Genomic DNA, 114,384 nt, shown 5'->3' with positions numbered 1-114,384 from the left:
ACCACTGGATTCACATCCCGGTCGGCTATTTGTATTGCATCGGCAACCCGCGCACCGACTGGCTCTTCAACACCGAGCCGGAGGCTGGCCTCAACGGCCGGGCGCTGCGCTATCCGCGCGGCAAGACCCTGGGCGGCTGCAGCAGCATCAACGGCATGATTTACATGCGCGGCCAGTCGCGTGACTACGACCAGTGGGCCCAGCTTACCGAAGATGCGGCCTGGACCTGGGCCAATGCCCTGCCGTATTTCAAGCTGCATGAAGACCATCACAAAGGCGCCAGCGCCGCGCACGGTGCGCGCGGCGTGGCCCCCGAACTGATGCGCGACGATGCCGACCCCTACCGCAAAGTGCTGCGCCACCGCAATGCCGGCGGCGAATGGCGGGTCGAGAAACAGCGCCTGCGCTGGGATGTGCTGGACGCGTTTTCCCAGGCCGCGCAGCAGGCCGGCATCCCCGCCACCGATGACTTCAACCAGGGCAATAACGAGGGCGTGGCCTACTTCGAAGTCAATCAAAAAGAAGGCTGGCGCTGGAATACAGCCAAGGCCTTTTTGCGGCCCACCTGTTACGGGCGGCCGAATTTCGAGATGTGGACCTCGGCCCAGGTGGCCAAGTTGCTGCTGGAAACCCAGCCGGATGGCAGTCAGCGCTGCACCGGCGTGCAGGTCTGGGCCAATGCCGAGATGATCACCGCCACGGCCAAGGAGGAGGTGATCCTGAGTGCCGGCAGCATTGGTTCGCCCCAGCTTCTGCAGCTCTCCGGTATCGGTCCGGCCCAGCTGCTGCAACAGCAGGGCATCGCGGTGGTGCATGACGCGCCGGGCGTGGGCGCCAATCTACAGGACCATCTGCAGATTCGGGCCGTGTTCAAGGTCCAGGGCGTCAAGACGCTGAACACGCAGGTGAGTTCACTCTGGGGCAAGGCCATGATTGGCCTGGAGTACGCCCTGAAGCGCACCGGCCCCCTGAGCATGGCGCCCTCGCAGCTGGGGGCCTTCACCCGCAGCGACCCGGCCCAGCCTTACCCGAACATCGAGTACCACGTGCAACCGCTCAGCCTGGAGGCCTTTGGCGAGCCGCTGCACAGCTTCAATGCCTTCACGGCCAGCGTGTGCAACCTCAACCCCACCAGTCGCGGCACGGTGGCCATCAAAAGCAATCGCTTTGAGGATGCGCCCGCCATTGCGCCCAATTACCTGAGCACCGAGGCGGACCGCAAGGTGGCCGCCGATTCGCTGCGCATCACGCGCAACATCGTGGCGCAACCGGCGCTGGCCAAATACCAGCCGCAGGAATGGAAACCCGGCACCCAGTACCAGACCGACGAGGACTTGGCGAAACTGGCAGGCGACATCGCCACCACCATCTTCCATCCCGTGGGCACCACCAAAATGGGCGCGGCGGATGACCCGATGGCGGTAGTGGACTCGCGCCTGCGGGTGCGCGGCCAAGGCGGCCTGATTGCCGGCCTGCGCGTGGTGGATGCCGGCGTCATGCCGCTGATCACCAGCGGCAACACCAACTCGCCCACCCTGATGATTGCCGAGAAAGCGGCGCAGTGGATTGTCGAGGACACCGCCCGGCGGGTGAAAGGGTAAATCCTTAAAGGGTAAATACCGATTCGAAAAGTGGTTTGGGCCATTTACATTAACGCCAATCGTCAACAGGCCACAGGCCTGCTGAAGGAGAGCGGCCCAGGAGACAAACGCCTACGGGCACATAAAAAAGTAACGCATGCATCAGCACAGCGCTTGAAAAAGGCACCGGCAATCCCGGTGCCTTTTTTGATTAAATAGGCCGCTAGCCCCGTAACCATTGCGTAAGACGCTATTATTTTAATAGCTATGAGTGACAAAAACCGGGTGCGACAATCACCCGATGGAATTGTTGATTGTCGCGGTGGCCTCGCTCCTGGCCGGTTTTGTGGATGCCATTGTGGGCGGCGGCGGCCTGATTCTGATACCCGCTCTGTTCGCCACTTTCCCCACCACCCATCCCGCCACCCTGTTTGGCACCAACAAGGGCGCGTCCGTCTGGGGCACGGCCTTTGCCACCTGGCAATTCAGCCGCCGGGTCGAGATGCGCTGGGCCGCCCTGGTGCCGGCCGCCGGCGCCGGATTCCTCGCGGCATTCGCCGGCGCCTGGCTGGTCACCGTGGTGTCGCCCGACTTTCTGCGCAAGGTCTTGCCGCTGGTGCTGCTGGTGGTGCTGGTCTATACCGTGCTCAGAAAAGACCTGGGCCGCCACCACACGCCGCACTTTGAGGGCGCCAAAGAGGCGTATGCGGCGGCGGCCGTCGGGGCGGTGATCGGTTTCTACGACGGCTTCTTCGGTCCCGGCACGGGCAGCTTTCTGGTCTTTTTGTTTGTGCGGGTGCTGGGCTACGATTTCCTGAGCGCCTCCGCCGCCGCCAAGCTGATCAACACCGCGACCAACGTGGCGGCGCTGATTCTGTTTGCCGCCAAAGGCCATGTCTGGTGGCACTTTGTGCTTGCCATGGCGCTGGCCAACGTGCTGGGCAGTCTGCTGGGCTCGCGTCTGGCGCTCAAGCACGGAACGGGCTTTGTGCGTGTCGTCTTTATTCTGGTGGTGAGTGCGCTGATCCTGAAAACCGGCTACGACGCTTTTCTGCGCTGAAGGCTCTCAGCGGCGGCGGGGCGTGGCACTGGCGGCTTTTTCCGGTGCGCTGGCCGCGGCGGCTGCGCCTGGCGGCCAGGGCATCTCAGTCAGGGTGCGGGGCTTGCCAATCGGGGCTGTGGCCTGGGACTTTTGCACGGCCTTGATGTCATCGCTGCTCGGGTATTGGTTTTGCAGCCAATAGTCAATCACCCGGCGGGCAATGGGTGCCGCACTCTGGCCACCGAAGCCGGCGTTTTCCACGATGATGGCCATGGCGATTTTGGGGTCTTCCGCCGGCGCAAACGCGGTGAACAGCGCATGGTCGCGAAAGCGCTCCTCCATCTTGGAGGCCACGTATTTTTCGTTTTGCTTGATCTGCACCACCTGGGCCGTACCGGTCTTGCCGGCACTGGTGTAGGTGGAGCCCTTGAAGCTGGCGGCGGAGGTGCCCTCGATATTGACGCCCACCATGGCCTTCTTGATGATGGCAATGTTGGCCGGTTTGGCGATCACCTCGCCGACCGATTCATGGGTTGTGGTGGTGGGCGCATGCGTCAGGACGTCCACCACTTGCCGGACCAGATGGGGTTTCATCTTCACGCCGTTGTTGGCGAGGGTGGCGGTGGCCGAGGCCAGTTGCAGCATGGTGAAGTTGTTGTAGCCCTGCCCGATGCCCAGCGAGATGGTTTCGCCGGCATACCATTTTTGTTGGTCGGCGCGCCGGTAGGCCCGGCGTTTCCAGTCGGTCGAGGGCAGCAGGCCGCGCACTTCGCCGTGAATGTCGATGCCGGTCAGCTCGCCGAAGCCGAAGCGCTGCAGCTGGTCATGGATGGTGTCGACCCCCATGTCATTGGCCAGCATGTAGTAGTAGGTGTCGCAGGACTGCACGATGGACGTGTACATATTGACCATGCCGTGTCCGCCTTCCTTGTCATCGCGAAAACGGTGGCCGCCGAGCATGAAAAAACCGGGGTCGAGAATGGACTGTTCGGGCGTGCGTGCGCCGGTTTCCAGGGCTGCCAGTGCCATGAAGGGCTTGTAGGTGGAGCCGGGCGGGTAGGTGCCGCGCAGCGCCCGGTTCAGCAGCGGCTTGTCGGGTGATTCGTTCAGCGCTTGCCAGCTCTCGCTGTCAATGCCTTCCACAAACAGGTTGGGGTCGAAGGTGGGCTTGCTCACAAACGCCAGTATTTCGCCGGTCTTGGGGTCGAGCGCCACCAGCGCCCCACGGCGCTCGCCAAACAACTCCTCCACCAGATGTTGCAGCTTGATGTCGATGGACAGCTGGACGGTGTTGCCCGGCACGGCGGGACTGCTGGCCAGCCGGCGCATGGCGCGTCCGCCGGCCGAGGTTTCCATCGAGTCCACCCCGGTGCCGCCGTGCAGCTGGGCCTCAAAACTCTGCTCGATGCCCAGTTTTCCGATGTAGTCGGTGCCGCGGTAGTTGGCCTGGTCCTCGGAGTCGTCAATCTTCTCTTTTTCCGCCTGATTGATGCGCCCGATGTAGCCGATCACGTGGCTGGCCAGTTCCCCATACGGATAGTTGCGAAACAGCCGGGCCTTGATGTCGACGCCGGGGAAGCGGTAGCGTTGCGCCGCAAATTTGGCCACCTCTTCGTCACTCAGGCGGGTGCGCAGCGGCAGCGATTCGAAGCTCTTGGATTCGTCCTGTAGCTTCTTGAAACGGCGCCGGTCCCGCGCTGTGATGTCCAACACCTGGGACAGCGCATCAATCGTCTGCTCCAGATTGGCGACCTTGGCCGGCGTGACCTCCAGGGTGTAGGCCGAATAGTTGGACGCCAGTTCAATGCCGTTGCGGTCCAGGATGAGCCCGCGATTCGGTACCACCGGCACAATCGCCGTGCGGTTGTTTTCTGCCTGCTCCAGCAAGTCGTCGTGGCGCACGATTTGCAGGTACGCCAACCGGGAGGCCAACAGCACAAAAGCCAACACAATCACGATGCTGGCCACCAGCACCCGTGTCCGAAAGCGCGACAGGTCGGCTTCGACGTCGCGAAGTTCCGTCATGGCCGCCGCCGCGCCGGGCCGCCCCGGGGAAATGAAGCCCCCGAGGGGCTGGAGCCTGCGGCTCCAAACCTGCTTGAGCAGGTTTGGACAGGCGACAGAGGCGAAGCGTCTCCCGAGCCGCGGCCTGCAAGGCCTCGCGCAGTACACGAAGTGACAAGCGTGGGGGCCATGTGACTACAGCGGCCGATGCGCATCGGGGTTGGGCGTCCTTCGTTGCGGCAGCAGCAAAATGACGCTGACGACAGGCCACAGCAGCGATTCAAGGAGCGGTGCCAGCAGCATCCACAGACCGGGAAAAGCACCGCCCGCCAGCATGCGAACGGTCAACTCGATCGCGTGGGAGGCGACAAACAGGGGCAGCACCTGAAAGGCCTGTGAGGGCACCGGGAACCAGAGCAGGCGGCGGTGAATGGCAATGGCCAGAAAACTCAGCACGGTGTAGGCCATGGCATGTTGTCCCAGCATCGCGCCCTGATGCACATCCACGAATATGCCAAAAACAAAGGCGACACCAATCCCCACCCGCTGAGGTTGATGAATGCTCCAGAACACCAGGAGCAGGGCCAAAATATCGGGGGTCCAGGCGGCACGACCCCAGAGGCCCATGTTCTGCACCATGTTCAGGGTCAGCGCTGCCAGCAGGCTGCCCCAAATGAAGAACGGATTGGCGGGCAGCAGCAGCTGATGCCCCGGTCGCATGATCATTTTCGGGCTCCCTTCTTGGCCGGCCCGGGAACGGGTTCCGCTGCGGGACGCGGTGTGACCTGGGTGGTGAGCGGCTGCAGCACCATCACGTGCATCACCCCGGAAACCAGGGCCAGCGGGGCGCAAGTGATCCGGGCAAAGGCTGAATCCACCCGGCGTTCGACCTTCTCCACCCGGGCCACCGGCAGGCCTGGCGGGTAGACGCCGTCCACGCCACTGGTGGTCAGCAGGTCACCGGCTTGCACATCCGCGTTGGCGGCCATGAAACGCAGCTCCAGCGTACTGGAGCGCAAGGACGGGTCGCCAAAGGCCACGCCGCGCGCGCCGGTGCGTGTATTGAGCACGGGAATTGCCTGGTCCCGGTCGGTCACCAGCGTCACTTCGCTGACCAGGGGGTAGACCCGTGTGACCTGGCCCAACACGCCGGCTTCGTCCAGCACGGGCGAGCCGGCCGTCACGCCCGCGACCAAGCCACGGTCGATGATGACTTTGCGGGTGTAGGGGTCGGCGGCGTCATACAGCACCTGCGCCGCCTGTGACGGGGTGGTCACGCGCTCGCGCAGGCCCAGTAGCTGGCGCAGCCGTGCATTTTCCAGTGCCAGCTGGTCGACCTGGTTGGCGCGCTGGGATTGCCGGTTCATCTTGTCCAGCGCGGCTGCTTCGTTGGCCTGGGAGGTCTTGAGCGATTCAAAATATTTTTGACCGCCCTGGGCCCACGCCACAGGTTGCAGGGCCACCCACTGCACCGGGTACAGCACGGTGGCCACCGCGACACGCAAGGGCTTCGCGATCTCGAAGCGCGCGTCGGCCACCATCAGGAACAGCGCCAGCACGCTGAAGAAGATCAGTTTTGACCGGGCCGAAGGGCCCTGTCTGAAGAAGGGGGGTGGAGTACCGTCCAGCGTACCAAGTGGCATCGCTGCACCTAAAAATTATTCGCTGGTGAAAATGGAACCCAGACGGTCCATCCGCTCCAGCGCCATGCCGCAACCCCGTACCACACAAGTCAGGGGATCTTCCGCCACCAGCACCGGCAGGCCGGTTTCTTCCGCCAGCAGGCGGTCCAGGTCACGCAAAAGCGCGCCACCGCCGGTGAGCATCATGCCGCGGTCGGCAATGTCGGCGCCCAACTCGGGCGGGGTTTGCTCCAGCGCATTTTTCACCGCCGACACGATGTTGTTGATCGGGTCGGTCAGAGCCTCCAGAATTTCGTTGCTGGAGATGGTGAAGCTGCGCGGCACACCTTCCGACAGGTTGCGGCCACGGACTTCCATCTCGCGCACTTCACTGCCGGGAAAGGCCGAGCCAATTTTTTTCTTGATCGCTTCCGCCGTGGGCTCGCCAATCAGCATGCCGTAGTTGCGGCGGATGTAGTTGATGATGGCGTCGTCGAAGCGGTCGCCACCGACGCGCACACTGCCCTTGTAGACCATGCCGCCCAGCGAGATCACGCCGACCTCGGTGGTGCCGCCGCCAATGTCCACCACCATGGAGCCACTGGCTTCGCTGACGGGCAGGCCGGCGCCGATGGCGGCCGCCATCGGCTCTTCAATCAGGTAAACATCGCTGGCGCCGGCACCCAGCGCCGATTCGCGAATGGCGCGGCGTTCGACCTGGGTGGAACCGCAAGGCACGCAGATGATGATGCGCGGGCTCGGGCGAAAGATGGAGCGCGGGTGCACCATCTTGATGAATTGCTTGAGCATCTGCTCAGTGACGGTGAAATCGGCGATCACGCCGTCTTTCATGGGGCGAATGGCTTCGATATTGCCGGGAACCTTGCCCAGCATGGCCTTGGCTTCCTTGCCGACAGCCTGGATGGTCTTTTTGCCTTGCGGGCCGCCTTCGTGGCGAATGGCAACAACGGAAGGTTCGTCCAGCACGATACCTTTGTCGCGTACGTAAATCAGGGTGTTGGCAGTGCCAAGATCAATCGCCAAGTCAGTGGAGAAGTACTGACGGAAAGCTCCAAACATTTAAAATCCTCTCGGGCATGGCGTGCACTTCGGCGCGCCACCACCATGGTTTGACTGGTTCAATTTCGTATTTGTCTGGCAAAAACCTGCGGTGGCGCGGGCCCGATGCCAAAGGCAGGATAATACCTTATCCCCTGTGTATAACTTGGCTGGAAATGCCTCTGCGGAGGTGTTTTACAAGCAGTTTCTAATGAAAATACGTTATGTCCCTGACTTCTGCTGACATCGCCCGCATTGCCAATCTTGCCCGTCTGGAGCTCCAACCGGACGAGAGCGAGCGCATGCTGGCGCAAATCAATGGTTTTTTTGAAATCGTTGAAAAAATTCGCGCGGTGGACACCATCGGTATCGAACCCCTGGCACACCCCATGGCCACAATCCAGGACATCACCTTGCGCCTGCGCGAGGATCGGGCACTGGAGCCCAATAACCGAGAAGCCAACCAGCGCAACGCCCCGGCGCTTGAGCACGGCCTGTTTCTGGTCCCCAAGGTGATTGAATAAACAATGAAAAACGACACCACTGTTCTGCATGACCTCACCGTGGCCCAGCTGGCCACCCAGTTGCGCGAGCGCAAAGTCTCCGCCGTCGAGGCCGCCCAGCACTTTCTGGCGCGCGCCAAGGCGCATACGTCCCTGGGCGCTTTTCTCGATATGAACGAAGAAGTGACGCTGGCGCAGGCACGCGCAGCGGATGTGGCTTTGGCTGCCGGCCCGACCACGGCTGTGCCCAGCCTGTTGGGCGTGCCCCTGGCGCACAAGGATATTTTTGTCACCCGCGATTTCGTGACCACGGCGGGTTCCAAAATGCTGGCCGGTTATCGCTCCCCTTTTGATGCCACGGTGGTGGCCAAGCTGGCCGAGCAGGGTGTGGTGACCTTGGGCAAGCTCAATTGCGATGAGTTTGCCATGGGCTCTGCCAACGAGAATTCCGCTTTTGGCCCGGTCAAAAATCCGTGGGACGTTACACGCACACCGGGCGGATCCTCGGGCGGCAGCGCGGCGGCGGTCGCGGCCCGTCTGGTGCCTGCGGCCACCGGCACCGATACCGGCGGCTCGATTCGCCAGCCGGCCTCGTTTTGCGGCATCACCGGCATCAAGCCCACGTATGGGCGCGCCTCGCGCTACGGCATGGTGGCGTTTGCGTCCAGCCTCGACCAGGCTGGGCCGTTGGCGCGCACGGCCGAAGACTGCGCGCTGCTGCTGTCCGCCATGTGCGGACCCGACCCGGACCGGGATTCCACCTCGCTGGACGTGCCGGCGGAAGACTTCAGTCTGTCACTCAACGCGTCCCTTGACGGTTTGCGCATCGGCGTGCCGGCTGAGTTTTTCGGCGAAGGCCTGTCCGCCGACGTGCACAGCGCCGTGGACGCGGCGCTGAAGCAATATGAAAAATTGGGCGCAAAGCTGGTGCCGATTTCACTGCCGCGCACCGAGCTGTCCATTCCGGTGTATTACCTCATCGCCCCGGCCGAAGCCTCCAGCAACTTGAGCCGCTTTGATGGCGTCAAGTTCGGTCACCGCGCGGAGAAATACGTTGACCTGATCGACATGTACAAAAAGACCCGCGCCGAAGGTTTTGGCGACGAGGTCAAGCGCCGCATCATGATTGGCGCCTACGTGCTGTCGCACGGTTATTACGACGCCTATTACCTGCAGGCGCAAAAAATCCGTCGCATGATTGCCGATGACTTCCAGCAGGCCTTCAAGGTGTGCGACGTGATCGCCGGGCCGGTGGCGCCCACCGTGGCCTGGAAGCTGGGCGGGCACGGCAATGATCCGCTGGCCGACTACCTGGCCGACATCTTTACCTTGCCGGGTTCGCTGGCCGGTTTGCCCGGCATGAGTATTCCGGTGGGTTTTGGCGCGGGCCATATGCCGGTGGGCATGCAGCTGATCGGCAACTACTTGCAGGAGGCCAGGCTGCTGAACGTCGCGCATCGCTTCCAGCAAGCCACTGACTGGCACGCCGCCAAGCCCGAAGGATTCTGAACATGAACGCATTTGTTGAAACAGCGCCGTCGCCCTCGCGTGCGGTCATCCCGTCGCCGCTGGTGATGGGTTACGAAGTCGTGATCGGCTTCGAGACCCATGCCCAGCTCTCCACCCAATCCAAAATCTTCAGCCGGGCGCCCATCGCGTTTGGCGCCGAGCCCAACACGCAAGCCTGCGCGGTCGATTTGGCCCTGCCCGGCACTTTGCCGGTGATGAACAAGGGCGCCGTGGAGCGGGCCATCGAGTTCGGTCTGGCCGTCGGCTCCCACATCGCCCCGCGCAGCGTTTTTGCCCGCAAGAATTACTTCTACCCCGATTTGCCCAAGGGCTACCAGATCAGCCAGTTTGAGATTCCGGTGGTGCAGGGCGGCGAGATCGTCTTCTTTCTGGGTGAAAACAAGATGGCGGTGCGCCTGGTGCGAGCGCACCTGGAAGAAGACGCCGGCAAGTCGCTGCACGAAGACTTTGTCGGCCAGACCGGCATCGACCTGAACCGCGCCGGCACGCCTTTGCTGGAGATCGTGACCGAGCCCGATATGCGCTCCAGCGCCGAGGCCGTGGCCTACGCCAAGGAGCTGCACAAGATCGTGACCTGGATCGGCATTTGCGACGGCAACATGCAGGAAGGCAGCTTCCGCTGTGACGCCAACGTGTCGGTGCGCAAGCCCGGCCAGCCCTTTGGCACGCGCCGCGAGATCAAGAACCTGAACAGCTTCAAGTTCATGCAGCAAGCCATCGACTATGAAGTGCGCTGGCAGATCGAGCAGCTTGAGGACGGTCACGCCATCCAGCAAGCCACCGTGCTGTTCAACCCCGATACCGGCGAAACCCGGGCCATGCGGACCAAGGAAGACGCGGCCGATTACCGCTATTTCCCGGACCCGGATTTGCCGCCGCTGGTGATTGGTGAGGACTGGATTGCGAAAGTTCGACTAGGCATGGATGACTTGCCTCGCAAGGTTGCGGAGCGCTATGTGCGCGAGTTCGGATTGACAGAGTACGACGCATCGGCATTGACGCAAAGTAAAGCCGTCATGATTTACTTTCAATCCGTCATTTACGCTAGGGCCGTGCCTGTATCACCCAAGCTGGCTGCGAACTGGATTATGGGTGAACTGTCACGGCGACTGAATGCTCAGGACATCACGATCGAGCAAAGCCCGGTGAAGCCTGTGCAACTGGCCGATCTCATCCTAAGCATCAATGCGGGCACGATTTCCAACAACGCCGCCAAGCAAGTGTTTGATGCGATCTGGAACGGCGAGGGCGAGGATGTTGATGCCCTGATTGACGCCAAAGGCCTCAAGCAAATGAATGACACCGGCGAACTGGAAAAAATCGTCGATGATGTTCTTGCCGCCAATCCAAAAAACGTCGAGGAATACAAGGCGGGCAATGGCAAGGCGCTCAACGCCTTGGTTGGCCAGATCATGAAGGGCAGCAAGGGCAAGGCCAATCCGCAGCAAGTCAACGACCTGCTGCGCAAGAAGCTGGACTAAACCAGCAGGTACTTGCTTGCGCCCGCTTCGCGGGGTCAACGGGTTCTGCCCGCCTCCGTGGCGGGCACGCCGGACTGCATCGCCCAGAGCGCCTTCAGGCGCACCTGTTCTTCGTCAAAGCGGGCGTTGACGCGTTTGAGTTCGCCGTCCTGATCGGCAATAAAGCGGCCCTGCACGGCCAGGCTTTGGGTCACCTCATCGACCTGGCGGCGCACCGAGGGCGGGGCTTTGCCCGGGTCTTTCCGGTAAAACTCCATCTCCTGGTTGATGACGGTGCGCTGAGCGTGCAACTCATCAACCCGCTTGGCCGCCGCCTGTCGTACGACCTCGATCTGGGCCAGTGCCTGGACGCGTTCCTTGTCATGCACGGCCTGGTTGGGGTAGCGGATCAGCAGCGCCCGGTCGCGCCGTTTTTCTTCAATCAGGCGAGCCCGTTCTTCCTGTTCCGCTTTGACCTTGGCCTCAAGCTCAATGCGTTCCGCAGCGGTCGGCGTGGGCGCCACCCTGGCTTTCACCGTGCCGCTGGCGTTGAGCATCCTTTGTTCGCGGTCGCTGCACTCGGGAATGGGCCGGTCCGAGGTCAGTTTGCGGCCGCGGGCGTCCACGCAGGTGTAGATGTCCTGCGTCGCTTTCGGTTGCGCCTGCGTCGAGGTCACACCTGACAGGCTCACCAGCAACAAGGCTGTGGCCGCGCCCGTGATGAGCTGCTTCCCCGCGGACCCCGCAAACCTCGTCCAGCTCAACATGTTTAACTTTCTTCGACGCCATAACGCTGGCGGTAAGCCAGCACGCGTTGATGGTCGGCGGCCAATCCGCCGGCGCTGTGCGCTGCCAGATACTGCATCAAATCAGCCAGCTTCGCAATCGCGCAAACCTGCAGACCCAGCTGCTTTTGTACGAACTGCACCGCGCTGTGCGGCACATCGGCGCCGTTTTCAACCGCTTTTTCCTGCCGGTCCAAGGCGATGACCACCGCGTGGGGCGTCGCCCCGGCGGCGCGGATGATGGCAATCGATTCACGGGCTGCCGTACCCGCCGACATCACGTCGTCCACGATCAGCACCCGCCCTTTCAAGGGCGCGCCCACCAGGGTGCCGCCCTCGCCGTGGTCCTTGGCTTCCTTGCGGTTGTAGGCAAAAGGCACGTTGCGTCCCAGGCGTGCCAGCTCCACCGCCAGCGCCGCGCCCAGTGGAATGCCCTTGTAGGCGGGGCCGAAGATCATGTCGAATTCAATGCCGCTGGCCAGCAGGCGCTGCGCATAAAATTGCGCCAGCCGCCCCAGCTTGGCGCCATCGTCAAACAGGCCGGCGTTGAAGAAGTAGGGGCTGATGCGGCCCGCCTTGGTTTTGAATTCACCGAAACGCAGCACGCCACAATCCACCGCAAACTGCACAAAATCCTGCGCCAGGGTATCCTGCGGCGGGTTTTGTCCAGTTCTTGTTCCAACACTCTCTGACATGGGAAATTCCTTGTTTAAATTGACCAGCCTCAACCTCAACGGCATCCGCTCCGCCACCACCAAAGGCCTGGAGGCCTGGCTGGCTAAGACCAAGCCTGATTGTATTTGTGTGCAGGAAGTCAAAGCGCAGGCCGCCGATGTGCAGGGCCGCTTTGAGGAACTGGCCGGACTCAAGGGCCATTTTCACTTCGCCCAGAAAAAAGGCTATTCCGGCGTGGGCATCTACACCCGCCATGAACCCAGCGATGTGCTGGTCGGCCACGGCTCAGGCGAGTTTGACGCCGAGGGCCGTTGTGTGGAGCTGCGCTTCGACACGCCCAGCGCCAAACACTCCATCATCAGCTGTTATTTTCCCAGCGGCTCGTCGGGCGAGGAGCGGCAGTTGGCCAAATACCGCTTTCTGGAGGAGTTTTATCCGCATCTGCACCGGATCAAGTCCGAGCGAGAATTTATTTTGTGTGGTGACGTGAACATCGCGCATCAAGAAATTGACCTGAAAAACTGGAAGGGCAACCGCAAGAACTCCGGCTTTTTGCCCGACGAGCGCGCCTGGATGACCAAGCTGCTGAGCGAAGCGGGGCTGGTGGACGTGTACCGGCGGCTGCAGCCGACCGCCACCGATGAAGCCTACACCTGGTGGAGCAACCGCGGCCAGGCCTACGCCAAGAACGTGGGCTGGCGGCTGGACTACCACCTGGCGACGCCGGCCCTGGCGGCTCTGGCGCAGGCGCACACCATCTACAAAGACGAAAAGTTTTCGGACCACGCCCCGATCACGATTGACTACGATTGGACGCTTTGATTGCGCGCTGATCAGCGCTCGTCGTAACTCACCACCAGTCGTTCGCTGGTCGGGCGGGCTTGGCAGGACAGCACAAAGCCTTTTTCTGTTTCCCAGGTTTCCAGCCCGAAATTTTTGTCCATGTGCACACTGCCTTCCAATACCTTGGCGCGACAGGTGCAGCAGACGCCGCCCTTGCATGAAAAAGGCAGGTCCAGACCGGCGGCGAGCGCCACGTCCAGCACCTTTTGCTCAGAACCCATCTGCAGTTCGTGTGGTTTGCCGTCCAGTACCACCGTCAAGGCGACCTTGCCAATGATCGGCAGCTTGTGGCTGGCCAGGGCGGCCTGGCGGTCGGCCGGTGTGAGTTCTTCCAGCGTCGGCGAGGTGAACCGTTCCGTGTGCACGCGGTTGGCGGGCACACCGGCGGCCAGCAGCGCCGTCTCGGTGGCTTCGATCATGACTTCGGGGCCGCAGATGAACACTTCGTCCATGCTGCCCACCGGCAGCAAAGCGTCGATGAGGGCGCGAATCTTGTCGCCGTCGATGCGGCCTTGCAGCAAATCCGACTCCTGCGCCTGGCGCGAGAGGATGTGGATCAGCGTGAGGCGATCGGGGTAGCGGTCTTTCAGGTCCTGCAGCGACTCATTGAACATCACGCGGGCCATGCTGCGGTTGCCGTAAATGAGGGTGAACTTGGAATCGGGCTGCTCTTCTAGCGTGCTCGCCATGAGAGACAGAATCGGCGTGATGCCGGAGCCGGCGGCAAAACCGACGCGGTGCAAGGCGCGCGGGCGCTTTGACACAAAACGTCCGTCCGGCGGCATCACGGCGAGCGTGTCCCCCACCTTGAGTTCATTCGCCGCCCAGTTGGAAAACACACCACCCTCCATTGGCCGGATGCCCACCACCAGTTCATGCTGGTTCGCAAGGTGGCTGCGGGTGCAGCAGATGGAATAACTGCGCCGCACATCGGCGCCCTTGATGCTGGCGCGCAGCGTCAAGTACTGGCCGGGCTGGAAGGCAAAGGTCTCGCGCAGATTTTCCGGAATGGCGAGTGTGAGGGCGACCGACCCTGCGGCTTCGGGGCTGATGCGCGCAAGCTTGAGATCGTGAAAACGGGGCGGTGTAGACATGGAGGGGACGCAGAAGCGCTCAATAAGGTTTGAAGTAATCAAACGGTTCCATGCATTGCAGGCAGCGGTACAGCGCCTTGCAAGCCGTGGAACCAAAATGCGAGGTTTCGGTCGTGTTTTCTGAGCCACATTGAGGGCAGATGACCGCTGGCTGTGCGTAGTCAGCTACCTTTTTGGCAGCAAACTGGACCACGTTGCCGCCCTGGTTGGCACACGCGCTGGCCTGCGGCGGCGCAATGCCGTAGGCCCGCAGCTTGGTCCGCCCCTCGGGCGTCATCCAGTCGGTGGACCAGGCCGGTGCCAGCTGGGTGAGCACGCGGGCGCTCACGCCGGCTTGCGCCAGCGCTGCGACCACGTCGTCTTCCATCTGGCTCATCGCCGGGCAGCCGCTGTAGGTCGGGGTGATGACCACCTCCAGCCCGTCGGCGCCTTCGCGCACGGCCCGCAGAATGCCCATTTCGCGCAGCGACACCACCGGAATTTCCGGATCCGTCACGGACTCCAGCAGGGTCCACACCGCGTGATGGGGGTCAGAGGGCTGCTTTGCCGCAATAGGCCCGTCCGGTAAGAGTGCTGCGTTCATGGTATTTACCAGACCGCTTCGGGATGGACGCGGGCCAGGCTCTGCATCTCGGCCAGCACAAATCCCAGGTGCTCGGAATGCAGGCACTGTTTGCCGGTGGAGACGTGGCCGTCGGTGCTGGGTCGCTTGAGTGTGGCCTGGGCCAGCGTGTCGTTGACGACGTCGTTCCAGGCGACTTGCAGGCTCGTTGTCGTCACGCCGACGCCGGCCGCAATGGCTGCCGTTTCCATCGCGCTGGGCGTCCAGAATTCCTGTGTGTAAGGCATTAAATGGTCCAGGGCCGCCTGGACCCGGGCGTGTGATTCCTCGGTGCCGTCCCCCAAACGCAGCAGCCAATCGCGCGCGTGGCGCAGGTGGTATTGCGTTTCCTTGAGTGACTTGGCGGCAATCGCCGCCAGTTGCGCATCCTTGGAGACCTTGAGCGCATCCCACACCAGCACCATCAGGGCGCTGTAGAGAAAGTTGCGTGCAATCGTCACCGCATAGTCGCGGTCACCCGCCGCGGTGGGTGCCAGTGCCGTGCTGTGCGGCAATTCCAGCAAGGTGTAGTTGCGGAATTCCGGCACATCACGAAAGTACGCCAGCATGTCTTCGGTGGTGCGGCCATCGTTGCGCAAGGTCGCGACATGTTGGTATAACAAGCGCGCCTGACCGATCAGGTCCAGGCTGTTATTGGCCAGGGCCAGATCTTCTTCCAGGATCGGGCCATGGCCACACCATTCGGCGTTGCGCTGCCCGAGGATCAGGGCGTTGTCGGCCAGATGCAGCAGGTAGTCGGTGTGCGCCGCCATTACATGTGCCCCACTTCGTCAGGGATTTCATAAAAGGTCGGGTGACGGTAAATCTTGTCGGCCGCGGGCTCGAACATGGACTCTTTGTCCTCCGGCGCGCTGGCCGTGATGCTGGCCGAGGGCAGCACCCAGATGCTCACGCCTTCCTGGCGACGGGTGTAGACATCACGCGCCATCTGCAGTGCCTGCTGTGCATCGGCGGCGTGCAAACTGCCGCAATGCTTGTGCTCCAGGCCTTGCTTGCTGCGGACAAAAACTTCCCAGAGGGGCCATTCTTTCAATGCGGGTGTGCTCATGCTGCTTCCTTCGTTGTTTTGGTTTGCTGTTTGCGGGAATAAGCCAGCGCGGCTTCGCGCACCCACTGGCCATCTTTGTGGGCCTTGACGCGTGTCGCCAAGCGCTCTTTATTACAGGGGCCGTTGCCGTTCACGGTGGACCAAAATTCGTCCCAGTCAATTTGCCCATAGTCGTAGTGCTGACGTTCTTCGTTCCACTTCAGATCCGGGTCGGGCAGGGTCACGCCCAGCACCTTCGCTTGTGGCACGGTGGCATCAATAAACTTCTGGCGCAGGTCATCGTTGGAGATGCGTTTGATGCCCCAGCGCATGGCTTGGGCGCTGTGCGGACTGTCGGCGTCGGGCGGACCAAACATGGCCAGGCACTTCCACCAGAAGCGGTTGACCGCGTCCTGCACCATGGCTTTTTGCTCGGCCGTGCCCTTCATCATCACCAGCAGGGCTTCGTAGCCTTGGCGTTGGTGAAAAGACTCTTCCTTGCAGACGCGGATCATGGCGCGGGCATAAGGGCCATAACTGCAGCGGCACAGCGGAATCTGGTTCATGATGGCGGCGCCGTCCACCAGCCAGCCGACCACACCGACATCGGCCCAGTTGAGCGTGGGGTAGTTGAAGATGGAGCTGTATTTGGCGCGGCCGCTGTGCAGCCCTTCCAGCATCTCATCGCGGCTGGTGCCCAGCGTCTCGGCGGCGCTGTACAAGTAGAGGCCGTGCCCGCCCTCGTCTTGCACCTTGGCAATCAAAATGCACTTGCGTTTGAGGCTGGGGGCGCGGCTGATCCAGTTGCCTTCGGGCAACATGCCAACGATTTCGCTGTGGGCGTGTTGGCTGATTTGCCGCACCAGTGTTTTGCGGTAGGCCTCGGGCATCCAGTCCTGCGGCTCGATCTTGCCATCGGCATCGACCTTGGCGTCAAACCGGGCCTGCCATTCTGGATTTTCTGTCGAAGGCGCCAGGGGCACCGACTTCAGGCCGGGACTGTCCGGCACATTAAAAGACTGGGTATACATGTTGTCTTATCTCCTGTGGAGTGAAAAAATTCTCGTTAAAGAAGCCAGGCCGGCGTGCGTTTATCCAGAAAGGAGGCGATGCCATCCTTCCCTTCATCCGTGGCACGCTGGCGGGCAATACGTTGTGCCGTTTCTTCGATGACCGCGTCGTCAATGGGGCGACCGTTAATCGCCTGAATCAACTGCTTCGCCGCCTGCTGGGCCTGTGGCGCGCCCGCCATCAAGGCCTCCACCAGGGTGGCAATGCCGGCATCCAGTGCATCGTCGGGCGTCACTTCGTTGATCAGGCCGATCGCCAGCGCTTTGTCCGCCGGAATCCGTTCGGCCGACTGGAAATAACGCAGCGCGTGACGGGGTCCGATGGCGCGCAAAACATACGGGCTGATGACCGCCGGAATAATCCCGAACTTCACCTCGGAGGTGGCGAACACCGCATTGGCGGACGCCACCGCCATGTCGCAGGCCGCGGCCAAGCCGGTACCGCCCCCGAGCGCGGCCCCTTGCACCCGGGCGATGGTGGGCTTGGACATGTCCGAGAGTCTGCGCAGCATGCGGGCAAAGCGGCGCGAATCGACCAGGTTTTCCGCTTCGCCATAGGTCGACGCACGCTTCATCCAGTTGAGATCGGCGCCGGCGGAAAAATGCCGTCCCCGCCCACCCAGAATCACCACGCGCACCGACGGGTCGGCATCGAGTTCGGAACAGGCCGCGCTCAAGTCGCCGATCAGTTGCTCGTTGAAGGCGTTAAACACCTCCGGACGATTCATCCAGATCGTGGCGACCCGACCGCTGCGTTCAATTTCTACGGTCTCAAACATGTGATGCGATTACTTGGCCAGGGTCCAGTCACCGTTCTTGATCTCCAGCATGTTGAATGCGGTGAGGTCAAGTCCCAGATGGTCGGTCGCCGACATATTGACCTTGCCGCCGGTGCCGATGAAGCCCTTGGTGGCTTCGATCGCGTCGCGCACCTTGGCCTTGTCGGTGCTGTTGGCCCGCTTCATGGCATCCACCGCCAGCATCAAACCGTCGTAGGCATGGCCGCCGAAGGTCGAAACGTCGGTTTTCCATTTTTCGGAAAAGGCCTTGGCGTAGGCGGTGGTGACCGCTTTCTGCGGGTCGTTGGCCGCCAGCTTGCCGGAAATTAGCAGCGCCGCCGCCGGCAGGCGCACCCCTTCGGCCGCCGGGCCGGCCAGCTTGATGAACTCTTCCGACGCCACACCGTGGGCGTGGTACAGCGGCAAGGTGATGCCGAGTTGTTTGTAGTTCTTGGTGACGATGGCCGGACCCTGGCCGAGACCGTAAACGAACACGGCTTGCACGCCAGCCGTGTTTTTGATTTTGGTCAGCTGCGGACTGGTGTCCGTGTCTTTCGGTCCGTAGGTTTCGTTGGCCACCAAGGTAATGCCGAATTTGGCGGCCACGCCTTCGGTTTCCTTCTTGCCGGACTGGCCAAAACCACTGGTCTCCGACAGCAGGGCGACCTTGGTGAGGCCGCGTTTCTTCATATCCTCGAATACCTTTTCCGAGGCCATGCGGTCGGTGTGGGGGGTCTTGAACACCCATTTCTTGACCGGCTCGACGATCACCACGGCACCGGCCAGGGAGATGAAGGGCAGGCCGGCTTTTTCCACCAGGGGCACCATGGACATGGTGGAGCCGGTGGTGGTGCCGCCAACCAGAATGTCCACCTTGTCATCTTCAATCAGGCGCTTGGCAAAGCCATTGGCCTTGCTGGCATCGCTGCCATCGTCGTAATGCACCAGCTGCAACTGGCGACCGATCACGCCGCCGTTTTTATTGAGTTCATCGACATACATCTGCAAGGTCTTTAGCTCCGGGTCGCCGAGAAAGGCGGCCGGGCCGGTGACGGACAGGACCGAGCCGATCTTGATCGGATCGGCGGCGAAAGCTGCCATGGCGCCCAAGAGCACAGTGGCCGCGACCGCCAGTTTTTTGAATTTGAATTTCATGGTTTTGTCTCCTTCGTTGTAAAAAATTAAATGCGCTCGATAACCAGCGCAATGCCTTGCCCAACACCGATACACATCGTGCAGAGCGCATAACGCCCGCCACGCCGTGCCAGTTCATAACTCGCGGTGGTGACCAGCCGGGCGCCACTCATGCCGAGCGGATGGCCCATGGCAATCGCGCCGCCGTTCGGGTTCACCCGTGCTTCATCGTCGGCCAGGCCGAGGTCGCGCAGCACCGCCAGACCCTGCGCGGCAAACGCTTCGTTCAGCTCGATGACGTCCATCTGGTCCAGCGTCAAACCGGCCTTGGCCAGCACCTTGCGCACGGCCGGCGCCGGGCCAAAACCCATGATGCGCGGCGCCACGCCCGCAGTCGCCATGGCCACGACACGGGCACGAGGGGTGAGTCCATGCTGGCGTGCTGCCGCTTCAGAGGCGATCAGCAGCGCACAGGCCCCGTCATTGACGCCCGAGGCATTGCCGGCGGTCACGGACAGCTCGGGGCCGTTCACGCCCTTGAGCTTGGCCAGCATCTCCAACGTGGTTTCCGGGCGCGGATGCTCATCGGTATCGACGATGACCGGTTCCCCCTTCTTGCGCGGAATCAGCACGGGCACGATTTCGGGTAAGAAGCGACCCGCCGCGTGGGCGGCCGCCCAGCGCTGTTGCGAGCGCAGGGCAAATACATCCTGGTCGGCGCGCGAAATGCCGAAGTCTTGCGCCACGTTGTCCGCCGTTTGCGGCATCGAATGCGTGTCATACAACTTCTTCATCTGCGGGTTGGTAAAGCGCCAGCCGATGGTGGTGTCAAAAATCGCCGCACTGCGCGAATAAGCGCTTTCCGCCTTGCCCATCACAAACGGTGCGCGCGACATGCTCTCAACCCCGCCCGCAATCATCAGCTCGGTGTCCCCGGCCTTGATCGAGCGGGCTGCCAGGCCGATCGCATCCATGCCCGAGCCGCACAGGCGGTTGACCGTGGTGCCGGGCACTTCAATCGGCAGGCCGGCCAGCAGGCCGGACATGCGCGCCACATTGCGGTTGTCTTCGCCGGCCTGGTTGGCGCAGCCATAGATGATGTCATCCACCCGGGTCCAGTCGACCTGGGGGTTGCGCTCCATCAAGGCCTTGAGCGGAATGGCGCCCAGGTCGTCAGCGCGAACGCTGGCCAGGGCGCCACCGTAGCGGCCGATCGGAGTGCGGATGGCATCGCAGATAAAAGCTTCAGTCATGGATTTCGTGAAAAAACACGCTCGCTTGATATAAAAAAGATAGCTGCTTTCGCATATGTAGCAATGGCTAGAGCACTAAAAGACTAAAAATTTGTACTTTCAAGCCGTCAGACTTGTTTGGGCCGTTCGTCGATCACCCGGCGGGCCTTGCCGGTCAAGGTGCGCGGGATGGATTCGAAATCCATGACCGTCACCTTGGTGGAGATGCCGGCGATGGTTTTGATGTGGTGCTGCATCTCCTTGGCAATCGCCTGGACTTCCACGGGCGACAAGTGACCGGAAAACTCACGCTGCAGCTCGCAACGCACTTCGACGTTGTCAAGGTGGCCGTCACGGGTGAGCAGGATTTGGTAAGTCCCCACCAAACGCTTGTCGCGCAGGATCTGCTCTTCAATCACGCTCGGGAAGACGTTGACGCCACGCACGATCAACATGTCGTCGGTGCGGCCGGTGATGCGGTCCATGCGCCGGAAGCTGCGCGAGGTGGGTGGCAGCAAACGGGTCAGGTCACGCGTGCGGTAACGAATCACCGGCATGGCTTCTTTGGACAGCGAGGTGAAAACCAGCTCGCCTTCTTCACCATCGGCGACCACTTCGCCGGTCTCCGGGTTGATGATCTCGGGGTAGAAATGATCTTCCCAGATGACCGGGCCGTCTTTGGACTCGATGCATTCACAGGCCACACCGGGCCCCATGACTTCCGTCAGGCCATAGATGTCGATGGCGTCAATGCCCAGCTTGCGTTCGATCTCGTCGCGCATGCCGTGGCCCCAGGGCTCGGCACCGAAGATGCCGATCTTCAGGGAAATGTCTTCGGGCTTGATGCCCTGGCGCTCAAACTCCTCGGCAATCACCAGCGAATAAGACGGCGTGACCATGATGATCTCGGGCTGGAAGTCCTGGATCAACTGCACCTGTTTTTCGGTCTGGCCGCCCGACATGGGGATCACCATGCAACCGAGGCGCTCGGCGCCGTAGTGGGCGCCCATGCCGCCGGTGAACAAGCCGTAGCCATAGGCGATGTGGCAGGTGTCGCCGGCGCGGCCACCGGCGGCGCGGATGGAGCGTGCCACCAGATTGGCCCAGTTATCAATGTCCTTGAGTGTGTAACCGACGACGATGGGTTTGCCGGTGGTGCCGGACGAGGCGTGCACGCGTGCCACCCGGGTGCGCGGCACGGCAAACAGGCCAAACGGGTAGTTGTCGCGCAGGTCGATTTTGGTGCTGAACGGAAACTTGGCCAAGTCCGCCAGGGTTTTCAGGTCGTCGGGGTGCACGCCTTGTTCATCAAACTTCTTTTTGTAGTGCGGCACGTTGTCGTACGCGTGTTTCAGCGTCCACTTCATGCGCTCCAGTTGCAGGGCGGATATTTCGTCACGGCTGGCGGACTCAATCGGCTCCAGGTCACCGGGCATGGGTTTTTTGACGGGCATGTTTGTCTCCTCTGGGTCATTTAATTAGTGGGCGTGTGCGGCCTGCTGCAGGCCGGCGATCACTTCACCGCTGATGCGGTAGCTTTTTCCGCGAAACAAAGCAATGGTTTTGCCACCCCGCACGCGCACCGTGACGTCATACACGCCGGTGCGTCCGGTCAGCGAGCGCTCGACCGCCTCGGCCTCCAGCACGTCGCCTTCCCGGGCGGGCGCCAGAAAGTCGATATGGCAGGCCGAGGCCACGGTGTTCTGGTTGTGGCTGTTGCAGGCATAGGCAAAAGCGCTGTCGGCCAGGGTAAACAGGTAGCCGCCGTGGCAGGTCTGGTGGCCGTTGAGCATGTCGCCCTGCACCGGCATCGAGACCAGGGCGTAACCCGGTTTGACGCCGAGCAGCTGCATCTTGAGCGCCTGGGTCGCGCGGTCACGCGACCACATGGACGCCGCCACTTCTTCGGCCAAGGCTTGCGGATTGGGATGGGGCTCAGTCATGAAAATTCTTCTTTGCAAAAACGTGGTGTTGAATCAGCGGCGAGACCCGGTAACGGTCCTCGCCGTAGGCCAGACCGAGGTTGCAAAGCACCCGGTTGAGGGTGGGCAGGCCGACACGATCGGCCCAGGCCAGCGGGCCGCAGGGGTAATTGACGCCGAGCCGCATGGCGGCATCGGCCGCTTGGGCATCACACACGCCTTGATTGACGGCATCGGCCGCTTCATTGGCCAGCATGGCGACGCTGCGCATCACGGCCAAACCCGGCACATCGCCGAACCTGGAAACTGCCAAACCCGCGGCCTGAAGCAAACCGATCGCCTGTGCCGCGCTGGTGCTGTCGCATTGCGTCGCCACGCTGATGGCCAGCCGGGTCACCTTGTTGTAATCCAGCGCCAGATCAATCAGCACGGTATTGGCGATGCCGGTGTCAAAGGCCCGGCGCGTGGCCGTGCGGCCATCGGTGATATACAGCTGCGCCTCACCGGCTGAGACCAGCAAGTCACCGTTGGCGCCTGCCTGGCTAAAGCGGATGTGGTTGGTGCGCAAGCGCTCGGCCAGGGCTTGGGCGGCGACAGAATCGCCGTAAATGACCACGCGCTCGGGTATGGCTTGCGTCGCCTCGGTGTGTGGCGCAGGGCGAAGCGCACCGTCGCGGTAATCATAAAAACCGCGGCCTGTTTTTTTGCCGAGAAAACCGGCATCGACCAGGTCTTGCTGAATCAGGGACGGCAAAAAACGCGGGTCGTTAAAAAACGCCTGCCAGACCGAACGAGTCACGGCAAAATTAACGTCGTGGCCGATCATGTCCATCAGCTCGAACGGCCCCATGCGAAAACCTCCGGCTTCGCGGAGGCAGGCGTCGATGGTGGCGGCATCCGCGCCACCTTCATTCAACACGCGCATGGCTTCGGCGTAATACGGCCGCGCGACACGGTTGACGATGAAGCCCGGCGTTGATTTGGCATGCACCGCCGTTTTGCCCCAAGCCGTCGCCGTGGCAAACAGCGTTTGCGCCACGGCCATGTTGGTGGCCAGGCCGGAAACAATTTCCACCAGGGCCATCAGAGGTGCCGGGTTGAAAAAATGCAAACCCGCCAAGCGCTCGGGGTGCTGCAGGGCGGCTCCAATCGCGGTGACGGAAATCGAGGAGGTGTTGCTGCCAAAAATGCAATCCACGCCGACAAAGGCTTCGAGCTCGCTGTACAGCTTTTGTTTGGCTTGCAGGTTTTCGACAATCGCCTCAATCACCAGGCTGGCATCGGCCAGATCGGATAGGGCATTAACGGCGATCAGGCGTTGACCTGCCGCAGTGGCAGCTTCCGGGCTCATCCTGCCTTTTTCGACCATTCGGGCGAACTGGGCACGAATGCCGCTCACGGCCTGTTCGGCCGCTTGCGGACGCGTATCGAGCAGCTTCACCGGATGACCGGCAGCGGCGGCCACCTGGGCAATACCGGCACCCATGGCGCCGGTTCCGACCACGGCGATCACGGACTGCTGTGCGAGCGCGCTCATCCGTTCAGGCCCCCGTGAAATTAGGCGGGCGCTTGGCCACGAAGGCGGCAACCCCTTCGGTGAAGTCGGCACTCCAGCCCAATTCGCGCATAAAACCGGCTTCCATCGACAGCTGCTGTTCCAGCGTATGGCCGGGGGCGGCATGCATGGCTTGCCGGGTGCGCACCAGCGCTTTGGTCGGCGCGGTGGACAGTTGCAGCGCCAGGGCATCCACGGTGCTCGCGAACTCGGTATCCTCCACGGCGGCCCAAATCAGCCCCCATTCGGCGGCCTTTTCCGCCGGCAGTTTGCCTGCCAGCAACGCCAAGCCCATGGCGCGTGCCATGCCGACACGTTGCGGCAAAAACCAGGTGCCGCCGGTGTCCGGCAGCAGGCCCACTTTGGAGAAGGCTTGTAAAAACGAGGCCGATTTGCACGCCACCACCAGATCACAAGCCAGCGCCAGACTCGACCCGGCGCCCGCCGCAACACCATTCACGGCGGCGATGGTCGGCACGCGCAGGTTTTGCAGACGCAAGATCAGGGGTTTGTAGTTTTGCTCCACCACATCACCCATGTCGGGCACGGCCTCGCCGGGCACAAACTGCACCTGGCTATCGGACAAATCCTGCCCGGCGCAAAAACCGCGACCGGCGCCGGTGAGCACCAGCACACGGATGGTTTTGCTTTCCTGCACCTGGTCCAGCGCCATCCGCAACTCGGCGTGCATGGCCGCGTTGAAGCTGTTCATCTTGTCAGGGCGATTGAGCGTCAGGTGGGCAATACTGCCCTGCAGCTCAAAGCGGATATTTTCGAAAGTCATGGCCTTGCCTTAGACGTGGTAACGGCGCTGGATCACGCGGAAGCGGTTGGCGACAAAAGCCGAATCCGAGTAAGAGGCATTGGCCGCCGGGTTGCCGCCGGTGCCGTGGTAGTCGGAGAAGGCGGACGACTGGTTGACAAACACGCCGCTGGTCAGGTTGATCGACAGCGCGACCTTGGAGCGCCAGGTGGCGGTGGTCATGGCGTCAATCACTGCCGGGTTGGTGGAGTAAATGCCGGTGGTCAAGGCGCCGTGGGTGCTCACAATGCGCTCCGACAAGGCAATCGCCGCGGCGGTATCGGCCACTTTGACGACAAAGGTGATCGGGCCGAAGCGTTCTTCCATATAGGCTTTTTCATCGGCCGCATCGCAGGCCAGCAGCACCGGCGTGCGCACCTCGGCGTTCGGAAACTCGGGGTTGTCGAGTTTTTTCGAGGCCAGAATCACCCGGCCGAGCGCGCCGCTGTTGGCTTGCTCAACGCGTTTCAAGGTGTCCGCTGACTGCACCGCGCCGAGTACGGCGAGCGCGACTTCCGGCTTGGCCAGTGTGCCCTCGATGGTGCGGGCGAGATCAGCACAAACCTCGTCGTAGGACTTGTGACCGTCTTCGGTGTCAATCCCGCCCGCCGGCACAAACAGCGCCTGCGAGGTGGTGCACATCTGGCCGGAATACAGCGCCAGCGTGAACGCCAGGTTGCGCAGCATCGGCTTGTAGGCATCGGTCGAGTCAATCACGATGTTGTTCACGCCTGCCAGCTCGGCATAAACCTGGGCCTGACGGCAGTTGTCGATCAGCCACTGGCCAAACACGTTGCCGCCGGTGAAGTCCACCGACTTGACCGCCGCATGGGTCACCAGCTGTTGTGTGGTTTCGCGTTTGTCCGCGATACACAGGGTGACCAGGTTGGGATCAATGCTGTTTTCAGCCAGCACGGCGCGGATCGTGCGCACTGTGATGGCGGCCGGCAGAATCGCGTTGCTGTGCGGCTTGACGATCACGGCATTGCCGGTCGCCAAGGCGGCAAACAGGCCGGGGTAGGTATTCCAGGTGGGGAAGGTGCCGCAACCGACGACAACACCGACACCACGCCCCACCACCTCAAAAAGCTTCTTCATCACCAGCGGCGGGTTTTTGCCTTGCGGTTTTTCCCAGAGGGTTTCGGTCGGCACAAAACTCTGTTCGCGGTAGGCATAAGTCACGGCCTCCAGGCCACGATCCTGCGCGTGCGGTGAGCCGGCCTGAAAAGCCATCATCCAGCCTTGGCCGGTGGTGGTCATCACGGCGTGCGCCAGCTCAAAACTCTGCTGATTCAAGCGGTCCAGCATTTCGATGCAAATGCCGGTGCGTCCTTCGCAGCCGGCGGCTTGCCAGCCCGGCATGGCTTTTTGGCCGGCATCGATCAGGGCTTGCGCGTCACACACCGGGTACGCAACGTTGAGTTCAACGCCGAAGGGCGACTGCTCGCCGCCCAGCCAGCCGGTCTGGCCCGGCTGGTCGATCACAAATTGTTGACCCGGATGCGCCTCAAAAGCGCGCTTGCCATCGTCGGCGGCCGTTTCGCCATAGGTCTTGGGGCTGGGCATTTCGTTATAAGCCGCCCAATAAGCACGGGTCTGGATGGCCTTGAGCGCCAGGTCGAGTTTGGCGCGGTGCTTTTCGAAGAGGGGATGGGACATTGATTTTTTTCCTAAATGAGGGACGTGTTCGATTGCCTGCGGATGACTTCAGTCGTCAACAATTTTTCATTCAACTGTTTTTAATTTAGATCAACTTTAGCACATAGTGATTCATTTTGTATTGAATAAAGTTGTATTGTTGTATCGCGTTGCAACTTGATGTAGGCATCCAGAACGCCGGATGAAAACCATGATCTTTCTCGGACGGTACAAAATTCCCCGGGCTTGCCAAAGCGTGCGGGCAGCTAAGATTCACGCCTTTATGTCAGCCGCCTTCGGCCATTCCAAGTGATTGATCCCATCCAGAAACACCTTGCCGACTTTCGGCAACAAAGCCGCATGAAGGCGGGCTCACTGATCATTTCCGTTTTTGGCGATGCTGTTTTGCCGCGTGGCGGGCGCATCTGGCTGGGCAGTCTGATTGGCCTGCTCAAACCGCTGCAACTCAATGATCGGCTCATCCGGACCGCCATTTTTCGCCTCGTCAAGGAGGAGTGGATGTACTCCGAGGCTATCGGTCGGCGTGCGGATTACATGCTGACACCGGCCGGGCAGCGTCGTTTTGAAGAAACGGCGCGCCATATCTATGCGTCCAACTCACCGCTCTGGGATCGCCGCTGGCGCCTCATCCTGACCGTCGGAGAGCTGGAGCCCAAGCAGCGGGAGCGGCTGCGTCGCGCCTTCTTCTGGCAGGGTTTTGGGATGGTGGGCTCGGACTGTTTTGTGCACCCCAGCACGGATCTGACGACGGCCTTTGATGCACTGATGACCGAGGGCATGAGTGATCTGCTCAAGCATTTGATGCCTTTGCTCGCGGCCCGCGCCGGCTCGGATCTCTCGGCCAGTGACGCTGATATGGTGCAGCGCGCCTGGAACCTGGAGCAGCTCGGTGCGTCCTATGCGGACTTCGTGGCGCGCTATCAGCCCATGCTGGACCAGCTGCGCCGCGATGTGCAGGGTGGCATTGACGACGAATGCGCCTTCTTGTTGCGCACACTGCTGATCCACGACTATCGCCGGCTGCTGCTGCGGGATCCTGAATTGCCTGACGTGCTGTTGCCCGCCCACTGGCCGGGGCAGAAAGCCCGCCTGCTGTGCAAGGAACTCTACCGACGCCTGCTCGCGCCCTCGGAGCGTCACATCGAGCTGCACATGAAACTGTCCAGCGGCATGACGCCTGGCGTGCTGCCGATGTTGGCGGCACGGTTCCAGACCGAAGACCCGCTAATGGCCCCGGTTTGACGCGTGCTTTTGGCTCGGAATGTCCTGCGACAGGCAAGGGAAAACCCTCTTGACAAGCAATAAAGCGATACAAATAAACGATTTTCTTAAAGTTTCTGTATCAGTTAATTGACAGAAGTCAGCTTGGGTTTCAAAATCGCAAAGTATGGGCGCGTAGCCCTTGACTGAAACGATAAGGAAAAAATGCTCAAGCAATCGGTTAGCGACTTGGTTTTCACCCGAAGCGGACGGCCCACCTGATGCTGGCCCAATTCCTGCAATTCCTCTTCTCCGGCGTCACCGTCGGCGCGACCTACGCGCTGGCGGCGCTGGGCTTCACGCTGATCTACAACGCCAGCAACGTCATCAACTTCGCGCAAGGTGAATTCATCATGCTCGGCGGCATGCTGGCGGTGTTTTTCAGCCAGGCCGGGCTGCCGCTGCCGGTCGCGCTGGTGCTGGCGATCGCCGTGCCGGCGATCGTCGGCGTGCTGCTGGAGAAACTGGCGATCGAGCCGGTCAAGGGTGCCGAGACCGTCACCCTGATCATCATCACCATCGGCGCCTCGCTCGTCATCCGTGGCCTGATTCAGGTCTGGCTCGGCAAAGGCACGCACAGCCTACCGGCCTTCTCCGGCGAAGTGCCGATTGCCATTCTCGGCGCCACCCTGATGCCGCAAAGCCTGTGGGTGCTGGGCGTCACCGCCGTCGTCGTGGTGGCCCTGTGGTATTTTTTCAGCCGCACCCTGCACGGCAAGGCGATGCTCGCCACCTCGTTCAACCGGGTCGCGGCTGAGCTGGTCGGCATCAACACCAACTGGGTGCTGTTCATGAGTTTTGCCATGTCGGCCGGACTCGGGGCCCTCGGCGGCATTCTGGTCACGCCCATCACCCTGACCTCGTACGACGTCGGCATCATGCTCGGCCTCAAAGGTTTTGTCGCCGCCGTCGTTGGTGGCCTCGGCAACGGGCTGGGCGCCGTGCTCGGTGGCCTGTTGGTCGGCATTCTGGAAGCCATGGGCGCCGGTTACATCTCGTCGGCCTACAAGGATGCGATTCCTTTTGTGCTGATCCTGCTGATTCTGTTTTTCATGCCACGCGGCCTGTTCGGCGGCAAATCCACCGACCGGGTCTGATCCATGCAAAAAAACACCTACCTCGGCCTGTACCTGGTCATCGCCATTCTGCTGGTGCTGCCTTTTGTGCTGCCCAACAGTTTTTACGTCGATCTGGCGATTCGCATGGCGATCAACGCCGTGATCGTGCTCGGCCTGAACCTGCTGATCGGCTTTGCCGGCCAGATCAGCCTGGGCCACGCCGGCTTTCTGGGCATTGGCGCTTACGCCTCCGCCGTCTTGCCGACCCACTTCGGCTGGCACCCGCTGCTGGCCATGGGCGCCGGCGCGCTGGCCACCGGCCTGCTGGCGGCCTTGCTGGCGCGCCCGATCTTCAAACTCAAGGGCCATTACCTGGCCATGGCCACGCTCGGTCTGGGCATCATCATCAACATCGTGCTGCGTACCGAAGCTGCCCTGACCGGCGGTCCGGACGGCATGGCGGTGCCGGCTTTCGGCTTGTTCGGTTTCGAGCTGGCCAGCGACAAACACTGGTATTGGGTGGTGGCGCTGCTGCTGTCGGTCAGCGTCTGGGCCTCGCTGAACCTGATCGACTCGCCGTTTGGCCGCGCCCTGCGCGCCTTGCATGGTTCGGAAGTGGCATCCCAGGTGGCCGGTGTCGATGTGGTGCGTTACAAAGTCTCGATTTTTGTCATCTCGGCCGTGTTTGCCAGCCTGATGGGCAGCATCACCGCCCACTACGTCGGTTTTGTCACGCCCAACTTCGCCGACTTCTTTCATTCGATTGAACTGGTCACCATGGTGGTGATTGGCGGCATGGCCTCGGTCTACGGCTCGCTGGTCGGCGCCGTGCTGCTGACCGCCTTGCCGCAGGCGCTGACCTCGCTGGAGGGCTGGGAAACGGTGGCCTTTGGTGCCATCCTGATGAGCTGCATGATCTTCATGCCGCGCGGCCTGGTGCCCACCTTGGCCGCCAAATTCGGCAAGGGAGCCTGACCATGGCCCTGCTTGAAGTCAACCAGCTCTCGATCCAGTTTGGCGGAGTCAAGGCGGTGCAAAACGTCAGTTTCAGCATCGACGCCGGCATCATCTATGCCGTGATCGGCCCCAACGGCGCCGGCAAAACCACGCTGTTTAACCTGATTACCGGCGTTTACACCCCGACCAGTGGCACCATCCAACTCGACGGTGAATCCATCGGTGGCAAAGCCCCGAACGAACTGGCACGGCGCGGCGTGGCCCGCACCTTCCAGAACCTGCAGATCTGCATGAACATGAGCGCGATCGAGAACGTGATGGTCGGCGCGCACCTGCGGCTGGACCGCAATCCGCTCAAGGCGGCACTGCGCTGGCCCTCGATCAAGCGTCGCGATGCCGAACTGCGGGTTGAAGCGGCGGAACTGATGTCTTTTGTCGGGCTGGCGCAGTACGTCGAGGCCCGCGCCGACAGCATGCCGTACGGCGCGCTCAAACGCCTGGAGATTGCGCGCGCCCTGGCCTTGAAGCCGCGCATCATCTTTCTGGACGAACCGGCGGCCGGACTGAACCCGAAAGAAACGATCGAAGTCGACGCGCTGGTGCGCAAGGTGGCGGATTCCGGTGTCACCGTGGTGCTGGTGGAGCACGACATGAAGATGGTGATGAACCTGTCGCAGCGCATTCTGGTGCTGGATTACGGCAAGAAGCTGGCCGAAGGCAGCGGGGACGAAGTGCGCCGCAACCCCGACGTGATCGCCGCCTACCTCGGCGCGCACGCTTGAGCCCAAGAACAAAAACAAGAACCGCAAGAAGGAAGCCCGCATGCAAGCACTGCGCATCATCAGCGAAGAGCACGCCAATCTGTGGCGCATCGCCACCAGCCTCGACCAGGTGGCCGACGAGATCGACGCTGGCGCTCCGCCCGAGCCGGCCTTTTTCAATGCCGTGTTTGACTACATCGAGCAGTTTGTGGACCGCTCGCACCACCCCAAGGAAGACGACTTCCTGTTTCGCCTGCTGCGCCTGCGCAGCGACAAGGCGGCCACCGTGCTGGACGCCCTGCAGCAGGAGCACCGCAACGGGCCGGGCCAGCTGCAGGCCTTGCGAGTCCAGCTGTTGCAAGCCGGCTATAGCCCGCGGGTCGCGCCGGTCTTCACCGCCGCCGTGCGGCTGTACACCCAAGGCCTGAAAAGCCATATCCGGGTGGAAGAAAAAGACATCATGCCGCTGGCACGCCAGGCCTTGAGCGCGCCGGACTGGGCCGAGATCGACCGCGCCTTTCTGGACAACAACGACCCGCTATTTGGCGCCAGCGCCAAGGCCGAGTTCCGTGAGCTGTTTCACCGCATTGCCAGCCTGGCGCCGGAGTCCATCGGCCTGGGCGGGCACAGCGCCGGCCAGCTGTTGGCCGGTGCGGCGCCGGCCAACACCGAAGTGCTGCTGCGGGTGGAGAACATGCAAAGCTGTTACGGCCGCATCCAGGCCCTCAAAGGCATCAGCCTGGAAGTGCGCCGCGGCGAGACGGTGGCGCTGGTGGGCGCCAATGGCGCCGGCAAGACCACTTTTTTGCGCACGCTGTCGGGCGTGCAGCCGATGAGCGCCGGGCGGATCGAGTTCGACGGCGAGGACATCAGCAAATTGCGCTCGGACCTGCGCATGCGCCGCGGCATCTGCCAGAGCCCGGAGGGGCGCCAGGTGTTCGGGCCGCTGTCGATTGAGGACAACTTGCGCCTGGGCGCTTACACGCAGCCCAAACACCAGGTCGAGGGTGATCTGGACAAGGTGTTTGCCATGTTCCCGATCCTGAAGGAAAAGCGCCAGCTTCCGGCCGGCACCCTGTCGGGCGGTCAGCAGCAGATGCTGGCGATTGGCCGGGCCCTGATGGGGCGGCCCAAGCTGCTGCTGCTGGACGAGCCCTCGATGGGACTGGCGCCGCTGCTGGTGCAGGAGGTGTTTAACGTGGTGAAGACACTCAAGGCCCAGGGCATGACGATTCTGCTGGTGGAGCAAAACGCCTTTGCCGCGCTGGCGATTGCCGACCGGGGCTACGTGCTGGAGACCGGCAAAGTCACGCTGACTGGCACCGGCCAGGAGTTGATCAGCAATGAGCAGGTGCGCGCGGCGTATCTGGGGATGTAATCCAGCTTGGGTGGCGCAAGTCTCGGGTCGGGATGACCGATGAGGACACAATGAGGTCATCCAGCCAGAAAGAGTTGCCGGCCGGGCGGCTTTGGCGCACACCGCTTTACACAGAAGAGAAGTTTTTGCGCCGACGCCGATCAGGCATTGAACTCGCTATTTAATTTATAGCTACTTGCGCAATGTCTGCGCGGGCTAGAGGCCGAAAACGTATAAAATGCTGCACTACACCACCGTTCCCGTCACCGCCTTTCAGCAAAACTGTTCCCTCGTCTGGTGCGATGAAACCCTGCAAGCGACCGTCATAGACCCCGGTGGCGATCTCAACCTGCTGCTGGCCGAGGTCAAGCGCCGCGGGCTGACGCTGACGCAGATCTGGCTGACCCACGCCCACATCGACCATGCTGGCGGCACCGCCGAACTGGCGGCAAACCTCAAGCTGCCCATCATCGGCCCGCATCCGGCCGACCAGTTCTGGATTGACGGCCTGCCCGAGCAGAGCAAGCGTTTCGGTTTTCCCCATTCGGACGCCTTCACACCGACGCGCTGGCTGGCGGATGGCGACACGGTCAAAGTTGGAAACTGCACGCTGCAGGTGCGGCACTGCCCCGGTCACACGCCCGGTCATGTGGTGTTTTATTCTCCCGAGATCAAGCGGGCTTTTGTCGGAGATGTGCTGTTCGCCGGCTCTATTGGCCGCACCGATTTCCCGCAGGGCGATCACGACACGCTGATTGCCAGCATCGTCGGGCGCCTGTGGCCGATGGGTGACGACACCGTGTTCATTCCCGGGCACGGGCCGGAAAGTACCTTTGGGCGCGAACGCAAAACCAACCCCTACGTGGCAGGGACCTGAGCCCTCAGCGCAGACTCGTGATGTAGTGGCCCAGATTTTCTATATCTGCGTCGTTCAGGGTCTGCGCGACGCTGGTCATGTTGCCGGCGTCATTGGTGCGTTTGCGCTCCTTGAAATCGCGTAATTGTTTGACGATGTAGTCGTATTGCTGCCCTGCCACCTTGGGGATTTCGTTTTGTCCCGCAAACCCTCCCAGATGACACATGGCGCAAAGCGTTTCATCGGCCTTGGCCCGGCCGAGCTTGATTTTGGCTTCGTCGGCCTTGAAGCTGGACGGCTTGGCGAGCTGCGCGGCGTAGTAGTTGGCGATGTCGATCATGTCCTGGCGGCTTAAAGGCAGTGCCATCGGCGTCATCAGCGGATCGCTGCGCCGCCCCGCCTTGAAGTCTTGCAACTGGATATAGAGGTAGCGCCAGCTCTGGCCTGCGAGGTTGGGAAAGGTGCCCGCCACGGAGTTGCCGTCGACCCCATGGCAGGCCGCGCAAGCGGCGGACTTGGCCCGTCCGGCCTCGATATCCTGCGCCGCCGCAGGCGCCAGCAGCAGGGAGGCCGATACGGTGGTGGCGAGCCATGCCGAAATCTTGGGCATCCGCGCTTATTTCGCCAAGGCAAACACCGTCATTGAATTGCCCCGTTTGAAATCCAGCTGGGTATTGCCGCCGCAACCCATGGCCACATACTGCTGGCCCTTGACGGAATACGACACCGGCATGGCATTGGCCCCGGCACCACAGTTGTACTCCCACAGCAGCTTGCCGGTCTTGGCGTGCAGGGCGCGGAACAGGCCATTGCCTTCACCGTAGAACACCAAGTCGCCAGCCGTCGCGAGGGCGCCACCAATCAAAGGCTGCTCGGTGTCGAACTTCCAGGCCATCTTGCCGGTGTCCACATTTACCGCGGCCACACGACCCCACTGCTTTTCGCCCTCAATCACCTTGAACGCGCCACCGAGCCAGAGCTTGCCGCCGGGATAGGCGGCGGCCTCAACGTGATACGTCATCGGCTGATGCAGATTCAGCGCATAGGTCAGGCGATGCTGTGGGTTGAAGGCCATGGGCGACCATTCCACACCGCCATTGGCGCCCGGCAACATGCGCGCGCCCTGGGCCGTCGGCAGCACCCACATGTTTTCCTGCGGGATCATGGCTTCGGAGAAGCGAATCAACTCGCCCGTTTCACGGTTGTGCACATAGACGTGCCCGGTCTTGCCCGCGTGCATCACGGCCGCCACCATTTTGCCGGCCTTGTCCCGGGCATTCAGCAGGATGGGCGGACTGACGGCGTCCAGGTCCCACACATCGTGGGCGATGTACTGGGAGTGCCATTTGTAGGCGCCGGTGTCGAGGTTGATGGCCACCATGGAGTTGGTATAGAGGTTGTCGCCCGGACGCATGGCGCCATACAGGTCGGGCGAAGGATTGCCCACCACAAAGAAGAGGGTGCGCGTCTTCAAGTCCACGGCGGGATTCATCCAGACCCCGCCGCCAAGCGTCTGATAGAAGGAGCTGTCGCGCGCCAGTTGGGCCTTTTCGGCGGCAATGTCGCGGTGCATGTTGCGACCGGTGGCGTCAACCTCGGCCCAGACGCCCTCATGCCCCTTTTCCGGGATGGAATAAAAGGTCCAGGCCAGTTTGCCGGTGGCTGCATCGAAGGCCTTGATGAAGCCGCGAATGCCGTACTCGCCGCCGTTGGTGCCGATCAGCACCTTGCCCTCCACAACCGTGGGTGCCATGGTTTCGCTATAGCCTTTTTCCGGATCGGCGATCTCGGTTTCCCACAGCACCTGACCGGTCTTGGCGTCCAGCGACACCAGCTTGGCATCGAGTGTGCCCATGAACAATTTTCCACCTTCAATCGCCACACCCCGGTTGTTAGGGCCGCAGCAGAAGGTGGTGATGGGCCCCATCTTGTGCTTGTAGTGCCAGAACTCCTTGCCGGTGACGGCATCGAGCGCATACACATGGTTGTACGAGGTCGTCATGTACATGATGCCATCGACCACGATCGGGGCCGTTTCCATCGACTCCCGCACCTCGGTCTGGAACGTGAAGACCGGTTTGAGCTGTTTTACGTTGCCCGCATTGATCTGTTTGCCGGGGTAGAACCGGGTCTGCGCATAGTCACCGTGGGTATGCAGCCAGTCCACCGCCTGCCCACCTGATGCGTTCAACTGGGCCTGTGTCACATTGATGCCCTTGGTCATCGCCGCGGCACCTGCACCCACGCCCATTTGACCCTGGATTTCCTGCCCGTTCGCCGCACCGGCCATGGCACAAAGCGCCAGCACCGCAGTGAACCCGTGTGTTGATTTCAAATGTTGCATTTGTCATCTCCCCTCGTTGATTTAACGGAATGGCAATGTGATCTCGCCTCCGAAAAAAAGGACTCCCCGGCCGATCATTAAATTCACGGACGGGAGACTACAGATTGCGAAAAATCAAATATTCCAATTGCGCGCTCAATGCACACTGGCATTCCGGCGGGCGGCGGCGCAAGCAGGTCGTGATGGCCCGAGATGAGTGTCATCGACCGACAGAAGGAGACACGATGCAAACAGTCAAGTTGATCCGCTTGGGTCTTTTGCTAGGGCTGCTGGGCAGCCATGCGCCAGGGGCGTTTGCCCAGAGAGGCATGGATCAGATCAATATCAATGGGCAGTTTGTGCTGGCGGCGAAAGCCGGCCGGATCGAGCGAGTCGTCGCGTTGCTGCAAGAGGGTGCCAAGGTGAATTCCCGCGACCGCAATGGTGACTCGCCCTTGAACACGGCCGCCGCCAAAGGCGACGTTGCCCTGGTGGATGTGCTGCTGAAAGCCAACGCCGATGTCGATCTTGCCAACCTGGCCGGCGTCACCCCCTTGATGGGGGCGGCCTTCAGCGGCAACGCGGAGATCGTGCGCAAGCTCCTGGCGTCCGGCGGTCATATCGACCCGGTCGACCGCGTCCAGAAAAACGCCGCCACTTACGCCGCCGGCAATGGCTGCCGTGACTGCTTGCTGGCGTTGATACGGGCCGGCACGCAGGTCAATGCCGCACTGAAAAATGAGCTCACGTTACTGATGTGGGCTGCTGCCTATGGGCACGAATCAACGGTTCGCCTGCTGCTGGAGCAGGGCGCCGATCGCCACCTCAAAGACCGGCGCGGCAAAACCGCAATGGACATGGCCCGCGAGGGCCAGCACACGGCTGTCGTGCGCCTGCTGGAAGAACCCTGATTTGCTATTTTATTTATAGCTGTCTTCGAACTGCCTATCTGGGCTAGAGGCTAAAAACATTATAAATCTCTGCTCCGCCTAGCCCTTTTTGGCGCGCTCGTACAACGGCATCACTTTGGGCAGATTGGCTTCTATCTCGGCGATGCGGGCGTTGCCCGACGGGTGGGTTGACAGCCACTGCGGCGGTGCACCTTTGCTGGTGGCAGCCATTTTTTGCCACAAGGTGATGCCGGCGCGGGGGTTGTAGCCGGCGCGGGCCGCCAGCTCCATGCCCACCAGATCGGCCTCGGATTCGTCGCTGCGACTGAATTGCAGGGTCAGCAACTGGGCGCCGTAGTTGGTCACCGTTTGCCCGAGTTGGCCCAAACCGAACACCTGGCTCAGCAGGCTGGCACCGATGCCGGTGGCGGCGTTCTTGCCCATGCGCGCGCGGGCGTGCTCGCGCAGGGCGTGGGCAATTTCGTGCCCCATCACCATGGCCACTTCGTCATCGCTGAGCTTGAGCTGATCCAGAATGCCGCTGTAGAACGCAATCTTGCCGCCGGGCATGCAAAACGCGTTGATTTGCTTGCTGCCAATCAGGTTGACTTCCCAACGCCAGTCTTTGGCGCGCGGATTCCAGTCAATCGTAAAGGGAATGATCCGCCTGGCTATCGCGCGCAGGCGTATCACTTGGGGGTGGTCTTTGCCGCCCAGCGCGTGTTTTGCCGCCGCCTCTTGCAGCATTTGGGCATATTGCTGGCCGGAAGAGCGCTCCACGGCGTCGGCCGGCACCAGCTGACTGAACGCCGAGTTGCCGCCGACATCAATCCCGTCGCGTGTCTGGGCCAGGGGCGCGAGCACGGGCGACAGGGCCAGCAGCAAGGCCATGCCCTGCAGCGCCAGCCGGCGTCGCGGTTGAAGGGAGGCGGATGGCGTCGTGTTCATGGTCGGTCTCAATAGTTGACAAGGCTGCGCGTATTATTCCTGCATGACATCAAGTGCCCCCGACGCCCGCCAAATCAAGCCTACTTGGCTTGCGACTTTCAAGGTTTATCTGGAGCCCCCCACGGTGCGGATGCTGCTGCTGGGGTTTTCCGCCGGCTTGCCGCTGCTGCTGGTGTTGGGCACCTTGAGTTTCTGGTTGCGCGAGGCGGGCATCGACCGTACCACCATTGGCTACCTGAGCTGGGTCGGCCTGGCCTACGCCTTCAAATGGGTCTGGGCGCCGCTGGTGGACCGGATGCCCATTCCCTTGCTGACGCGCTGGCTCGGACGCCGGCGCAGCTGGCTGCTGCTGGCGCAATTGGCGATCATGGTGGGGCTGGTGGCCATGTCCTTCAATGATCCCCAGGTGGCGCTGCAGCCCGTGGTCTGGGGCGCACTGGCCGTAGCCTTCGGTTCGGCCACGCAAGACATTGCCCTGGACGCCTTCCGCATTGAATCCGCCAACACCGACCGCCAGGCGGCGCTGGCGGCGGCCTACCAAACCGGCTACCGTCTGGCCATGATCTGGGCCGGCGCGGGTGTGCTGTGGCTGGCCGCGCGGGCTGAAGTGGTCGGCGTGACGAGCTACCAGCACGGGGCCTGGCAAGCCGCCTATCTGGCCATGGCGGCCAGCATGTCGCTGGGTATGCTGACGGTGCTGCTGTCGCCGGAACCGCTGCGCCTTCCGATGGCCAAGGCCAAAAATGCGTCGGAATGGCTGCGAAGCGCCCTGATTGAGCCTTTCGCCGACTTTCTGCGGCGTTACGGCAAACAGGCGCTGCTGATCCTGGCGCTGATTGCCGTCTACCGTATCAGTGACGTGGTGATGGGCATCATGGCGAATCCGTTTTACGTCGACATGGGCTACACCAAGGACGAAGTGGCCGCAGTGACCAAGATTTACGGCGTCATCATGACCCTGGTCGGTGCTTTTGTGGGCGGCGTGCTGGCGATGCGCCTGGGCGTGATGCGCGTGCTGATGCTGGGCGCTATCCTGAGCGCGGCGACCAATCTGCTGTTTGCCTGGCTGGGTTCACAAGGGCACGATGTGACGGCGCTCATCTTCGTGATCTCGGCCGACAACCTGGCCAGCGGCATCGCTTCAGCGGCGTTTATTGCATATCTTTCGAGCTTGACAAATCTCAACTACTCGGCGACCCAATACGCGATATTCAGTTCGATGATGTTACTGGCCCCCAAATTTCTGGCGGGCTATTCGGGCCGCTATGTGGACGCTTTTGGTTATCAGCACTTCTTTACTGCGACTGCCATGCTGGGTGCGCCAGTGTTGCTACTGGTGTGGCTGGCCTCCAGAGCCAAAAGCCAATAAAGCGACCTCAGGCGTTTAGCGCCACGTTCTTCGCAGTGCCATGTCGCAGGATGCAGTCATTCCCTTTTGCAATGAGCCGTGGCTGGGTGAAGCCGATGTCTGGCTGCTCAGAGAAGGCCGCCATCTGCGACCCTGGGAGAAGCTGGGGGCACATCCCTGCACTTTGGGTGGCAGGGCCGGAACCGCTTTTGCGGTCTGGGCGCCCGATGCCCGGCAGGTTTCCGTGGTCGGAGACTTTAATCGCTGGGACGCGCGCCAACATGTGATGCAGCACCGCGTCGAGTGCGGTGCGTGGGAGGTGTTCGTGCCGGACGTGCGTGAGGGCGCGCGCTACAAATTCTCGGTGCAGGCGCTTGATGGTCAGCACGTCCTCAAGACCGATCCTTACGCTTTGCACAGCGAGCGGGGCGCAGGTCGTGCCGGCATTGTGATGAATCTGCCTGAATTCGCGCTGCGACCGACCGGGCAGCGGGCCACGGCCAACGCCCTGACAGCACCCATGGCCATCTATGAGGTGCATGTGGGCTCATGGCGGCGGGCCCATGGCGTATCGCTGGACTGGGATGCGCTGGCCCGTACTTTGGTCCCTTATGTCGCGGCCCTGGGGTTCACCCATATCGAACTCATGCCGGTCAGCGAGCCTCCGTGTCATGGTCCGTGGGGCTGCCAGTCCACCGGCTTGTATGCGCCAATGGCCCGCTATGGAACGCCTGACGCTTTTCGGCGCTTTGTCACGGCCGCCCACGATGCCGGCTTGCAGGTCTTGCTGGACTGGGTGCCGGCCCCATTCCCGGCGCGTGCCCAGGACTCGGGCCCCTTCGAAAGCGCGATGCCGCTCGAAGCCCTTGACCCGTGTGACGCTTGCCAATGCAACTGGATGGCGCTGATTCACAACTGCAAGCGCGTGGAGGTTCGCAACTTTCTGGTCGGCAACGCATTGTTCTGGGTGGAGTGTTACGGTGTTGACGGTCTGCGCGTGGATGCGGTGACGTCCATGCTGTACCGCGATCCCAGTTGTTCCGGGAGCGAATGGGTTTCGCATTACGATGGGGTTCGCGAGAACCATGGGGCCATTGAATTCCTGCGTGAACTCAATCGCATGCTCGGGCAGGAGGCGCCCGGGACGATCACGGTGGCCGAGGAGTCCAGCGCCTATCCCGGCGTGACGGCGCCGCCCGGGGCGGGCGGGCTGGGCTTTCATCACAAATGGAATCTGGGCTGGATGCATGACACCTTGACGTATTTTTCAATGGATCCGGTTCATCGGCCGCAGCACCATGATCGCATCACCTTCGCGCTGATATATGCCTACAGCGAACGTTTTGTGCTGGCGCTGTCACACGACGAAGTGGTGCAGGGCAAAGGATCGCTCTACAGCAAGATGTGGGGCGCCCCTTGGCAAAAGAGGGCGAATCTGCGCGCCCTGTATGCCTTGATGTATGCCCACCCGGGCAGGAAACTGCTCTTCATGGGCAGTGAACTGGCCCAGGTGCGCGAATGGAACCATGACGGTGAACTCGACTGGTCATTGCTGGACAACCCGGACCATGCGGGGGTGCAGCGCCTGGTGCGCGATCTCAATCACCTGTACCGCAGCCATGCCGCGCTGCATGCGCGCGACGACGAGCCTGAAGGGTTTGGCTGGATTGACGTGCAAGACCCGTCACGCTTGGTGTTCAGCTTCGTGCGCCATGGCTTTGGCACGGCGCAACAAATGGTTGTGGTCTGCAACATGACGCCGGTGGCGCGGCAGGGCTACCGGCTGGGCGTGCCGCAGCTCGGCGTCTGGACCGAAGTCATGAACACCGATGCCGTGGGCTACGGTGGCAGTGGCGTGGCCCATGCGGGTACGGTGGTGTCGGAGCGGGTGTCCTGGCAGGGGTATGCAGCGTCTGTGGTGTTGACCTTGCCGCCCTTGGGCGTCCTGTGGCTGGCGCCGGGGGCGGGGCCATGAGCCCGCCAGACGTGTCCACACCCACTGTGTCATGCGAGTCGGGGCAGGCTTGGCCCCTGGGCGCCAGCCCGATGACCCTGCAGGGACAAGCAGGCGTGAACTTCGCCGTGTCCTCCCGCCACGCCGAACGCGTGGAAGTCTGCTTGTATGACGCACAGGGGGCACGGGAGACGGCCCGATTTTCCCTGCCGGCGTGCAGCAACGGCATCTGGCACGGCTTCGTGGCCGGTCTGGGCGCTGGGCAGCTGTATGGGCTGCGCGCCCACGGGCCGTATCAGCCCTTGCAGGGACAGCGCTTCAATCCGGCGAAGTTGCTGATCGACCCTTTTGCACGCGCCCTGGTGGGTGACACCCAGCACCTGTCGCTGGAGCGCGATTACCTGGGGCCCGTCGCCGAGAACGCCACGGCGCTGGACGCCCTGGCGGACCCGACGGACAACGCGTCGCGCATTCCCAAAGCCCGTGTTCTGGACCTGGCGGCGGAGCTGCAGGCCGGCGCGGCGATCACGCCTTGCGCGCCGCTGCCGCCGGAGCGCACCGTACTGTACGAGGTGCACGTCAAGGGTCAAACGCAACGCCACCCGGAGGTGCCCGCCGCCCTGCGCGGGCGTTATGCCGGTCTGGCCAGCGCCCCGATGCTGGCGCACTACCAGCGGCTGGGCATCACAACGCTGTGCTTGCTGCCGGTCCAGTTGTTTATGACCGAAGCGCATCTGCTCAAAAAGGGGCTGCGCAACTACTGGGGCTACAACACGCTGGGCTATTTCATCCCGGAGCCCGCCTACGCCAGCGGCCAGTACCCGGACGAGCGTGCCGAATTCCGGTACATGGTCGACCAGCTGCACCGCCATGGGCTGGAGGTAGTGCTGGACGTGGTCTACAACCACAGCGCCGAGAGCGACACCTTTGGCCCCACGCTGAGCTGGCGCGGCCTGGACAATGCCAGCTGGTACGCGCTGGATGATGCCGGCCAGTACCTCAATTTCAGTGGCTGTGGCAACAGTTTTAACCTCGCGCAGCCCTGCGCCGTGCAGATGGTGATGGACAGCCTGCGCTGGTGGGTGCAAGCCTATGGGGTGGACGGTTTCCGTTTTGATCTGGCCACGGCGCTGGGGCGCGACCCGGTGCGTCAGCATCATTTCCACCCGGTGTCCGAACTGCTGACGGCGATTGGTCAGGACCCGGTGCTGGCCAAGGTCAAGCTGATTGCCGAGCCCTGGGATGTCGGGCCGCACGGCTACCAGCTCGGGCAATTTCCGGCCGGCTGGCTGGAATGGAACGACCGCTTTCGCGATACCAGCCGCGCCTTCTGGCTGGGGTTTGACTGCACGCGCGGCGCCTTCGCGCGGCGGCTCGCCGGCTCCAGCGACTTCTTTGACCATGACGGCCGCAGTCCCCTGTCCAGCGTCAACTTGCTCACCGCGCATGACGGCATGACGCTCGCCGATGCGACCTCTTATAGACACAAACACAACTTCCCCAATGGCGAAGACAACCGCGATGGCCACCACCACAACCTCAGTGACAACGCCGGGGTGGAAGGCCCGACGCAGGACGAGGGGGTGCAGGCGGTGCGCGGGCAGTGGCGGCACGCCCTGTTGGCGACGCTGTTTTGTTCCCAGGGCACGCCCCAGTTGCTGGCAGGCGATGAGCTGGGGCATTCGCAGAGCGGCAACAACAACGCCTATTGCCAGGACAACGAGACGACCTGGCTGGACTGGTCTGGCGCCGACCCCGGCCTGACCGGATTTGTCGCCGGCCTGATCCAGTTGCGCCACGCCCACGCGGCGCTGCGCCATGCGCGCTGGTTCACGGCAGACGACATCCGCTGGCGCAATCCGGACGGCTCCGCTTTGAGCACCGCCGACTGGGACGATCCGCAGTTCCGAAGTTTTGCCTGCCTGATCGAGGTGGCTGACGCAGGCCGGGTGCCGGCCGAGCGCTGGCTGCTGCTGTTTCATGCGGGCAGCCAGGCCCTGTCTTTTGCGCTGCCGCCGGGCCGCTGGCTGCAGGTGCTGGACAGTGCTGCGGCGCGGGTCCTGCCCCAGGGTCAATGGGGGTTAGCCCCGTCCAGCGTGGGTGACATCACCCTGTCACCCCGTTCCGTTTTTGGACTGGTCCAGACGGACAAGCCATGAATTGAACCTTTTAGTTTGCGAGGTGCCTCATGAAAACCAGAGATCTCCACCAACAGGTCCGTCAAACGATTGCCCTTGTTCTGGCCGGTGGCCGGGGTGCGCGGCTGCAGGCCTTGACGGAAAACTGCGCCAAACCTTCCGTGTACTTTGGCGGTAAATACCGGATCATCGACTTTGTGCTGTCGAACTGCCTGAACTCGGGGGTGCACCGCATCGGCGTGCTGACGCAATACAAATCGCACAGCCTGTTGCGCCATTTGCAGCATGGCTGGTCATTTCTGCGCAATGAGTTCAATGAGTTCATCGATTTGTTGCCGGCGCAGCAGCGCGTTGACGAAGCGTCCTGGTACCGCGGCACCGCCGATGCGGTCTATCAAAATCTGGACATTCTGCGCAGTCACCATGCCAAATACATCCTGGTTCTCGCCGGCGACCATATCTACAAAATGGATTACGCCAGTCTGATCGACGACCATGTTGGACAGGGAGCCCCGTGCACGGTGGCGTGCATTGAGGTGCCCCTGGCCGAGGCGAGTGCCTTCGGTGTCATGACGGCGGACGCCACCGGGCGCATCACCCGGTTTGATGAAAAACCCGTTAACCCGCAGGCCATGCCGGACCGGCCGGGGCTGGCACTGGCCAGCATGGGCGTGTACGTGTTCAATGCCGACTATCTGTTTTCGGCACTGGAGTCGGATATCGCCGACCCCGCTTCCCACCACGACTTTGGCAAGGACTTGATTCCGTCCATCGTGTCACGCGGCGACGCGGTCGCTCACCCGTTCGAGCGCTCGTGTGTCAAAACCAACGCCGAGGCAGCGTCTTACTGGCGCGATGTGGGCACCGTGGATGCTTACTGGGCCGCCAACATCGACCTGACTGCGATCATTCCTGAGCTTGATTTGTACGATCGGGACTGGCCCATCTGGACCTACCAGGACACCCTGCCATCGGCCAAGTTTGTCTTCGATGACGATGGGCGTCGCGGCATGGCGGTCGATTCCCTGGTGGCGGGCGGCTGCATCGTGTCCGGTTCCCTGGTGCGGCGCTCGGTGTTGTTCACCGGCGCGCATGTCCATTCTTATTGCAGCATTGAGGAGGCCGTCATCCTGCCAGGGGTCAGCGTGGGACGCCACGTTCGCTTGCGCAAGGTGGTGATTGACGAGGGCTGCCAGCTCCCCGAAGGCATGACGGTCGGATTTGACGCGGCCGAGGATGAGCGGCGCTTCTACCGCAGTCCCCAGGGGGTGGTGCTGGTGACGAGCGCCATGCTGGCGGCACAGACGCAGGGGCCGGCGTGAAGGTGCTGTATGTTTGTGCAGAACTTTTTCCGTTTCTCAAGACCGGTGGTCTGGCCGACGTCAATGCCGGCCTGCCCCCGGCGCTGCAGGCCTTGGGCTGTGAGGTGCGTCTGTTGATGCCCGCTTTTCCCGCCATTGCCGCTCACAGCAGGGGCACGCGGCCCATTGCCTTGTTGCCTGACGGACCCCAGCCATGGGGTCCGGCGCCGGTCCTGCCGGCCGCGGCGGTGGCGCTGGCGACTCTGCCAGTCGTTGCCACGCCGCTGTATCTGGTCCAGGCGCCCGCCTTGTATGAACGTCCGGGAAGCCCCTACCTCGGTCCGGATGGCAAAGACTGGGGCGACAACGCCCTGCGTTTTGCGGCCCTGGGCTGGGCGGCCGCGACCTTGGGCCAGGGGCTCGATCCGGACTGGGTGCCGGATGTCATTCACTGCCATGACTGGCATGCCGGTCTGGCCCCCGCCTATAACCGCGCCTTCGCCGAGGCCGGCCGCTACACACCGGCAAGCGTTTTCACCATTCACAATATCGCCTTCCAGGGCTTGTTCCCCCGCACCGTGTTCCCACAGCTGGGTCTGCCCGCGAGCTACTTTGACGTGGATGGGCTTGAGTTCTACGGCCAGGTTTCGTTCATGAAGGCGGCGCTTTGGTACGCCGACCGGATTGCCACCGTCAGTCCGACGTATGCGCGAGAAATTACCACGGAGCCTCAGGGTTGTGGGCTCGATGGCCTGTTGCGCGCGCGTGCCGAGCTGCTGTCAGGCATCCTCAACGGGGTGGATTACGCCATCTGGAGCCCTGACACCGATGTCTTGCTGCCAGCGACCTACGATGTTGACACGCTGCCGGTCAAGGCCAGCCTCAAACGGGCGCTTCAGCTGGACTTTGGGCTGGAGCCGCGGGGGCAGGCCTTGGTGTTCGGCGTGGTGAGCCGGCTGACGGTGCAAAAAGGACTGCATTTGCTGCCCCAGGTGATCGACGAACTGGTTCAGCGCGGAGGGCAACTGGCCTTGCTCGGGCAGGGCGATGCGGCACTGGAGCAAGCATTCATCGAGGCGTCCCTGCGCTATCCCGGACAGGTGGGCGTGCGCATCGGCTACGACGAGGCCACCGCGCACGCCGTGGTGGCCGGCGCGGATGTCATTGTGGTGCCCTCGGCGTTTGAGCCTTGCGGCCTGACCCAGTTGTATGGCTTGCGTTACGGCACCTTGCCGCTGGTGCGCCGGGTCGGGGGGCTGGCCGACACCGTGGTCGATTGCACGCTGGAAAACCTGGACGAGGGCCGCGCCACGGGCTTTGTGTTTGACGATTTGAGCGCGGACGGCTTGCTGGCCGCCGTGCGTCGGGCCTTTGCCTTGTCGCGCCGCCCCGGGCAATGGGTGGCGGTGCAAAGACGGGGAATGGGGCTGCGATTCGACTGGCCCAGCGTTGCAAAGCATTACCTTTTCCTATACGAGTTACTCAGGCCGGGCGCAGAATAAAGAGTCCGCGTACGCTTTGAGAAGGATCAGCCATGCCGCCCGTCACTGCTTTTGAATATGACAAGCCCATCAACAGCGTCGAAGCCTTGCGCCGCTCCATCTTGAACCGGCTGGTCTATGCGGTGGGCAAGGACGTGCGCTCGGCAACCCAGCGCGACTGGCTGTTTGCGGTTTTTCATGCCGTGCGCGACCGCATCATGGGTTGCTGGCGCGAGTCGCTGGCGCAAGCCGAAGACCAGGATGCCAAGCGCGTGTATTACCTGTCCATGGAGTTTTTGACCGGGCGCGCGTTGACCAACGCCTTGCTGGCCGCTGATATTTACGAGCCCGTCAAACAGGCGTGTGCCCTGCTGGGCGCCGACTTTGATGCCTTGATTGATCTGGAGCCCGATGCCGGCCTGGGCAATGGCGGCCTGGGGCGTCTGGCCGCCTGTTTTCTGGATTCGATGGCCACCCTGGGCCTGCCCGGCATGGGTTATGGCATACGCTACGAATACGGCATGTTTGCCCAGCGCATTGAGCAGGGGCAGCAAGTGGAAGAGCCGGACTACTGGCTGGTCAACGGCCATCCGTGGGAATTCATGCGTCCCGAATTCAGCTACACCGTCCGGTTCGGCGGACGCTTGGTGCCGCAGGATGGGCACTCGCTGTGGCTCGATACCCAGGACGTGATTGCCACCGCCTACGACAGCGGCGTGCCCGGGCACCAGATGCGCAGCGTGGCCACCATGCGACTGTGGTCGGCACGCGCCAGCGGCGGGGTCAATCTGGATGCGTTCAACCGGGGCGACTACATCCAGGCCGTGGAAGACAAGAACCACTCGGAAAACGTCTCGCGGGTGCTGTACCCGGACGACCGTACCGAGCACGGCCGCGAATTGCGCTTGCGCCAGGAGTACTTTTTTGTCAGCGCCTCGCTGCAGGATATTTTGCGGCGCCACCTCAAGAGTCACAGCGGCTTTGAGCAGCTGGCCGACAAGGTGGCGATTCACCTGAACGACACGCACCCGGCGCTGGCGGTCCCCGAATTGATGCGCTTGCTGCTGGACGAGCACCAGCTCGGCTGGGAAGCGGCGTGGTCCTTGTGCACGTGTGTCTTTTCCTATACCAACCACACCCTGATGGAAGAGGCGCTGGAGACCTGGCCGGTGGAGCTCTTGAGCCGGGTGTTGCCTCGCCACATGGGTTTGATTTACGAGATCAACGCCCGCTTTCTGGCCGAGGTGCACGCACGTTTTCCGGCGGACCATGCGCTGTTGCGCCGTATTTCGTTGATCGAAGAGCGTGGCGTGCGCCGCGTGCGCATGGCCCATCTGTCCGTGCTGGCCAGCCACAAGGTCAATGGTGTGTCAGCCTTGCACAGCCAGTTGATGGTGGAAACCATTTTTTCCGATTTTGTGCAGATGTATCCGGAGCGTTTTTGTAACAAGACGAACGGCATTACCCCCCGCCGCTGGTTGGCGCTGGCCAATGCGCCCTTGTCGGCCTTGATCGACAGCCGCATCGGCCCCGACTGGCGGAGTGAGCTGGACCAGTTGGCCCGGCTGCGCGATCTGGCCGATGACACCGAGTTCCAAAACGCTTTCGGCTTGGCCAAGCAGCAGAACAAGCGCCGCCTGGCCGACCTGATCGCCCGCTGCCCCGGCGTCAGCGTGGACCCGCTGAGTCTGTTCGACGTCCAGGTCAAGCGCATGCACGAATACAAGCGGCAACTGCTCAATGTGTTGCACATCATTACCCGCTACCACCGGATACTGGCCCAGCCGCATGCCGACTGGGTACCGCGCACGGTGATTTTTGCCGGCAAGGCGGCCTCGGCCTATCACATGGCCAAATTGATCATCCGCTTGATCAACGATGTCGCGCGTGTGGTGAACAGCGATCAGCGTATCGGGGGCCAACTGCGGGTGGTGTTCATTCCCAACTACCGGGTTTCGCTGGCCGAAATCATCATTCCCGGCGCCAACCTGTCGGAGCAGATTTCCACCGCCGGAACCGAGGCCTCGGGCACCGGCAACATGAAGTTTGCCCTCAATGGCGCCCTGACCATCGGCACCTGGGACGGCGCCAATATCGAGATCGCGGACAACGTGGGGCGGGACAACATTTTCGTGTTTGGCAACCGCACCGAGCAAGTGGCGGAGCTGCGCGGCTACGGCTACCAGCCGCGCAGCTATTACGAGGGGAATTTTGATCTGAAGTGCGCCATTGACCGGCTCTCTGAAGGTGCGTTCTCGCCGGAGGAGCCCGAGCGTTACCGGGAGGTGGTCAACACCTTGCTGGAGTCCGACTATTACCAGCTGCTGGCGGACTATGCGGATTACGTGGCTTGCCAGGAGAAGGTGGATGATCTCTACCGCAGGCCGGCTGCCTGGACGCGCAGCGCCATCCTGAATGTCGCCGGCATGGGTGTGTTTTCTTCGGACCGCACGATCGGTGAATATGCCAGCGAGATCTGGGGTGTCCAGCCGCTCAAGCCCGCCGTGCCTCAAGCGCCATCCTTGTTGCCTGTGTAGCGCAATCGCTGTTTACGTAACTTTACCGCGGCTTCAAGCGTCGGAGGGGGCCCTGCACTAGACTGGCCGCATGAGTCAACACCTGCTGATGATCGAAGACGACGCCCGCCTGGCCCAGATGGTGAGCGAGTACCTGGGGCAATCCGGGTTTGTGGTGAGCCAGGCCGGCGACGCCCACAAGGGACTGGCCAGCCTGCAGGCCAGCCCGCCCGACCTGGTCATCCTGGACCTGATGCTGCCCGATATGGACGGCCTCGAAGTGTGCCGCCGCATCCGGGCCTTGCCGGGTGCGCTGGCGCAGGTGCCGGTGCTGATGCTGACCGCCAAGGGCGACGCGATGGACCGCATCATCGGCCTGGAAATCGGCGCCGATGACTACCTGCCCAAACCGTTCGAGCCGCGCGAATTGCTGGCGCGCATTCGCGCCATCCTGCGCCGGCGCGTGGAGGGCGCGCCCGAGGTCGGCCGCCAATTGCGTTTTGGCACGCTGGAGATTGACCGCGACGCCCGCACCGTGGCGGTCGGGACGCAAGCCTGCGACCTGACCTCTTACCAGTTTGATTTACTGGTGGCCCTGGCCGAGCGTGCCGGCCGGGTGCTTACGCGGGACCAGATCATGGAAGCCGTGCGGGGCCGCGAGCTCGACGCATTTGACCGCTCCATCGACGTGCACATGGGCCGCATTCGCGCCGCCATTGAGCTCGATGCCAAGAATCCGAAGCGCATCCTGACGGTGCGTGGGGTGGGTTATGTGTTCGCCCGCCAGCAAGACTGAGCATGTTTTTCAAAAAACTCTATGTGCGCATCTGGCTGGCCGTCGTGCTGGCGGTGGCGGTGCTGACCCTGATGGTGGGCTGGGCCTGGCGCCTCGCGGCCGAGCCCCCGTTGCGCGAGGTGGTCGTTCGCAACGAGGCCGGACAAGTCATCGGTGGTGGCCGTCTGGGTCGGCTGCGCCCACCGGACGCTGAGCAGGCGGGCCGCTCAGCGGATGAGTCCGAGGACGGCGAGCCCGGGCCCAATTCACGCGGCAAATATGGTAGTGGCCCCGAGTTCACGGTGCGCATGCAGGACGGCCAAACCCTGCACATGCACATGCCGCGTCCGCCGCGGTCGTTCTGGAACCGGCCCCCATTCGGTTTTTTCTGGACGCTGGCGCTGGTCGCGGTCGCCGTCGCGCTGGCCACCTACCCGATTATTCGCAAACTCACGCGCCGCTTGGAGAAGCTTCAAAGCGGGGTTGAGAAATGGGGCGAGGGCGACTTGTCCATTCGCATTCCCGAGACCGGGCAGGACGAGGTGGCCTTTCTGGCCAAGCGTTTCAACACGGCTGCCGAGCGCATCGAGACGCTGGTGAAGTCGCATGAATCGTTGCTGGCCTCGCAAAAATCGCTGTTGGCCAATGCCTCGCATGAGCTGCGTTCGCCTCTCACGCGCATTCGCATGGGGCTGGAACTCATGGGGGCCACCACGTCCCCGACGTTCAGGAAAGAAATTGAACGCAATATTGCCGAGCTCGATCAGCTGATTGAAGAAATCCTGCTTGCCAGCCGGCTGGATGCACGGGAGGCCGATCTGGGGACCATTGAATCCGTGGACCTGATCGGTCTGGCGGCGGAGGAGTGTGCACGGGTGGACGCCGAACTGGAGGTACAACTGGCGCCCGACACCAGTGGCTCAGAGGCCGGGCAGATGAGTCACGCCGCTTTGCCGGTGCAAGGCATCACCAAATTGCTGCGCCGCGCCGTACGTAACCTGCTGGAGAATGCCCGCCGCCACGCAGCGGGCGACATCACCGTGACCTTGAGCAGGAGCAACGGCCAGGCGGTGATCCGAGTCTGCGACCGGGGTCCGGGCGTACCGGCGGCCTTGCGAGAGCGCATATTCGAACCTTTTTACCGCCTGCCCGGTGCGACCGAGCGGGATGGCGGGGTGGGTCTCGGTCTGGCTTTGGTGAAGTCCATCGCCATTCGCCACGGCGGTACGGTGTATTGCGAAAACCGGCCCGATGGTGATAGCGGTGCCTGCTTTGTCGTCCAGCTGCCTTTGGGGTCCGACGGAAGTGTCTAAATGTTGCGAAAAGTCATGGTTTTCGACAAGAAAGTCATCAATATCCCCCAAATGGGGGATAGCGTCGTCGTCGGATGCCCTGTAAAGTTGCACCAACTGCTGTCACAGTAATCAAGTGCTGGAGTCCAGTCAATAATTTAAATAGACGGGCATCCAGACACGCAATGTTTCCAACGACGTCCTTTCGGGGACTTTTACAAAGCCACCTTCGGGTGGCTTTTTTTTAAGCAAAATAGGGATCTAGCCCCCGTCGTTGCTGCGCAGGCAGCTATAGATGCTGTAGCACGTCGGTGGCCTGAATATCGACCAGACAGCGCGTGTGCCCGAGCGGACAGTCCCGTGCAAAGCAGGGCGCGCAGTCCAGCGGGGGCTGGTAGGCGCCGTCGTTCTTGAGCCAGAGCACGGTCGCCCGCGCATTCAGCGGTGGCGTGTGCAGCGGGCTGCTGGAGCCGAAGATCGCCACTTGGGGCACGCCAAAAGCCGCCGCCACATGCATCAGGCCGGAATCATTGCTCACTATGCTTTTTGTAGCTGCTATCGCACTGAATGCGTTGGCTAGCGTCGTTTTTCCTGCAAAGTTCACGCATTTGCCGGGCTGCTCGGCATTCACCGGCGCGGCGATTTCTTCGCACAGATCGAATTCCTTGCTGGAGCCCAGCAAGACCACGGGGGCGTCAAGCCGGCGGGCCAGCTCGGCAAAGTGCGCGGCCGGCCAGCGTTTGGCAGGGCCGTATTCGGCGCCCGGCGCAAACACGTAATAGCCGCCACGGTGCAAGCCCATGTCGGCCAGGGCTTGCTCGACCTCGGCGGCATTTAGCTGCAGTTGGGGCTGGTCGCTCGCAATGTCGGCCTCGCCACTGAGCGCCGAGTAAAACGCGACCATGGGCGGGCGCCGGTCCTTGGGCGGATTTTTGAGCCGGTGCGTCAGCAAGCCCACCCGCGCCTCACCCAGGTAGCCAACCCGTTTCGGGATGCTGGCCAAAAACGGCAGCAGCGCGCTTTTCAGAGAGTTGGGGCAAATGTAGGCGGTGTCAAAGCGGCCTTCGAGCTGTTGCGCCAAGCTGCGGCGCGCCTTGAATTGCAGGCCGCCATGGGCAAAGGGAAACTCGATGACCTCGGCCACCTGCGGCATGGCGCGGTACACCGGCGCCACCCAGGGCAGTGCGCCGACCGTGAGGCGCTCGCCGCGCGCCTGCAAGCGGCGCATCAGCGGCTCGGTCATCACCGCGTCCCCAATCCACTGGGGCGCGATGATGAGGGAGTTAGTGGTGGCCACCGAAGTGTTCGCCCTCTTTCAGTTTGTAGACGGTGCCGCAATAAGGGCATTTGGCCGAACCGCTGTGGGCCACGTCCAGGTAGACCTTGGGGTGACCATCCCAGATTTTCATGTCGGCCAGCGGGCTGGGGCAGTACACGCCACCTTGTTCGTTCAGGTCTTTGGCCAGTATTTCAACGAGAGATTTGCTCATGATCTTGATCTTGCTTTCTTCAGACTTTGCTCAGCCAATGGGCGTATTTGGGATTGCGGCCATTGACGATGTCAAAGAACGCGCTCTGGATTTTTTCGGTGATCGGGCCGCGGCTGCCCACATAGTCGTCTTTACCCAGCTCAATGCGGTCCAGCTCGCGAATCGGCGTCACTTCAGCGGCGGTGCCGGTGAAGAAGGCTTCGTCGCAGATATAGACCTCGTCACGGGTGATGCGTTTTTGCACCACTTCCAGGCCCAGGTCCTTGGCAATATGGAACACAGTGTTGCGCGTGATGCCGTTCAGCGCGCCGGCCGACAGATCCGGCGTGTAGACCACACCGTCCTTGACGACAAACAAATTTTCACCAGCGCCTTCGGACACAAAACCGTTGGCATCGAGCAGCATGGCTTCGTCATAGCCCTCGTCCGTGACTTCCATATTCGCCAGGATGGAGTTGGTGTAGTTGCTGGTGGCCTTGGCCTGCGTCATGGTGATGTTGACGTGGTGGCGGGTGTAGCTGGAGATCTTGACGCGGATGCCGCGTTTCATGCCTTCTTCGCCCAGGTAAGCGCCCCAGGGCCAGGCGGCGACCATCAGATGAATGGTGTTGCCCTTGGGGCTGATGCCCAATTTTTTGTCGCCAATCCAGGTCAGCGGGCGTAGGTAGCAGGATTCGAGTTTGTTCTCGCGCACGACGGCTTTTTGCGCTTCGTTCACCTCTTCCTTGGTGAAGGGGAGTTTCATGCGCAGAATCTTGGCGCTGTTGAAGAGACGGTCGGTGTGTTCTTCGAGCCGGAAAATCGCCGTGCCATTGACCGTGTTGTAGGCGCGCACGCCCTCGAAAGCGCCACAACCGTAGTGCAGGGAGTGGGTCAGGACGTGGATCTTGGCGTCGCGCCAGTCCACCATCTGGCCGTCCATCCAGATTTTGCCGTCGCGGTCAGACATGGAGGGGGGTAGAGGGCTCATTGGGGGGGTCCTTAAAGAGGGGCGCTTGCAAGTCATGCAAAAGTGTGATTTTACGGGGCCGGGCTGACGGTGGATTCAGTCTGTGATTCGCCCGACTGAGCCGGCCGCACCAGCTCCCATTTTTTCAGTTTGCCGTCCCAAAACTCGCAGGTGACGTGCGACTCAGTGCCGTCGGTCCAGCGGTACAGCTCGGGCTGGGTGCCTGGGGGGCTTTGCAGCGCACCCAGTGCTTTGGTCATCGCCACCACATGCAACAGGGTGACGCCCGGGCGCAGCTTGGCATTGAGCATGACGGCGCTGCCGACATAGCCGATGGGCCGGTCGGACGCCCGTTTGAGCACCGTCATCATGCGGGTGAAATGCAGCAGCAGCCACATGATCAGACCTCCCAAGGCGACGGCCACACCGGGCCAACTGTAGTAGTGGTAAGCGGCGGCGACCAGCGCCACACTGGCCAGGGGGACAAGGATTTTTTGAAATTGCATGCCCGGATTCTGGCAGGCTTGCGCGTGAGCCCCCGTGCGGGTATTGCGTAGTCCGCAACCCGTGCCGTTGAAGCTCGCTTACGCCCTCGATGGCGCCGGCCAGCGCACGCACACCGCCAGTCCACCCAGTCGCTGCGAGCGCTTGACCTGCACTTGAGCCCCGAAGACATCGGCAATGCGTTTGACAATCGACCAGCCCAGGCCGCTGCCCGGCTGGGCCTGACCGAGCACCCGGAAAAATCGCTCGCCCAGGCGCGCCATCTCCGGCTCGCTCATGCCCGGGCCACTGTCCTCCACCTGCAGGACGGGCCGGCCCGAGGCCAGTGCCACCTGCACATCGATGCGCGCGCCGTCCGGGCTGTAGCGCAGGGCGTTGTCGATCAGATTGCGCACCAGCACGCCGATCAGCATATCAGTGCCTGCCACCACGCACGGGGCGGCGGCATCGAGTTCCAGCGTTTGATGGCGTGCCAGCGCTGCGGGCGCCAGTTCGGCGGCGACACGGCGCGACACGGCGCTCAAGTCCACCGTGGCGGCCGGCACAGCCGCGCTGCCCGATGTCGCCTCCAGCCGCGCCAGCGTCAGCAGTTGCTCGACCAGCCGGGTGGCGCGGTCGCACCCGGCCAGGGTGACCTGCAAGGCATGGTCGCGTTGTGCGCTGTCGGTCCCGGCGCCCAGCGCCACCTGCGCCTGGGCGCGGATGGCGGCAATCGGTGTCCGCAACTCATGCGCGGCGTCCGCCGTGAAGCGGCGCTCGGACGCCACCATGGCGTCGATGCGCTCGAACAGGGTGTTCAGTGCCAGCACCAGCGGTTGAATTTCAGCCGGTATGTCGCCCAGTACCACCGGCTCCAGCGCCTGCGGACGCCGCTGGCCCAGCGCCTGGCTGAGTTGGCGCAGGGGCGCCAGACCTTGGCGCACCGCCCACCACAGCAACAAGGCCAGCAAGGGGAAGGCAAACACGAGCGGCAACAAGGTGCCGCGCAAGACGGCCCACAAGATCGAGTTGCGCGAATCCGTTTGCTCGCCCACATATACCTGCACATCGCTCTCGCTGCCGCGCGTGGCAAACACCCGCCACTCGGCGTCCTCGCCCAGGCGCACGGTTGCAAAGCCGCGTGTATTGGCGGACATCGGAGCGGTACCGGCATTACTTGAACGCATCACCAGCTGGCCTTCGTGAAACACCTGAAACGCCACCTTGGGCGCGTATTTATGTAGCGAAGGCGCATCGGCCACGTCATCACCGTCGGCGTGGGTTTGCTGTACCACGAGCAGGGCCGCCGCCTGAGCCAGATGGCCATCCAGCAGTTCGTCGAGTTCATGGCGCGCATCGACCCAGGTCATCACCGCGGCGCCCAGCCAGACGACGGTGACCAGGCTAAGTAACAGCGCCAGCAGGCGCGCCTGCAAGGACTTCAGGCGGCGCAGCAACTTCATGCGGGGTCCGGTGAACGCGGCACGGTGTAGCCGATGCCGCGCACGGTCTGGATCACGTCCGGGTGTAATTTGCGGCGCAAGTGGTGGATATGCACCTCGATCGCATTGCTGTCCACTTCATAGCCCCAGCTGTACAGCTTTTGCTCCAGGTGCTCGCGCGACATGACGCGCCCGGCATTGAGCATCAGCGCGTGCAGCAAATCAAATTCGCGTGTGGACAGCGCCACGGCCTTGCCCTCCAGGCTGACCTGTCGCGCTGACGGCTCCAGCAGCACCGCGCCACAACGCAGGGTGTCATTGATTTGACCGTGCGAGCGGCGCACCAGGGAGCGCAGACGGGCGCCCAGCTCATGCAGATCCACCGGTTTGACCACATAGTCGTCCGCGCCCAGATCCAGGCCGCGGATGCGATCGGGCACGGCGTCACGCGCGGTCAGCACCAGCACCGGGGTACTGATCTTGCGCTCACGCAGCGCTTGCAACACGTCGAGTCCGTCTTTCAGGGGCAGGCCGAGGTCCAGCACAGCCGCCATGTAGTCGCCGGACGCCAACTCGCGCTCGGCGGCCACGCCGTCACGGACCCAGTCCACCTGGAAGCCCAATTGGCGCAAACCGGCACGCAGTCCGTCGCCCAGCATCTCGTCGTCTTCAGCCAGCAGAATTCGCATTAAATAATCCAGGGTGATTCATCGGCACATCAGTCGCCATCATCATGGCCGCGCGAACTGTACTGCGTTTTGTCTGACATCATCTCACCGCCAGATGTTTGAGGCGGTGGTGCACTTTGCCATTGCAGCCACCAAAAACCCAGCACCGCGACCAGCATAACCAGCGCCAGGGGACGCCAGGCGCGGCGGATTCCTGTATCGGGCGTGCCCTCCTTCTTGCCCGTCACCATGGCGCGCACCAGATTTTCACGGTGCAGCCAGCTGGCCACGGCGACACCCGCCACATGAACCGCCACCACGAACAGCATGAAGTTCGCCGCGCCTTCGTGCAGGTCGCCCAGCCAATCGCCGCCCACATCGTTGTAGACAGCCCAGCCGGTGGTGACGATGGCGATGCTGGACAGCAGCAGCAGGACAATCGCCAGCGCCCCGGCCGGGTTGTGCCCGACATGGTGCCCAGGCTCGCCCGCCAGCATGGCGCGCACGTATCGAATGACGGCAGCGGGGCCGCGCACAAAGCTGACAAAACGCGCATGGCGCGTCCCCATCAGCCCCCACAGGATGCGAAAGGCCACCAAGCCGCCCAGGGTGTAGCCCAGGGTCACATGCACCAGGCGCCAGCGCTCACTCTCCGCGGTCAGGTAAGCCCCGGCGAAACTCAGCACCATTAGCCAGTGAAACACCCGCACCGGGGCGTCCCACACCAGAATTTTGGTCTTTGCTGTCGATTCAGTCATGGCGTTCTACTTCGGTATCTTGATATCGCGTTCGCTGAAACTGCCCTGTGCCGCGTTGGTGTGGCAGGCGGCGCAATTGGAGGCGCTGCCGACAGAAGCACGCTTCCAGACCCCGGCCGGTACTTCGCCGTCACGGTGTTTGCGCAAAAACCAGGCGGATTTGGAGATGCGATCCTGCGGTGGCACTTCGCTGACCCGCTTGTAGGTGCCTGCATTGGCCTTGAGCCAGGCGCTGATCTCCTTCGCGCTGGCGTCGTCCAGCGAGGCATCGGTGCCGTAATGCTTGTCTAGGGAGCCCATCAGACGCTGCCAGGAAGCGGCCGGCAGCATGCCGGCCGGGTAGGCCAAGTGGCAACCGGCGCATTCCTGCGTGTATTTGGGCAGGGGTGTCACGCTGGAGCCCTTGCTGCCATGGTCATCCGCTTGGGCGGCGTTTATAGCGCCTGTTGCCAGCAGCAGCGCCAGTGACAATTTCTTGAAATTTGAATGGAACATAAGGTTCTTTCAGAGCAGTTGATCGGGCTTTAGCGTTTGAGCGTCAGCAACCAGGCCAGCACATCCGACTTTTCAGCGGGCGTGCATTCACGCCCCATCACGTCCTTGCAATTGCGGCGAAACCATTTTTCGGTTTTGGCCGTGTCGGCAAAGCGCTCCGGGTTGAAGGCCGGCGCCAGCGGCGCTATCACCTTGCCGGTGCTGGCGTGCTTGCCGTCCACGGTCGGCGTGGCGGTGTGACAGGACGAACAACTCCACTTCTTGCCGTGTTGGGTGGTGAACAGTTGCTGGCCGCGCGTGGGTTGGGCCGGTGCGCCGGCCTGCGCGGTGTAGCCTGCGAGTTGCTCTGCCGGTGTGATGGCCTGAGCCAGCGGGCTCAGACCACACGCCAGGGCGGCGAGAACGAGAGAAAGGGAAGAAAAGCGTTTCATGTCGACTCCTTGATGGAGCTGACATTAACGAGGGGAGATTAAGCTTTTCTTAAGTAGACTGGATCAGCCCAGACCGCGCACGATTTCCATCGCCTGCTCGACCCGCTCCACCGCATGGATGGTCAGGCCTTCAATTGATTTTTTCGGTGCATTGGCCTTGGGCACCACGGCCACGCTGAAGCCGAGTTTGGCGGCCTCTTTCAGCCGTTCCTGGCCACGCGGCGCCGGCCGCACCTCGCCCGCCAGCCCGACTTCACCAAAGGCAATAAAACCCTTGGGCAGCGGCTTGCCGCGCAGAGACGAGGTGATGGCCAGCAGCACCGCCAGATCAGCGGCCGGCTCGCTGATGCGCACGCCACCGACGGCGTTGACGAACACGTCCTGGTCCATGCAGGCCACGCCCGCGTGGCGGTGCAGAACGGCCAGCAGCATGGCGAGGCGGTCTTTGTCCAGACCCACGCTCAGACGTCGTGGCGAAGGTCCGCCGCTGTCCACCAGCGCCTGAATTTCCACCAGCATCGGCCGTGTACCTTCGAGCGTGACCATCACGCAGCTGCCGGGTACCGGCTCGGCATGCTGGCTCAGGAAGATGGCGCTCGGATTGCTCACGCCCTTGAGGCCTTTCTCGGTCATGGCAAACACGCCGATTTCGTTGACCGCGCCAAAACGGTTCTTGATGGCGCGCACTAATCGAAAACTGCTGTGCGTGTCGCCTTCAAAGTACAGCACCGTGTCCACCATGTGCTCCAGCACGCGCGGCCCGGCCAGCGTGCCTTCCTTGGTGACGTGGCCGACCAGCACGATGCAGACACCGCTGGCCTTGGCGGTGCGCGTCAGGTGCGCCGCGCACTCGCGCACCTGGGCCACCGAGCCGGGCGCCGACGTGAGCTGATCGGAGTACACGGTCTGGATCGAGTCGATGACGGCGATGTCGGGCTGCATGGTGTTGAGCGTGGCCAGAATTTTGTCCAGCTGGATCTCGGCCAGCACCTTCACCTGCGAGTTATCGAGCCCGAGGCGGCGCGAGCGCAGGGCCACTTGCGCGCCGCTTTCCTCGCCCGTCACGTACAAGGTGTTTTGTCCGCTGCGCTGCAGCGAATCCAGCGCCTGTAGCAATAGCGTGGACTTGCCGATGCCGGGGTCGCCGCCAATCAACACCACGCCGCCTTCGACAATGCCACCGCCCAGCACGCGGTCCAGTTCCTCATGGCCGGTGGGCGTGCGCGCCATGTCGACCGCGTCGATGTCGCCCAGGGTGGTGACCTCGGCGGTCTTGGCCAGCGAGGCGAAGCGGTTTTTGGTCGGGGCGCTGCTTTCGGGGATGGATTCAATCAGCGTGTTCCAGGCGCTGCAGCTCGGGCATTTGCCCAGCCATTTGGGGCTGGTGCCGCCACACTCGGAACAGACGTAAACAGTTTTTTCTTTGGCCATGGCCAAATAATACTGTACGAAACTACAGTTTCTAGCCGATCAGGCGAACTGTTTCAGGCCAGGTCGTAAATGAGGGGGGGAGAAGCGGCATCAGAGACTGCGGTTGCCGGCGAACCGTGTACCGGCTTCCTTGATGCCCCACAGCAGTTCGACCAGGGCCGGGTTGTTCAACAGCGGCTCGCCGCCCAGCACCAGCCAGTAGCCGGCGCCGTCAACCCAGAAGGGCAGGAAGGAATAGCTGGGCAAGAGGAACTCGGGTTCGCTGTGGAAAGACACATAACGTGTCGCGCCGTCCCAGCCGCGACGGGCCTGGCGCGCAGCGAAGTCGGAATAATCGGCGGCAGCGGCGCTCAGGGTGTCCGCCTCGTCCTGTTCCATGCCGCTGCGCCCGAGGCAAAAACCCTCCGCCGAGGCCAGTACCGCGCGCCGTTCGCCCGAGAGCGAGGCAATCACGTGTTGCAGGAAGTCGTCCAGCTTGGCATCCGGCCCCTGCAAGGGCCGCTGCAGCAACTGCACCCAACCCTGCGCCAGGGCTTGCTCGGAAATCGAAGGCGCTATCGCCGCCCGGTCGGCCCAGCCGGCGGCGTCCAGCGTGCGCTCGCCCGCCAGCAGTGCTTGCAGGGCCAATTCGGTGTCGTCGGGCTGCTGGCGGGCAAAGGCATACAGCACGCCCGCCGGCGTCAACATAAACCATTCAGAGGCTGGGGTGGTCATCGAGGTGCCCGTCATTGTTGAAAGAGGAAAAAAAGGGGAAGCCGCGTCACGCACCATGGGGCGTTCTCATGCCGAAGATCAGGGATTCAACGAGAAGGGTCATGTGCTTGCGGTTGCGCGCATCCGCGTCCATCACGCGTGGCGCGGCGCCCTGATTTTGCAATTCATCCATCAGTGCCGTCGCCACATCCTTGCCGGCCTTTTCGGCGTGGGTCACGCCCACCACCAGCTGGTTGCGCTCGATGAAAGGGCGAAACTGCTGGCAAAACTGGCGCAAATCGTCGATCGGGTCGCGCGCCGCCGCATTGATCAGCAGCACCAGCCCGTGCGCATCGCGGCTCAGGATGTCCCACATGAAATCAAAGCGTTTCTGGCCCGGTGTGCCATACAAATGAACCTTGTTCCCGCTGGCGAGTTTCATCAGCCCGTAGTCCATGGCGACCGTGGTGGCCGGCTTCAATGCGCGAACCTGGTCGGTGGCCGCGGTCTCGGTCTGCACGACGGCGATGTCGGACAGGGTCTGGATTGCCGTGGTTTTGCCCGAACCCACCGGGCCAGTAAAGACGACTTTGTATTTGATGGCCATAAATGCGTCAGAAGGATGGGGCAGGCGCCGGGCGCGAGGCTGGACGGTCCAGCGTTTTGGCCACGAGTTGCGACAGGAACACATCGAGCTCGCTCGGTGGCATGCCCAGGCGCTGCGCCCGCTCCTCGGCCTGGGGGCCGTCGATGGCCCGGATGCTGACGGCCGACGCCAGCGCATCGCTCTGGCAGACCCGCTCGATCACCGTCATTGGCGTGTTGGTGGCGATCCAGCCATCGGCCGGATGGACGATGAGCGAATTCTGCACGGTGAAGCGGGCTTCAAATGGATGGTCCAGCACCAGCATCTCGGCGAGCTTGCGCAGAAACACCTGGCCGCCCGGCTCGGGCAGGGCCGCCAGCCGCGCGTGCAATTCGGCGGCGCTCAGACCTTGTGCCTCTATCGGTATGCTCACCGGGTTGACGCGCTGGGGCGTGCGCGCTGCCGGGGGAACGGCCGGCGGGTTGGCCGAGAGAAACGTCGGTGCCGCCCTCGCTGAAACAGGCGCGGCAGCGGGAACTGAAGCGGAAACGGGTGGCGGCGCGGCCGGGCGGGCCGGGCGTTTGACCGACAAAGCTGCCTGTTCCAGCGCCGCCTGCATTTCCTTGGTGCCATAGGGCTTGGCCAGCCAGACCAGCGAATGCTGTTTCACGGTGTCGGCGTCCATCGCAGCCCAGGTCTGGTCGTGCGCGGGCACCAGCAGCACGGCGGGCGTGCCCTGCAGCCGTTGCAGCAGATCGGCCTCGGCCGCCTCCGACCACTGGCCCAATCCCAGGGGCACGAGGTCGGCCACGATCAAATCGGCTGGGGGCAACACGGCCGTGCGGCTTGCCGGCACGCTTTGCCACAGCCAGTTCCGCAAGGTGCGGCTCAAAAAGATGCCAAAGGCTGTTTCCTCGCGCGGTGACAGGCCGGTGACCACCAGCTTCATGCGAGCTCCTGTGTTTGTTGAAGTTGTCGGCTCACGGTTTCCCAGTGTGGCGGCAGCGTGGCGCCGCTTTGCAGCAGGGCGCGGCGCGCCAGCATGAAGGCCAGGTTGTCATGGCAGGTGATGCAATGGTGTAAAAACGCCTGCTGCGCCTGCGTGTCGGCGTTTTCAAAGGCCGTCACGGCCTGTGCCGCCAGCGCCCGTGAATCGTCCCCACTGCAACGGCGGGCGCGGGTGGAAATATCGGCGCTGGGGCGGGCCAGCACGCTCCAGCGTGTGGCCAGCGGTGTGATGCGGGAGAGCCGCGCCTGTCCCGCCTGCGCCTCGAACCAGCGCACCACATGTTCCGCCAGCCGGGCGCGGGCCAATTGCAGCGCCTGGCGCTTCAACAACTCGTCGCGTTCGCCAAAAGCCACAAAAATGTCCGCCAATGCGCCCTGCGCCGGCTCGGCGCCCGGCAGTTCCAGCGCAGCCTGCAGCCGCGTCAGATGCACACCCACATCCAGCGGGTCGCGCAGCAGACGGCGCGCCTGCTGGCGTACCGTCAGACGCGCTGGCCGCGCGCTGGCCTGAACCTCACGCATCGGGGCCGAATCAGTCAAGCAAAGTGTCCATCAGGTCGATCATGAACTCGGCCTCTTCCTGCGTCATGGGTTCAAACCCGTGGGGCAAACCCAGGGCGTCGAGCACATCGGCATCCCCGGCGGCTTGCCCCATGCCGAGCAAGGCCAGCTTGATGGCCGGCAGGCTGTCGGCCATCCGGGGGTGGGCCAGCAGCACATGGGAGATGTCGCTGATGGCGCTTTCCACCAGCACCCGCAACTGGCTGCGCGTCATGCGCGTCAGCGAGGCGAAGGCATCGGCCAGGAAGAAGGCTGCTTCCACTTCGCCCTTGATGGCGCGCCGCGCCGCCGCCTGGTAGCTGTCCACCGGCACCCACTCAATCAGCGACTCGGTCAGGTCGGCCGGCTCCAGCAGGCGCAGGCCGATGAGCTTGACGTCCTTGTTTTCCGTCAGCGCGATGCGGCAACCCGGTTTCAGGTCATCCACGCTCAGCAGGCCGGACTCGGCGCCGGTGGCAATCACCATCTCGTCAAAGCGCTGGGACGGCCGGGCAAACGGAAGGTAGCCGTGCGTGCGGATCATGTCGGTCGCGTCAAACGGGTTGGCATAGACCAGATCGGCTTGGCATGCCGTCAGCAGTTGGGCCTGTTCCAGCGCATTGGCCGGCGTCAGCAGGTGCAGATGAATGCCCGAGCGCCGCTGCAGCGTGGTGTTGAGCATGTGCCAGCCGGCAAAACGTTCCGGCGCGAAGTCCGGTGCAATCAGAAAATTGAGGGTCATGATGCGGCTTTCTCCTCGTCCAGCCATTGCCGATACACCGGTACCAGTTCGGCAATGCGGGTGCGCGAAGGTTTGCGCCGCACCGAGGTGTAGCCCATGATCACGCCCTGGCGGATGTTGGGCACGGCGGTGGCGTAAACCCAGTAAAAGGCGCCATCCTTGCGCAGGTTCTTCACGTAGCCGTGCCACTTTTGGCCGGCGGCGATGGTGTCCCACAGGCCCTTGAAGGCGATTTTGGGCATGTCGGGGTGGCGCAGGATGTGATGCGGCGCGCCCATCAGCTCCTCGCGGGCATAGCCGCTCATCTCCACAAAGGCGTCGTTGGCGTGCGTGATGATGCCGGCCAGGTCGGTGCTGGAGACGATCAGCCGCCCTTCGGGGAAAGGCCTCTCCACCTCGGTGGTGTAGACCGTGCGCGCGCTGCCGTCGGTGTAGGTCAGGCGGGCCTCGATGGAGGGCATCAAGGGCAGATCCATGTCGGGCAGTCCCATGCTGGCCTCCATCAGATCAGTTTGGACAGCGTCTCGGCCGCCCGTTTGATGTCCAGAAAAATCAGCCCCAGCTTGGCGTTGGACTTGGCCAGCACGGTGAGCACGGCCTCAGGGCCGGCGGAACTCATGATGACGTAGCCGCGCTCGCCCTGGATCAGCACCCGCTCCAGCGCACCCCGCGCCAGTTCGCGCGCGGTGCGGTCACCCAGCGACAGCAGCGCCGCCGACATGGCACCAATGCGGTCCTCATCCATGCCGTGCGGCAGGGCCGCGGCAATCATCAAACCATCGGTCGAAATGAGGGCAGATGCCTCAATATCGGCGGTTGAGCCGTTGAGGTCCTCCAGCGCCTGCTGAAACATATCGGTGCGCATTGCTTTACTCCTGATCCGCAAATTTGCTTCCGATTGGACAGGGTTGCGCCACATGCAGTCTTGATTTGGATCAATGCTCTTGGGAATGACCCGGATCAAGTGAGGCTCGCGTTGTGTGCAGCCGGTCCGGCGCGGGCTGCATCGTGAGTGTGGTGGCGCGCGGGGCCACGCTGGCCGCCCCCGGCTTGATCCAGCACCATTTCGGCAACGGGCTGATCATTGGGGAACCCGCCGGCACCCAGACCGGGCGCTTGGCGCAACTCGCCGCGCTGCTGGTGCGCGCCGGGTTTGACGCCACGGTTTTCGAGCAGATCCAGAAAGACACCTGGTACAAGCTGTGGTGAAGGGCGATGTCCGAACGAATCAATCGTTCTCGCGCTTTTCCCTGCCCCGGTCCTCGCCACCCCGGCCTTTGATGTCGTGCTCGTCGCTGCTGCGGTGGCACTCAACGCAATTGTCAAACTTGCTGATGCCTTCTTCAATATGCTTGCGACGAATATTAGAAGGCGTGTGCTCGTGGCAACCGTAGCAGGTGAAGCGGCTGTAGTCATTGCGAACATGGCAGGTCACACAGCTGGCATTGTGGTCGCTATCCAGCAAGAAATATCTATCGTGGTTAAAGGTGGCCGGTGTCCATTTATTCTGTGTATGGCACTGTGCGCAATTGCCGGTGATTTGCCGGTGCAAGGAATCGGAGGGGGACTTGTGGCAGGCCTGGCATTGGTCGCTGGTTTCCTTCTTCAGCAGGGCGTGATTGAAACTGCCATGCACTTGGTAGCGTTTCACGCCCGCATGGTCGCTGTGGCAAGAAGTGCAGTCCTGGCTGATCAGCTCTTGATGGAACGGCGTTGAAGTGAGCGGCTTGGCCAGGGGTATGCCGGTCGTTGTCAATCGGCCTATGTCGGAGGGCTTGTGGCAGCTCACGCATTTCTCGGAACGGGCACCTCTGAAAGACACATGACAGGCAAAGCAATCCGTATCCAGCTGCTTGTGACCCGCAATCAGCTTGCCAGGACCCACCATCAGGTGCGCATACGCGAAGGTCAATATGGCGAGCACCACCAGGTTGATGGCCAGAATGATTTTGAGAGTCCGGCTCATACCCATCCCCAGAACAAGAAGATGCTGAAGATATGGCCCAATGCCAGGACGGCAAACACGATGAAGATGGGAATGTGCACTTTGCGCCACTGCGTCATGGCGCCGAGCGCCACGGAATCCCAGAACACCGATTGTTCCACCTCCGTCTTGGACAGTCCCCGCAGCTGAAACTTCTCGCGCTCGCCTTGTACATGCTGGCGTGAGCGTTTCAACAACATCTTGCCCACCATGCCGCTGATCACATTCACCCCCATGGCAATCGTAGCCAGCCACGGCAGGATGGCGTTGAAATGCACCCCGGCATGGATCAGTACCATCAGGGAGCCCAGCCAGGCGCTGAACTCATGCATTTTGAGCAGCGATTTGGGGTCGCCGCTGGCGACGTACTTTCGCTTGCGCAAGGAGTAGTACAGCGAGCCAACAATGAGCACCGTGCCCGGTATGCCCATGTAACGCCCCACCCATACCAGGTTGAAGCGATGCAGCAGATAGTCCCCCGCCAACGTGGTGGCGGCCAGTAAACCCAGCAGCAGGGTGAAAGGCAATACATGCTCATGCCAAAGTGAATTTTTCATTTACACCTCCAGTGTCACTGCGGTCTTGGGCGTGCAAACGCACAGCAGGCAATTGCCCGGCTCGGGATCAAAGTCAGGCGATTGGGTGTAGGCCACCTCCCCTGTACGGATGCTGGTCTGGCAACTGCCGCAACCACCCGCGCGGCACCCGGAGTTGACGGCAATGCCGTTTGCCTCGGCAAATTCCAGCAAAGAGCCCATTCCCGGCTGCCAGGGTAGTTGCTTGCCGGACTTGGCGAACAAGACCATGACGGCGTCGCCATTGCCGTCAGCAATACTTGCTGAAGCGCGCGCAGCGGCCGATTTTTTGCGCGTCACGGAGGCCGGGCCAAACGCTTCAAAGTGAATGCGCCCGTCTGGAACACCCCAGTCTTCCAGCGCAGGCACCAGACTTGCCAGCATGGGGGTAGGTCCGCAAATGTGGAAGTGGTAGGGCTTGAGCGGCAATAAGCGGCGCAGCAACGCCACGTCGACACGGCTGTGGTGATGTTGGCCCTGTCTGGCAGGGTTATCGACCAAATCGGTGGCCAGTGGGTCACTAAAACACAAGTGCAGATGAAAGTTTGAATGCGCCCCGACCAAGTCTTGCAGGTGCGACTTCATCATCAACTCAGAACTGTTGCGCACACCGTAAAACAGCCAGACCTCGCGCGCGGGCTGTACCGTCAGGCACCAGTTCAGCATGCTCAGCATGGGCGTGATGCCGATGCCGCCGCCAATCAACACCACCGGCGATTCGCTGCGGTCTATATAAAAATGGCCAGAAGGGGCACGGACCTGCAACAGGTTGCCCTCCTTGACATAGTCATGAAAATAATTCGAAGAAACTCCGGGTGCAACCTGCTTGCCCGCCGGTGCGGGCGCACGCTTGATCGAAACGCGGTAGGTGTTTTGCTGTGGCGCGTCGGACAGTGAGTAGCAACGAATGACGGATTCGGTGCCTCCTTGTGAGGCCGGAATATCCAGACGGAAGGTGAGAAATTGCCCTGGCAAAAACGGCGCAAGCGGCCTCCCGTCTTCGGGCTTGAGATGAAACGAGCAGATCTGCCCTGCAGCATCTTCCAGCGCCTTGCGCTCCACACGAAAGGTGCGAAGTCCCGACCAGGCGGCTGCAGTAATCTCTTGTGCCTCTATGGAAACTTCGGACGTCGCGGCGATATCCGACTCTGCCGCAATATGGCGTAGCGCCTGGTAGGCCTGCCAATGGTGCCAAAAACAGATGCCCAGATAGACAGCGATTTGAAGCAGGATTCCTCCTGCAATCCATAGCAACAGATAAAGAGATGTCATAAGTGTCGCAAGCTTATGCCTGCGGCCTTATCTCTTTCTTAACGTATGTCAAACGTTCGCGGCTGCCAGCAAAGGCGCTCTCATTTGCCCCTGGCATTGCCTACATGAACCGCAATGGCATTTAAAGCGACGGCTTAAGATATTTTTCTCGTGAAAGCATTTCAGTCAAACAGCTCGTTCCAGATTGACTTTTCGGGTCGGTGGCCATCGACGGTGGTCATAGACCTGTGCACGCTAACCGGCGTGCCGACGCCGTTTACCGATGCCTTGTTGGGACTGTCACGGCTGCAGGCGCGGGTGCGGGCTTGTGTTGATGTAAATTCACGAATGCCAGTTAGCGCTGACAGCGGTCACTGATGCTGACTTTCCCGGCATTGCCAAGCCGCGCCGGATCTTTCAATGCGTCGCGCAGACCTTGCATCAGTGACTCGACAACAGGCAGCTGCTGCCACGTCGTATTTGTCGGATCGCCGTTGGCGAGCGCCTCGGCCGATGAACGCAGCGGTGCCGTCAGGAAGGCATAGCGATGGCTCAATAGTGGATCGTCCAACAGTTCGAGAAAGCGCAGGTGAATGTAAAGCGCATACAGATCTTTCGTATGGTGCGTACCGATGCTGGTGCCGCCGATATGCATGGCCGGCAATTCCTTGTCCGACGACAGGAAGCGGAACTTGAGCCCCTCGGCAACCGCCGTCGCGAGCAGAACGTGCAGCGTGTCGCGGAAGTTGTGATAGTTTTTCCAAAACGTTGTCTTCCCGAGCCCAATGCGCGCCATCGCGTCACGGGCCGAGGCCGGTGTCTCGCGGTACAGGCGCGCATCGACAGCGTAGCGACGCATCAGCAGGCGCAAGGCCTCGGCATTGAAGAACAGGAAGTAGGTCAATGGGAACGTGATCTCCAGGCTACGGCTCGCCTCGCCAAACAGACTCAGTAGGCATTCGTCGGCGGCGGGGACCAGCTGGTCGAAGACGGCTTCGTCAAAGACGTAACAGTCATGATCGACGATGCCGAAGTTTCCGCGGTGGTTTTCCAGAAGCAAGCTGATGACATTGCCGTGCGCCACACTTGAAAACGGCAAGCGCCACAAATTGAACATCGGCAGTGACGGAAAGCGGTGGGTCAGCACACGCCGCTCCCAGTGACGTATTCCATTTTCTAGTAACACGACCTGGGCACGCCCCTGCAGCAGCGCCAGGCAAGGCAGCAGGAAGTGCAGCGTGAATGGCATCACGATCACATAAAAGCGCGGCAGCGCACTATCCGCTAATCCGTCCTGGAAATCGACGAAGCGCGGCTGATTAAAAACGCGCTGAATCAGCCCGCCGTTAAGCGGCTGTGCCAGCACGCGCCAGCTACGAAATAGAAACGCCACCGGCACATGCACCATGAGCACGGAAACGAGGCCCAACCCGCGCTCGCGCATCGGCCGCATGGCGACGCGCAAGCGCCGCAGGTATGATTTCAGTCGCCAAAGCACCGCCCTTACTCCAAGCAGCGGACCATCGGCCGCCAGTCGCAGCCACGGCCGGTGGCGCCGCCGGCATGAGAACGTATATGAAATTTTGCCATTTCAGCTCGGTTTTCCTAGTACTGCCCGTGGGCGTAGTTCTTTTCTTGATCGCTGCTTAAAAGCGATCTTGCCCACGAAAAACGGGCTGCATAGTCGATGATTAAGCGTAAAGTTTGAGGATTGCGAAATGAGAAATCTCAAAAACAAACCCATCTACTTGTTGGCCGCCAATACTGGTGTGGTGCATGGACGAATGCCGCTGCATCCGCCAATTTGGGGCCCGCATTGGACGGCCTAGGCAGTCTGGAGGCGGCCCAGCGACTGAAACAGCACGGCCCGAATCGGCTGCAGCCGGTCACGCAGCGTGCCGTGCTGCTGCAGTTTCTGGCGCACTTCAAAAACCCCCTGGTCCTGGTGCTGCTGGCCGCCAGCGGCATCTCCGCCCTGACTGGCGACGTCACCGGGGCCCTCATCGTCGGCCTGATTGTGCTGATGAGCGTGACGCTGGATTTTGTCCAGGCCTACCGCGCTGGCCGGGCGGCGGAGCAACTCGCCTTGCAAGTCGCGGTGACCGCTACCGTGCTGCGCGATGGTCAGGCGCACGAGCTGCCGGTGACCGAGTTGGTGCCGGGTGATGTGGTGCTCCTGTCGGCCGGCAACCTCATTCCGGCCGATGCCAGGGTGCTGGAAGCTGACGACTTCTTCGTCAACCAGGCGCAGCTGACGGGTGAGCCGTATCCGGTGGAAAAAAAGGCTCAAGCCCCGCAAGAAAAGGTAGAAATAGCAACAGAAGCGCAGGCCGCCTCGACCGCGCCCGAGGACTGGGCGCTGGACGTGCTGGACGCCGTCTTCATGGGCAGCTCGGTGGTCAGCGGCTCGGCCCGTGTGCGGATTGGCCGCACCGGCAGCGCCACGACCTTGGGACAAATAGCGGTGAGCCTGAGTGAGAAGGCGCCACCCACCGCCTTCGAGATCGGCACCCGGCATTTCGGCATGCTCATCATGCGTTTGACGGTGATGCTGGTGCTGTTCACCTTGCTGGTCAATGTGGCCTTGCACCGCTCCTTGTTGGAGTCGTTTTTGTTTGCCGTGGCGCTGGCGGTGGGCCTCACGCCCGAGCTGTTGCCGATGGTGGTGTCGGTGACGCTAACGCGCGGCGCCCTGCGCATGGCGGCCCTGAAGGTGATCGTCAAGCGCCCCTCGGCGATTCAGGACATGGGTGCGATGGACGTGTTGTGCACCGACAAGACCGGCACCCTGACCGAGGCGAAGATCCGGCTGGAGCGCCATGTGGACGCCAGCGGCCAGGACAACGCGAACGTTCTGGCACAGGCCTACCTTAACAGCTATTTCGAGAGCGGCCTGAAGAGCCCGCTGGACGATGCCATCCTGGCGCACGAAGACATTGACGTCTCCGCCTGGACCAAGATCGACGAAGTGCCGTTTGATTTCGAGCGCCGTCGCGTCTCGGTGCTGGTGCAGCGGGCCGGCGCGCGCCGACTGGTGGTCAAGGGCGCGCCGGAAGACATTATGCGTTTGTGCACCCATTACCAGGACGCTTCCGGCAACACCGTAACGCTTGACGTTGCGACGCGGACTCGCATCAACGCCCTGTACGACAGCTTGGGCGAGGAGGGTTTCCGGGTACTGGGCATCGCCTGGCGCGACGTGCCGCTGGATCACCCGCACGCGGTGGTGTCGGACGAGAGTACGCTGGTGTTCGCGGGTTTTGCCGCCTTTCTGGACCCGCCCAAAGCCAGCGCTGGCGATGCCTTGCGGGCGATGGCCGCCAGCGGTGTGGCCGTGAAAATCGTGACGGGCGACAACGAACGCGTGACGCGCCACGTCTGCACCCAGCTCGGCGTGCCCATCGAGGGCGTGCTGACCGGCACCGAGGTGGCCAAGCTGCACGACGACGCCTTGCGCGCTCGCGTCGAAGGCGTCAATCTGTTTTGCCGCGTCAACCCGTCGCAGAAAAACCGCATCATCCTGGCGCTCAAAGCGCGCGGCCATGTGGTCGGTTATCTGGGCGACGGCATCAACGACGCGCCCTCGCTGCACACGGCCGATGTCGGCATCTCGGTCGAGGGCGCGGTGGACGTGGCCAAGCAGGCGGCCGCCATGATCTTGCTGGAGCGCGACCTGATGGTGTTGCACCAGGGCATTCTGGAAGGGCGGCGCACCTTTGGCAACGTGATGAAGTACATCCTGATGGCCACCAGCTCCAATTTCGGCAATATGTTCAGCATGGCCGCCGCCACCTTGTTCTTGCCATTTCTGCCGATGTTGCCGCTGCAGATTCTGCTCAACAACCTGATGTACGATGTGTCGGAAATCACGCTGCCCATGGACAACGTGGACGCCGAAGACCTGGCGCAGCCCAAACGCTGGGACATGGCTTTCATCCGCAATTTCATGCTGACCATCGGGCCCATCAGCTCACTGTTCGACTTCCTGACCTTTTACCTCTTGCTCAGCCTGTTCAAGGCGCACGAGTCGCTGTTTCGCACCGGCTGGTTTGTGGAGTCGATCGCCACCCAGGTGCTGGTGATTTTTGTCATCCGCACGCGGCGCAACCCCTTGCGCAGCCAGCCTACGCGCTGGCTGGTGCTGACGTCTTTGGGCGTGGTGGTGACGGCCATGCTGTTGCCGTTCACGCCGCTGGCGCCGTACCTGGGTTTTACGCCGCTGCCGCTGTCGTTTTTTGCGCTGCTGGCGGGCTTGCTGATCGCCTACCTGCTGGCGGTGGAAGGGGGTAAACAATGGTTTTACAAACGCCTGATGAAGGCGTGAGCGACGCCAGCGGCTTGACGACGGCGCAGGCCGCGCAGCGCCTGCTGGACGACGGCCCGAATGCGCTGCCCGGTGATCAACGCCGCAGCCTGCGCGCCATCGCCCGCGAGACCTTGCAGGAGCCGATGTTCATGCTGCTGCTGGCGGCGGGCGTCCTGTACCTGGTGCTGGGCGACCTGCAAGAAGGCCTGGTTCTGTTTGGCCTGGTGCTGGTGGTGCTGGCCCTGACCTTGTACCAGGAGGGCAAGACCGAGCGCGCCATGGCGGCGCTGCGCGACCTCACCAGCCCGCGTGCGCTGGTGCTGCGCGACGGGCGGCCGCAGCGCAGCGCCGGGCGCGAGGTGGTGCGTGGCGATCTGCTGGTGCTGGCCGAGGGCGACCGCATCCCGGCCGATGCGCTGCTGATCTCGGGCAGCGAGGTGCAGGTGGACGAATCCCTGCTGACCGGCGAGGCGTTGCCGGTGAGCAAGGTGGCCGGTGCGACCGCCGCGCCGGCAGCCACGGTTCGCCCCGGCGGCGACGGTTTGGCGTACTTGTATTCCGGCACGCTCTTGGTCCAGGGTCACGGCATGGCGCGGGTCACGGCCACCGGCGCGCGCAGCGAAATCGGGCGCATCGGCACGGCGCTGGAGTCGCTCACGCTGGAGCGCTCGCCGCTCAAAAAGCAGACGACCCGGCTGGTGCAAGTGCTGGCGGTCATCGCCTTCATCACCAGCCTGCTGCTGGTGCTGGCCTATGGCCTGCTGCGCGGCGACTGGCTGGCGGCGCTGCTGGCCGGCATCGCGCTGGCCATGGCCATGCTGCCGCAGGAGTTCACGGTGGTGCTGACCGTGTTGCCTGCCTTGGGCGCCTGGCGCCTGTCGAAGCAGAACGTGCTCACCCGGCGCATCGCCGCCATCGAAACCCTGGGCGCCACCTCGGTGTTGTGCGTGGACAAGACCGGCACCCTGACCGAGAACCGCATGACCGTGGTGCAGCTCTATGCACGGGGCGAGGTCGGGCGACAGGGCGAGAGCCTGGCGATTGACTACGCCGCCAGCACCGAGTTGCCCGAGACCTTTCACACCCTCGTCGAGTACTCCATCCTGGCCAGCATGAGCGACCCGTTTGATCCGATGGAAAAAGCCTTCCACCGGCTGGGCCAGCATTTTCTGGCGGACACCGAGCATCTGCACCATGACTGGACGCTCAAGCATGAATACGGCTTGACGCCGGAGTTGCGCGCCATGTCCCATGTCTGGAAGGCCTTGGCGGGCGAGTCGTCGCATGTGGTGGCGGCCAAGGGCGCGCCCGAGGCGATCGTCGATTTGTGCCATCTGGATGAAGACGCGCAGGCCGACATTGGCGCCGCCGTCGAGGCCATGGCGGCGCAGGGTTTGCGTGTGCTGGGTGTGGCCCAGGCGCGCTTCGCCGGCGAGGACTGGCCCGCCATCGAGCACGATTTCGAGTTCGAATTCATCGGCCTGCTGGGTCTGGCGGACCCGCTGCGCGCCGAAATCCCCGACGCAGTGGCGCAGTGCCGTAGTGCCGGCATCCGCGTCGTGATGATCACCGGCGACTATCCCGCCACCGCCCGCGCCATTGCCGCCCAGGCGCAACTGGACGCGGGTGAGGTGCTGACCGGCGACGCCATGGCGCTTATGAGCGAGGCCGAACTGCAGGCGCGCATGGCAACAGTGAGCGTCTGCGCCCGCATTGCGCCGGAGCAAAAGTTGCGCATCGTGCAGGCACTCAAAGCCAATGCCGAGGTGGTCGCCATGACCGGCGATGGCGTGAACGACGCCCCCGCGCTCAAGGCCGCGCATGTCGGCGTGGCCATGGGCGGGCGCGGCACCGACGTGGCGCGCGAGGCCGCCTCGCTGGTGCTGCTGGACGACAACTTTGCCTCCATCGTGCGAGCCGTGCGCCTGGGTCGGCGCATCTTCGACAACCTGCGCAAATCCATGTCCTACATCCTGGCCGTGCATGTTCCGATTGCCGGCATGGCGCTGCTGCCGGTGCTGCTGGGCTGGCCCACGGTGCTGTTCCCGCTGCACATTGCGTTCCTGGAACTGGTGATCGACCCGGCCTGCTCCATGGTGTTCGAGAACGAGCCGTCCGAGTCGGATGTGATGCAGCGCCCGCCGCGTGATGCCATGGCCCAGCTGTTTGGCGGCATGACATTGGCGCTCGCGCTGCTGCAGGGTGTGGGCGTGCTGCTGGTGGTGCTGGGGGCCTATGCCTGGGGCGCGACCTGGCTGACGGAGAAGGAAGCCCGTGCCTTTGCCTTTACGACGCTGGTGATGGGCAATGTGGCGCTGATTTTTTCCAACCGCTCGCGCACCGGCTCGCTCTGGGCCTCGCTGCGCGTGCCCAACCGCACGCTGTGGCTCGTGACCGGCGTGACGCTGGGCTTTCTCGGGCTGGTGCTTTACCTGCCAGGAATAGCGCGCCTGTTTGTGTTCGAACCCTTGGCGCTACCTGACCTGCTGACAGCCCTGGTCCTGGGTTTACTCAGCGTGTTCTGGTTCGAGGCGATCAAATTCAGCCGTCGCCTGATGCAGACGCGGCCGAGGTGATGACACGCCAACAGGTCTCAATCGCTGGGGTCCGATAGCGACTTCACCACATTCAACACCGCTTCCAGGCTGACTTTGACCTTGATTTTTTCCGCATTAAGCGGTGAGCGGATCGCAAACTGCGGGTCGCTGGTATCCCGGTAGAGGTAAGGACGCAGTGGCATGCCGCCCGGATTGACAAGGCTCACCACATGCGGCTGGTTGGCGCGCGCGCCTCGCGCCACGGAAACCGCTTTTTCGCCGTTCACCAATTGCACGTAGGTGCCCGGCGGATAAAACCCGACCACGGCCATCATGGCATTCCCGATCGCCGTGGCATCTTCCGGTGTGTCGGGCACTACGACTGCGGCTGGGTTGAGAGGGGCCATGGCCAGCCTCGTCGTTCGGGGGGCCATCCGGGCGATCAGGCAGTCGGCCGCGCGCAGGAGGCGCCGGCTCGTGCGGTTGCGGGCCAGTCCGGCGGACTCTTCCAGTTCATGGTGCCAGCGAACGATGTCCAGCCAGTCCGCGTCGGTCACGCCAAAGCGCCGGAGCATCTCGCAGCTGATCTGCGGATGTTCCCGGATCAGTTTTCGCTGCGCCGCGCTGGGTATCGGGTTCTGCCGGGCCAGATCGTCCTGCGTGCGCGCCATGCCAATATTCATGACCAGGGCCGACCGGAACAGTGTTTGCCTGGCGGCATCCGGCATGCCCAACCGGTTCGCGGTCTGCGAACAGACGACGGCCGACAACAGGGCGTGGGTCGCGCAATAGCCGAGCGACAGCTCACCCAGGGCCTGAAACAGGACGAACAAGCATTCGTCCAGGTCCTGGTCCAGCAATGCAAGGGCTCGCTTTTCGATGCCCTCCAGTCGTGGCAAGGGGTCGGTGGCGAAGTCGCCCTGGTGCAGGAGGTCCTTCAGCGTCGCCTGTAAATCCAGCCAGTCGGCGCGCAGGTCACGGTCGGGTTCTGGCAATAGAGGGGCGGGGATCGGATCGTTAATCATCAAGTGCCTCCCACTGCAAAGCGGATTCATGTGAGCCCTTTAATCGGTCACCAGCACGGGCACGCGCGGGGCCAGCGCGCACATCAATTCGTAACCCACGGTGCCCGCAGCCCGCGCCACTTCGTCAATCGACAATACGGCACCGTTGGTGGCGCGGCCCCATAAGGTGACCTCACTGCCAAAGCCGGCGCCAACACCAGCGTCGGCCAGCGGCGTGAGGTCGACGGCGAGCATGTCCATGCTGACGCGCCCCACCATGCGGGTGCGGATGCCCTTCACCAGCACGGGCGTGCCGGTGCTGCAGGAGCGCGGGTAGCCGTCGGCGTAACCGCAGGCCACGACGCCGATGCGCAAGGGCTTGTCCGCCACAAACGTTGAGCCATATCCGACTGTAGCCCCCGTCGCCAGGTCTTGTGTTGCTATTATTTTTGAGGTGAGTGTCATGGCCGGCTGCAAGTCCCAGTCGGCGGCGCTGTGTTCAGGGAAATCCGGGGCGCTGCCGTAGACGGCAATGCCGGGGCGTACCCAGTCGGAGGCGACACGGCTGTCGGGATGCGCGCCGGCATCCAGCGGCGTCACGTTGTGGCGCAGGGTGGCGGCGCTGTTGTTCAGGGTGCGTTCGCCGGGCAGGTCCCGCGTGACCTCGGCAAATACCGCCATTTGGGCGGCCACGCCCGGCGCCCCGTCGGCGTCGCTGAAATGGGTCATCAGGGAAATCTCGTCCACCTGGGGCAGGGCATTGAGCCGGGTCCAGGCGGCTCGGTAGCGTTGCGGCGTGAAGCCGAGCCGGTTCATGCCGGTATTCATCTTCAGGAAGACCCGGTGCGGCACGTTGGTCTTGTGCGTGGCCAGCATGTCGATCTGCTCGTCACAGTGCACGGTGTGCCACAGGTCCAGGCGCGAGCACAGTTCCAGGTCGCGCAACTCGAACACGCCCTCCAGCAACAGGATCGGGCCGCGCCAGCCTAGGGCCCGCACGCGCCGGGCCTCCTCCAGGTCCAGCAGTGCAAAGCCGTCGGCGCCGCGCAGCCCCTCGAACACACGCTCAATCCCGTGGCCGTAGGCATTGGCCTTGACGATGGCCCAAACGCGGGCATCCGGGGCCGCCCGTCGGACGCGCCCAAGGTTGTGCCGAAGCGCTTCGGTATGGATGGTGGCTTGGATCGGACGCGGCATGGTTCTCTTGGGGTGACGGAGGGGGCTTTATTTTGCACCTCGGGGGCATGCTATAACGCAGCATCGTTCGGAGACCTATAACAAAACCCACCGTGTCAGTTGCACTGATGCGCGCCTGTAGACAATGAAACGCGGTTTTTTTACCATCATGTCAGCGCAGTTCTTCAGCTCGCTGGCCGACAACGCCCTGTTTGTTGCAGCCGTCCAGTTGCTCAGAACCCGCCATGCGCCCGAGTGGCAACAGGCGGCATTGGTGCCGATGTTTGCGCTGTTTTACGTCATTTTGGCGCCTTTTGTCGGGGCTTTTGCGGACTCCCTGCCCAAAGGCCGGGTCATGCTGATCAGCAATTTCATCAAGGTGGCGGGCTGCCTGCTGATGCTGTTTGGCACCCACCCCCTGATGGCCTACGCTGTGGTCGGTCTGGGTGCCGCCGCCTATTCCCCTGCCAAGTACGGCATCCTCACCGAACTCCTGCCGGCCTCGCAACTGGTCAAAGCCAATGGCTGGATCGAAGGTTTGACGATTGCCTCCATCATTCTGGGCGTCCTGCTGGGCGGACAACTGGTGGGGCCGGTGCTGTCGCCGCTGCTGCTCTCGTTCGACTTTCCGCTGATTGCCACCGGTGTGGATTCGCCGCCGGAGGCCGCCATCGGTGTGCTGATTTTTCTTTATTTCCTGGCCGCGTGGTTTAACACCCATATTCCGCACACCGGTGTCGAGATGCGTCCCATGCCCAAGCGCCTGACCTCCTTGCTGCCCGATTTCTGGATCTGCAATGCCCGCCTGTGGCGCGACAAACTGGGCCAGATTTCGCTTGCCGCGACCACGCTCATCTGGGGCGTGGCGGGTAATTTGCGTTTCATCGTGCTGGCCTGGGCCGCTGCGGCCTTGGGTTATTCGGTGACGCAGGCCTCGGCCCTACAGGGTGTGGTGGCCATCGGCATGGCGGTGGGCGCGGTGGTGGCGTCGATGCGCATGCGCCTGGAGGATGGCCCGCGGGTGATCACGCTGGGTATCGGCATGGGCCTGTTGATCATCATGCTGATTTTCATCACCAACGTCTGGGTGGCGGCGCCATTCCTGATTTTGCTGGGGGCCCTGGGCGGTTTCCTGGTGGTGCCCATGAATGCCTTGCTGCAGCATCGCGGCCATAACCTGATGGGTGCCGGGCGCTCCATCGCCGTGCAGAACTTCAACGAGCAGGCCTGCATTCTGGCACTGGGCGCGGGCTACAGCCTGTCGACCGGCCTGGGGCTACCGACCTTTGCCGCCATCACCGTGTTTGGTGTGGTGATCGCCGGCTTCATGTGGATCATCCGGCGCTGGCATGCCCGCAATTGCGTGCAGCACCGTGCCGAGGTCGAGCACTTGCTGGACATTGCCCGCAACGACAACTTCCACGGCTGAGGCGGCCCTTGGCGTCGCAACCGACCAGTCGGGCGCTCGCGGCCGCGGCGCTCGCTCTCAACGCCTTCGTCTGGGGCGTGTCGTGGTGGCCTTTTCGCGCGCTTCAAGCGCAGGGCCTGCATCCGCTGTGGGCGACGGCCATCATCTATGTGTTTGCGCTGCTCAGTCTGGCCGTGGTGAAGCCGCAGGCCTGGCGCGGCTTCCTGCAGCATCCCATGCTGTGGTGGCTGGTGTTGGCGTCCGGCCTGACCAATGTTGGTTTCAACTGGGCGGTGACCGTGGGCGACGTGGTGCGCGTGGTCATCCTCTTCTATCTGATGCCGGCCTGGGTGGTGCTGCTGGCCTGGCCCCTGCTGGGTGAAAAGCCCAGCACCGGCTCGCTCTTGCGGCTGGCGCTGGCACTCACCGGCGTGGTGATCGTGCTCAAGACGCCGGCATCGCCCTGGCCTTTCCCCCAGGATCTGGCCGACTGGCTGGCGCTGATGGGCGGCTTCTGTTTTGCGCTGACCAACATCCTGTTGCGCAAGCTGAACGGGACACCGGGCGAGGCGCGCATGCTGGCCATGTTTGGCGGCGGCGCCGTCATGGCAGTGGGCGCCGCCGTGATGGGCATGGGCTTGGGCCTGGTGACGGCGCCGCCCGCGCCGGCGCTGGCCTGGTCCGGTCTGGCCCTGGCCGTCAGCCTGGCTTTTCTGGCGGGCAACCTGGCCCTGCAATACGGGGCGGCGCGCCTGAGCGCCAGCGCCACCTCCCTCATCATGCTGTCGGAAGTGGTGTTTGCCAGTGTGTCGTCGGTGCTCCTGGGGACTGGTGAGTTGTCGACCCGCACCTTGCTGGGCGGCGCGCTCATACTTTTGGCCTCACTGCTGTCAGTGCTGTCCTTTGGCCGGCGCTGATTGTTTTGCACTGGGGTGCGACACTGACCCCAACTTTTCTTGAATTGGAGATGCCCATGAGCACTGTGTACGATTTCGACGCCCTGCAAATCAATGGCACGCCTGTGCCTTTGAGTCAGTTCAAGGGCCGGGTCATGCTGATCGTCAACACCGCCAGCGCCTGCGGTTTCACGCCGCAGTTTGCCGGGCTGGAGGAATTGCATCAGACCTATGGCAAGCAGGGGCTGGTGGTGCTGGGTTTTCCGTGCAACCAGTTTGGCGCCCAGGACGCCGGCAGCAACGATGAAATCGCCGAGTTTTGCCAGCTGAACTACGGCGTCAGTTTCCCGATGATGGCCAAGATCGAGGTCAACGGCCCGCACGCCCACCCGCTGTACCAGTGGCTGAGCGCCGAGGCGCCTGGTTTGCTGGGCAGCAAGGCCATCAAATGGAATTTCACCAAGTTCCTGGTTGGTAAGGACGGCACGGTCCTCAAGCGTTATGCGCCGACCGATACACCGGCCGGCATGGCGAAAGACATAGCCGCCGCGCTGGCGGCCTGAACCGACGGGCCCGGCGCCTATTTCTTGCGCCAGGGCACGCCAATCAAGCTCAGGGCGGGCGAGGGGCGGGTCACCGTGGCGTCAAATGGATGAACTTGCACGCCGACGGCCCTGAGGATGCGCTGCACATAGGCCCGGGTTTCGAGGTACGGCGGCACGCCGCGGTAGCGCTCGACCTTGCCTTCACCGGCGTTGTAGGCGGCGGCCACCAGCGCCACATCGCCCTCAAAATAGGCCAGCAACCAACGCAGATAAGTCAGCCCGCCCCGGATGTTTTGCGCCGGGTCAAAGGGATTTTTGACGTTGAAGCGTTCGCTGGTCTCCGGGATGAGTTGCATCAGCCCCTGAGCATTCTTGGGCGACAGCGCCAGGTTGTTGAAGTTGGACTCGGCGGCAATGATCGCCAGCGCCAGTTGCGGCTCCACCTGGTACTGGGGCGCCATCTTCATCACCATGTCAAAGATTTTGCGCGGCGCAATCGCCTGATAGTCCACGCTCGGCTTCGCCGCTTCCACGGGTGCCGGCGGCGCGGGTTCGCGCATGCATTCCGGTACTTCGGTCGTGGGACCACCGACGACCTTCAGCATGCGTTGGGCGGCGTCGAGCCCTTGTTCGGCCGCCGCATGAAAGAAGTACCCAGCCGTGGCATCGTCGCGCGCCACGCCACGCCCGTTGGCGTACATCCATCCCAGGTTGTATTGCGCCTGCGCGTCGCCCAGGCGGGCGCCCTTGCAATACAGGGTGGCAGCGAGCACCGGGTTGCGCGCCACGCCTTCGCCGTTCTCCAGCGCGATGGCCTCCTGACGCAGGGTGGACATGAGGCTGCTGTCGGTCGCGCCCTCCTGGGCGTGTGCAGATGACAGCGACGTGGTTGCGCAGAATGGCAGCAGCACCAGGGATGTGAGGGTCGCGAAACTCGGGCACATGCGCGCGAGTGTCCGCGCATTTTTCTGCGACCTGCTTGCGAAACCTCAACGCCGGACGGAACGCCCTCGGGCGGCGCTTATCGGCTACCGGCAGCGTTGTGCTTCAAACGCTGTTCAAGTTCCACGCAGGTCGCGGAACCTGCCAGACCGGGCTTTTGGCAGGCGTTGTACAAGCACATGGGGCGGGTCAGGAAATTGCTGTCAACGCAGAGCTTCTCGGCCGTCAGGCCTGCTGCCTCGGCTTTAGGCGCAGGCCGGGGTGGCGGTGTTTCAGGTCCGACGGGTGCGGGCGATGCGTCGACCACCGTTGCCGGGCGTGGTGATTCGGCTCTGGCCTCCGGCGTGGGGGCGCTGCGGCGCGGCGCGGCGGTTTTGCCCGGCTTGAGGGCGGCGGCGGGTGGAGTCGTGGCCGCCATTGGGGGCCGGGCATCGGCCGTGGTGCTGGCGAGGGTGGCGGGGCTGATGCCTGGGATGGAGGCTGCCGGGCTGGCCATAGGCGGTACCGGGGCCAGTGGCATAGCGGACAGGCTGGCCGCGCCTTCAGGAGGCGAGGGCGTCACATCGGGCGCCGTGGCCACCACGGTCGCCGTGTCGGCAGCAGAGCTGCGCCAGCCCCACGCCGCCAGGGCAGACACCACAACGAGCAGCGACGAAATCATCAGCCACGGGCCATAGGAGCGATGAGGCCGTGAGCCCGTTGAATCCAATGAATCCAGGGGCAGGCGTCGTTTGCTGGCGTGGGCGTCCTGCCCGGCCCGCTTTTTTACGGGCTTGGATGGCTCAAGCAGGATGGTCTGTGCCTCGCCTTGCGGGTGGCCGGTGCCGGGTTCTGCCGGCGCGGACTTGACCCGCTGCGTCGGCAGGTAGTCGGGTTGGGTCCGTTGGAGCACGGTACGCTCGCCGATTCCGGCGACCGCATCGGACAGCTGCAACACCTCGCCGTCCGGCAGGCAACTGGGCCCCAGCTCGGCGCGCCAGTCAAAGGACGACATGCCGCTGGGGGTGGCGAGGCCCAGGGCGCGGGCAAGCTCCTGTACCGATTGCGGGCGATCTTGCGGCCGGATATTGAAGGCCCCGCCCATGCCGGTCACGAATTCCGAGGAGTAGCTCTGCCCAAATTCTTCCTCAATCGTTTTGGCGATTTTGTCGAAGGGCGGCATGCTGTCATTGACGACGCGGATCGTCGAAGGCACCGGCACCTCGTTGCGCAGCAGGCCGTGCACGACCGCCGCCAGCGAATACAGGTCGGTCCAGGGCCCTTGCTGCATGTCCTTGATATCCGCGTATTGCTCGATGGGCGCGAAATTGACTTTGAGGACGGCGGTGTGCTGTTTGGCGCGGTCGCCGATGGCCACGCGCGCCGCGCCCAGATCCAGTAGCACCGGGGGCCCCAGGTCTTGCAGGAAAATATTGTCGGGCGAGATGTCCCGGTGCAAAGCCGTGCCGCGGTGCAAAACCTTGAGCGCGCCCAGGACCGACCACAAGACCTTGCGCAGCCAGGCCTCGGTCGGCGGCAGGCGCATCTGCAGCCGGGCTTGCTTGAGGGTCATGCCGTGGTACAGCGGCATGACCATGTAAGCCGTGTTGTTGGCTTCCCAAAACCTGAACACCTTGACCAGCGAGGGGTGCTCGAAGCGGGCGAGCATTCGGGCTTCGCCAACAAAAGACTGCAATCCGGCCTGGAAGGTTTCATCGTCGCTGGACGTTCGCACCGAAATGTTCAACACATCGCCCGAGCGGTTCGCCAGCCCCGAGGGCATGTATTCCTTGATGGCGACATCGCGCTGCAGCGAGTGGTCGTAGGCCCGGTACACCATGCCGAAACCGCCTACACCAATCAAACCCAGGATTTCGAACTCGCCCAGCCGGGTGCCGGACACCAGCGCATCTACGTGGGAGACGTCTGGCGTTGCAACGCGGATGGGTAGTTCAATCATGAGTCCTTCATCAGAAGCACGATCATTCAACGCCACCAACAGCCCCGATCGTGCGATGCCAGATTCTAGGGCAGTCGTCCTCTGGTGCCTCGAAAAATGGGGCGGCGCTGTCTGGCGTGCTGGCCTCAGTTGGGGACTGAACGCAAACGGGACGCCGCTTCACGCAAGCAGGCCGCCGTGGTGTCCCAGCCCAGGCAGGCGTCGGTGATGGAGACGCCATAGCGCAGGTCCTGCGGCCGGCCGAGCTTCTGGTTGCCCTCGAACAGGTTGGATTCCAGCATCACACCCTTGATGGCACGGTTGCCGTCGGCGATCTGGTGCACCACGTCCTTGAGCACCAGCGTCTGCAGGGCGTGGTTTTTTCGGGAATTGGCGTGGCTGCAGTCGACCACGATGTTCACCGGCAGCTGCGCCGCCGTCAGCGCGGCCTCGGCCTGCGCCACAGCCACCGAGTCGTAGTTCGGCACCGCGCCGCCGCGCAGGATCAGATGCCCGAAGGCGTTGCCCCGGGTGTGGGTCAGCGCCACCTGACCCTCGCCGTTGATGCCTAAAAATGCATGCGGCTGGGCGGCGGACAGCATGGCGTTCAAGGCCACTTCCAGGTTGCCGTCGGTGCCGTTCTTGAAGCCGACCGGGCTGGACAGGCCGCTGGCCAGTTCACGGTGGGTCTGGCTCTCGGTGGTGCGGGCGCCGATGGCGCTCCAGGCAATCAGGTCGCCCAGGTACTGCGGTGTGATCGGGTCCAGCGCCTCGGTGCCGCAAGGCAGTCCCAGGTCGTTGATGTCGATCAGCAGGCGCCGGGCCAGGCGCAGGCCTTCCTCGACGTGAAACGAGTCGTCCATGCGCGGGTCATTGATCAGGCCTTTCCAGCCCACGGTGGTGCGGGGTTTTTCGAAATACACGCGCATCACGATGAACAAGCGGTCTGCCAGTTCGTCGGCCAGCGTTTTCAGGCGCCGGGCGTAGTCCATGGCGGCGGCGGGGTCGTGAATCGAGCACGGTCCCACGACCACCAGCAGACGCGAGTCGCGCCCGCTCAGGATCTCACCCAGCGTGAAGCGCGCCGCGCTGACGGTCCGGGTCGCTTGGGCGCTGGCCGGAATATCCTCGTGCAACTGGCTCGGCGACAGCAGGGTGTGCTGCGACACCACGTTCAGGTTTTCAAGTTCGGTGGGGAAAGTCATGATGTCGCCCGGTGAAGAGTAATTTATAAGAAATAAGGCTCTAGCCCTCACGGAATGAGCGCAGGTAGCTATTAATTTTATAGTGTTTTTTGGAGCGCCTCGTCCAGCACCTCAATCCAGTGTCGCACCGGCGTGGCGGTGCCACTTTGCAGATGGGTGATGCAGCCGATGTTGGTGGAGGCGATCAGGTCCGGTGGCGCCGCGCCAAAGGTCTCGTTCAGGTGGCCGAGCTTGCGGTCGCGCAGCTGGTAGGCCAAGTCCGGGTTGAGCACCGAATAGGTGCCGGCCGAGCCGCAGCACAGGTGGGCTTCGCAGCCGGTGATCTTGATGTTGAAGCCCAGTTCCGTCATGTACTGCTCGACGCCGCCGCGCAATTGCTGGCCATGCTGCAGCGTGCACGGCGGATGAAAGGCGATGGTGCCAGCGCTGGCCTTGACCTGCTCGCGCAATGTGGCGCTGAGTTCGGGCAGCCATTCGCTCACGTCCCGCGTCAGTGCGCTGATGCGCGCCGCCTTGGCCGCGTAGGCCGGGTCGTCGCGCAGGATGTGGCCGTATTCCTTGACCGTGACGCCACAGCCCGAGGCGTTCATGAGGATGGCCTCCACGCCGGGCTGGGAGTCAAGGCCGGTCGGGGCCGACGGGTCGGCGCGATCCGTCGGGTTCTGATCTGGTTCCTGTGCCTGTTCCTGAAGATAGGGCCACCAGGCGTCGATGTTGGCGCGCATCTCGGCTTTGCCGCCCTCCTGGTCGTTCAGGTGAAACTTCACGGCACCACAGCAACCTGCCTTGGGGGCTATGACGGTCTGGATGCCGGCCGCATCGAACACGCGCGCAGTGGCGCGGTTGATGTTGGGTGCCATCGCCGGCTGGGCGCAGCCGGCCAGCAGCAGCACTTTGCGGGCGTGCACGCGGCTCGGCCAGGCGCCGGCGTTCTGCTTGGGCGGCACCTTGTTTTGCAGCGCCGCCGGCAGCAGCGGGCGCACCAGCTGGCCCAGTGCCATGGCCGGGGCGAACAGCGGCGAGGGCAGGCCTTCTTTCAAGGCCCAGCGTAAGGCGCGTTCCCCCAGCGGACGCGGAACCTGGGCGTCGACCAGCTTGCGCCCGATGTCCAGCAAATGGCCATAGTCCACGCCCGAGGGGCAGGTGGATTCGCAGTTGCGGCAGGTCAGGCAGCGGTCCAGGTGCAACTGCGTCTTGCGCGTGGGCGTTTCGCCTTCGAGCACCTGCTTCATCAGGTAGATGCGGCCGCGCGGCCCGTCCAGCTCGTCACCCAGCAGCTGGTAGGTGGGGCAGGTGGCGGTGCAAAAACCGCAGTGCACGCATTTGCGCAGAATGGCTTCGGCGGCCATGCCGTCGGCCGTGCCTTGGTATTCGGGAGCGAGATTGGTTTGCATGGGGGCTTTACAAGGCGGGGTAAAGGCGGCCAGGGTTGAAGATGCCGGCCGGGTCGAACTCGGCCTTGAGGCGCTGGTGAATCCGGTCCAGCGGCGGTTTTAAAGGATTAAATCTACCTCTAGCCCCCGTCTTATCTTCGTGAGTAGCTATGAATAGGGTAGCTGATCCGCCCGCGTCGGCAGCGGCTTGGCGCAGCTGGGCCTGGGCCTCGGGAGGCGCCCACAGCCAGCGCTGGCCGCCATGCCACTCGATAAGTTGCGCAAAAGGTAGGTCCAGCACCGGCGCGGTTTGCGGCAGGCTCAGGCGCCACAGGCAGAGGTCGGGTGCGGGGGGCTTGAAGAAGGGCAGGGTCTGGTTGTGACAGGCGGCCCAGTCGGGGCCGGCCTGGGCGTTGTCCAGGCGCGTGCCAGGCACCTCTTCAGTCATCTTGCGACAAGCAGATTCCACGGCGGCCACGGCGCCGCGCAGGCGCACGAACAGCAGCTCGGGCCGGGCCGGCGCGGTGTCGTCACGCACCCAGCAACTGGCGTTCAGCGGCAATGGTTGCCCGCCCCAGCGGTGCAACTGGGCCAGCGCACTCGCCTGGTCGAGTTCAAACACCAGCGTCGCCTCGGCCGGGGCCACGGGCAGCACCTTGAGGGAGATGTCGGTCAGCAGCCCGAGCGTGCCCATGGCGCCCACCATCAGGCGCGAGACGTCGTAACCGGCCACGTTTTTCATGACCTGGCCGCCAAAGGTCAGCAGCTCGCCTTTGCCGTTGATGAGCTGGACGCCGAGCACGAAGTCGCGCACGGCACCGGCGCTGGCGCGGGCCGGGCCGCTCAAGCCGGCGGCCACCATGCCGCCCACGGTGGCGCCGGCGCCAAAGTGCGGCGGCTCGAAGGGCAGGCACTGGCCTTTTTCCGCCAGCGTGGCTTCCAGTTCCGCCAGCGGGGTGCCGGCGCGCATGGTGACGACCAGTTCGGTCGGCTCGTAGCTGGTGATGCCGCTGAGCGCGGTGAGGTCCAGCAATTCGCCTTGCGGCACCTCGCCGTAAAAGTCTTTGGTGCCGCCGCCGCGAAGGCGCAGCGGGGTGCGGTCGGCGGCGGCGGCCAGAATGCGCTCGGTGATCTGGCGCAGGGCAGCGGCGGGAGAAACGGTGATGGGGTCCATGCCTGCGATGGTAAGAGGCCGCCGCCACCGCTGGTTTGAATTTTTTGAAACCCCTGGGTTCAAAAATTTAGTCGTCGTGGGGCCAGCTCAGTCGACGAAGAAATTCACCGGCAATCCCGGCACGTCCACGCGCATGGAAAACACGCAGCCTGACAACGGTAAATCCTGGAGCTCCGCCGCGCTGCGGCCGTGGCGCGCGGTGGTGATGAACAGGGTTTGCAAGTCTTCGCCGCCAAAGCAGGGCATGGTGGGGCATTGCGCGGGCGTCGCAATTTCTGTCAACAGGCGGCCGTCGGGCGTGAATTTGCAGAGTCGGCGGCCCTCGAACATGGCCACGTAATAGTTGCCCTGCGCGTCCACCGCGGCACCGTCGGGCCGACCGCGGTAGCCGCCGTTGTCCTCGGCGGGCGCGTACTGCCAGCCCGCCGGTTTGGCGGGGAACTGCGCAAAACGACGGTGCGCCGTCATGGCGCCGCTGTTGAGCTCAAAGTCCCAGGCATGCACGGTGTGGCTGGGCGTGTCGGCCCAGTACAAGGTTTGCCCGTCGGGATTCCAGGCCAGGCCGTTGGCGGTGGTGGCGGGCAGGGTGGCCGGGTCGGTCTTGCGTTCCAGCAGTGGCGTGCGCCCGGCGCGGCAGTCCAGCGCATAGAGGGCAGCGTTGCGCGCCACTTTGGTCTCGTCGATGGTGCCCATCCAGAAGCGCCCCAGGGCATCGCATTTGCCGTCGTTGGCGCGCATCTGCGCCGGGTCGTAGTCCAGCGTGGTGATGTGCTCCAGCGCGCCGCCCCAGGTTTTGGCCCGGAACACGCCGTGGCGCAGGGCCATGACCAGGCCGCCGCTGTTCGCCGGCGCGATGCAGCCGGGCTCGGACGGCATGTCCCAGGTGTCCACCGTGCCCATGTAGATATTGGCGCGCAAAATTTGCTTACCCGGAATATCCACCCAGTACAGCATCTGCTCCTGCGGGTGCCAGAACGGGGATTCGCCCAGCTCGCAGGGCTGGGTGGTGACGGCTTGCCAGGGGGCGGTTTGCAAACTCATGGGGCTCTTTCTACATAAATGCTCATCTCGGCCGACATGGACTCGCCCGGCTGCAGCACGCGCACGCCGAGTGCCTCCGCACTGGCGCCGCTGGCGGCCATGAGATTGAGGGCATTGTTGACATGGCTGACCGGCTCAATCGCCACGAAGTCGCGGGTGGCGTTGGTGAACACCACCAGGCGGCTCAGGTTGGACGTGAGGCGGGTGTGCAATGCTTCATCGCGCAGGTGGACGATGCCGGGCCAGCCCTCAAAGCAGTGGTCCACGTCCAGCGCGGCGCAGTCGGTGTCCAGTCCTGGCGCGGCGGTGTGGTGCGTGGGCAGCTTCTCGGGGCTCATCTCCCAGCGCCCGGTGGCTTCAAAGGCAATGTGGCTGCGCGCGCGTTTGACGAAGTAAGGGTGCCAGCCCAGGCCCACCGGCGCGGCCACGGCCGACTGGTTGGTGATGCTCAAGGATATTTCCAGTGCGTTGGCGCTCAGGCGAAAGGCTTGCGAGGTGTCGAAGGCGAAGGGCCAGGCCTCATCCGGCTTGTGTTCGTAAGACAGCAGCGCAAACTGGGCGCTGGCCTCCAGCACGGTCCAGGGCCGTTGCCAGCCGACACCGTGGATGGAATGGGGTTCTCCGGCATTGTTTTGCACCAGCGGATGGCTGGTGCCGTTCCATTTCAGGGTGGCGTGGCCGACGCGGTTGGAAAAAGGCACCAGCGGGTAGCTGCCCGATTGGCGCACGCTGGTCAACGCATGGGCCGGGGTGGAGCGCAGCACCGGCGTGTCGCCCAGCCACAGGCCGGCAATGCAGCCGCCCAAAGCGGGGGCGATTTCACAACGAAGCGTGTCGCACGAGAGTTCCAGGGCAGTGGTCATGATTTGGGGTCTCCTGGCCCTTATTGTGCCTCGCCGGCAGGGCATGAAAAAACCCACCGGAGCCGGGGCTCGGGTGGGTTGATGGGGTTCGCAGGCCTGCAGCCTGGAAGCACTTAACGGTTGTAGGCAGTCTCGCCGTGGGACGTGATGTCGAGGCCTTCGCGCTCGTCTTCTTCGCTCACACGCAGGCCAATGGTCAGGTCAACCAGCTTGAAGGCGACGAAGGACACGACGCCGGACCAGACGATGGTCGTCAGCACGGCCTTGGCCTGGATCCACACTTGTGAAGCGATCGAGTAGTCGGCGGAAGTCACCATGGTGGCGGTCACCCAGTCAGCCACGTAGCCAGGACCACCCAGGGCTGGCGAGTTGAACACGCCGGTCAGCAGGGCCCCGACGATGCCGCCAATGCCGTGCACGCCAAACACATCCAGCGAGTCATCCGCGCCGAGCATCTTCTTGAGGCCGTTCACACCCCACAGGCAGGCAAAACCGGCCACGGCACCAATCACCAGGGCACCACCGATACCGACGTTGCCGGCAGCCGGGGTGATGGCCACCAAACCGGCCACAGCACCGGAAGCAGCACCCAGCATGGACGCTTTACCGCGCATCAGCGTCTCACCGACACACCAGGCCAGCACGGCCGCCGCCGTGGCACCAAAGGTGTTGATGAAGGCCAGTGCCGCGAAACCGTTGGCTTCAAGGGCGGAGCCGGCGTTGAAACCGAACCAGCCCACCCACAGCAGCGATGCGCCGACCATGGTCAGCGTCAGGCTGTGAGGCGCCATGGATTCCTTGCCATAACCGATGCGTTTGCCCACCATGTAGGCGCCGACCAGGCCGGCCACAGCGGCGTTGATGTGCACCACGGTGCCGCCTGCGAAATCAAGTGCGCCCGATTGCCAGACATAACCGGCTTTGGCGTTCATGGCGTCAACCACGTCCTTGGTGGCGTAAGCGTCAGGGCCCATCCAGAACCACACCATGTGGGCGATCGGGGCGTAGCAGAAGGTGAACCACAGGGCCGAGAACATCAGCACGGCGGAGAACTTCATGCGTTCGGCAAAAGCGCCCACAATCAGTGCGCAAGTGATGCCGGCGAACGTGGCCTGGAAGGCGGCAAACACGATTTCAGGAATGTAGACACCCTTGCTGAAGGTGGCAGCATTGGCAAAGGTGCCAGCCGCGTTGTCCCAGATGCCGCGCATGAACAGGCGGTCAAAGCCTCCGACGAAGGCGTTGCCCTCCGTGAACGCCAGACTGTAGCCATAAATGAGCCACAGCACGACGATCATCGAGAAGGTCACCATCACCTGCATCAGGACGGACAGCATGTTTTTGGAGCGGACCAGACCGCCGTAGAACAGGGCCAGGCCGGGCACCGTCATCAGAATCACCAGCAGGGTGGACACCATCATCCAGGCGGTGTCGCCTTTGTTGGGAACCGGCGCGGGCGCCGGTGCGGCTTCTGCCACAGGCGCTGGCGCGGCGGCGGTCGATGCAGCGGCGGGTGCTGCGGGTGCAGCCGCTTCAGCGGGCTTGGCGTCAGAGGGGGCGGATGCGGCGGGCGCCGCTTCCGGGGCCTGCGCCATTGCGGCTGTGCCACCCATCAGGAGGCTTAAACCCAAAGCTAGGGATGCAAGTAGTTTTTTCATGTTGATGTTCTGTAATGACGTTGAACAGCGAAGGACAGGGCTTGCCGCTGCGCGGCCACGCCCTGTACCGCCAAATTTCATAGCGCTTCCTTGCCGGTCTCGCCGGTGCGGATGCGAACGACTTGCTCCAGGTTGTAGACGAAGATCTTGCCGTCGCCAATCTTGCCGGTGCGGGCGGCGCCCTCAACCGCTTCGATGACGCGGTCCACCAAGGCATCGTCAATGGCGGCTTCGATCTTGACCTTGGGCAAGAAGTCCACCACGTACTCGGCGCCCCGGTACAGCTCGGTGTGGCCTTTTTGACGGCCAAAGCCCTTGACTTCGGTCACGGTGATGCCCTGCACGCCGATGGCGGAGAGCGCTTCACGCACTTCGTCCAGCTTGAAGGGTTTGATGATGGCGGTTACGAGTTTCATGTGTTCTCCTCAATACGGAAATGATCAGTTGCAATCAGCGATGTCAGTTTCATAAGCTTCTCCAACTAGTTAGCGGACGATGGGGACATGCACGGTTCATGCCAATATTATTTTCCTGGCTTTGATGCGGGCGCCATCGATTGGGCGAAAGCAGCTGCGCTAAGATGTATGTATAAATAAACAGTATGCACCAGTTAAGTGCATGAAACTCGGGTGAGCTTGCTGCGCATGCACCCTTTTGGAGAGGAATCCTCATGAGTCTTTCTTTGGTGCAAAGCCGGGCCCTGCTGGGCCTGGACGCGGCGGCGGTCACGGTCGAAGTGCATCTGGCCAATGGCCTGCCCAGCTTCACGCTGGTGGGTTTGGCCGACGTGGAGGTCAAGGAAGCGCGTGAGCGGGTGCGCTGCGCGATTCAAAACTCGGGGCTCGAATTTCCGCATAACAAACGCATTACCGTCAATCTGGCACCGGCCGACCTGCCCAAGGACTCCGGCCGTTTTGACCTGCCGATAGCGCTGGGCATCCTCGCGGCCAGCGGACAGATCGACGCGGCCCGCTTGGCGGGCCATGAATTCGCCGGGGAATTGTCGTTGTCCGGCGAGTTGCGGCCGGTGCGCGGCGCCCTGGCCATGAGTCTGGCCTTGCATGCCGGGCGGGTCGTGACCCAGCTGGTGTTGCCCCCGGACAGCGCGGAAGAAGCCGCCCTGGTGCCCGACGCCCAGGTCTACCGGGCGCGGCACTTGCTGGACGTGGTGCAGAACTTTCTGCCGCTGGCAGCGGACGCCCCGCCCCCCGAGCCCTCGCCGGGATGGTCGCGTGTCACGACCTTGCCCCGGACCCATGCCGTGCTGTACCCGGATCTGGGCGATGTCAAAGGCCAGCTGGGTGCGAAGCGGGCACTGGAAATCGCCGCCGCCGGCGGGCACAGCCTGCTGCTGATGGGGCCGCCGGGCTCGGGCAAGTCCATGCTGGCACACCGCTTTGCCGGCCTGCTGCCGGCCATGACGACGGACGAGGCGCTGCAAAGCGCGGCGGTGGCCAGCCTCGGTGGCCGCTTTTCGCTGGACCGCTGGGCGCAGCGGCCGACCTGCAGTCCGCACCACACGGCCAGCGCCGTGGCCCTGGTCGGCGGCGGTTCGCCACCGCGGCCCGGTGAAATCTCGCTGGCGCACCACGGTGTTTTATTTTTGGACGAAATGCCTGAGTTTCCGCGGGCCGCGCTTGAAGCGCTGCGCGAGCCGCTGGAGTCCGGCACCATCACGATCTCGCGCGCTGCCCGCCGGGCCGAGTTTCCGGCACGCTTCCAGTTGATCGGAGCCATGAACCCCTGCCCCTGCGGCTATTTGGGTTCGGTGCAAAAAGCCTGCCGCTGCACGCCCGATCAGGTCTCGCGCTACCAGGGCAAACTCAGTGGTCCGCTGATTGACCGCATTGACCTGCATGTCGAGGTGCCCGCCTTGCAGTCGGCGGATCTCATGCAGGCCCGCCCCGGCGAATCCACCGCCACCATCCGGGCGCGCTGCACGGCGGCCCGCGAGGTCGCTAATGCCCGCCAGGGCAAGGCGAACCAGGCACTGCAAGGCCCGGACATCGATGCGCACGTGCGGCTGGACGAGGCGGCGGTGAAGTTCCTGAACATCGCGGCCGCGCGCCTGGGCTGGTCTGCCCGCAGCACGCACCGGGCGCTGAAAGTGGCGCGCACGATTGCCGATCTGGCGGGGTCGGACACGACACTGGTCGCGCATGTGGCCGAGGCCATGCAATACCGGCGCGCACTGCGCGCCAGCCTGTAAGCAGCGCAGCCCCTCAGCTGGCTTGAGCGACGCCGTCCCGAACCATCAGCAGCGCAAAAAGACTGCTGACATCGACCGCCTGAATTAGCAATTGGCCGCCGTTGGCCTTGATGAAGTACTTCACCAGCTTGCCATCTGAACTTCCGGTAAAAGGGGTCGGCATGATCTGGGCCGTGTTGAACTCCGGCACGCCATGCAGCGCATCGACCAGCAGGCCAATCGTCTGCTCGCCAAAGCGCACGATGATCACCTGGCTGCTCCGGTCGATGATGGCGGGCCGGCCGTGCAGCAGATAGCCCAGGTCAAAGACCCAAACCGAGCCCTTGTTCACCGCTTCATGCTGCAGCCCCAACAGGCCGATGCAAGCCTTGCGCTCATCCCGGGACACGGTTGAAATTTTCGACGCAGGCAGCGCCTCCAGCACATGCTCGGCGGGCAAGGCGAACAGGACGCCATCAATAAAGAAAGTGGCGAATTCGCGCCCCCCGATGGCATTCACTTCCGCTTGCAGCATCGTGTTGCCCTTGTGGCCGGCGCTCAGACGCCCGCGCACTTCACCAAACGAATCGTAGACCAGTGCCAGCACATCTTCACGGTAGCCATCCGACACCTTGAATTCCCGGTAGCCGCTGGACACCGTACAGCCCATGATCGCGTAATGCCCGTCGTGGATCACGATGCGTGACGCACTGCTGCCGTTGGGTAGATCGAGCAGGGTCTGGTCCAGTTTCAAGGTCGTGCCGACCGGGCGGCTCTGATCCGTGCTGGCAATCACGCAGCCCTGTCGGTCAACGAACAAGGCCGTCACCCCGGCCTTGTTGCCCAGGCCGCTGCGCAGCATGGCGTCCAGTTCAGGCGCTGAATCGAACACGATGCCGATGCCGCCGACCACGCTCGCATCGTCATCGGGGTCGCGGATGGCTGCGTGATACACATAGGTGGGCCGGCCACCGTACAGTGGACTGGGCGCAAACGGTGTCACGCAGTAGTCCTGCTCACTGCGCAGCGCGCGCACCTGCGCCAGCGTGTCGGTTTCGATGAAAGTTCCCAGCACCGTCCCGTCCTCCTGCTCGGGATGGGTGCTGGCCACAATGCAGCCGCTGGCGTCGTAGACGAAGATGCGGGTGTAGACCGTGTACAGGCGGTTGATGTAGTCCAGGATGAGGCTCATGCGCTCGATCTCTTCGCCGTCACGTTCCGGCGCCGCCAGTGCCACGCGCAACTCCGGCGTCAAGGCCCACCAGCGACAGTCATCCGAGCGCTCGTAGAGATTGCGGTCCAGCAGATCAACCAGCAGGTGCGACACGAATTCCGAATCACGCAGGCTGGACGCCAGCACCGTTTCATACAGATCGCCAATCGATTTGGCAAACAGCTCGTTGCTGCGGGCACCGGTTTCGCTGATCTGGTCCAGAATCGTCTTGAGCTTCATCTGCTCGCCGCGCTGGCCGGTCGTCATCACCTGGCCGTTCCACACCACGCGCTGGATGGTTTCAGCGGCCGTCATGATCTCGTACAGCGGGGGCGAAAAGGACTGGGCGTGCGACAGCAAACCTGCCGCGACGCCGGGATCGAGCGCTGCCAGGGTGCCGCTGCCACCGCCGGTAAACGCCACGTCAACCGGAATCATGACCTGGCCCTGCCAGCCCGGTGGCCCAGGATAGCCCTGGTAGCCCTCGGAACGGAAGGTGCGCACCAGGTATTCACGGCCCGCAAACATCATCAGTTTCGCGGTCGAGCCGGGGTTGACCGGCACCACGGCACCGGGTGGAATCCACAAGGCATCCGCACTTTCAATCACGCGATTCTCGCCATCGAGCAGCATCATGTTCGAGCGTCCGGCCGGATCGCGATGCGACTGGAAGATGCCCGCCATTTCCTGCTCGAAGTTAAAGCACAGACACAGCACGCCGACGACCACGCCGGTGTCCGGGTGCAGCATGCGGCGCGAATAAATCAGTGCCTGCTTTTTGGCCGGACGCAGATCCGTGGCACGAAAGGTTTCGACATAGGTGGTGCTGGCCAGCGTCTGGGCCAGCAGCGGATCGACGCTGCCTTCCAGCGGCGTGGCTTCGTCAATCTGCACCAGCACATTGCCGGCGGCGTCGAGCAGAATGATCTCGTCATACACCGTGTATTTGCTGCGGTAGGCGCGCAGCCGCTGGCGAATGGCGGGCGGGTTGTCGCTCAGGCCGGCGACAAAGGCGCACAGCTCGTTGTCGGTGGCCAGAAAACCCACATCGGCGGTGCGTTCAAACAGATTGCGCACCACGATGTCGATCACATACTGGGCTTTGGTGCCGATCTCATCGAGCACGGTGGCAATTTTTTCCTTCACCAGGCTGGCGACCAGCTCCTGCTCCAGACGATTGAATCCCTCGCGCGTGGCCGCCATGGTCGGCAAAATGGTCCTGGCTTCGACTGGGCAGTTCATCTTGGCCGAGGATTCGATCATGCGCCACATCAGGTTCAACTCGTGCAGCGATTGTTCGCAGCGAATCACGTCGCGCATGTAGGGCAGATAGGTGTCAATCTGCAGCGGGGCCGCGGTGTTCATCATGGGGTTGCCTGTTCGTTGGTGCTTTGTGAATGAGCGGCCATCAGCTCTGACACGGTCTTGGGGCGACCCAATAGAAAACCCTGAATCAGGCTGCAACCGAACTGGCGCAGGTAGATGAGTTGCGCATCGGTCTCGACGCCTTCGGCGATGACCTGCAGTTTCATATGCCGCCCCAGGTCCAGAATGGTGCGCACGATCGCGCCATCGCCCCGGTCGTGCGGCAGGCCGCTGACAAAGGAACGATCAATTTTCAAGGAGGAGATTGGCAGATTCTTCATGCGTGACAGCGACGAATGGCCCATGCCGAAATCATCCAGGCTGATCTTGAAGCCCAGTTGCCGCAAGGCGGCCATCACCGGAATGACCTTGTCGGGCTGCTTCATCACCAGGCCCTCGGTCAGTTCCAGGCAGAGGTGCTGCGGCGCCACCCCGCACGCCTCCACCACGGCCATCAACTCAGCTGGCAGACGGGCATTGACAAACTCGGGCGCCGCCATGTTGACGTTGACCTGCAAGTCCTTAAAGCCGGCGCGCTGCAGAAGGGCCAAATCATGGCAGGCGCGCTTGACCACCCAGCGGCCGATCTGCACGATCAGGCCGCTCTGCTCCGCCACCGGGATGAACACGTCGGGCGGCACCACGTCGCCGCCGGGCCGCCGCCAGCGAATCAGCGCCTCGACCGCGACCATGTGCTCGGCGTCGCGGCCAAACACCGGCTGGTAGACCAGAAAGAATTCGTCGCTCACCAGCGCGTGCTGCAATTCGGCTTCCATCGTCAATTGCCGGGCCAGCGCCGAGCGTTGCTCGGCCAGGGTCCCGGCGGTACCGCTTGAGAAAAAACTCAGTCCGTTGCGTCCGCCGTGTTTGCGGCGGTACATGGCGGCATCGGCGCTGCGCATGAGCTCCGAGCCGGTCCAGCCGTTGTCGGGGAAGATGCTGACCCCCACGCTGGCCGACACCGTCAATTCCTGACGCTCGAACAGAAAGGGCTGGCGCGCGGCCAGCAACACGCGCTCGCCCAGGGCCTGCAGTTGCGCGATCGAACCGGCCGGCGTCACCAGAATGGCGAACTCATCGCCACCCAGCCGGCCCACCGCACACCCGGGCAGATCAAGTCGCTGCAAGCGCTGTGCAAAGTCATGCAAGACCAGATTCCCGGCCTCGTGGCCGAAGGCGTCGTTGATTTGCTTGAATCGGTCGAGGTCGATGTTCAGGACCGCGAACGAGGCGCCCGATGAGGTGGCGCTCAGGCACGCCGCATCCAGCAGATGGTGAAAATGCTTGCGATTGGCGAGGCCGGTCAGGTCATCGACCTGCGCCAGCTGCCGGATCAGTTCCTGCTGCTCCAGGCGCTGTACCGTCTGCGCAATCAATGCGCCTATGGTCGTGGCGAGGCTGGGCAACTGGGCCTCGCGCTGGCGTGACAGACTGCTGTAGAACTCCAGCACGCCATGGCTGTGGCGGCGTCCGCCATCCGTCACATAAGACACCGGAAACGCATAGCCTGACTGCAAGCCGCACTCATGGGCGCTTTGACAACGCAAGAAATCCGTGCCGTTGACCATGTCTTCCACCCAGGCGGGCCGCATGGTGCTCCAGACGTTGCCGACCAGACCCTCGCCCGGCGCCAGACGCAGCGTGGCGCTTTGCCGGCGGAAGGACGCTAGCGGATAGTCCGGCTGGTGCCACTGATACTTGCAGGCCAGCCGATGGTCGCCCATCTGTTGCTGCTCAAGTGACCAATAGGCGCCGCACTCCCAGCCCAGGTTGTCACACACCAGTTGAATCACCTTGGTCACGGCCTCGCCCAATGTCGGCGTGCCGATGAGAAACTGGGTCGACTCGAAGCAGAAGCGCTCCCGCATCGCGGCCAGCCGGGATGAGGTGACATCGACCACGACCCCGGTCTGCACGCTTGGCCCGGGCAGGCGCAGGGGCTCCGACACCAGACGCAGCCAGCGCAAACCGTCAAACTCGTTGATGATGCGAAATTCGCATTCGACGGCCTGGCCGGGCTCACGCAGGGCGGCCATCAGGCGCAAGACATCGTCCGGGACCACCTGTTCGAAACAGCTGTTGCCGGTGCGGTGCAGCCCGGCGTTGACGTCCAGCAGGTTCGCCGCCCCGGTCGACAACACCCATTGGCCGGTCTGCGGCTCGCACCACCAGCGGCCGAACAAGCCTATTTTTTCAGCGGCGTCGGGCAAACTCGCCTGTAGCAATGCCGGCCCCAGTTTGCGGGTCAGGTCCGAGACGTGTGGGGCGGTGGGATCGGGACGGGACAACAAAGAAGGTTCAAGCATGGCAGCCTAACGACCCGGTTTTCGGGCGAAGACCGGCTAGGTACGCAACATTGATGCCAGTTGCGCCCTGTGGGGAAGCGATGCGCTTGCTGCTGACCTGCGCTCAGGTGCGCAAGCGGCGCGGGCGTGCCATCTGGGCGGCCGGCAAGAGGCCGGTGAACATGAGTGTGATGACCGCGAGGCGCGCGTGGGCGACGGACTCGCCCAGCAGGCCGGCCAGCAGCGTCATCATGTCGCTGCGCAGGTACCACAGTGCCTGGATGTCGGGTGCGTAGAGGACGCGTGCCCAAACCCGTGCCAGTTGGTGGCTTTCGCTCAAACCGGAGAGACTGTCCAGCATCGCCTGACGAATGTCCTTGATGCGGCTCTCGGGGTGGGGGTCCCGCACTGGTTCGCCAAACAGGCTCATCAGGCTGGACGCAAATTTTGATTTTTTCCAGCTCATTTTTTTTAAGAAAAGTTGCCATGCCATGGTTTGCCCACAAACCGCAGCACCGTGATGGGGCCAAGCACCTGCGTCATCGCAAAACGCCGTCGCATGGATTGCACCATTAAGTGGCGGCGCCAGTCGTTTCATTTCGTGAGGACATGTAACAGCGTCCTTACATGCTTTTGCTACTTAATTTATAGCTGTATGCGCTTATTTGACGAGGGCTAGACCCTTGTTTTTCATAAATATTTGCCATAATCCAGTCCATGCAAGACCCTGTTTCCCACGACCGCCGCCTGGTGGGCTGGCTGTCGCTGGCGCAACTGATCAGCTGGGGCAGCATTTTTTACATGTTTGCCCTGGTGATGGCGCCGGTGGAGCGCGAACTGGGCTTGAGCCGGGCGGAATCCTCGCTGGCCTTCAGCCTGGCCTTGCTGGTCGAGGGCTTCATGGCCTATCCGGTGGGCCGCTGGATTGAGCGCGGCCATGAGCGCGCCGTCATGACCGGGGGCTCGGTGCTGGCCGGTGTTTGCCTGGTGCTGCATGGCTTCGTCACCGATGTGATCGGCTTCTACGCGGTCTGGGCCGGGCTGGGCGCCGCCATGGCGGCCGTTTTGTATTCACCGGTCTTTGCCGTGGTCACGCGGCGTTTCCCCCATGATTTCCGTCGCGCCATCATCACCATGACGTTTCTGGGCGGGCTCGCCAGCACGGTGTTCATCCCGCTGACCGCCTGGTTGATCACCGCCTGGGGCTGGCGCCATGCGCTCACGGGGCTGGCGGCGCTGCACCTGCTGGTCTGCGCCCCGCTGCATGCGTTCACGCTGCGTGGTGCGCCGCGGCCCGTGCCACACGACGCGTCCGGCAGCGCCGCCATGCCCCAAAATCTGTCCCGCCATCTGCGCAGTGCCCCGTTCCTGCTGATCGGGGTGTTCGTGATTCTGATGATGGCGGTGACGGTCGCCTTGCCGGCGCACATGGTGAGCTTGTTGCGTGAGAACGGCCTGCGCGAGGCTTGGGTGATTGCCATCCCGGCCAGCATCGGCCTCATTCAGGTGCTGGGCCGCCTGCTCCTGTATTTCTTTGAGCAGCATTTCGATCTGCATCTGGCCAACCGGCTGATTCCGTGCCTGATTCCGCTGGGGCTGCTGGCCTTGCTGGCAGCACCCCTGGCCGCAGAAGGACAAGTCGCGGTAGTGCTCCTGTTTGTGCTGCTGTACGGCATGGGCAACGGCATGCTGACCATCGTGAAAGGCACGGCCATGGCGCAGTATGTGAACCGCGAGCACATGGCCAGCCTGAATGGGGCGCTGGGTGTACCGCTGGCGCTGGCACGCGCCGCTGCGCCCTATCTGCTAGGTGTGTTGTGGACGCAGCAATCGGGTTATACGCATGGTGTGTGGCTGTTGCTGGCCCTCAGCCTGGTTGGCGTGGCCGCCTTGATGCGCGCGCAGCGGATCGCCCTGGCGCGTCGCCCGCAGCCGGCCTGAGCCTCGGAGTCTGCTCGGCACGGCGGCCGCCGATTTAGCGGCTGGCGGATTGCAGGCTGTTGCCCTCAACTCTCACTTTGGTCCCAACCGTGGCCGAGGTGCTCTGCTCCACGGTGTGGGTGCTGCCATCTTCCATCCGCACACGCACCTCGTACACGGTTTCCTTCTTCATCTTTTTCTCCACGGTATTGCCGGCGAAGCCACCACCGACGGCGCCCAGGATGGTGGCCAGGGTCTTGCCATTGCCGGCGCCCACCTGGTTGCCCACCACCGCGCCCAGGACACCGCCGGCGATGGCACCGCCGCCGCTGCCGCTGCCGTCGCGCTGGATCGGCGTGACCGACTCCACCGTGCCGCAGTTGGCGCAGAACGGCCGGCTCACCCGGCCCTCAGGGTCACGGGCCGAGGCATTTGTGCCCGTGTCACGCTCGCTTCTGTTTGCTACTGATTTCGTAGCCGTTGGCGCATGATTGGCGGGGGCTAAAGTCCTTTTTGGTGTCAATACCTTGGCGCCATCGGAGGGTGCCGCGAGTGCGGCTGCCGACCCCGGCGCGGGGGTCACCGCCTCGAAGGGGGCGGACGGCGTGGGGGACAGCACGGCGAGGCTGGGCTCTTCCGGCTGGGTCTGGATGTGAATCAGGGTGGCGCCCATGGCCAGCACGGCAACCGCGAGCACGCCGACCGCCGCCCACAGCGGTTTACTGGCAGTCGAGCTGGGTGAGGGGTTCTTTAACGTAGCGCTCATGATGGTTTTCCTTGGCAGAGATCCGCAATGGATCTGACTGCGCCAAAGGTAAACCAATTGCTGCAAAGCAGCGTGTCCAGTTTGTAACCTTAGGTAAATTACAGGTTCGGCGCCAGCAGGCGCTGCAGTGCCTGCTCGTTCATGTGCCGGCGTGCCGCCAGGTCTTTCAGCTGGTCGTCGCCAATTTTGCCGACGCTGAAATAGGTGCTGTCGGGGTGCCCCAGATAGAAGCCGCTGACGCTCGCCGCCGGCGTCATGGCCAGGCTCTCGGTCACGCCCATGCCGATGTCATGGCACTGCAGCAGCTCAAACATGTCTTGCTTGACGCTGTGGTCGGGGCAGGCCGGGTAGCCGGGCGCCGGGCGGATGCCCTTGTATTTTTCCGCTATCAGCTCTTGCGGCGTCAGCGCTTCGCTGGGCGCGTAGCCCCACAAGTCGGTGCGCACGCGGTGGTGCAGGTATTCGGCAAAGGCTTCCGCCAAGCGGTCCGCCATGGACTTCAGCATGATGGCCGAGTAGTCGTCGTGTGCGTCTTCAAACAGCTTCTCGCGCTTGTCCACGCCAATGCCGGCGGTCACGGCGAACACGCCGGCGTAGTCCTGTGCCACGCCCTTGGGCGCGACGAAATCGGCCAGGCAACGGCTGGGCCGCATCACGCCGTCGATCTCATGCTTTTCGGTTTGCTGGCGCAGGCCGTACCAGGTCATGGCGACCTCGCTGCGGCTCTCGTCGGTGTAGAACTCGATGTCGTCGTCATTCACCGTGTTGGCCGGGTACAGGCCGATCACCGCATTGGCGGTGAGCCAGCGGCCTTCGATCAGCTTTTTCAGCATGGCCTGGCCGTCGGCATACACCTTGGTGGCCTCGACACCGACGATCTCGTCCTTGAGAATCGCGGGAAACGGTCCGGCCAGATCCCAGGTCTGGAAGAACGGGCCCCAGTCGATGAACTTGGCCAGTTCGGTCAAATCGAAATTCTTGAAGACGCGGCGGCCCAGGAACTTCGGTTTGGTGGGCGTGTAGCGGGCCCAGTCCACCGGCGTCTTGTTGGCACGCGCTTTCGCCAGCGGCCACATCGGCGTCTGCTTCTTGTTGGCGTGCTGCTGGCGCACCCGTTCGTAGTCGGTGTTGAGCTCGGCCACGTAATCCGCCACCTGGTCCGACAGCAGGCCTTGCGCCACGCTCACGCTGCGCGAGGCGTCCGGCACATAGACCACCGGGCCTTCGTAATGCGGCGCAATCTTGACGGCGGTATGCACGCGCGAGGTGGTGGCGCCGCCAATCATCAGCGGGATTTTCTTGATGCGGAAGTAGTCGTCCTTTTGCATCTCGCCGGCCACGTACTGCATCTCCTCCAGGCTGGGCGTGATCAGGCCGGACAGGCCCACGATGTCGGCGCCCTCGACCTTGGCGCGGGCCAGAATCTCGTGGCAGGGCACCATCACGCCCATGTTGACGACGTCGAAGTTATTGCATTGCAGTACCACGGTGACGATGTTCTTGCCGATGTCGTGCACATCGCCCTTGACGGTGGCGATGATGATCTTGCCCTTGGTGCGCACGTCGCGCCCGGCCGCCTCGTCCAGCCGTTTTTCTTCCTCGATATAGGGAATCAGGTGTGCCACGGCCTGCTTCATGACGCGCGCGCTTTTAACCACTTGCGGCAGGAACATCTTGCCCTGGCCAAACAGATCGCCGACGATGTTCATGCCCGCCATTAGCGGGCCTTCGATCACATGCAGCGGCCGCCCGCCCTTGGCCAACACATTTTGATACGCTTCTTCCGTGTCTTCGGTGATGAAGTCGGTCACGCCGTGCACCATGGCGTGGCTCAGGCGCTGCTCTACCGTGGCCGGGTGCTCGGCCGTGCCGCGCCACTCCAGCTTTTTGCTCTCGTCCTTGGCCGCGCCCTTGGCGTTTTCCGCGATCTCCACCAGCCGTTCACCAGCGTCAGGCCGGCGGTTCAGCACCACGTCTTCGACCCGTTCGCGCAGTTCCGGCTCCAGGTCGTCATAGACGCCGACCATGCCGGCGTTGACGATGCCCATGTCCATGCCGGCTGAAATGGCGTGGTACAAAAACACGGTGTGAATCGCCTCGCGTACCGGGTCGTTGCCGCGAAAACTGAACGAGACATTGGACACGCCGCCCGACACCTTAGCGCCCGGCAGGTGCTGCTTGATCCAGCGCGTGGCGTTGATGAAATCGACGGCGTAGTTGTTGTGCTCCTCGATGCCGGTGGCAATGGCGAAGATATTGGGGTCGAAGATGATGTCTTCCGGCGGAAAACCCACCTCGTCCACCAGGATGCGGTAGGCGCGCTCGCAAATATTGATCTTGCGCTCGTAGGTATCGGCCTGGCCCTGCTCGTCAAACGCCATCACCACGGCAGCCGCACCGTAACGGCGCAGCAATTTGGCCTGGTGCTTGAACTGCGCCACGCCTTCCTTCATGCTGATCGAATTGACCACCGGCTTACCCTGCACGCAGCGCAGGCCGGCCTCGATCACGCTCCACTTGCTGGAGTCAATCATGATCGGCACGCGGCAAATGTCGGGCTCGGAGGCGATCAGGTTCAGGAAGCGCACCATGGCGGCCTGACTGTCGAGCATGGCCTCGTCCATGTTGATGTCGATGATTTGCGCGCCGTTTTCCACCTGCTGGCGAGCCACCGCCAGCGCCTGCTCGAACTCGCCATTCAAAATCATCCGGGCGAAGGCCTTGGAGCCGGTCACATTGGTGCGTTCGCCAATGTTGACAAAAAGCGAGTCGGCGCCAATGTTCACCGGCTCCAGACCGGACAACTTCATGGGGGGAACAACGATATCGGACATGCGTCTCACCTGTAAATGACAAAAAAGCAGGTGAGCGTGGTTGGGACTATCCAAGCCTGACGGGTCGGCTGACCCGCTGCAACGCTCCTTGGAAGCTGGCTATTTTAAGGGGTTTGCCCGGGTGCCCGCTGGAGCGCCCGGAATTGACGATTCGGCGGTTTGGGGCTATACCCTGAATGTCATAAATGGCGGTATCCATGCTTAATTTGCATCCTTTTCGTTTGATGAAATGCGGATCCCATATAGTGGCACGACAAATCATCCCTCCCCACACACACACGAGAAGACAGTAATGACAGCTTCAAAAATCATCTACACACTCACAGATGAGGCGCCATTGCTGGCGACCTTTTCTTTTCTGCCCGTGATCCGGACCTTTACCGCCCCGGCGGGCATCGACATTGTCGAGAGCGATATTTCGGTCGCGGCGCGGGTTTTGGCCGAGTTTCCGGAGTACCTTAACGACAGACAAAAAGTGCCCAATACGCTGGCTGAACTGGGCAAGAAAACCGGGGAGCCGGACACCAATATCATCAAGCTGCCCAATATCAGCGCTTCGGTCGGCCAGCTGATCGCCTGTATTCGTGAACTGCAGGGCAAGGGCTACGCCATTCCTGACTTTCCCGAAGATCCCAAGACGGACGAAGACAAAGCGATTCGCACCCGTTATTCCAAGTGCATCGGCAGCGCCGTGAACCCCGTGCTGCGCGAAGGCAACTCCGACCGGCGCGCTCCTCGTGCCGTCAAGGAATACGCGCGCAAGCACCCGCATGCCATGGCGGAGTGGAGTCAAGCCTCACGCTCGCATGTCTCGCACATGCACCATGGCGACTTCTACCACGGTGAAAAGTCCCTGACGCTGGACAAGGCCCGTGACGTCAAGATGGAGTTGATTACCAAGAGCGGAAAGGCCCTGGTGCTCAAGCCCAAGGTGTCGCTGCTGGCCGGCGAGATCATTGACAACATGTACATGAGCAAGAAGGAGCTGGTGGCCTTCTACGAAAAGGAGATTGATGACGCACACAAGACGGGCGTGATGTTCTCGCTGCACGTCAAGGCCACGATGATGAAGGTGTCCCACCCCATCGTGTTCGGCCATTGCGTGAAGATTTTCTACAAGGATGCTTTCGCCAAGCACGGTGCGCTGTTCGACGAACTCGGTGTCAACGTCAACAACGGCATGGCCAATCTGTACGACAAGATCGCCACGCTGCCGCAATCCAAGCGCGAAGAGATCCAGCAAGACTTGCACGCCTGCCATGCCAACCGTCCCGAGCTGGCCATGGTGGATTCGGCCAAGGGCATCACCAACTTTCACTCGCCCAACGACATCATCGTGGATGCGTCCATGCCCGCCATGATCCGCAACGGCGGCAAGATGTGGGGCGCCGATGGCCGCCTGAAGGACGTGAAGGCCGTGATGCCGGAGTCGACCTTTGCCCGCATTTACCAGGAGATGATCAACTTCTGCAAATGGCACGGCAATTTTGACCCGCGCACCATGGGCACCGTGCCCAACGTCGGCTTGATGGCCCAGCAGGCCGAGGAATACGGCTCGCACGACAAGACCTTCGAGGTGGCCGAAGACGGCGTCGCCAACATTGTTGATATCGCCAGCGGCGAAGTCTTGTTGTCGCAGAACGTTGAAGCCGGCGACATCTGGCGCATGTGCCAGGTCAAGGACGCGCCGATTCGCGACTGGGTCAAGCTGGCCGTGAACCGCGCCCGCAACTCCGGCATGCCGGCCATTTTCTGGCTCGACCCGTACCGTCCGCACGAAGCCGAACTGATCAAGAAGGTCACGACCTACCTGAAGGATTACGACACCACCGGCCTGGACATCCAGATCATGTCGCAGGTGCGCGCCATGCGTTTCACCCTGGAGCGCGTCATCCGCGGGCTGGACACCATCTCGGTGACCGGCAACATCCTGCGCGACTACCTGACGGATCTGTTTCCGATCATGGAGCTGGGCACCAGCGCCAAGATGCTCTCCATCGTGCCCCTGATGGCTGGTGGCGGCATGTTCGAGACCGGCGCCGGCGGCTCTGCCCCCAAGCACGTCAAGCAACTGGTGGAAGAAAACCACCTGCGTTGGGATTCGCTGGGCGAGTTCCTAGCCCTGGCGGTGTCGCTGGAAGACTTGGCTCTCAAGACCGGCAACAACAAGGCGAAGATTCTGGCCGAAACGCTGGATGCCGCCACAGGCGTGCTGCTGGACCACAACAAAGGCCCGTCGACCCGCACCGGCGAGTTGGACAACCGCGGCAGCCATTTCTACCTCGCCATGTACTGGGCCCAGGCGCTGGCTGCGCAGACGGACGACAAGGACTTGCAGGCGCATTTCGCGCCGCTGGCCAAGTCACTTACCGACAGCGAGCAGCAGATCGTGGAAGAGTTCAAGGCCGTGCAAGGCCAGCCGGTCGATATTGGCGGCTATTACCTGGCTGACCCCGTGAAAGTCACGGCGGTCATGCGCCCGAGCAGCACCTTCAATGCCGCATTGACGGCTGCGCAAGGCTGAGGGTCAAATCAGACTGATCCGTGCCACGGTGCGGATTGGCAAGGGCAGAAGGAGAGAATCCTTCTGCCCTTTTTGTTTTCTGGTGTTCTAGACGGCTTCCCAGCGCCCGCTGCTGCCGACTCAAGTGCGTTAAACGCACTAAGTATGTACAATAACACGTACATATAAAGAGGTGTTTTATGGATGCTGTGACCTATTCTTCGGCCCGTGCCAACCTGGCCAGCACGATGAACCGTGTTTGCGAAGACCACGAAGCCTTGATCATCACGCGCAATGGCGAACAATCGGTGGTGATGCTGTCGCTGGAAGACTACAACGCGCTGGAGGAAACGGCGTACCTGCTGCGCAACCCCACCAATGCCAAACGTCTTCTGTCTGCCATCGGACAACTGAACACTGGCAAGGGCACGGAGCGGGAATTGGCCTCGTGAGGCTGGTCTTTGCTGACGAAGCGTGGGAGGACTATCTCTATTGGCAAAAGCAGGACGAGCGAATGGTGGAGCGGATCAACAAGCTGATTCGTGAAACACAGCGCGAACCCTTTGCCGGCGTTGGGAAGCCTGAGCCGCTGAAGCACGCGTTGTCGGGATATTGGTCCCGGCGCATCACGGACGAACATCGCATGGTTTACAGGATCGAGGATGACGCGTTGCTGATTGCGCAACTGCGCTACCACTACTGAGTTAAGTGGCTTCTTGGGCGGCTTCTTGGCCGCGTCAAACGTCTTCCCAGCGCCCGCTGTTGCCGGATTTGAAGAGGGCATCGATCACGCGCATGTTGCAAATCGCATCTTCCACGCCGTAGGGCAGGGGAATCTCGCCGCGCACCGCCTGCGAAAAGGCATCGCCCTGCAGTGTGTACATATTGCAAGGCGCCAGGGTCTCAGTCACGGCAGACGCCCCGCCCGGCGTGCCGGCATTGTCCAGAAAAATCCGGGTCGTACCGCCCAGCGGGGCGTTGAACGGGATTTCGAGTTCCACGCGCTGCTGGGTGCCAATCACCTGCACGCGCTGGTAGGGCACGGACTGGGTGGACACCGTGAAGTCCAGCCGGCGCCCATTGCCAAAATCCAGAATCGCGCTGGCGGTACGGTCGGTCTGGAACTCCGGGTCGAGGTCCAGCAAGGCCATCACGCGCAGCGGCTCAGTCTCGAACAAAAAACGCCCCGCCACGATGGGGTAGCAGCCAATGTCGTACAGCGCGCCGCCACCTGTCTCCAGCCGGTTCCGAATATTGTCCGGCTGGCGGTTGAAGAACGAGAAAAAGGCCTGCACCGCGCGCAGCTCACCCAAAGCCCCGCTGCGCACCAACTCGCGCGTGCGCAGCCATTGCGGGTGAAAGCGCACCATGAAGCCTTCCATGATGTGGACCTTGTCCGCCACCTCGCGCAGCTCGGCCGCCTGCGCGGCATTCAGCGCCATCGGTTTTTCGCACAGCACATGCTTGCCGGCGCGTGCGGCGGCCAAGGTCATCGGCACATGCAAGTCGTTGGGCAGGGGGTTGTAGATGGCCTCGATCTCGGGGTCGGCAAACAGCGCTTCGTAGGAGCCATAGGCCTTGGCAATGCCCATGTCGGCCGCCACCGCGCGGGCCTGGTCCAGCGAGCGCGAGGCAATGGCGCCGATGTGGCTCCATTGCCCTTGCTGCAGGGCCGGAATGACCTTTTCACGCCCGATCTTGGCGGTGCTGAGCACGCCCCAGTTGACTTTTTTCATGGTGACGGGCTCGGTTACCGGCTCAGGCCGCTTCTTTGTAGAAGAACGATTTTTGCAGCGCCCGCCCGGGCAGCGGCGCCACCGCCTCGCGGATCGCGCCGATGTGTTCGGGCGTGGTGCCACAGCAGCCGCCCACGATGTTGACCAGGCCCTCGGCGGCAAATTCATGCAGCAGCCGGCTGGTGTCCGCTGGCGTCTCGTCAAAGCCGGTGTCGCTCATCGGGTTGGGCAGGCCGGCGTTGGGGTAGCAGCTGATGAAGGTGTCCGGCGCCACGCGCGCCAGCTCCTGGATGTAGGGCCGCATCAGCGCCGCACCGAGGGCGCAGTTCAGGCCGACGGCCAGCGGCTGCGCATGGCGCACGCTGTACCAGAAGGCGGTGACGGTCTGGCCGCTCAGGATGCGCCCGGAGGCATCGGTCACGGTGCCGCTGATGATCAGCGGCAGGCGCTCGCCCGAGGCTTCAAAGTACTCGTCAATCGCGAACAGGGCGGCTTTGGCGTTGAGCGTGTCGAAAATGGTTTCCACCAGCAGCGCATCGCTGCCGCCTTCCACCAGCGCCTCGACCTGTTCGTAATAGGCGGCGCGCAGCTGTTCGAAGCTGACGTTGCGCGCGCCGGGGTCGTTCACATCGGGGCTGATGCTGGCGGTCTTGGGCGTTGGGCCCAGCGCGCCCAGCACAAAGCGCGGGTGCTCGGGGGTGGAGAACTTGTCGCAGGCGGCACGGGCTAACTTGGCCGAGGCGAAGTTCATCTCGCGCGCCAGATTCGCCATGTCGTAATCGGCTTGCGCCACGGTGGTGGCGCCAAAGGTGTTGGTCTCGATCAGGTCGGCGCCAGCGGCCAGGTAGCGCTCGTGAATGTCGGTGATCACGTCCGGGCGCGTCAGCGACAGCAATTCGTTGTTGCCCTTCACATCCTTGTGAAAGTCCTTGAAACGCTCACCGCGGTACTGCGCCTCGTCCAGCTTGAAGCGCTGGATCATGGTGCCCATGGCGCCGTCCAGGATCATGATTCGGTTCGCCAGAATGGCGGGCAGGGCTTGGGCGCGGGTATATTGAAGTGGTTTCATAGCGGGTGCATTGTAGAAAAGATCGAATTCCTGCGCGCCCGGCCCGTGTTTGACCCGCCGGGCAAAAGCCGGTGAGGACTTGAAAGAAAACAAATGAATAGTTTCAAGACATGCTGCGCCTTGTGGCTGGCCCCGCTGCTGTTGCTGGCGGCGGGTTGCCAGCCGAAGGCGGCGCCGGGCTGGTCCGGCTATATCGAAGGCGACTACGTCTATGTGTCCTCGGCCCTGGGCGGCACCCTGTCGCAGCTGAACGTGCGCACCGGCGATCAGGCCACGAAAGACATGCCCTTGTTCGCGCTGGAAGCCGAGAGCGAGCAGGCGGCGCGCCTCGAAGCCGACGCCCGGCTGGCGCGCGCCAATGCCCAGCTCGCCAACACCGCCAAGGGCAAGCGCAGCGACGAAATTGCGGTGATTCAGGCCCAGATCAGCCAGGCCAACGCGCAGGCCAGGCTGACCGCGGCGGAACTCGCGCGCGAGGAGCAGTTGGTGCGGCAAGGTTTTGTGTCTGCCGCGCGGCGCGACGAGTTGCGTGCGGCGCAGGCCCAAAGCAGCGCGCGGCTGGACGAGCTGGCGGCCCAGCTGCGCGTGGCGCGGCTGCCGGCGCGTATTGACGAGCAGGCCGCCGCCGTGGCCGACACCGATGCCGCCCGCCAGTCCCTGCGTCAATCGGCCTGGCGCGAGGCGCAAAAAGCCCGCACGGCACCGGCCAGCGGTCTGGTGGCGGATACGTTTTTTCGCGTCGGCGAGTGGGTGCAAGCGGGTCAGCCGGTGCTGGCGCTGCTCCCGCCTGGCAATGTCAAGGCGCGCTTTTTTGTGCCCGAAGGCCTGGTGGGCCGGCTCCAGGTGGGCGCGGCGGTCCAGATCGTGTGCGACGGCTGCGCGGCGCCGATCCCGGCCCAAATTTCCTTCATCTCGAATCGGGCCGAGTACACGCCGCCGGTCATTTACTCTAACGCGCAGCGCGCCAAGCTGGTGTTCATGGTGGAAGCGCGGCCCAGCCCGGCCGACGGCGCCCGGCTCAAGCCCGGCCAGCCGGTCGATGTGCTGCCGGTGGCCGGGGCCACGCCGTGACCCTGGCGGTTGACGTCAGCGGCCTGACCAAGCGTTACGGCGGGCGCGCCGTCGTCGACAACTTGTCGATCCAGCTGGAAACCGGACGCATCTGCGGCTTTCTCGGGCCCAACGGCAGCGGCAAAACCACCACCATCCGTATGCTGTGCGGGCTGCTGACGCCCGACAGCGGCTCGGGCACCTGCCTGGGGCTGGACATCATTCGCCAGGCGGCGCAGATCAAGCACCAGGTCGGCTACATGACGCAGCGCTTTGGCCTGTACGAAGACCTGACGATCCGCGAAAACCTGGACTTCGTGGCCCGCCTGTTCGAGCTGCCGCAACGCAAGCAGGCGGTGGACCAGACGCTGGGGCGCCTCGGCTTGACGGATCGCCAGCGCCAGCTAGCCGGTGCCCTGTCCGGTGGCTGGAAACAGCGCCTGGCGTTGGCGGCCTGCCTATTGCACGAGCCGCGCCTCTTGCTGCTCGACGAGCCGACCGCCGGCGTTGACCCCAAAGCGCGGCGCGATTTCTGGGATGAAATTCACCGGCTGGCGGCGCAGGGCATCACGGTGCTGGTCTCGACCCACTACATGGACGAGGCGGCCCGCTGCCACGAACTGATGTACATCGCCAACGGCCAGGTGCTGACACGCGGCACGCAGGCCGACATCATCGAGCGGGCCGGCCTGGCCGTCTGGTCCATCGTCGGTGAGCATCTGGAGGCCCTGGTGGCGCCGATCCAGGCCTTGCCCGGCGTGCTCAGCGTTTCGGCGTTTGGCAATACCCTGCATGTGGCCGGCGTTGATCCGGCGCTGCTGGAAGCTTCGCTTGCACCGTACCGGGAACGCCCCGAGCTGCAATTGACGCCTGCCCAGGCGGATCTGGAAGATGTGTTCATCAGCCTGATGGACCAGGCGCGTGACACCGACCGGGGAGTCGCCGCATGAGCGCCTCCTTCTCCTTCGCGCGCGTGGCGGCCATCATCATCAAGGAGTTCCAGCAGATGATGCGCGAGCGCCTGACCTTTGCCATGGCCATCGGCGTGCCGGTGATGCAGCTGATCCTGTTTGGCTACGCCATTAACAACGACCCCAAGGGCTTGCCGACCGCGCTGGTGGCCTACGACAACGGGCCGCTGGCACGCAGCCTGGTGGCCTCTGTCCAGAACACCGGTTATTTCCACATCGTGGCCCAACCGACCACCGAGGTGCAGGCGGAGCGCCTGCTGGAAACCGGCGAGGTCCAGTTCGTGCTGGCGATTCCGCCGGATTTCTCCAGGCGCGTGGTGCGCGGCGAAAAACCCGCCGTGCTGGTGGCGGTAGACGCCACCGACCCGTCCGCCGCCAGCAACGCCATCGCGGCTCTGGGGCAAATCACGCCGCTGGCGCTGGCGCATGACCTCAAGGGCGCGCTGGCCGGGCTGCAGTCGCGCGAGCCGCCGTTCGAGCTGCGCATTCACCGCCGCTACAACCCCGAAGGCCTGACCCGCTACAACATCGTGCCCGGTCTGATCGGCACCATTCTGACCATGACCATGGTGATGCTGACCTCGCTGGCCATGACGCGCGAGCGCGAGCGCGGCACCATGGAAAACCTGCTGGCCACGCCGGTGCGGCCGTTCGAGGTGATGGTGGGCAAGATCACGCCCTACATCATCATTGGTTACGTGCAGTTGATCGTCATTGTGCTGGCGGCCATTCTCTTGTTTCAGGTGCCGATCGTGGGCAGTTTTACGCTCCTGATGGCGGTCATTGGCTTGTTCATGCTGGCCAATCTGGGCGTGGGCTTTACCTTCTCGACCCTGGCGACCAACCAGCTGCAGGCGATGCAGATGACGTTTTTCTTCTTTCTGCCCTCAATGCTGCTGTCTGGCTTCATGTTCCCGTTTCGCGGCATGCCGCCGTGGGCGCAGGGCCTGGGCGAAATACTGCCGCTGACCCATTTTTTGCGGGCCGTGCGCGCCATCATGCTCAAGGGCGCCACCTTCAGCGAAATCGCCGCCAACCTCTGGCCGATGGCCTTGTTTTTGCTCGTCGTCGGCGCCATCGCCCTCAAACGTTACCGCCAGACGCTGGACTGAAGTCGGGTCAGTTCCAAATCCCGGGACAATAGGGGTGTTTACCTCGTCGTCATGGCGAGCGCAGCGCGGCAATCCATGGCTCCCGGATTGCCGCGCTGCGCTCGCAATGACGAGGTTATGGCAGTTTTATATAAGAAATTGACCTCTAGCCCCCGTATAGTCTGCGCAAGCAGCTATTAAATTTATAGCTACAGATTTTGTCTATCCATCTCATTCTTCAAGAAGTCTTCGGCTACGGCGAGTTCCGCGGGCCGCAGCAAGCCATCATCGAGCACGCTGTGGCGGGCGGCGACGCACTCGTGCTGATGCCCACCGGCGGCGGCAAATCGCTGTGTTACCAGATTCCGGCGATCGCGCGCGAGCAGGCCGGGCAGGGCATCACCGTGGTGATTTCGCCGCTGATCGCGCTGATGCACGACCAGGTCGGCGCGCTGCACGAAGCCGGGGTCAGCGCCGCGTTTCTCAATTCCACCCTGTCGTTCGAGGAAGCCGCGCAGGTGGAAAAACGCCTGCTGCGCGGCGACATCACCTTGCTGTATTGCGCGCCCGAGCGGGTGACGACGCCGCGTTTCCTGGCGCAGCTCGACTCCTTGTACGAGCGCGGCAAATTGAGCCTGTTTGCCATCGACGAGGCGCACTGCGTGAGCCAGTGGGGCCATGACTTCCGACCCGAATACCGCGCCTTGACGGTGCTGCACGAGCGCTATGGCAACGTGCCGCGCATCGCGCTCACCGCCACCGCCGACACACTGACCCGCGCCGATATCGTGGAGCGTCTGCAGTTGCAGGACGCGCGCCTGTTTCTCAGCAGCTTTGACCGTCCCAACATCAGCTACACCATCGTGGAAAAGACGCAGGCCACGCAGCAGCTGCTGCGCTTCATCTCCAACGAGCACCGGGGCGAGGCCGGCATCGTCTACTGCCAGTCGCGCAAACGGGTGGAAGAGATTGCCAATATGTTGTGCGACGAGGGCATCGCGGCCTTGCCCTACCACGCCGGGCTGGACACCAAGGTGCGCCAAGCCAACCAGGACCAGTTTCTGCGCAGCGAAGGCATTGTGATGGTGGCAACAATAGCTTTCGGCATGGGCATTGACAAGCCCGATGTGCGTTTTGTCGCGCACCTGGACATGCCGAAAAACATCGAGGGCTATTACCAGGAGACCGGCCGCGCCGGGCGCGACGGCGAGGCCGCCGACGCCTGGATGTGCTACGGCTTGCAGGACGTGGTGAACCAGCGCCGCATGATCGACGAGAGCCCGGCCGGCGAAGAATTCAAGCAGGGCCTGCGCGGCAAGCTCGATGCGTTGCTGGGCCTGAGCGAGGCCACCGATTGCCGCCGTGTGCGCCTGCTGCACTACTTTGGCGAGGAGAGCAAAGCCTGCGGCAATTGCGACAACTGCCTGCGGCCGCCGGCGGTGTGGGACGGCACCGATTGCGCGCGCAAGCTGCTCAGCACCATTTACCGCGTGCAGCAGATGGGCGGCAGCTATGGCGCGGTGCACATCATGGACATTCTGCGCGGCAAATCCACCGAGAAGGTGACGCAGCGCGGGCACGAAACCCTGAGTACCTTTGGCATTGGCTCGGCCTTCAGCGAAGTACAACTGCGCGGCGTGCTGCGCCAGCTGATCGCCATCGGCGCCGTGGCGGTCGATGCCGAGGCCTTCAATACGCTGAAGCTGACCGAGGGTTCGCGCGCCGTGCTCAAGGGCGAGGTGCCGGTGCAGCTGCGCGAATCGGTCTCGACCCCGGCCGAGCGCAAGGCCAAACGCGGCAGCACCGCTTCGGTGGTCAAGGCACCCGCATCACTGGACGCCGAGGGTCAGGCGCGCTACGTGGCATTGAAAGCCTGGCGTGCCGAGGTGGCGAAAGAACACAACCTGCCCGCCTACGTGATTTTTCACGACGCCACCCTGGTCGCGATTGCCGAACGCGCACCGCAATCGCTGGACGACCTGCAGGGCCTCAGCGGCATTGGGGCGAAAAAGCTGGAGGCTTATGGGGACGAGGTGTTGCGGGTGATGGAGAGTGTCTGATGGCCTTCTGGCCGAACCACTCAGTCCCCACCCCCAAACAGGTCATTGAGCTTCTTGGCGCCATCTGGCGCCGCACTGGACGTCATCGGTATGCCCTTCGGATACTCCTCGGCGATCCGGTCCTCCCAGTACGTCGTCGGGTTGGGTGCGCTGCAAAGCCGCCGATAAACCTCTTCAGGAACCTGCTTGTAGGCCAGGACGGTTTTGTTGTCCCAATGCAGGTCTAGCTGTCGCGATGCGGTGTCGTAGTCGGCCTTCTTGATGCGGCCGCTTGTGAACGTCTTGGTGGGCATGTCTGAGTTCTCCCATAGAAGGTCGGCAAGGCGAGATGCTGCAAGTTTACTCAGGTTGTTGTGCCAGTCGATGGTGCAGTCTGAATGCCCGGAAGCCCCTTTGCTGACATATGCCGAGCCAGATTGGGCGCCCGAAACCTGACATTCGAGCCATCGACAAGTGGACTTCAGCTTTCGACTGAGTTGACGCTCGACTCTTTGGATTTGGCGCCGAAGAACCGTCGTTCGTTGACGGGCTTTGCACCTCTCGCGCTGAAGCCCAACGCGACCTTGACGACAGAAGCCCAGGGGGAGTGTGACAGCGTACCCGCACAGGTCGTCTGGTTCCTCATCGTGCCACCATCAATGCCCCCGGCTCGTCGTCCTCCTCAGGCTGCAACGGCCAGCTAGCGTTTGCTCGCCACGGCGGCTAGCGTCTGACGAATGCCTTCCGCATACGGCGTCTTGCGAATCGGTCCGATCAATTGCTGCAGCGCTGAGTCGTCCATGATCACCGGATCGGTCAGCAGGTAATTCATCTCGACCATCTCGCGCACGACGGGTTTGAAAAGACCGATCAGGCGCAGCATTGTCTTGCCTGCTACCCGCAGCTTGAGCCTCTTGCCGGTCTGACGTTCCATCTCCGATACCAGCTCGCGCTGCGAGGTGATGCCCGCGCCTGCTAAGTTCCAGATCTTCCCGAATGCGGCTGGAGTGTCCACCAGCTTGGCGACCACGGGACCGACATCGGGCACGAAGACGAACTCATGCGGCGGGTCGATCGGCCCGACCATGTCCGCCGTGCCGCCATTGACGGCGGCCACCGCTGGGAGGTGCAGCAGGCTGGTCTCTACGCCGGGACCGTAGAAGTCCGGCAGGCGCAAGACGGTCGCGTTGATCCGGCCGTCCGCGTGCGCCTGCATCAGCAGTTCCTCCTGCGCCTTGCGCATGCGTCCCTTGAAGGAATTCGGCTCACGGGGCTGATCTTCCCGGACCGGGTTGGCCTTCGTCATGCCGTAGGGGTAGACGGTACCGATCAAGATGATGTTCTTGACCCCCGCAGCGATGGCGCCGGCAAGCGTCTTGCGCATGAGTTCGGGGTGAAGCTCGAACTGCCAGTAGTTCACGCCGACCAGGTAGATCAGCGTCTTGACACCAGTTGCCGCGGCCCGCACGGAGGCCGGCGAGTCGGGGTTCCAGGTGACGATCTCGGCCAGCCGATCGGCGCCGAAGGCCTTGCGCAGGCTCGCTTCGGTGCGACCGATCACACGGTAGGGCTTGCCTTCGCTGCTGAGGGCGGCGGCGATGCTTTGACCGATGGCGCCAGCGGCGCCGAACAGGGCTACTTTAGACATGAAAATTCTCCCGGGGTTGAACTTAAGTTGAATGAGGGGGAAAGAGGGCCGTAGCGATCAACGAGACGCGCGACAGCGCGGCCTTCAGATCCGTGGCGAGGGCCGAGTTGTTCATGCTGGGCGCCGTTGAGGTCGAATGCTGTCGTTGCTATGGATTGCAGTTTACAAAATCGTCGGGTAAATGAAAATTACCTAAAATCGCATTACCTCTATAAATAAATGCATACCATGACCGAGAATGAGCCGAACTGGGAGTGGTACCGAACCTTCCTCAGGGTACTGGAGACCGGTTCGCTGTCGGCAGCTGGACGCACCATGGGGCTGACCCAGCCGACGGTCGGACGCCACATCGACAGCCTCGAGACGGCGCTCGGGTTGAAGCTGTTCACGCGCACATTCGATGGCTTTGCGCCGACGGACGCCGCGCTCGAACTGCTGCCCTATGCCGCTGGTCTGGCAACGACCGCGGCAGCGCTGCGCAGGGTGGCCAGCAGCCACGGATCAGGCGTTCGCGGGACGGTGCGCCTGACTGCGAGCGAGGTCATCGGCGTCGAGGTGCTCCCTCCGATCCTTGCGGCGCTGCGCAGGGAACACCCAAAGTTGATCATCGAACTGGTTCTGTCGAACAAGGTGGACGATCTGCTGCATCGCGAGGCCGACATTGCTGTCCGCATGTTCCGGCCTTCACAGGACGCGCTGGTGGCCAAACGGGTTGGCGGCGTCGAAGTGGGGCTGCACGCACATGAGCGCTACCTGACGGAGCACGGCGTGCCCAAATCAATGGATGAGTTGTCGGGGCACGCGATCATTGGTTTCGATCACGAGAATGCGTTCATCCGGAAGTTGCAGGATCAGTTCCCGGCGTTCTCGCGGGCTGCCTTTGCATTTCGTGCCGACAGCGACCTGGTGCATCTGGCTGCTATCCGCGCAGGCTTCGGCATCGGCATTTGCCAGTCGGCGCTGGCGGCGAGGGACGAAGCAATCGTTCGCGTATTGAAGACCAAGTTTTCGCTGACGATGGACACCTGGATCGCGATGCACGAAGACCTGCGAGAGAGCCCACGCTGTGCGGTGACTTTCGCGGCGCTCGCGGCGGGGCTAAGTGCATACCTGCGGCGCCCATAGACTCCGATCACATTTCCACGTCCGACATTGATCCAGAGGCCCTTTGCCAAGGGCGTTCGTTCTATTGGAGATGACGAGGTCGGCGTATCGGAACAGCTGAGAGCAGACGTTCGCGCGTGAACGCAATTGGCCGAGACTTGACCGCCACCTGAGTTCAACGAGCACCCGCTTCGCTGCAATCCGGGTCCACAGCTTTCTCCATACCTGACTTTCAATTTTGACGGTCGGGTTCGGGTGATTGTGACCGGCTCCAGAAGACCCTTTGCCGCCGGTCACGACAGGCAGCTTACGGGTTACCCAATTCATTGCCCTTCAAAAGCCGTTCGTGGCGGACTTCAACGGGCACAAGCTGCCTTTCGTTTCGCTCGTCCGAACGACAGCTTCAGATTAGTACAACATTTGGAGTACGAATTTAGGCTCAAACCATTGGCTGGTGCTGGTGAGTGAGAACTTGGCCAGACCCTTTTGCACATCTAGAGTGATATCGTCGGCTGCAATGTCGACAGGAGCGCGGACTCGCCGCGCTGTATCAGGAGGATGATCAATGAACGTTTCAAAGCCAGCGATGAAGATGCCCGAGCTACTGGTCTTTGCCAGGTTGTTCATAGTTGGCTTTGTTGGGGCAGAGATCTGCCGGGCTACCTTTTACCTTGGTGGCGGGTTCGCTCAGGAGCTAAATGACATTTCTCTCTGGGCGAAGGTCGTTGGGATTTTCACCGGACTGGCGCTCTGTCTGACTTATGCAGTCAGACGAGGCGCATCCGTTGCCGCTACGCGAATGGTTCGCAGTTTTCGGCTTGACTTGCTGATGGCGATAGGCGTCGGAGTTTGGTCCAACGCACTGACCTTGCCGTGGCTTTCGAAATTCCATGCAGCGCTGAGATCTGCGGATCCTCATTGGGCGCCAGTCGTTTTTCTCCTTCTCTGCACTGTACTGTTATCGCCCCTCTTTCAGCAGTACTGGCCGAGGCCAAAGAAGGTACCTCCGCAGCTGTACTTCATCACGGACGAGGAAATCGATGACAAGAGGGACGATTTGCTGGCGAGCGAGAGTCAGGCAACGTCGTTCGCAGAGACAGTCCTCGCAAGCGGCGCACACCCAGGGCTGGTTTTTGGTGTCGATGGCCCATGGGGTGTCGGCAAGACCAGCTTCATCAACCTTGCTGAGCGCTACTGGGAAAGTGCCGCGGACAAGGTCATTGTTTGTCGATTCGAGCCACTCCGCTATGCCTCTGAGCCTGACCTTGCGGATCGCCTTATTCGCGATCTATCGGCCGCCATCCAAAGCAAGGTCTTCGCACCAGAGTTCAGGCCAGCGGCGTCCCGGTATACCCGATTGATCAACGGAAAGGCCGACGTTTCTTTCCTAGGTTTCAAGCTTTCACTGGAGCCCTCGCAGGAAACGGTCGATGAACTTCTCGATGACATTGACGATGTTCTTCGCCGCATCGGCCGTCGCGTAATCATCGTTATCGACGACCTGGATCGCTTGGACGCGAAAACAACGAACAATGTGTTGTTCGCAACGAAGCGCACGTTCAAGCTCTCTCAGGCCACTTACGTCCTCTGCTATGACACCGAGGTCCTTGCGGGCAGCATGGAAGAGGGGTCGAGAGCGCGTGAGTTCCTGGAAAAGTTTGTGACGATCAAGCTAAGCCTGTTTGTCGACAGTGTCCTGGTCAAGTTTTTTCGTACAGACCGATAGGTTGTTTGATTGCCGATTTCTGCTCGAAAGCATTGGGTGGCAAGTTGCCCAGTGTGGAGTGCAACCGCTGGCTGTTGTAGAAGCTGACGA

At 62.8% G+C, this 114,384-nt stretch carries 101 protein-coding genes, 1 pseudogene and 1 riboswitch (1 of these 103 only partly in view); of the genes and pseudogenes, 39 read left to right on the top strand and 63 right to left on the bottom strand.

Annotated elements, in window-relative coordinates:
* Together C5P05_RS10240 and C5P05_RS10235 are read left to right on the top strand one after the other, a co-directional pair.
* A protein-coding gene (locus C5P05_RS10240; RefSeq protein WP_114969731.1) for a GMC family oxidoreductase crosses the window boundary here: on the top strand, positions 1–1,601 show its 3' portion. Its footprint begins 124 nt before the window's first position; the window shows 1,601 of its 1,725 coding nt (coding positions 125–1,725); its start codon lies beyond the left edge, outside the window; its stop codon occupies positions 1,599–1,601.
* Positions 1,602–1,881: 280 nt separating this feature from the next.
* Positions 1,882–2,640, top strand: coding sequence for a sulfite exporter TauE/SafE family protein (locus C5P05_RS10235; RefSeq protein WP_114969730.1), 759 nt, complete (start codon positions 1,882–1,884; stop codon positions 2,638–2,640).
* A 6-nt stretch (positions 2,641–2,646) separates the two neighbouring features.
* On the opposite strand, the gene mrdA is transcribed toward C5P05_RS10235, so the two are convergent.
* The 4 genes from mrdA to C5P05_RS10215 all read right to left on the bottom strand — a co-directional run bounded on the left by mrdA (position 2,647) and on the right by C5P05_RS10215 (position 7,328).
* On the bottom strand, positions 2,647–4,647 hold the full coding sequence (gene mrdA, locus C5P05_RS10230; protein ID WP_114969729.1) for a penicillin-binding protein 2: 2,001 nt from the start codon (positions 4,645–4,647) through the stop codon (positions 2,647–2,649).
* 174 nt (positions 4,648–4,821) lie between these two features.
* The gene (gene mreD, locus C5P05_RS10225; protein ID WP_114969728.1) at positions 4,822–5,352 is read right to left on the bottom strand and encodes a rod shape-determining protein MreD; all 531 of its coding nucleotides are present in this window, start codon (positions 5,350–5,352) and stop codon (positions 4,822–4,824) included.
* Positions 5,349–6,269 (bottom strand): rod shape-determining protein MreC, encoded by a 921-nt coding sequence (gene mreC, locus C5P05_RS10220; protein WP_114969727.1) that lies wholly within the window; start codon positions 6,267–6,269, stop codon positions 5,349–5,351. The genes mreD and mreC overlap by 4 nt, the downstream gene beginning before the upstream one ends.
* A gap of 15 nt (positions 6,270–6,284) precedes the next feature.
* On the bottom strand, positions 6,285–7,328 hold the full coding sequence (locus C5P05_RS10215) for a rod shape-determining protein (protein WP_114969726.1): 1,044 nt from the start codon (positions 7,326–7,328) through the stop codon (positions 6,285–6,287).
* A 203-nt stretch (positions 7,329–7,531) separates the two neighbouring features.
* On the opposite strand from C5P05_RS10215, the gene gatC reads away from it, so the two are divergent.
* Genes gatC through gatB form a run of 3 tightly spaced genes read left to right on the top strand, consistent with a single transcriptional unit; the run spans position 7,532 to position 10,821 of the window.
* A complete protein-coding gene (gatC, locus tag C5P05_RS10210) occupies positions 7,532–7,831 on the top strand; it encodes an Asp-tRNA(Asn)/Glu-tRNA(Gln) amidotransferase subunit GatC (protein WP_114969725.1) in 300 nt (99 codons plus the stop codon).
* A gap of 3 nt (positions 7,832–7,834) precedes the next feature.
* Positions 7,835–9,319 carry an Asp-tRNA(Asn)/Glu-tRNA(Gln) amidotransferase subunit GatA gene (gene gatA / locus C5P05_RS10205; protein ID WP_114969724.1) on the top strand — a complete coding sequence of 495 codons (1,485 nt, stop codon included), beginning with the start codon at positions 7,835–7,837 and terminating at the stop codon, positions 9,317–9,319.
* Between the two features lie 2 nt (positions 9,320–9,321).
* The gene (gene gatB, locus C5P05_RS10200; protein ID WP_420130739.1) at positions 9,322–10,821 is read left to right on the top strand and encodes an Asp-tRNA(Asn)/Glu-tRNA(Gln) amidotransferase subunit GatB; all 1,500 of its coding nucleotides are present in this window, start codon (positions 9,322–9,324) and stop codon (positions 10,819–10,821) included.
* 35 nt (positions 10,822–10,856) lie between these two features.
* Here the strand turns inward: gatB and C5P05_RS10195 are convergent, their stop codons facing one another.
* Together C5P05_RS10195 and pyrE are read right to left on the bottom strand one after the other, a co-directional pair.
* Positions 10,857–11,567, bottom strand: a complete 711-nt coding sequence (locus C5P05_RS10195) for a DUF4124 domain-containing protein (protein WP_157979282.1) — start codon at positions 11,565–11,567, stop codon at positions 10,857–10,859.
* Between the two features lie 2 nt (positions 11,568–11,569).
* Positions 11,570–12,280: an orotate phosphoribosyltransferase gene (gene pyrE / locus C5P05_RS10190; RefSeq protein ID WP_114969723.1), complete on the bottom strand. Its 711-nt coding sequence runs from the start codon at positions 12,278–12,280 to the stop codon at positions 11,570–11,572.
* Positions 12,281–12,290: 10 nt separating this feature from the next.
* Between pyrE and C5P05_RS10185 the strand changes: the two genes are divergently transcribed.
* The gene (locus C5P05_RS10185) at positions 12,291–13,082 is read left to right on the top strand and encodes an exodeoxyribonuclease III (protein WP_114969758.1); all 792 of its coding nucleotides are present in this window, start codon (positions 12,291–12,293) and stop codon (positions 13,080–13,082) included.
* A gap of 11 nt (positions 13,083–13,093) precedes the next feature.
* Here the strand turns inward: C5P05_RS10185 and paaE are convergent, their stop codons facing one another.
* The 13 genes from paaE to paaN form a co-directional block, all read right to left on the bottom strand.
* Positions 13,094–14,197, bottom strand: a complete 1,104-nt coding sequence (gene paaE, locus C5P05_RS10180; protein ID WP_114969722.1) for a 1,2-phenylacetyl-CoA epoxidase subunit PaaE — start codon at positions 14,195–14,197, stop codon at positions 13,094–13,096.
* A gap of 19 nt (positions 14,198–14,216) precedes the next feature.
* On the bottom strand, positions 14,217–14,867 hold the full coding sequence (paaD, locus tag C5P05_RS10175; protein ID WP_420130738.1) for a 1,2-phenylacetyl-CoA epoxidase subunit PaaD: 651 nt from the start codon (positions 14,865–14,867) through the stop codon (positions 14,217–14,219).
* Positions 14,786–15,571 carry a 1,2-phenylacetyl-CoA epoxidase subunit PaaC gene (paaC, locus tag C5P05_RS10170; RefSeq protein WP_114969720.1) on the bottom strand — a complete coding sequence of 262 codons (786 nt, stop codon included), beginning with the start codon at positions 15,569–15,571 and terminating at the stop codon, positions 14,786–14,788. Before paaC ends, paaD begins: the two co-directional genes overlap by 82 nt.
* On the bottom strand, positions 15,571–15,867 hold the full coding sequence (gene paaB / locus C5P05_RS10165) for a 1,2-phenylacetyl-CoA epoxidase subunit PaaB (RefSeq protein WP_114969719.1): 297 nt from the start codon (positions 15,865–15,867) through the stop codon (positions 15,571–15,573). Before paaB ends, paaC begins: the two co-directional genes overlap by 1 nt.
* Positions 15,864–16,877: a 1,2-phenylacetyl-CoA epoxidase subunit PaaA gene (gene paaA, locus C5P05_RS10160; protein ID WP_114969718.1), complete on the bottom strand. Its 1,014-nt coding sequence runs from the start codon at positions 16,875–16,877 to the stop codon at positions 15,864–15,866. Before paaA ends, paaB begins: the two co-directional genes overlap by 4 nt.
* Before the next feature lie 35 nt (positions 16,878–16,912).
* Complete coding sequence (locus C5P05_RS10155; protein WP_114969717.1) at positions 16,913–17,695, bottom strand: enoyl-CoA hydratase/isomerase family protein; 783 nt, start codon at positions 17,693–17,695, stop codon at positions 16,913–16,915.
* A 9-nt stretch (positions 17,696–17,704) separates the two neighbouring features.
* The gene (locus C5P05_RS10150; RefSeq protein WP_114969716.1) at positions 17,705–18,850 is read right to left on the bottom strand and encodes an ABC transporter substrate-binding protein; all 1,146 of its coding nucleotides are present in this window, start codon (positions 18,848–18,850) and stop codon (positions 17,705–17,707) included.
* Between the two features lie 26 nt (positions 18,851–18,876).
* Positions 18,877–20,082 (bottom strand): 3-oxoadipyl-CoA thiolase, encoded by a 1,206-nt coding sequence (gene pcaF / locus C5P05_RS10145; RefSeq protein ID WP_114969715.1) that lies wholly within the window; start codon positions 20,080–20,082, stop codon positions 18,877–18,879.
* A gap of 107 nt (positions 20,083–20,189) precedes the next feature.
* Positions 20,190–21,515 carry a phenylacetate--CoA ligase PaaK gene (gene paaK / locus C5P05_RS10140; RefSeq protein WP_114969714.1) on the bottom strand — a complete coding sequence of 442 codons (1,326 nt, stop codon included), beginning with the start codon at positions 21,513–21,515 and terminating at the stop codon, positions 20,190–20,192.
* 24 nt (positions 21,516–21,539) lie between these two features.
* Positions 21,540–22,004 carry a hydroxyphenylacetyl-CoA thioesterase PaaI gene (paaI, locus tag C5P05_RS10135; protein ID WP_114969713.1) on the bottom strand — a complete coding sequence of 155 codons (465 nt, stop codon included), beginning with the start codon at positions 22,002–22,004 and terminating at the stop codon, positions 21,540–21,542.
* Positions 21,997–23,520, bottom strand: a complete 1,524-nt coding sequence (paaH, locus tag C5P05_RS10130; RefSeq protein ID WP_114969712.1) for a 3-hydroxyacyl-CoA dehydrogenase PaaH — start codon at positions 23,518–23,520, stop codon at positions 21,997–21,999. The genes paaI and paaH overlap by 8 nt, the downstream gene beginning before the upstream one ends.
* Positions 23,521–23,524: 4 nt before the next feature.
* The gene (gene paaG / locus C5P05_RS10125; protein WP_114969711.1) at positions 23,525–24,322 is read right to left on the bottom strand and encodes a 2-(1,2-epoxy-1,2-dihydrophenyl)acetyl-CoA isomerase PaaG; all 798 of its coding nucleotides are present in this window, start codon (positions 24,320–24,322) and stop codon (positions 23,525–23,527) included.
* A gap of 9 nt (positions 24,323–24,331) precedes the next feature.
* Positions 24,332–25,999: a phenylacetic acid degradation protein PaaN gene (paaN, locus tag C5P05_RS10120; protein ID WP_114969710.1), complete on the bottom strand. Its 1,668-nt coding sequence runs from the start codon at positions 25,997–25,999 to the stop codon at positions 24,332–24,334.
* Between the two features lie 288 nt (positions 26,000–26,287).
* Here paaN and C5P05_RS10115 point away from each other — a divergent pair, with 288 nt between their 5' ends.
* The 7 genes and pseudogenes from C5P05_RS10115 (at position 26,288) to C5P05_RS10090 (ending at position 32,269) form a co-directional block, all read left to right on the top strand.
* Positions 26,288–27,241, top strand: coding sequence for a PaaX family transcriptional regulator C-terminal domain-containing protein (locus tag C5P05_RS10115; protein ID WP_232834422.1), 954 nt, complete (start codon positions 26,288–26,290; stop codon positions 27,239–27,241).
* A 242-nt stretch (positions 27,242–27,483) separates the two neighbouring features.
* Positions 27,484–28,356 (top strand): branched-chain amino acid ABC transporter permease, encoded by an 873-nt coding sequence (locus tag C5P05_RS10110; RefSeq protein ID WP_114969756.1) that lies wholly within the window; start codon positions 27,484–27,486, stop codon positions 28,354–28,356.
* A gap of 3 nt (positions 28,357–28,359) precedes the next feature.
* Positions 28,360–29,292 carry a branched-chain amino acid ABC transporter permease gene (locus C5P05_RS10105; protein WP_114969709.1) on the top strand — a complete coding sequence of 311 codons (933 nt, stop codon included), beginning with the start codon at positions 28,360–28,362 and terminating at the stop codon, positions 29,290–29,292.
* Positions 29,293–29,294: 2 nt separating this feature from the next.
* Positions 29,295–30,056, top strand: a complete 762-nt coding sequence (locus tag C5P05_RS10100) for an ABC transporter ATP-binding protein (RefSeq protein WP_114969708.1) — start codon at positions 29,295–29,297, stop codon at positions 30,054–30,056.
* A 40-nt stretch (positions 30,057–30,096) separates the two neighbouring features.
* Positions 30,097–30,495 (top strand): annotated as a pseudogene (locus tag C5P05_RS34430) (hemerythrin domain-containing protein); the annotation flags it as partial.
* A gap of 216 nt (positions 30,496–30,711) precedes the next feature.
* A complete protein-coding gene (locus C5P05_RS34425; RefSeq protein ID WP_232834429.1) occupies positions 30,712–31,413 on the top strand; it encodes an ABC transporter ATP-binding protein in 702 nt (233 codons plus the stop codon).
* Positions 31,414–31,630: 217 nt separating this feature from the next.
* Positions 31,631–32,269, top strand: coding sequence for an MBL fold metallo-hydrolase (locus tag C5P05_RS10090; protein WP_114969706.1), 639 nt, complete (start codon positions 31,631–31,633; stop codon positions 32,267–32,269).
* A gap of 4 nt (positions 32,270–32,273) precedes the next feature.
* Here the strand turns inward: C5P05_RS10090 and C5P05_RS10085 are convergent, their stop codons facing one another.
* Both C5P05_RS10085 and C5P05_RS10080 read right to left on the bottom strand, forming a co-directional pair.
* Positions 32,274–32,858, bottom strand: a complete 585-nt coding sequence (locus tag C5P05_RS10085) for a c-type cytochrome (protein WP_114969705.1) — start codon at positions 32,856–32,858, stop codon at positions 32,274–32,276.
* Between the two features lie 6 nt (positions 32,859–32,864).
* The gene (locus C5P05_RS10080; protein WP_232834428.1) at positions 32,865–34,499 is read right to left on the bottom strand and encodes a pyrroloquinoline quinone-dependent dehydrogenase; all 1,635 of its coding nucleotides are present in this window, start codon (positions 34,497–34,499) and stop codon (positions 32,865–32,867) included.
* A gap of 317 nt (positions 34,500–34,816) precedes the next feature.
* On the opposite strand from C5P05_RS10080, the gene C5P05_RS10075 reads away from it, so the two are divergent.
* Positions 34,817–35,482: an ankyrin repeat domain-containing protein gene (locus tag C5P05_RS10075; RefSeq protein WP_114969703.1), complete on the top strand. Its 666-nt coding sequence runs from the start codon at positions 34,817–34,819 to the stop codon at positions 35,480–35,482.
* A gap of 78 nt (positions 35,483–35,560) precedes the next feature.
* Here C5P05_RS10075 and C5P05_RS10070 read toward each other — a convergent pair whose 3' ends face one another.
* Positions 35,561–36,409: a M48 family metallopeptidase gene (locus C5P05_RS10070; protein WP_114969702.1), complete on the bottom strand. Its 849-nt coding sequence runs from the start codon at positions 36,407–36,409 to the stop codon at positions 35,561–35,563.
* Positions 36,410–36,452: 43 nt separating this feature from the next.
* Here C5P05_RS10070 and C5P05_RS10065 point away from each other — a divergent pair, with 43 nt between their 5' ends.
* The 8 genes from C5P05_RS10065 to C5P05_RS10030 all read left to right on the top strand — a co-directional run bounded on the left by C5P05_RS10065 (position 36,453) and on the right by C5P05_RS10030 (position 49,235).
* Entirely contained in the window at positions 36,453–37,778 is a 1,326-nt protein-coding gene (locus tag C5P05_RS10065) for an AmpG family muropeptide MFS transporter (protein ID WP_114969701.1), read from the top strand.
* A gap of 40 nt (positions 37,779–37,818) precedes the next feature.
* Complete coding sequence (gene glgB, locus C5P05_RS10060) at positions 37,819–39,732, top strand: 1,4-alpha-glucan branching protein GlgB (protein WP_114969700.1); 1,914 nt, start codon at positions 37,819–37,821, stop codon at positions 39,730–39,732.
* An 11-nt stretch (positions 39,733–39,743) separates the two neighbouring features.
* Positions 39,744–41,870: a glycogen debranching protein GlgX gene (gene glgX, locus C5P05_RS10055; protein ID WP_198674687.1), complete on the top strand. Its 2,127-nt coding sequence runs from the start codon at positions 39,744–39,746 to the stop codon at positions 41,868–41,870.
* Positions 41,871–41,899: 29 nt separating this feature from the next.
* A complete protein-coding gene (gene glgC, locus C5P05_RS10050; protein ID WP_114969699.1) occupies positions 41,900–43,171 on the top strand; it encodes a glucose-1-phosphate adenylyltransferase in 1,272 nt (423 codons plus the stop codon).
* Entirely contained in the window at positions 43,168–44,652 is a 1,485-nt protein-coding gene (gene glgA / locus C5P05_RS10045; protein WP_114969698.1) for a glycogen synthase GlgA, read from the top strand. The genes glgC and glgA overlap by 4 nt, the downstream gene beginning before the upstream one ends.
* 32 nt (positions 44,653–44,684) lie before the next feature.
* Positions 44,685–47,168, top strand: coding sequence for a glycogen/starch/alpha-glucan phosphorylase (locus tag C5P05_RS10040; protein WP_114969697.1), 2,484 nt, complete (start codon positions 44,685–44,687; stop codon positions 47,166–47,168).
* Between the two features lie 70 nt (positions 47,169–47,238).
* On the top strand, positions 47,239–47,943 hold the full coding sequence (locus C5P05_RS10035; protein ID WP_114969696.1) for a response regulator transcription factor: 705 nt from the start codon (positions 47,239–47,241) through the stop codon (positions 47,941–47,943).
* A gap of 2 nt (positions 47,944–47,945) precedes the next feature.
* Positions 47,946–49,235 (top strand): ATP-binding protein, encoded by a 1,290-nt coding sequence (locus C5P05_RS10030; RefSeq protein WP_114969695.1) that lies wholly within the window; start codon positions 47,946–47,948, stop codon positions 49,233–49,235.
* Positions 49,236–49,503: 268 nt separating this feature from the next.
* On the opposite strand, the gene waaF is transcribed toward C5P05_RS10030, so the two are convergent.
* The 17 genes from waaF to C5P05_RS09945 all read right to left on the bottom strand — a co-directional run bounded on the left by waaF (position 49,504) and on the right by C5P05_RS09945 (position 61,795).
* Complete coding sequence (gene waaF / locus C5P05_RS10025; protein WP_269813920.1) at positions 49,504–50,511, bottom strand: lipopolysaccharide heptosyltransferase II; 1,008 nt, start codon at positions 50,509–50,511, stop codon at positions 49,504–49,506.
* A complete protein-coding gene (locus tag C5P05_RS10020; RefSeq protein WP_198674686.1) occupies positions 50,498–50,704 on the bottom strand; it encodes a zinc-finger domain-containing protein in 207 nt (68 codons plus the stop codon). Before C5P05_RS10020 ends, waaF begins: the two co-directional genes overlap by 14 nt.
* A 19-nt stretch (positions 50,705–50,723) precedes the next feature.
* Positions 50,724–51,674, bottom strand: coding sequence for a branched-chain amino acid transaminase (locus C5P05_RS10015; protein WP_114969693.1), 951 nt, complete (start codon positions 51,672–51,674; stop codon positions 50,724–50,726).
* Positions 51,675–51,724: 50 nt separating this feature from the next.
* On the bottom strand, positions 51,725–52,159 hold the full coding sequence (locus tag C5P05_RS10010) for a glycerate kinase (RefSeq protein ID WP_114969692.1): 435 nt from the start codon (positions 52,157–52,159) through the stop codon (positions 51,725–51,727).
* 78 nt (positions 52,160–52,237) lie between these two features.
* Positions 52,238–53,599, bottom strand: coding sequence for an ATP-binding protein (locus C5P05_RS10005; RefSeq protein ID WP_114969691.1), 1,362 nt, complete (start codon positions 53,597–53,599; stop codon positions 52,238–52,240).
* Positions 53,596–54,267 carry a winged helix-turn-helix domain-containing protein gene (locus C5P05_RS10000; RefSeq protein WP_114969690.1) on the bottom strand — a complete coding sequence of 224 codons (672 nt, stop codon included), beginning with the start codon at positions 54,265–54,267 and terminating at the stop codon, positions 53,596–53,598. The genes C5P05_RS10005 and C5P05_RS10000 overlap by 4 nt, the downstream gene beginning before the upstream one ends.
* A 29-nt stretch (positions 54,268–54,296) precedes the next feature.
* Positions 54,297–55,004, bottom strand: coding sequence for a cytochrome b/b6 domain-containing protein (locus C5P05_RS09995; protein WP_114969689.1), 708 nt, complete (start codon positions 55,002–55,004; stop codon positions 54,297–54,299).
* A gap of 6 nt (positions 55,005–55,010) precedes the next feature.
* On the bottom strand, positions 55,011–55,499 hold the full coding sequence (locus C5P05_RS09990; RefSeq protein ID WP_114969688.1) for a diheme cytochrome c: 489 nt from the start codon (positions 55,497–55,499) through the stop codon (positions 55,011–55,013).
* A 29-nt stretch (positions 55,500–55,528) separates the two neighbouring features.
* On the bottom strand, positions 55,529–55,930 hold the full coding sequence (locus C5P05_RS09985; protein WP_114969687.1) for a DUF1924 domain-containing protein: 402 nt from the start codon (positions 55,928–55,930) through the stop codon (positions 55,529–55,531).
* Between the two features lie 63 nt (positions 55,931–55,993).
* Positions 55,994–57,361, bottom strand: coding sequence for a DNA repair protein RadA (gene radA, locus C5P05_RS09980; protein WP_114969686.1), 1,368 nt, complete (start codon positions 57,359–57,361; stop codon positions 55,994–55,996).
* Between the two features lie 90 nt (positions 57,362–57,451).
* On the bottom strand, positions 57,452–58,075 hold the full coding sequence (locus C5P05_RS09975) for a hypothetical protein (protein ID WP_114969753.1): 624 nt from the start codon (positions 58,073–58,075) through the stop codon (positions 57,452–57,454).
* 46 nt (positions 58,076–58,121) lie between these two features.
* Positions 58,122–58,661 carry a GTP-binding protein gene (locus C5P05_RS09970; RefSeq protein ID WP_114969685.1) on the bottom strand — a complete coding sequence of 180 codons (540 nt, stop codon included), beginning with the start codon at positions 58,659–58,661 and terminating at the stop codon, positions 58,122–58,124.
* A gap of 7 nt (positions 58,662–58,668) precedes the next feature.
* On the bottom strand, positions 58,669–59,589 hold the full coding sequence (locus C5P05_RS09965) for a hypothetical protein (RefSeq protein WP_114969684.1): 921 nt from the start codon (positions 59,587–59,589) through the stop codon (positions 58,669–58,671).
* Positions 59,586–60,188: a hypothetical protein gene (locus tag C5P05_RS09960; RefSeq protein ID WP_157979281.1), complete on the bottom strand. Its 603-nt coding sequence runs from the start codon at positions 60,186–60,188 to the stop codon at positions 59,586–59,588. Before C5P05_RS09960 ends, C5P05_RS09965 begins: the two co-directional genes overlap by 4 nt.
* Entirely contained in the window at positions 60,181–60,930 is a 750-nt protein-coding gene (locus C5P05_RS09955; protein ID WP_114969682.1) for a phosphate/phosphite/phosphonate ABC transporter substrate-binding protein, read from the bottom strand. Before C5P05_RS09955 ends, C5P05_RS09960 begins: the two co-directional genes overlap by 8 nt.
* The gene (locus C5P05_RS09950; RefSeq protein ID WP_114969752.1) at positions 60,927–61,421 is read right to left on the bottom strand and encodes a PAS domain-containing protein; all 495 of its coding nucleotides are present in this window, start codon (positions 61,419–61,421) and stop codon (positions 60,927–60,929) included. The genes C5P05_RS09955 and C5P05_RS09950 overlap by 4 nt, the downstream gene beginning before the upstream one ends.
* 11 nt (positions 61,422–61,432) lie before the next feature.
* Complete coding sequence (locus C5P05_RS09945) at positions 61,433–61,795, bottom strand: roadblock/LC7 domain-containing protein (protein ID WP_114969681.1); 363 nt, start codon at positions 61,793–61,795, stop codon at positions 61,433–61,435.
* A gap of 113 nt (positions 61,796–61,908) precedes the next feature.
* Between C5P05_RS09945 and C5P05_RS09940 the strand changes: the two genes are divergently transcribed.
* Positions 61,909–62,139 carry a ketopantoate reductase family protein gene (locus C5P05_RS09940; protein WP_114969680.1) on the top strand — a complete coding sequence of 77 codons (231 nt, stop codon included), beginning with the start codon at positions 61,909–61,911 and terminating at the stop codon, positions 62,137–62,139.
* A 19-nt stretch (positions 62,140–62,158) separates the two neighbouring features.
* Here the strand turns inward: C5P05_RS09940 and C5P05_RS09935 are convergent, their stop codons facing one another.
* From C5P05_RS09935 to C5P05_RS09915, 4 genes are all read right to left on the bottom strand, one after another.
* Positions 62,159–62,896, bottom strand: coding sequence for a cytochrome c3 family protein (locus tag C5P05_RS09935; RefSeq protein WP_114969679.1), 738 nt, complete (start codon positions 62,894–62,896; stop codon positions 62,159–62,161).
* Complete coding sequence (locus C5P05_RS09930) at positions 62,893–63,471, bottom strand: hypothetical protein (protein ID WP_114969678.1); 579 nt, start codon at positions 63,469–63,471, stop codon at positions 62,893–62,895. The genes C5P05_RS09935 and C5P05_RS09930 overlap by 4 nt, the downstream gene beginning before the upstream one ends.
* The gene (locus C5P05_RS09925) at positions 63,472–64,761 is read right to left on the bottom strand and encodes a 2Fe-2S iron-sulfur cluster-binding protein (RefSeq protein ID WP_114969677.1); all 1,290 of its coding nucleotides are present in this window, start codon (positions 64,759–64,761) and stop codon (positions 63,472–63,474) included.
* 334 nt (positions 64,762–65,095) lie between these two features.
* Positions 65,096–66,238: a hypothetical protein gene (locus C5P05_RS09915; RefSeq protein ID WP_114969675.1), complete on the bottom strand. Its 1,143-nt coding sequence runs from the start codon at positions 66,236–66,238 to the stop codon at positions 65,096–65,098.
* Positions 66,239–66,556: 318 nt separating this feature from the next.
* On the opposite strand from C5P05_RS09915, the gene mgtA reads away from it, so the two are divergent.
* On the top strand, positions 66,557–69,064 hold the full coding sequence (gene mgtA / locus C5P05_RS09910) for a magnesium-translocating P-type ATPase (protein ID WP_114969674.1): 2,508 nt from the start codon (positions 66,557–66,559) through the stop codon (positions 69,062–69,064).
* Complete coding sequence (locus C5P05_RS09905; protein ID WP_114969673.1) at positions 69,034–71,622, top strand: cation-translocating P-type ATPase; 2,589 nt, start codon at positions 69,034–69,036, stop codon at positions 71,620–71,622. Before mgtA ends, C5P05_RS09905 begins: the two co-directional genes overlap by 31 nt.
* A 17-nt stretch (positions 71,623–71,639) precedes the next feature.
* Here the strand turns inward: C5P05_RS09905 and C5P05_RS09900 are convergent, their stop codons facing one another.
* Together C5P05_RS09900 and alr are read right to left on the bottom strand one after the other, a co-directional pair.
* A complete protein-coding gene (locus C5P05_RS09900) occupies positions 71,640–72,608 on the bottom strand; it encodes an HD-GYP domain-containing protein (protein ID WP_114969672.1) in 969 nt (322 codons plus the stop codon).
* A gap of 39 nt (positions 72,609–72,647) precedes the next feature.
* Positions 72,648–73,784 (bottom strand): alanine racemase, encoded by a 1,137-nt coding sequence (alr, locus tag C5P05_RS09895; protein WP_114969671.1) that lies wholly within the window; start codon positions 73,782–73,784, stop codon positions 72,648–72,650.
* 124 nt (positions 73,785–73,908) lie between these two features.
* Between alr and lplT the strand changes: the two genes are divergently transcribed.
* The 3 genes from lplT to C5P05_RS09880 are packed head-to-tail and all read left to right on the top strand — an operon-like array spanning position 73,909 to position 76,630.
* Positions 73,909–75,192 carry a lysophospholipid transporter LplT gene (lplT, locus tag C5P05_RS09890; RefSeq protein ID WP_114969670.1) on the top strand — a complete coding sequence of 428 codons (1,284 nt, stop codon included), beginning with the start codon at positions 73,909–73,911 and terminating at the stop codon, positions 75,190–75,192.
* Between the two features lie 8 nt (positions 75,193–75,200).
* Positions 75,201–76,088 carry a DMT family transporter gene (locus tag C5P05_RS09885; RefSeq protein ID WP_232834420.1) on the top strand — a complete coding sequence of 296 codons (888 nt, stop codon included), beginning with the start codon at positions 75,201–75,203 and terminating at the stop codon, positions 76,086–76,088.
* Positions 76,089–76,144: 56 nt separating this feature from the next.
* Complete coding sequence (locus C5P05_RS09880; RefSeq protein WP_114969750.1) at positions 76,145–76,630, top strand: glutathione peroxidase; 486 nt, start codon at positions 76,145–76,147, stop codon at positions 76,628–76,630.
* Positions 76,631–76,647: 17 nt separating this feature from the next.
* Here C5P05_RS09880 and C5P05_RS34950 read toward each other — a convergent pair whose 3' ends face one another.
* The 9 genes from C5P05_RS34950 to glnK all read right to left on the bottom strand — a co-directional run bounded on the left by C5P05_RS34950 (position 76,648) and on the right by glnK (position 87,202).
* A complete protein-coding gene (locus C5P05_RS34950) occupies positions 76,648–77,556 on the bottom strand; it encodes a transglycosylase SLT domain-containing protein (protein WP_114969669.1) in 909 nt (302 codons plus the stop codon).
* A gap of 77 nt (positions 77,557–77,633) precedes the next feature.
* Positions 77,634–79,493, bottom strand: a complete 1,860-nt coding sequence (locus C5P05_RS09870) for a serine/threonine protein kinase (RefSeq protein ID WP_114969668.1) — start codon at positions 79,491–79,493, stop codon at positions 77,634–77,636.
* Between the two features lie 125 nt (positions 79,494–79,618).
* Positions 79,619–80,677, bottom strand: a complete 1,059-nt coding sequence (locus tag C5P05_RS09865; RefSeq protein ID WP_114969667.1) for a 3-deoxy-7-phosphoheptulonate synthase — start codon at positions 80,675–80,677, stop codon at positions 79,619–79,621.
* 77 nt (positions 80,678–80,754) lie between these two features.
* On the bottom strand, positions 80,755–82,071 hold the full coding sequence (gene glcF, locus C5P05_RS09860; RefSeq protein ID WP_114969666.1) for a glycolate oxidase subunit GlcF: 1,317 nt from the start codon (positions 82,069–82,071) through the stop codon (positions 80,755–80,757).
* Positions 82,072–82,078: 7 nt separating this feature from the next.
* Entirely contained in the window at positions 82,079–83,224 is a 1,146-nt protein-coding gene (glcE, locus tag C5P05_RS09855; RefSeq protein WP_114969665.1) for a glycolate oxidase subunit GlcE, read from the bottom strand.
* Between the two features lie 87 nt (positions 83,225–83,311).
* On the bottom strand, positions 83,312–84,265 hold the full coding sequence (locus C5P05_RS09850; RefSeq protein ID WP_114969664.1) for an SMP-30/gluconolactonase/LRE family protein: 954 nt from the start codon (positions 84,263–84,265) through the stop codon (positions 83,312–83,314).
* Positions 84,262–85,128, bottom strand: a complete 867-nt coding sequence (locus C5P05_RS09845) for an aldose 1-epimerase (RefSeq protein WP_157979280.1) — start codon at positions 85,126–85,128, stop codon at positions 84,262–84,264. The genes C5P05_RS09850 and C5P05_RS09845 overlap by 4 nt, the downstream gene beginning before the upstream one ends.
* A 113-nt stretch (positions 85,129–85,241) precedes the next feature.
* On the bottom strand, positions 85,242–86,786 hold the full coding sequence (locus C5P05_RS09840; RefSeq protein ID WP_114969662.1) for an ammonium transporter: 1,545 nt from the start codon (positions 86,784–86,786) through the stop codon (positions 85,242–85,244).
* A 77-nt stretch (positions 86,787–86,863) separates the two neighbouring features.
* Positions 86,864–87,202, bottom strand: a complete 339-nt coding sequence (gene glnK / locus C5P05_RS09835) for a P-II family nitrogen regulator (protein WP_114969661.1) — start codon at positions 87,200–87,202, stop codon at positions 86,864–86,866.
* Between the two features lie 254 nt (positions 87,203–87,456).
* Here glnK and C5P05_RS09830 point away from each other — a divergent pair, with 254 nt between their 5' ends.
* Positions 87,457–88,995, top strand: a complete 1,539-nt coding sequence (locus tag C5P05_RS09830; RefSeq protein WP_114969660.1) for a YifB family Mg chelatase-like AAA ATPase — start codon at positions 87,457–87,459, stop codon at positions 88,993–88,995.
* 13 nt (positions 88,996–89,008) lie between these two features.
* Here C5P05_RS09830 and C5P05_RS09825 read toward each other — a convergent pair whose 3' ends face one another.
* The 3 genes from C5P05_RS09825 to C5P05_RS09815 all read right to left on the bottom strand — a co-directional run bounded on the left by C5P05_RS09825 (position 89,009) and on the right by C5P05_RS09815 (position 94,330).
* Entirely contained in the window at positions 89,009–91,552 is a 2,544-nt protein-coding gene (locus C5P05_RS09825) for a chemotaxis protein CheW (protein WP_420130740.1), read from the bottom strand.
* Positions 91,552–93,858 (bottom strand): EAL domain-containing protein, encoded by a 2,307-nt coding sequence (locus C5P05_RS09820; RefSeq protein WP_114969658.1) that lies wholly within the window; start codon positions 93,856–93,858, stop codon positions 91,552–91,554. The genes C5P05_RS09825 and C5P05_RS09820 overlap by 1 nt, the downstream gene beginning before the upstream one ends.
* A gap of 103 nt (positions 93,859–93,961) precedes the next feature.
* The gene (locus C5P05_RS09815) at positions 93,962–94,330 is read right to left on the bottom strand and encodes a hypothetical protein (RefSeq protein WP_157979279.1); all 369 of its coding nucleotides are present in this window, start codon (positions 94,328–94,330) and stop codon (positions 93,962–93,964) included.
* Between the two features lie 224 nt (positions 94,331–94,554).
* Between C5P05_RS09815 and C5P05_RS09810 the strand changes: the two genes are divergently transcribed.
* Positions 94,555–95,778, top strand: a complete 1,224-nt coding sequence (locus C5P05_RS09810) for an MFS transporter (protein ID WP_114969656.1) — start codon at positions 94,555–94,557, stop codon at positions 95,776–95,778.
* 34 nt (positions 95,779–95,812) lie between these two features.
* Here C5P05_RS09810 and C5P05_RS09805 read toward each other — a convergent pair whose 3' ends face one another.
* Together C5P05_RS09805 and metH are read right to left on the bottom strand one after the other, a co-directional pair.
* Positions 95,813–96,523, bottom strand: a complete 711-nt coding sequence (locus C5P05_RS09805) for a glycine zipper 2TM domain-containing protein (RefSeq protein WP_114969655.1) — start codon at positions 96,521–96,523, stop codon at positions 95,813–95,815.
* A 98-nt stretch (positions 96,524–96,621) separates the two neighbouring features.
* The gene (metH, locus tag C5P05_RS09800; RefSeq protein WP_114969654.1) at positions 96,622–99,357 is read right to left on the bottom strand and encodes a methionine synthase; all 2,736 of its coding nucleotides are present in this window, start codon (positions 99,355–99,357) and stop codon (positions 96,622–96,624) included.
* Positions 99,358–99,382: 25 nt separating this feature from the next.
* A riboswitch (S-adenosyl-L-homocysteine riboswitch) is annotated at positions 99,383–99,453 on the bottom strand.
* Positions 99,454–99,649: 196 nt separating this feature from the next.
* Between metH and C5P05_RS09795 the strand changes: the two genes are divergently transcribed.
* From C5P05_RS09795 to C5P05_RS09785, 3 genes are all read left to right on the top strand, one after another.
* On the top strand, positions 99,650–101,881 hold the full coding sequence (locus C5P05_RS09795; RefSeq protein ID WP_114969653.1) for an NADP-dependent isocitrate dehydrogenase: 2,232 nt from the start codon (positions 99,650–99,652) through the stop codon (positions 101,879–101,881).
* A 179-nt stretch (positions 101,882–102,060) separates the two neighbouring features.
* Positions 102,061–102,312 carry a type II toxin-antitoxin system Phd/YefM family antitoxin gene (locus C5P05_RS09790; protein WP_114969652.1) on the top strand — a complete coding sequence of 84 codons (252 nt, stop codon included), beginning with the start codon at positions 102,061–102,063 and terminating at the stop codon, positions 102,310–102,312.
* Positions 102,309–102,563, top strand: coding sequence for a Txe/YoeB family addiction module toxin (locus tag C5P05_RS09785; RefSeq protein WP_114969651.1), 255 nt, complete (start codon positions 102,309–102,311; stop codon positions 102,561–102,563). Before C5P05_RS09790 ends, C5P05_RS09785 begins: the two co-directional genes overlap by 4 nt.
* Positions 102,564–102,597: 34 nt before the next feature.
* Here C5P05_RS09785 and C5P05_RS09780 read toward each other — a convergent pair whose 3' ends face one another.
* Together C5P05_RS09780 and C5P05_RS09775 are read right to left on the bottom strand one after the other, a co-directional pair.
* Positions 102,598–103,596 carry a Gfo/Idh/MocA family protein gene (locus C5P05_RS09780; RefSeq protein WP_114969650.1) on the bottom strand — a complete coding sequence of 333 codons (999 nt, stop codon included), beginning with the start codon at positions 103,594–103,596 and terminating at the stop codon, positions 102,598–102,600.
* 22 nt (positions 103,597–103,618) lie between these two features.
* A complete protein-coding gene (locus C5P05_RS09775; RefSeq protein WP_114969749.1) occupies positions 103,619–104,665 on the bottom strand; it encodes a homocysteine S-methyltransferase family protein in 1,047 nt (348 codons plus the stop codon).
* 93 nt (positions 104,666–104,758) lie between these two features.
* Between C5P05_RS09775 and C5P05_RS09770 the strand changes: the two genes are divergently transcribed.
* The 4 genes from C5P05_RS09770 to recQ all read left to right on the top strand — a co-directional run bounded on the left by C5P05_RS09770 (position 104,759) and on the right by recQ (position 109,837).
* Entirely contained in the window at positions 104,759–105,736 is a 978-nt protein-coding gene (locus C5P05_RS09770; protein ID WP_114969649.1) for an HlyD family secretion protein, read from the top strand.
* On the top strand, positions 105,733–106,665 hold the full coding sequence (locus tag C5P05_RS09765; protein ID WP_114969648.1) for an ABC transporter ATP-binding protein: 933 nt from the start codon (positions 105,733–105,735) through the stop codon (positions 106,663–106,665). Before C5P05_RS09770 ends, C5P05_RS09765 begins: the two co-directional genes overlap by 4 nt.
* Positions 106,662–107,798: an ABC transporter permease gene (locus C5P05_RS09760; protein WP_114969647.1), complete on the top strand. Its 1,137-nt coding sequence runs from the start codon at positions 106,662–106,664 to the stop codon at positions 107,796–107,798. The genes C5P05_RS09765 and C5P05_RS09760 overlap by 4 nt, the downstream gene beginning before the upstream one ends.
* Before the next feature lie 194 nt (positions 107,799–107,992).
* Positions 107,993–109,837 carry a DNA helicase RecQ gene (recQ, locus tag C5P05_RS09755; protein WP_114969646.1) on the top strand — a complete coding sequence of 615 codons (1,845 nt, stop codon included), beginning with the start codon at positions 107,993–107,995 and terminating at the stop codon, positions 109,835–109,837.
* A 20-nt stretch (positions 109,838–109,857) separates the two neighbouring features.
* On the opposite strand, the gene C5P05_RS09750 is transcribed toward recQ, so the two are convergent.
* Entirely contained in the window at positions 109,858–110,130 is a 273-nt protein-coding gene (locus C5P05_RS09750) for a KTSC domain-containing protein (protein WP_114969645.1), read from the bottom strand.
* Positions 110,131–110,516: 386 nt separating this feature from the next.
* Positions 110,517–111,464 (bottom strand): NAD-dependent epimerase/dehydratase family protein, encoded by a 948-nt coding sequence (locus C5P05_RS09745; RefSeq protein ID WP_114969644.1) that lies wholly within the window; start codon positions 111,462–111,464, stop codon positions 110,517–110,519.
* Positions 111,465–111,692: 228 nt separating this feature from the next.
* Between C5P05_RS09745 and C5P05_RS09740 the strand changes: the two genes are divergently transcribed.
* Both C5P05_RS09740 and C5P05_RS09735 read left to right on the top strand, forming a co-directional pair.
* Positions 111,693–112,589, top strand: a complete 897-nt coding sequence (locus C5P05_RS09740) for a LysR family transcriptional regulator (RefSeq protein ID WP_114969748.1) — start codon at positions 111,693–111,695, stop codon at positions 112,587–112,589.
* Positions 112,590–113,133: 544 nt separating this feature from the next.
* Positions 113,134–114,294 (top strand): KAP family NTPase, encoded by a 1,161-nt coding sequence (locus C5P05_RS09735; protein ID WP_232834419.1) that lies wholly within the window; start codon positions 113,134–113,136, stop codon positions 114,292–114,294.
* Positions 114,295–114,384 lie beyond the last annotated feature (90 nt).

The organism is Rhodoferax ferrireducens (genome assembly GCF_003347515.1).
In the GTDB taxonomy this organism is placed as follows: Bacteria; Pseudomonadota; Gammaproteobacteria; order Burkholderiales; family Burkholderiaceae_C; genus Rhodoferax.
This window is presented reverse-complemented; position numbering and strand designations above follow the sequence as displayed.

What these genes read in the sequence shown, in the direction of transcription:
- C5P05_RS10235 (WP_114969730.1), top strand. Translation starts at nt 1,882, where the DNA reads ATGGAATTGTTGATTGTCGCGGTGGCCTCGCTCCTGGCCGGTTTTGTG.
- mrdA (WP_114969729.1), bottom strand. Translation starts at nt 4,647, where the DNA reads ATGACGGAACTTCGCGACGTCGAAGCCGACCTGTCGCGCTTTCGGACA.
- mreD (WP_114969728.1), bottom strand. Translation starts at nt 5,352, where the DNA reads ATGATCATGCGACCGGGGCATCAGCTGCTGCTGCCCGCCAATCCGTTC.
- mreC (WP_114969727.1), bottom strand. Translation starts at nt 6,269, where the DNA reads ATGCCACTTGGTACGCTGGACGGTACTCCACCCCCCTTCTTCAGACAG.
- C5P05_RS10215 (WP_114969726.1), bottom strand. Translation starts at nt 7,328, where the DNA reads ATGTTTGGAGCTTTCCGTCAGTACTTCTCCACTGACTTGGCGATTGAT.
- gatC (WP_114969725.1), top strand. Translation starts at nt 7,532, where the DNA reads ATGTCCCTGACTTCTGCTGACATCGCCCGCATTGCCAATCTTGCCCGT.
- gatA (WP_114969724.1), top strand. Translation starts at nt 7,835, where the DNA reads ATGAAAAACGACACCACTGTTCTGCATGACCTCACCGTGGCCCAGCTG.
- gatB (WP_420130739.1), top strand. Translation starts at nt 9,322, where the DNA reads ATGAACGCATTTGTTGAAACAGCGCCGTCGCCCTCGCGTGCGGTCATC.
- C5P05_RS10195 (WP_157979282.1), bottom strand. Translation starts at nt 11,567, where the DNA reads ATGTTGAGCTGGACGAGGTTTGCGGGGTCCGCGGGGAAGCAGCTCATC.
- pyrE (WP_114969723.1), bottom strand. Translation starts at nt 12,280, where the DNA reads ATGTCAGAGAGTGTTGGAACAAGAACTGGACAAAACCCGCCGCAGGAT.
- paaE (WP_114969722.1), bottom strand. Translation starts at nt 14,197, where the DNA reads ATGTCTACACCGCCCCGTTTTCACGATCTCAAGCTTGCGCGCATCAGC.
- paaC (WP_114969720.1), bottom strand. Translation starts at nt 15,571, where the DNA reads ATGGCGGCGCACACCGACTACCTGCTGCATCTGGCCGACAACGCCCTG.
- paaB (WP_114969719.1), bottom strand. Translation starts at nt 15,867, where the DNA reads ATGAGCACACCCGCATTGAAAGAATGGCCCCTCTGGGAAGTTTTTGTC.
- paaA (WP_114969718.1), bottom strand. Translation starts at nt 16,877, where the DNA reads ATGTATACCCAGTCTTTTAATGTGCCGGACAGTCCCGGCCTGAAGTCG.
- C5P05_RS10155 (WP_114969717.1), bottom strand. Translation starts at nt 17,695, where the DNA reads ATGTTTGAGACCGTAGAAATTGAACGCAGCGGTCGGGTCGCCACGATC.
- C5P05_RS10150 (WP_114969716.1), bottom strand. Translation starts at nt 18,850, where the DNA reads ATGAAATTCAAATTCAAAAAACTGGCGGTCGCGGCCACTGTGCTCTTG.
- pcaF (WP_114969715.1), bottom strand. Translation starts at nt 20,082, where the DNA reads ATGACTGAAGCTTTTATCTGCGATGCCATCCGCACTCCGATCGGCCGC.
- paaK (WP_114969714.1), bottom strand. Translation starts at nt 21,515, where the DNA reads ATGCCCGTCAAAAAACCCATGCCCGGTGACCTGGAGCCGATTGAGTCC.
- paaI (WP_114969713.1), bottom strand. Translation starts at nt 22,004, where the DNA reads ATGACTGAGCCCCATCCCAATCCGCAAGCCTTGGCCGAAGAAGTGGCG.
- paaH (WP_114969712.1), bottom strand. Translation starts at nt 23,520, where the DNA reads ATGAGCGCGCTCGCACAGCAGTCCGTGATCGCCGTGGTCGGAACCGGC.
- paaG (WP_114969711.1), bottom strand. Translation starts at nt 24,322, where the DNA reads ATGACTTTCGAAAATATCCGCTTTGAGCTGCAGGGCAGTATTGCCCAC.
- paaN (WP_114969710.1), bottom strand. Translation starts at nt 25,999, where the DNA reads ATGTCCCATCCCCTCTTCGAAAAGCACCGCGCCAAACTCGACCTGGCG.
- C5P05_RS10105 (WP_114969709.1), top strand. Translation starts at nt 28,360, where the DNA reads ATGCAAAAAAACACCTACCTCGGCCTGTACCTGGTCATCGCCATTCTG.
- C5P05_RS10100 (WP_114969708.1), top strand. Translation starts at nt 29,295, where the DNA reads ATGGCCCTGCTTGAAGTCAACCAGCTCTCGATCCAGTTTGGCGGAGTC.
- C5P05_RS10090 (WP_114969706.1), top strand. Translation starts at nt 31,631, where the DNA reads ATGCTGCACTACACCACCGTTCCCGTCACCGCCTTTCAGCAAAACTGT.
- C5P05_RS10085 (WP_114969705.1), bottom strand. Translation starts at nt 32,858, where the DNA reads ATGCCCAAGATTTCGGCATGGCTCGCCACCACCGTATCGGCCTCCCTG.
- C5P05_RS10080 (WP_232834428.1), bottom strand. Translation starts at nt 34,499, where the DNA reads ATGGGCGTGGGTGCAGGTGCCGCGGCGATGACCAAGGGCATCAATGTG.
- C5P05_RS10075 (WP_114969703.1), top strand. Translation starts at nt 34,817, where the DNA reads ATGCAAACAGTCAAGTTGATCCGCTTGGGTCTTTTGCTAGGGCTGCTG.
- C5P05_RS10070 (WP_114969702.1), bottom strand. Translation starts at nt 36,409, where the DNA reads ATGAACACGACGCCATCCGCCTCCCTTCAACCGCGACGCCGGCTGGCG.
- C5P05_RS10065 (WP_114969701.1), top strand. Translation starts at nt 36,453, where the DNA reads ATGACATCAAGTGCCCCCGACGCCCGCCAAATCAAGCCTACTTGGCTT.
- glgB (WP_114969700.1), top strand. Translation starts at nt 37,819, where the DNA reads ATGTCGCAGGATGCAGTCATTCCCTTTTGCAATGAGCCGTGGCTGGGT.
- glgC (WP_114969699.1), top strand. Translation starts at nt 41,900, where the DNA reads ATGAAAACCAGAGATCTCCACCAACAGGTCCGTCAAACGATTGCCCTT.
- C5P05_RS10040 (WP_114969697.1), top strand. Translation starts at nt 44,685, where the DNA reads ATGCCGCCCGTCACTGCTTTTGAATATGACAAGCCCATCAACAGCGTC.
- C5P05_RS10035 (WP_114969696.1), top strand. Translation starts at nt 47,239, where the DNA reads ATGAGTCAACACCTGCTGATGATCGAAGACGACGCCCGCCTGGCCCAG.
- C5P05_RS10030 (WP_114969695.1), top strand. Translation starts at nt 47,946, where the DNA reads ATGTTTTTCAAAAAACTCTATGTGCGCATCTGGCTGGCCGTCGTGCTG.
- C5P05_RS10020 (WP_198674686.1), bottom strand. Translation starts at nt 50,704, where the DNA reads ATGAGCAAATCTCTCGTTGAAATACTGGCCAAAGACCTGAACGAACAA.
- C5P05_RS10015 (WP_114969693.1), bottom strand. Translation starts at nt 51,674, where the DNA reads ATGAGCCCTCTACCCCCCTCCATGTCTGACCGCGACGGCAAAATCTGG.
- C5P05_RS10010 (WP_114969692.1), bottom strand. Translation starts at nt 52,159, where the DNA reads ATGCAATTTCAAAAAATCCTTGTCCCCCTGGCCAGTGTGGCGCTGGTC.
- C5P05_RS10005 (WP_114969691.1), bottom strand. Translation starts at nt 53,599, where the DNA reads ATGAAGTTGCTGCGCCGCCTGAAGTCCTTGCAGGCGCGCCTGCTGGCG.
- C5P05_RS10000 (WP_114969690.1), bottom strand. Translation starts at nt 54,267, where the DNA reads ATGCGAATTCTGCTGGCTGAAGACGACGAGATGCTGGGCGACGGACTG.
- C5P05_RS09995 (WP_114969689.1), bottom strand. Translation starts at nt 55,004, where the DNA reads ATGACTGAATCGACAGCAAAGACCAAAATTCTGGTGTGGGACGCCCCG.
- C5P05_RS09990 (WP_114969688.1), bottom strand. Translation starts at nt 55,499, where the DNA reads ATGTTCCATTCAAATTTCAAGAAATTGTCACTGGCGCTGCTGCTGGCA.
- C5P05_RS09985 (WP_114969687.1), bottom strand. Translation starts at nt 55,930, where the DNA reads ATGAAACGCTTTTCTTCCCTTTCTCTCGTTCTCGCCGCCCTGGCGTGT.
- radA (WP_114969686.1), bottom strand. Translation starts at nt 57,361, where the DNA reads ATGGCCAAAGAAAAAACTGTTTACGTCTGTTCCGAGTGTGGCGGCACC.
- C5P05_RS09975 (WP_114969753.1), bottom strand. Translation starts at nt 58,075, where the DNA reads ATGACCACCCCAGCCTCTGAATGGTTTATGTTGACGCCGGCGGGCGTG.
- C5P05_RS09970 (WP_114969685.1), bottom strand. Translation starts at nt 58,661, where the DNA reads ATGGCCATCAAATACAAAGTCGTCTTTACTGGCCCGGTGGGTTCGGGC.
- C5P05_RS09965 (WP_114969684.1), bottom strand. Translation starts at nt 59,589, where the DNA reads ATGAAGCTGGTGGTCACCGGCCTGTCACCGCGCGAGGAAACAGCCTTT.
- C5P05_RS09955 (WP_114969682.1), bottom strand. Translation starts at nt 60,930, where the DNA reads ATGACCCTCAATTTTCTGATTGCACCGGACTTCGCGCCGGAACGTTTT.
- C5P05_RS09950 (WP_114969752.1), bottom strand. Translation starts at nt 61,421, where the DNA reads ATGGGACTGCCCGACATGGATCTGCCCTTGATGCCCTCCATCGAGGCC.
- C5P05_RS09945 (WP_114969681.1), bottom strand. Translation starts at nt 61,795, where the DNA reads ATGCGCACCGATATGTTTCAGCAGGCGCTGGAGGACCTCAACGGCTCA.
- C5P05_RS09935 (WP_114969679.1), bottom strand. Translation starts at nt 62,896, where the DNA reads ATGAGCCGGACTCTCAAAATCATTCTGGCCATCAACCTGGTGGTGCTC.
- C5P05_RS09930 (WP_114969678.1), bottom strand. Translation starts at nt 63,471, where the DNA reads ATGAAAAATTCACTTTGGCATGAGCATGTATTGCCTTTCACCCTGCTG.
- C5P05_RS09925 (WP_114969677.1), bottom strand. Translation starts at nt 64,761, where the DNA reads ATGACATCTCTTTATCTGTTGCTATGGATTGCAGGAGGAATCCTGCTT.
- C5P05_RS09905 (WP_114969673.1), top strand. Translation starts at nt 69,034, where the DNA reads ATGGTTTTACAAACGCCTGATGAAGGCGTGAGCGACGCCAGCGGCTTG.
- C5P05_RS09900 (WP_114969672.1), bottom strand. Translation starts at nt 72,608, where the DNA reads ATGATTAACGATCCGATCCCCGCCCCTCTATTGCCAGAACCCGACCGT.
- alr (WP_114969671.1), bottom strand. Translation starts at nt 73,784, where the DNA reads ATGCCGCGTCCGATCCAAGCCACCATCCATACCGAAGCGCTTCGGCAC.
- lplT (WP_114969670.1), top strand. Translation starts at nt 73,909, where the DNA reads ATGAAACGCGGTTTTTTTACCATCATGTCAGCGCAGTTCTTCAGCTCG.
- C5P05_RS09880 (WP_114969750.1), top strand. Translation starts at nt 76,145, where the DNA reads ATGAGCACTGTGTACGATTTCGACGCCCTGCAAATCAATGGCACGCCT.
- C5P05_RS34950 (WP_114969669.1), bottom strand. Translation starts at nt 77,556, where the DNA reads ATGTGCCCGAGTTTCGCGACCCTCACATCCCTGGTGCTGCTGCCATTC.
- C5P05_RS09870 (WP_114969668.1), bottom strand. Translation starts at nt 79,493, where the DNA reads ATGATTGAACTACCCATCCGCGTTGCAACGCCAGACGTCTCCCACGTA.
- C5P05_RS09865 (WP_114969667.1), bottom strand. Translation starts at nt 80,677, where the DNA reads ATGACTTTCCCCACCGAACTTGAAAACCTGAACGTGGTGTCGCAGCAC.
- glcF (WP_114969666.1), bottom strand. Translation starts at nt 82,071, where the DNA reads ATGCAAACCAATCTCGCTCCCGAATACCAAGGCACGGCCGACGGCATG.
- glcE (WP_114969665.1), bottom strand. Translation starts at nt 83,224, where the DNA reads ATGGACCCCATCACCGTTTCTCCCGCCGCTGCCCTGCGCCAGATCACC.
- C5P05_RS09850 (WP_114969664.1), bottom strand. Translation starts at nt 84,265, where the DNA reads ATGAGTTTGCAAACCGCCCCCTGGCAAGCCGTCACCACCCAGCCCTGC.
- C5P05_RS09845 (WP_157979280.1), bottom strand. Translation starts at nt 85,128, where the DNA reads ATGACCACTGCCCTGGAACTCTCGTGCGACACGCTTCGTTGTGAAATC.
- C5P05_RS09840 (WP_114969662.1), bottom strand. Translation starts at nt 86,786, where the DNA reads ATGAAAAAACTACTTGCATCCCTAGCTTTGGGTTTAAGCCTCCTGATG.
- glnK (WP_114969661.1), bottom strand. Translation starts at nt 87,202, where the DNA reads ATGAAACTCGTAACCGCCATCATCAAACCCTTCAAGCTGGACGAAGTG.
- C5P05_RS09830 (WP_114969660.1), top strand. Translation starts at nt 87,457, where the DNA reads ATGAGTCTTTCTTTGGTGCAAAGCCGGGCCCTGCTGGGCCTGGACGCG.
- C5P05_RS09825 (WP_420130740.1), bottom strand. Translation starts at nt 91,552, where the DNA reads ATGAACACCGCGGCCCCGCTGCAGATTGACACCTATCTGCCCTACATG.
- C5P05_RS09820 (WP_114969658.1), bottom strand. Translation starts at nt 93,858, where the DNA reads ATGCTTGAACCTTCTTTGTTGTCCCGTCCCGATCCCACCGCCCCACAC.
- C5P05_RS09815 (WP_157979279.1), bottom strand. Translation starts at nt 94,330, where the DNA reads ATGGCATGGCAACTTTTCTTAAAAAAAATGAGCTGGAAAAAATCAAAA.
- C5P05_RS09810 (WP_114969656.1), top strand. Translation starts at nt 94,555, where the DNA reads ATGCAAGACCCTGTTTCCCACGACCGCCGCCTGGTGGGCTGGCTGTCG.
- C5P05_RS09805 (WP_114969655.1), bottom strand. Translation starts at nt 96,523, where the DNA reads ATGAGCGCTACGTTAAAGAACCCCTCACCCAGCTCGACTGCCAGTAAA.
- metH (WP_114969654.1), bottom strand. Translation starts at nt 99,357, where the DNA reads ATGTCCGATATCGTTGTTCCCCCCATGAAGTTGTCCGGTCTGGAGCCG.
- C5P05_RS09795 (WP_114969653.1), top strand. Translation starts at nt 99,650, where the DNA reads ATGACAGCTTCAAAAATCATCTACACACTCACAGATGAGGCGCCATTG.
- C5P05_RS09790 (WP_114969652.1), top strand. Translation starts at nt 102,061, where the DNA reads ATGGATGCTGTGACCTATTCTTCGGCCCGTGCCAACCTGGCCAGCACG.
- C5P05_RS09780 (WP_114969650.1), bottom strand. Translation starts at nt 103,596, where the DNA reads ATGAAAAAAGTCAACTGGGGCGTGCTCAGCACCGCCAAGATCGGGCGT.
- C5P05_RS09775 (WP_114969749.1), bottom strand. Translation starts at nt 104,665, where the DNA reads ATGAAACCACTTCAATATACCCGCGCCCAAGCCCTGCCCGCCATTCTG.
- C5P05_RS09770 (WP_114969649.1), top strand. Translation starts at nt 104,759, where the DNA reads ATGAATAGTTTCAAGACATGCTGCGCCTTGTGGCTGGCCCCGCTGCTG.
- C5P05_RS09760 (WP_114969647.1), top strand. Translation starts at nt 106,662, where the DNA reads ATGAGCGCCTCCTTCTCCTTCGCGCGCGTGGCGGCCATCATCATCAAG.
- C5P05_RS09750 (WP_114969645.1), bottom strand. Translation starts at nt 110,130, where the DNA reads ATGCCCACCAAGACGTTCACAAGCGGCCGCATCAAGAAGGCCGACTAC.
- C5P05_RS09745 (WP_114969644.1), bottom strand. Translation starts at nt 111,464, where the DNA reads ATGTCTAAAGTAGCCCTGTTCGGCGCCGCTGGCGCCATCGGTCAAAGC.
- C5P05_RS09740 (WP_114969748.1), top strand. Translation starts at nt 111,693, where the DNA reads ATGACCGAGAATGAGCCGAACTGGGAGTGGTACCGAACCTTCCTCAGG.
- C5P05_RS09735 (WP_232834419.1), top strand. Translation starts at nt 113,134, where the DNA reads ATGAACGTTTCAAAGCCAGCGATGAAGATGCCCGAGCTACTGGTCTTT.